Here is a 111,482-nt window from a genome sequence, read left to right as displayed (position 1 = left end):
GTGTCGAGGACGAAGATATCCAGGTTCGGTATACCGCTCTCGGCGCTGGAAACCACATAGCTGCGGTCCGGCATGCGCCAGCGGTTGTCGCGGCGGGCGTAAGCAAGCTGGGCGCCGGGGCGGCCGCGATAGTCGTGGTTGCCGAGCGCAGCGTACCACGGGGTCTGCAGCGCCGGCGCGGTATAGATGTCTTCGAACGAGGTCTTCCACTGGGGGTCGTCCGCCGAGCGCACCCCGGCAGGGTAGAAGTTGTCGCCGACCGAGATCACGAAGCGGCTGCGCACCTCTGCGGCCGCCTGGGCCATCGCCTGGGCGACCTCTGTCTGGTGACGGTCCCCGTCGCGTCCCCAGTCGCCCAATGCGACGAAGGCAGGGGTGACGAAGGCGGGCGCCGGCTCGTCGGCCCGTGCAGGGGCGGACACGGCCGCGGCGGCGCCCGCCAAGCCTTGCAGAACCAGACGGCGATCAAGTGTTCGCAAGCCCATGATCGCTCCGTGTCCCGGAGCCCCGGCTCGGGGGCTCGCTCTATCGACGCCGCCGGCGCGCGACCACCTCAATTGGAAAGCACCGCGCCGTCTTCCATCCGCACCAGCCGCGTGGCGTGCTCGATCAGGCGGGGGTCGTGGGTCACGCAGACGACGGACGCCCCCTCCTCCAGCGCAGCGGCCCGGAGCAAGCGCGTGACATCGCGGCCGTTCGCGGAATCCAGCGCCGACGTCGGTTCGTCGGCGAAGATGATCTGCGGCTGCTTGGCCAGCGCGCGGGCGATGACCACCCGCTGCTTCTCGCCGCCGGACAGCTCGGACGGCCGGTTGTGCAGGCGGGACCCCAGGCCCACGCGCGCCAGGGTCGCCGCTGCCCGCCTATGCGCCGCGTCGCGCTGGATGCCCTGTCGTTCGAGCACGATGGCGACCTGCTCCAGGGCGGTGAGCGCGGGCAGCAGGTGGAAGCCCTGGAAGACGAAACCAAAGTGCTCCAGCCGCAACCGGTCGAAGGCGTCGCCCGACAGCGCGCGGATATCGCGGCCTAGAGCCCGCACCGTCCCGGCGCTCGGCGTCAGCAGGCCTGAGACGAGCGCGAGCAGGGTGGACTTCCCCGAGCCCGATGGTCCGGAGACCATCACGAACTCCCCCCGGTCCACGTGGAAGTCGGTGGGGCGAAGCGCATCCACCCGCTGGGCGCCTGCGCCATAGACCTTGGTCAGGCCGGAAGCCTCGATCACGCGCTCGCTCATCTGCCGGTCGCCAGGGCCAGTTGCACGCGAGCCTCCGCGAGACGCAGCCGGGCGTGATCCGCGGCGTCGGCCGCCTGCACGGCGGCATCCTGCAGAGCCACCATCGACAGGCCGTCGGCCGCGCCGGCGTCGTGGCGCATTCGGCCGGACGCGAGCGCGGCCTGCGCCAGCCGCGCGTCCCCCTCGGCTGCGCTCAGGGCGCGGCGGGCCTGGGCCTCGGCTGCGAGAGCCTCCCGGACATCGTTCCAGGCGGCCAGCACGGCCTGGCGATAGGCGATGTCGGCGAGGTCGGCCTCCGCGGTGGCGATGTGAACCTTGGCTCGGCGGGCCCCGCCGTCGAGGATCTGATGCGACACGGTCCCCGCCACCGCCCAGGCCAGCGCCCGGACGTCCAGCAGGCTGGCGATGGCCGCGTCCGGCGAGCCGAAGGCCGCGGCGATCTGGAACTGGGGCCGGCTGGCGGCGATGGCAGAGGCGCGATGATGGTCGGCGGCGTCGATCCGCGCCCGGGCGGCGCGGACGTCGGGCCGTGCGTCGATCACCGTCGAGGCCACGGCGTCCGGCGAGGCGCCCAGATCGAGGACCGAGGCCTGGACCGGGATCGCCGCCGGCCGGCCCGTGAGGTCCGCGAGACGCGCGGCCTGGATGTGCGCCGCCTCGTCGGCCCTGAGCGCCAGGTCGCGGGCCGCATCGACGGCGAGCCGCCGGGCCTCCACGTCCCGCGTGATGGCCGCGCCCTGCGCGGCGCGTTTCCGCACCAGGTCCAGGGTCTGCTCGGCGAGCTCACGCCGCCGTCCCGCCGCGCGCGCCTCGACCTGGGCGGTTCGGAGGGCCAGGTAGGTCCGGGCGGTCCGCGCGCCCACCTCCCACCGAACGGCCTCGAAGTCGTACCGGGTGGCGCTCTGCTCGGAGCGGGCGGCCTGGCGGCTGCGCTTGATGCGGCCCCAGACGTCCACTTCGTTGGTGATCTCCAGCGTCGGTGTCGCGGCCGAGGTCGCTGTGCGGAAGGTGCGCCCGCCGACCGCGGAGGCGACGCCGGCGAAGACGTTGATCCCGCGCACCGCGTCGGCCGCCTCGACCTCGGCGTCGGCCTTCTCCAGGCGGGCCAGGGCCGCTTTGGTGTCGAGCGCGCCGGCGTCCGCCTGCCGCAGCAGGCCGTGCAGCACCGGGTCGCCGAAGTCCTCGCGCCACGGCGCCGGCGTCGAGACGTTCAGCCGGGCGATCGGGTCGCCCCGCGGCCCGCGATCTGCGGCCGTGAGGCCGCTGCAGCCGGCCAGCCCCACGGCGAGACCGGACATCGCGACCAGGAGAACCCTCACGGGATGAACCGCACGAGGACGCGCTGGCCCAGCCGCAGGTCCGAGGTCGGCGGCAGCCTCAGCATCACGCTGACCACGCGGGCGTCGGCGCGTGACGCCGCGTCCTCGGCCAGGACTGGGCCGGACAGCAGGTCGGACACCCGCACGACCTGGGCCGAGTACGTCCGGCCCTGCTGATACTCCCGGGTCACAACGGCCCGGGCGTTCGGAGCCACGCGGTCGGCGAAGGCCTCGTCCAGCTCAGCGCGCACCAGGCGAGGCCCGGCGGGCTCGATGACGAACAGCGGCGTGGCGGCCGCCACATAGCCGCCCACGGCCGCCGTGCGTCGCACGACCCGGCCGGCCACCGGCGCCCGGATCGTGCTGACCTCCACGTCGTACGCGGCCAGCCTTTGGCGGGCCTCGGTCGCGGCCAGGGCCTGGAGCGCCTGGCGGTGCTCGCCGCGCGCGACCGAGGCCGCCGTCGCAGCCTGTTCGGCCTCGAGGCGCGTGGCGGCGTCGGCCGCGGCCAGGGTCGCGAGGCGGCGCGCCTCGCGCTCGGCGCCGGCGGCGCGGGCTCCGGCGACCTCGGCCTGGGCGCGGCGCTCCCCCAGATCGGCCGTCGCGGCGTCCAGCATCAGCCGGGCCTGACGGTCGTCCACCTGGGCCAGCACCTGCCCGGCGGCGACGGCGGCGCCCTCCTCCGCCAGGGGCGCGATGACCAGGCCGTCGCGGGGCGCGAGCACCCGGATCAGGCCGCCCTGGGCCTCGACGACGCCCTTGGCGACCGCCACCGCGGCGGGACCGCTCTGCGTCGGAGCCGGCGCAGGCTTCGGTGCACAGGACGCCAGCGCCAGCAGGATCGGAAGAATCATTCGTTTCATAGCAGCAGGACCGCGGGATCGGCCTGGGCGACACGGCGCAGCGCGAGCGCACCGGAGCCTAGGGCGGTGAGCATGACCAGGGCCGCCGCGACGGCGATCATGGCTGGGGTGAGGATGATGGGGATGGCGCCGGCCGCCGCCGCCACGGTGAGCAGTCCGGTGAACAGGCCGCCGACCGCCAGGCCCGCGCCGCCCACCCAGGCGCTCTGGGCGACGACGATCCGCCGAAGCGCCCGCATGGAGAAGCCCAGGGCGCGCAGGGCGGCGTACTCCCGGATCGAGCCGGCGACGGCGGCGGAAAGGGTCTGGCTGGTGATCACGCCGGCCACCAGGATCGCCACCGCGCTGCCGAAGACGAAGGCGACGCCCGCGCCGGATTCCACCAGCCAGTAAAGCGTGGTCCGCCGTGCGAACGCCGGGGCCGTCAGGGCCTCGAAGCCGCGCGATGCGCCGTCGGCGTTGAGGGCGGCCGCGACCTGATCGGCGGCCTTGGGATCGTCCAGCCTCGCCAGCAGGTAGGCGACCCGGCCCTGCGGCCCCGCCGCCGGGTCCAGCCGCCGCGTGGTGGCTACCGACGCGATGACGTTCACCCCGCCCAGGGCGCGCAGGCCATGCGTCACGCCGACGATGCGCAGGTAGCGGCCGTTCACCTCGGCCACCTCACCCACCGCCGTCTGCAGCTTGTGCAGGTCGGCGTCGTCCACCAGGGCCGAGTCGGGTTCGGTGAGGAGGGCGCGCTGCGCCGGGGGCAGGGCGTCGGACAGCGCCAGGCCGTCCGGCCGCGGGTCGATCCCCACGAGGTAAACGTTGACCATCCCCTGGCTGCGCGTCCGCCACTCGCCAGATCCCCACAGGAACGGCTCCACCCGCCGAACATGCGGGTTCATCCAGGCGTAGACCTCGGCGGGCCCGCTCAAGGGACGGCCCAGGTCCAGGCTCTGGACGCCCGGATAGCCGATCCAGAGGTCGGCGCCCGAGCGGGTCACGTACTGGCTCGAGAGCGAAAAGATCCCCAGGATGACGCCGGCCTGCAACAGGACCAACAGGCCCGAAAACGCCACGGCCACCATCGCCGGCGCGAACCGCCGCCATTCGTAGATCAGCGACTTGAGCGCCATGGACCTCACGCCGCGTCCTCCGGCTCGGAGCGGCCGATCAGCCAGATGCCTGAGAGGATGACGACGCCGCCCACGACCTGTCCGGCGTTGGCCGGTTCGTGGAACAGGGTCCAGCCCGCCACGATGATCAGCACGTAACTCACCGCCGACATCGGGAACGCGGCGCTGAGCTTCATCTCGGACAGGGCGGTCATCCAGGCCGCGAAGCTGGCGATCTCCAGCGCCAGCATGGCCTGGGCCCAGTGCAGTTGGACCAGGCGCTCCAGCCAGTCCCAGCCGAAGGGGATGTGCGCAAGCGCCCGCGCCGTCTGCTTGGCGGTGATCTGATAGCCGACGCTGAGGATTGGCAGAGCGCCGCACAGCGCCCACAGCGAAATCCGCCGCCGGACGAGGCTGGGGCCGCCGGCCTGGCTCCAGATGGTCATGCCGCGGTCTCCGGGACGGGGTCGGCGGCGAACAGCGGTGCGGCGAGGCCCAGCAAGGCGTTCAGCACCGGGTTGCGATGCCGGAAGTAGTTGGCGGTGCGCGTGAGCCGGCTGCCCAGCCGCAGCTTGACGCCATAGGCCGCCTGTCCGGCCTGATACCGGGTCCAGCCGCCCTCCAGGCAGAGGCGGATGTTGGTGAACCAGCTCAGGAAGTAGAGGTTGAACGCCCGCCCCCGCGCGGCCTCCATGCAGAAGTACTTGTCGACAAGGGTCGTCCCGTCCTGCAGCAGCAGGTTCGCCGCCAGCAGGTCGGCGCCGTCAAAGTAGAGCACGAACAGCGCGCGGCCCGGCATCTCGCGCAGCACGCCGCGGAAGAAGGCGGGGGTCAGCTCCTCCAGGCTCATGTCGGCCCGGCCACGGGTCTCGGCGTAGAGGGCCATGATGCGATCCATGACGTCGTCGACGTCGGTGCGGACCTCGATGCGCACCCGGTCCAGCGCCCGCAGCTTACGGCGCATGTCCTTGCGCGCGCTGGCGCTGAGCCGCTGGCAGTAGCGGTCCAGGTCCGGGAAATCGATGTCCAGGTGGGCGATGGGCAGGCTGGCGATGGACCGGTAGCCCAGGGCCCGCGCGCCCCAGCCGGGGCGGTCGCCCTCGACCATGTCCTTCACCCCGATGAGGCTGCAGCCTTCACCTCGGGCCGCCGCCTCGAAGCCGGTCACCAGGGCGTTCACCAACGCGCCCCGTAAGGCGGGCTCGACGGACGGCGCGATCCCGATCAAGGCCTTCTCGGTGCAGGGCGAGCCGATGCAGGCCAGCGGCAGGGTGAGGAGGCCGGGGAACAGCCGATCAAGAGCGCCCGCCACGCGCCGGCCGGCGCCGGTCAGCGTGGTCTCCAGCGGATAGTCGGTGAGGAAGGCGGGCGCGGCCGCCACCAGTTCGCCGCGCTCAAACGCCAGGACATAGCGCCAGCGGAAACCGGGCAGGCCCGATCGCTCGATGGCGGTCAGGTAGTCGTAATCCTCGATCTCGCCGGGAAACAGCGCCGCCCACTGCGCCTGCTCGACCTCGGCCAGACTGTCGACGACGCGGACCTCAGGCATCGGCCGGCGCTCCGGCGCGAGCCCGCGCCCCGATCGGCGCGCCGAAGAAGGTGGCGGTGCGCTGGGCGACCAGGGCGTGCTGCCGGTCGACGTGGACCATATGATAGCTGTCGTCGAGCCGCAGCACTTCGGACGGCCCGCCCAAGCCGGCCTGGAGCCGCGCGGCGTTGCGCGGGTGGCTCATGTCGTCCTCGTCGGCGTGAACAATCAGGACCGGGGCCGAGACCTCCGGCGCGATCCGGTCCACGTGACGGCCCAGGCGGTACATCTGGTAGAGCGAGCCCAGCGGCATGCGGTCGATCGCGCCCTCGATCAGGTTGGCGTCCGGCCGCGACGCCATCTCCCGCAGGCGCAGATCCTTCAGGCCGTAGGGATAGGGCTCGGCGAAGCCGATCCGACGGGCCAGCGGCAGGTTGGCGACCAGCTGGATCAGCGGGGCGGCCGTGGCCCAGCGCGGCATGTTCCAGCCGTCATATTCGAAGGTCATGGAGTAGACCGCCGCGCCGCGGATCTCGGGCGCCTCGGCGCAGAGCGCCAGGCCGAGCGCGCCACCCACGCAGATGCCGGCCACATAGACTTCGTCCACCTCGGCGGCGAGCTTGCGATAGGCCTCGCGCGCCGAGTCCAGCCAGTCGCGCCAGGTGCTGCGCAGGAGCGCCTTCTGGTCGGCCCCGTGGCCCGCCAGCAGCGGCGCGCTCAGCGTGAAACCCGCCCGGCTCAGCCGACGGCCTAGCAGCCGCATCTCCGCCGGCGCGCCGGTCAGCCCGTGCAGCAACAGCACGCCCTTGGAGCGATCACGTGAGACCCCGAAACTCAGGTCGTTCATCGGGCTTCAGCCTTTCAGGTCGGAGAGGGAAACGATGGCGACGCCCACGGCCACCAGGCCGGCGCCCATCCGCTGGCCGCGGTTGAGCCGCTCGCCCAGCATGAGGCCAGCCGCCAGCGGCGTGCCCGCATAGGTCAGGGCCATGACCGGGAAGGCGATCGCCAGCGCGGTGTGTTCCAGGACCAGCAGCCAGGCCACGCCCTCCACCGCCCAGAACACGATCCCCATCCATAGGAAGGGGTGGGTGAGCAGCGAGACGACGTAGCGGTCGCGGTCCGCGCGCATCGTCGCGGCCTTGAAGTTGATCTCGCGGCCGATGTCCGTCAGCACGCAGAACAACAGCAGACCGAAGGTCCATGTAGACAGGGGGGCCGTCACGCGCCGGCCTCGCGGAGGAGACGCAGCAGCATCAGATTGGTCGCTTCATTGCGGGCCAGAGCCTCAGGGGACGGCGCCCGCCAGGGCTGGTCGAGCGCCGCTTCGCCCCGCTTCAGCAGCCCCGCCGCAAGTCCCCCGCCGTAGCGGGGTCGCGACCAGTCTCCCACGACGTCGGCGCCGATCAGGCGGCGACCGCGGGTGGCTGCGACGAGGAACTCCTCGAGCAAGGCGGCGGTCATCCGCCCCTGGTCCCAGTTGGTGCCGGCCTCCTCAGGTCTCAGCACATCCTTGTCGATGGTGATGTAGACCGCCTCAGTTTCGATTCGCCCGGGCAGATAGTGGGCGAACGCCCAGGCCCCGACCCCCTCGATCGTAGGCCATTGACGCCCCGCGACCGCGAACGTCCGCTCCGTGGGGCCGGCCCCGTAGGCGTAGAGTTCCAGCCGTCCGTCCGCGACGGCCGATAGGTCGGCCTTCCGTGCCGCCGCGGGACGGATGTCGTTGCTGCAGACCCCGATCGTGAGGACGCGCACGACTTGCGGCATGCGGGCGGCGAGGCTGACCCACGAGCCGCAGTGCGCGCCGGGGCCAAACTTCACCCAGTCCGGATGGTTGTCGAAATGGACGAGGGTGACGGGCGGCCCGCCCGCGGCGGAGACAGCCCGCTCAAGAAGAACCGGCGTGACATGGTGGAAGTCGCCCGATCCCGCAAACACCACCGCCGGTCCGGAGCCGGCGGGCAGAGCGTGAGCGAGACGCTTGCGAAGACGCTCCAGCGGCGCTGGCCGGCTCCATAGACGAAGCCCGGGTCCGAGATCGCGGTAGTCCAACACAAGGCCATCGCCCGCGCAGACCACCTGCCGCAACCGCGCCTGGGGGATCAGCGCGTCATCGAGGAGCAGCATGACAGCCTGCACGGGCGCGCCTTCAAGCCGCGACGCAGCGGCGAAGCAGGGCGTCGAGCAGCTCCAGCGCCTGGTCGATCTCCTCGAAAGTGATCTCCAGCGAGGGGGCCAGGGTGATGACGTTCTTGTGGTAGCCGCCCACGTCGAGGATCAGCCCCATCCGCCGGCCTCCGGCCTCCAGGTCGCCCTTCATGGCCTCCTCTTCCATGCGGTCGAGGAGTGTCTTGTTGGGGGTGTAGCCGTCGGCCTCGCAGATCTCGCAGCGGAGCGCGAGGCCCAGGCCGTCGACGTCGCCGATCTGCGGCCAGCGCGCCTGGAGCGCCTTCAGGCCCTCCAGGAAGTAGGCGCCCTTCTCCGCGACAGAGCGGCCGTAGTCGAGCTCGCCGCACATGCGCAGGGTCTCCAGCGCCACCGCCGTGCCCATCGGGTTGGCGTTGAAGGTCGAGTGGGTGGAGCCCGGCGGGAAGACGGTCGGGTTGATCAGCTCTTCCCGCGCCCAGAGGCCGGAGAGCGGGTTGAGGCCGTTGGTCAGCGCCTTGCCGAACACCAGCACGTCGGGCTGCACGCCGAAGTGCTCGATCGACCAGAGCTTGCCCGTCCGGTACATCCCCATCTGGATCTCGTCGACCACCAGCAGGATGCCGTGCTGGTCGAGGACCTTCTTGATCCCGATGAAGAAGTTCGGCGGCGGGATGACATAGCCGCCGGTGCCCTGGATCGGCTCGATGTAGAAGGCGGCGAACTCGGCCTGGCCGGTCTTGGTGTCGAGCACGCCGTTGTATTCGGTCTCGAACAGCCGGGCGAACTTGGCCACGCAGTGCTCGCCGTACTCCTCCTTGGTCATGCCGGGCGGACCGCGGAAATGGTACGGGAACTCGATGAACTGGGCCCGGTCGCCGAAGTGGCCGTAGCGACGGCGATAGCGATAGGACGAGGTGATCGCCGAAGCGCCTAGGGTGCGGCCGTGGTAGCCGCCCTCGAAGGCGAACATCAGGCTTTTCCCGCCTGAGGCGTTGCGCACGATCTTCAGCGAGTCCTCGACCGCCTGGGCGCCGCCGACGTTGAAGTGGACCCGACCCTTGGATCCGAACTTGGCCTCGATGTCGCGGGCGATGGTCGCGGCCAGCTCGACCTTCTCGCGGTGCAGGTACTGCGAGGCCACCTGCGGCAGCCGGTCCAGCTGGCGGTGGGCGACGGCGTTGAGGCGCGGGTTGCGGTAGCCGAAGTTGACCGCCGAGTACCACATCTGCAGGTCCAGGAACGCCCGGCCCTCGGCGTCGTACATGTACGAGCCCTCGCAGGTGTCGAAGAACTTGGGATGGTCGAGGTAGTGGACCGTGTCGCCCCACGAGCAGTAGTCGGCTTCGAGGGCGCGCAGTTCGGCTTCCGTGGCCGGAGCGGGTGCGTCGTACATTCGGAACTCCTGGAAGATCTCAGAGAGGCGCCGCGCGACCGGCGACGGGCTTGCCCAGCCGCTGCTCGAGGACGCGCGTGACGTCGTCGAAGGTCTCGAACGGGACGAAGGGGCGGGCGCGGGCCGCGGCGTAGTCGGCCAGCGCGGCCTTGGCGAAGAGCAGGTCGGCGCGGTCCGAGACGCAGAAATCCGAGCGGCCGTCGCCCACGTAGACGGTCATCGGCCACTTGGGCTCCGACCAGGCGCCGGACAGCGCGCACTTGCAGACCCCGGAGCCGGCGGCGCAACCTTCGCGGGCCCACGGCTGTTCCAGAGTCCGCCTGACCGGCGTCCCAGCCAGGCGGTTGGCGAACACCGGCAGATGGCCGAGGCGATGGCGCTCGAGGATCCGGTAGATGAAGCGGTCGACCCCGTCGCTGACGATGCTGATCGCCAGGCCGCGCCCGGCGCACCAGGCTACGAAGGCCACGAAGCCGGGATCCAGCTCGACCGTGTCCAGCAAGGCGTCGAGATCGGCGTCGGAGCCGCCGATCAGCGCGATCTGGGCGCGCATGCAGGCGGCGGCGGTGATCCGGCCGGCGAGCCAGTCGTCCTCGATCGCGCGCCAGGCCGGGTCGGCCAGACGATCCAGGACCAGATCGGTGGTGTCGCCACGCGAGATCGTCCCGTCGAAATCACAGATGATATGCATTGTACTCCCGGCGCCCCCCGGCGACTGGGCGGCGGAAACCTCCGCCTTGATCTGATGACGCCACGGTCCGCGGACCGCCTCACCAACTCGCGAAAAAAACCTGCGCGATTGCCCTGGACGCGCCACCTCGCTAGGTCGGGAGATGCCCCGGCGTTCTGATATCTGGCGGATCGGGATCGCCAAGGCGCCCATCGCCATGGCGGCGAGACGCCTTGGCGACACACCGATCCATTGGCTGCCGGAGGGAGCGCCCTTCACGTTTCTCGCCGATCCGTTCGGGCTGTGGCGCGACGACCGGCTGCACGTCTTCGTCGAGGCCTACGACTACCGCACCCGCCATGGGGTCATCGACGCTCTGACCTTTGCGCCCGACCTGACCCTGGTTGCACGCAAGACGGTCCTCCGTGAACCCTGGCACCTGTCCTATCCGTTCGTGGTGGAGGCCGACGGCGAGACCTGGATGCTTCCGGAGGCGCACCGGTCCGGCAGCCTCACCGTCTATCGCGCCGCCGACTTCCCCGACGGCTGGGAGCCCGCCGCGCGGCTGGAGCTCGATACGCCGGCGGTCGACGCCACGCCGTTCCGACACGGCGGCCTCTGGTGGCTGGCCTATGCGCCCTCAGGGTCGCAGGCGATGAAGCAGGGCCGGCTGCACCTGGCCTTCGCCGAGACCCTGACCGGCCCCTGGCGGGTCCACCCCGGAAACCCTCTACGCATCGACCTCGCCAGCAGTCGGCCGGGCGGGACGCCGTTCGTGGATGGCGGCGCGCTGACGTTGCCGGTGCAGGACTGCACGTCGACGTATGGCGGCGCGATCCGGCTATTGCGCATCCACGAGCTGACGCCGGACCGGTTCACATCCGAGGCCGGCCCGCCGCTGGCGGCGCCGGCGAGCGCCGGCCGCTACGCGGACGGCCTCCACACGCTCTCGGCCTGCGGCGACCTCACCCTGATCGACGTCAAGCGGATAGACCGCTCGCTGGGCGGCCTGGCGATCGATCTGGGACGGCGGCTGGGTCGCTGGCGCACCTGACCGGCAAACGCGCCACGATATCGGCGCCCGTCTGGACGAACGAGGCGCCGCCGAAGCGATCGAGCACCCGGGCCCGGGCCGCTGCGCCCATGCCGGCCAGCCGCTCCGGATGAGAGAGTAGCCAGGTCAGCGCCTGGGCCAGCGCGCCCGGGTCGTCCGGCGGCACCACCAGCCCGGTTTCGCCGTCGCAGACGCTGTAGGGCAGCTCGCCCACTGCCGAGACCAGGGTCGGCAGCCCGGCTTGCATGGCCTCGTGGACCGCGATGCATAGTCCCTCCGACCGTGACGGCTGGATGTAGAGGTCCAGATCGGCCAGGAACGCCTTCGGATCGGGCTCGAACCCCGTGAGCTTGACGTTATCGAGCCCCGCTGCGGCCAGCGCCGCCTCCAGGTTCGCACGCTCGGCGCCCTCGCCGGCGATCCGCACCTCGAACGGGACGATGGGCCGGAAGCCCTGGGCCCGCAGGCGCGACAGCGCGGCGATCAGGACGTCGTGGCCCTTCACCGGGTGCAGCCGGCCCAGGGTCCCCAGCTTCAGCGGCGCGCCCGGCCGCCAGGGCCTGGCGCGCGGCGCGTCGGGGTCGGCGGCGAACAGGCCCCAGGTCATCAGGCGATCGGGCGGCACGGCTAGGCGCTGGCGCGTCAGGGCCGCGACGCTGTGAGAGTCGGCGATCCACAGCGTCGAGAGGTGCTGGAAGGCGCGCAGCAGGAGGCGGTTCGCGGGCTTCAGGAACGCGGCATGCTGCCAGCTCACCACCGGGACGCGCTGGCGCCGCCCCACCTGCTGGCCGAGCAGCGTGGCGCGGGTGAGCGAGGTCCAGATGACGTCGGGCCGCGCCTGGACCATCTGGGCTTCCAGCCAGCGGAAGGCGGCCAGGTGATCCGTCTCCCCGCCGTGGCGGACATGCACCCTGAGCCCGGCGGCCTCCATCGGCGCGATGGCGCGGCCGTCGCGGCGGGACAGGGCATAGACCTCGACCCTCGCGTCGCAACCCTGCAGCACGCGGGCCACCGCCGGCACCGGCAGGGCCGCGCCGCCGCCTTCCACCGAGTTGATGATGTAGGCGATACGCATCAGGCTCGGGTCTCCGCGACGAGCAGATCGGCCCCGCGGGTCTCGCCGTGCACGGCAACGGCCAGCAGGCCGACGGCCGCGACCGCCTGGAGAATGGCGAACGCTGCGGCGCCGCCCAGGCCCAGCCACGCCAACAGCGGCGGCAACAGCGCCAGCAGACCGACGCAGCTCAACAGGTTCGCCCGCACCGACAAGCCGGGGCGGCCCAGCACCGTCAGCGTGGCGCTGAGCGGCGGCGCGGCGAGCTGCAGAGCTCGGGCCAGCGCCAGCCAGAGCATGATCCCCGCCGCTCCGGCGAACGCGGGACCGGCGACCGTCGTGGCCACCCACGGGCCGAAGAGGCCGATCAGGACGCAGACCGGAGCGGCCGCCAACAGTGCGATCCCAATCGCGGGCCCCAGGGCAGCGCGTATGCGGGCGCCGCGATGGCCCGCAGCCGCCAGCCGCGCCAGCTCGGCGTAGGCCGCCTGCCCCAGCACGAGCGCGGGCTGGGAGATCACGACGGTGGCGCGCTGCGCCACGGCATAGAGACCGGCCGCGGCAGGGCCGAGGATCCAGCCCACCGCGAGCGGCGCCGCGCGCCCGGCGAACTCCGAGAGGGTCACATCGGCGTTGGCGCCCCACATGAACCGCCACAGGCCGGGGTTCTCCGCCGGCACGCCGCTAAGGCCCGACCTCAAGTCCCGCCAGGTGAACTTGCCCCTGGCCGCCCAGGCGCCCAGCGCCCACATGGCGGCCCACTCGGCCAGGGCCGCCACCAGCCAGGCGATCAGGAAGCCGCGCAGCCCGGCCTGAGCCGCGACCGCGATGCCGGCGCCGGCCAGGCGGAAGAGGGGCGCCACGACGCTGTGCGCGCCCAGCAGGTCGAAGCGCCCGGCAAGCTGGAGGTATCCGGCAGGGGTCGCGCGGATCGAGGCCAGAACCGCCAGGCTGTACGGCAGGGCGAAAGCGATCGCCGTGGGCGACCAGCCCAGCTTCTGACCGACCCAGGGCGCCAAGATCGCCGCGATAGCCACGGCCAGCACCCCGGCCGCCATCTCGACCACGCCCGCGAAGGCCAACAGCCGCGTGACCCGGGGCCGGTCCCCGGCCTCCAGCGCCTGGGCGCCGTAGCGCACCACCGCATGCCAGCCCGGGAACTCGATGAGGCCGCCCACGGTCATCACGTAGGTATGAACCAGGACAAGGACGCCATATTCGGCCGGCCCCAGCTCCCGGGCGGCGATGGCGATATAGACGAGGCTGACGACACCGGCCGCGGCCTTGCCGCCCAGCAGCCGTCCGAGATTGCCGTAGATGCGGCCGACGACGCTTCCCCGGCACGCCTCAGGCATGGGCGACCCGTCGGCCGGCCTGGGGCGCGGCCAGCCCTGGCGTCGACAGCCCCGCGAACCGGGCCACAGCGCGCGCGGCGCGCACAGATGAGAGCTCGTCGGTCAGGTCGAAGCTGGCGTCGAACATCGCCTGCTGAACGGCCCGGTAGCCTCGCGCGTGTTCGCGATGAGCGCCCTCCAGCGCCACGCCCAGTTCGCTCGCCGTCTCGATCACTGCGCCGGCCTGCCAATGGGCGAAGTTCGCATCCCCCTGCCAGGGCAGCCGGTTCGGATTCAGGAACACGCAGGGCCTGGGCTTCAACAGGAACTCGTAGACCTGGCTCGAGGCGTCGCCGAGGTAGATATCGGCCCGGTTGGTGTAGGCCATGGTGGTGGAGGCCCGGCTGCCCAGGTCGATGTGGATGTTGGGCGCGCGCAGGTAGCGCTCCTCAATCCGGCCAGGGCGGTCGATGCGCAGCTTGTCGATCGTCAGCACGAACGGCCGCTCGAACAGCATGACGTGCGGCGCGAAGATCAGGTGAAAGTCGTCGCGCTCGACGAACCAGTCCAGCACCTGACGGCCGGCTGCGTACCAGGACGACAGGTGCGCCGAGACGTGGGGGTTGTAGAGAACTACTGGCCGGCCGTCGTCGATCAACGGGCGCACATTGCCGCCGCCGGCGACGACATCGAACTTGGGATAGCCCACGACCGAAATACTGGCGGGATCCACGCCCGCTTCGCCCACCAGGCGCTCCCGAATCTTGGGGCCTGAGACCAGGACGTGGTCGAAGCGGGCGCTGGCCTTGTCGAAGCCGATGGCGCGGTCGCCCGCGCCGTGGCGGGTATGGACGATCTTCAGGTCCTTCAGCCCATGGCGGGTCTTCAGGATCAGCGATGTCTTCTCGGCCACCACCAGAATGTCCAGGCTGCGGAAGAAGTCGAGGTTGTCGCCATACACCAGCAGCTTGGTCGCCGGCAGGACGGCCTCCAGCGCACCCTTCGCCAGACGGCTGGTCCGGCGTTTCAGGCCCAGCTCGACCATGCGGATGGCCGGTCCGATCAACCCTTCCCCCAAACGGATGACCTCTGCGCTCAGCCGGGCATTGGTGGTGGCCACCACGATCTCCGCGCCCGAGCCGGCCCGCGCGAGCGCGAGCGCGATCGGCAGGCTATGGGCGACCTGATGGACCTGGTCGTGATTGAAGAGGAATCCGATCCGCATACGGAACCGACGCCGCCAACCCGCGACTCCCTCAAAACATTCTTGGCGCCTAGCGGCGGCGGATCACATAGCCCTCGCCGGACGGCTCCGCGCGGACCGGCGCGAAACCCTCAAGGCGGCGCAGGACGGCGTCGTGTCCGTCGAGGACGAGCACGCCGGAGAACCGAAGCTCACCGGTCTTGGCGTCCGCGACGCGCACCGGTGTCCCCAGGCTGCGGCTGAGATCGGCGGCGACCTTGGAGAGCGGCGCGGCCTCATAGACCAGCTGCCCCCGGGTCCAGGCGAAGGCATGATCCGGCGTCGTCTGGACGAGCACCGGTCGGGCGTCGCGGTGGGCGCTCATGCGGTAACCGGCGGCGACGCGGACTGGCTTCGCCGTCGCGCCCGCCCGGCGGACCTCGACCACGCCGCGGCGCACGGTCAGGTCGAAGTCGCCCTCCCGCTGCCGGAGGTTAAATTCCGTCCCGACCACGCGCACGTCGCGCTGACCTGTGGAGATCACGAAGGGGCGCGCCGGGTCGTGGGTGACGTCGAACACCGCCTCTCCGTCGGCGAGTTCGACATGGCGGGCCTTTCGCTCCAGGCGGACGTCGAGGCGTGTGCCGGCGTTAAGCCAGACGTGGCTGCCGTCCGCCAGGGTTACCTGCCGTGTCTCGCCAAGGGGCGCCGTGAAGGTCTCGCTCGACGCGCCGGACCATTGATTCACGCCCACCACCGCCACGGCGAGGCTCGCCGCGAGCGCGGCGCCGCCGAGGACCCAAGTGCGCCGCGAAGACCCTTGGCGGCTCGCCGCGCGACGAGGGGTCGCCAGATCGAAGCGTCGGCGCAGTGGCGCGGCGACGATATCGTTCGCTGCCACCTGCGCGGTCGGCGGTGTCAGCGCGGCCGCGGCGTCTTCCACCTCCACCCAGGCGCGTTCTACCCGATCATACGCGGCCTGGTTCGCAGCTGATTCCCCCAGCCACGTCTCAAACGCCAGCCAGTCGTCCCCGGTCGAGGCGTCGTCCTGCAGGCGCACGAACCAGCGGGCAGCCACGTCGGCCGCCTGTCCCCCGCCCGTCTTGTCGCTTCTGCCGCTCATCGACCCGCCACATGCGGCGCCCATTTGCGCGCCGTCCCACGAATATGACGCCGCCGCGCGCCGCGCGCCTCACAGATTCCCAACGTCCAGGTCATATCTGCCGCTCCGCCAGCCGCCTGAGCACCGCCATCACATGCTTTTCCACGGCGCTGCGCGAGATCCCGAGCGCCAGGGCCACCTCAGCGTGGCTAAGGCCCTGAAACTTGTGCAGGTTGAAAATCCGTTGCGTGGATTCCGGCATCTCCTGCAGCACCGCCACGACCGCGGCCAGGCGTTGGCGAGCCGCCAAGGCGTCGTCGGCGGCGGGTGCTTCTGAGATGTCTTCGCCGCCGACCAAGGCGCCGTAGGCGTCGCGCCATTCGTGATCGCGTGCGCTCGCCCGCCGTTCGCCTCGTATGCGGTCCAGCATCAGGTTGGCGCCGAGCCGGTAGAGATAGCCCGCAGCGTTGCGAACCTCGGCAGTGGGGTCCACGGCCTCGAGGCGAAGGTAGATATCCTGGACAAGGTCCTCGCCGGCCGCCGGCGATTTCAGGCGCAGAGTGAAGAACTGCACGAGATCCGCGCGGCGCTCCAGATAGGCAGCCAAAAGAGCGGAACGCGGGTCCGTCATCGGCGCTGTTGAATTAGAAGCGGCGTCGCAAGGCAAGGCCGTAGGTTCGGGGGGAGAGCGGCGTCGCCTGGATCGCCCGGGTGCGGCTGAAGGGATTTCCGTAGGCGAAGGTGTTCCCCCGCTCGTCGGTGACGTTGGCGACATAGGCCTCGACCTGCCAATCGGGGTTTTCGAGGCGCGCGGCGATCCGGCCCTGGGCGTAGTCGCCCATGGCGGACGCGGTGGCCCCGTCGAAAGTGAGGAAGGAGCGGCCGACATAGGCCGCCTGTGCGGTGAGTTCGCCGCGCCAGTTCTGCGGAAGATCGAAGCCATACGCGACGGAAGCGCCGAAGGTGCGGTTCGCGACCCCGGGCAGACCGACGTCCACCTTTGCCGGAAAGACGTCAGCGGCGCGGGTCAGTTCCGGACCGTTGAAGAGTCCGTTGACTCGCAACGTCCAATGACGATCCGGGCGCCAGGTAGCCTCGAACTCCGTTCCGATGTTCTTGCCGTCGCCGATGTTGAGCGTCAGCGGCAGGCCGGAGGGGCGGAACTGATCGGTCTGCACGTTCCGCCACAACGCCTTGTAGACCGCGGCCCGCAGGGCGAGCCGCCCCGCAAAAAGCCGCGCCTCGCCACCGGCTTCGTAGCTGCGCAGCCTGTCGGGGCGGAATCCTGTCACCTCCGGACCGCCGGCCATGCCATCGGCGGCGGCAGGCACGTTGAAACCGCCGGCGCGGTATCCATCCTGAGCTTGGGCATATAGGACGAAGTTCGGCGAGAACGCGTAGCTGAGCCGCGCCTTCGGCGCGAATCCTTGATCCGATAGATGTGCGGCAACGTCCCTCAGGGGCCTCGCCGCCAGCTCGAAGTCGCCCGACCACGTCTCGACCCGAGTTGCGAACAGCCGCCCGCCGAGCGTTAGCGTCAGCGGCGGCGCGAGGTCATACGCCACCTCCCCGAAGACGGCTGCTTCCTTCAGGCGGTCGCGGCGTGCGTAAAGTGAGGCCTTTGCGCCGCCGGAAAGCGTCGCCTCCAGCACGCCACCGCTTCTCTCCAGCGACGAGGAGCCGAAGGCCCCCAACAGCCAGCGAAGGCGGCCCTCGCCATTGGAGGTCAACAAGGCCTCGGCCACGAGCAGCCCCACCCGCTGCGCTTCGTCGAAGGCTGCGATCCGATCCGGCGCCAGACCGAAGGTCCCGCTAGCGTCGTAACGGGTGGCGAGGTCGTGATCGATGTACGCCGCGGACATGCGCAGGCCGTAGCGCGAACCTTGTCGGTTCAGACCCACCGCGACCTGTGTGAAGTCGTTGTCGTGCGGCTCCAGGATTCGCGCCGCGCGGCTGAGAGTGTCTCCGCCCTGGGTATATTGGCTGTCCGACGTCAGGATATCCTGGCGTACCCAACTCGCCCGGGCCTGCCAGCCGCTGGCCAGGTCAACCAGTCCCGAAACCCGCGCGCCGCGGCGCTTTCCATGGTTCACATCGTCGAGGCCCAGACCCGGGTTGTCGAGATATCCCGCCAGATCCTCGGTGTAGGCGACGGCGCGCACAGCCGCCTGCCCGCTCAACAGTGGAATGTTGACCATCGCTTCGGCGCCGAAGGAACGATCGCGGCGCTCGTTGAGGACCGCCTCGCCCTGCACCCACGCAGCATAGCCTTTCGGGTCTGGGGGCCGCGGTACGATCCGAACAATGCCGCCGATGGAGCCGGAACCGTAGAGCGTTCCCTGAGGTCCGCGCAGCACCTCGACCTGGGCGATGTCCGAGAGCCGTAGGTCAGGGTCGGGGGCGTTGTAGCTGATGGGCGTGTCGTCGAGATAGAGGCCCACAGTGGATTGCGTCCTCCCGGTGAAGGCGCCGTCCGACAAGCCGCGAATGAAGAGTTTGTTTCGGCCGGGCCCGAGGTTCGTCTCCGCAACGGCCGGGATCTGCAGAGCGAGGTCCGCGAAGCTCTTGGCCCCCAGGCGCTCCACGGCCTGCCCGTCGAGCGCGGTGACTGCGAAAGGGCTGCCCCGCAGCGGTTCGGTCCGCTTTTCGGCTGTCACGACGAGTTCGGCGAGGTCTGTTTCGTGAGGAGCCGCCTGCGCGACCACGGGCCGGGCCGGGGGATCGACGGCCTCGATGCGGAATGCGCGGGCGTCGATGCGGCTGAAGCCGCAGCCGGGCGGCAGCAGGCGCCGCAGGGCGACGCTGGGCGGCATCAGGCCGAGGACGGCTCGGCTATGGCCGGAACAGCCGGGCGCCGGAAAGCCGCCCACCGAAACGCCGCCCTGCACGCCGAACCGCACCAGGGCGGTGTCGACCGGCTCCGCGGGCAACCGGAACAGCCGCGCGGGCTCCGCGTGCGCGAGGTCGCCAACGAACGAGATGGCAAACGCTGCGCACCCCCAACGCCACACTGTCATCCGCGTCGTCGATCCTCCGAAGGCCATTTCAGCGCTGGCTCGCATTCCGCCCCGCCCCCGCTCGCGGCGATCCCGTGGGACCACCTCCAACGCGCCCGCGGATGTCGGGATTTGAGCGCCTCATGGACCCGTCACAGCGGTGGACCGTCCCGCTGCCGGCACAAGGGCCGCGTAGAGCACCGGCATGAACACGAGGACCAGTGGGACCCCTGCGAGGAGGCCCGTGATGATGGCGATGGCGAGGGGCTTCTGCATGGCGGACCCCGCGCCCAGCCCAAGCGCCAGCGGCGCCAGCGCAAGCATGGCGATCAAGGCAGACATGAGAATGGGGCGTAGCCGAGCACGGCCAGCCTCAATGAGTGCGTCGCGTTCACGACGGCGACCTTCGGCGATCTCTGCGAAGTAGAAAACCGCAAGCTCGCCCACGATGCCGATGACCATGGTAAGCCCCATCATCGCGGAGATATTGAGCTCCGTGCGTGTCAGCCAGAGACCCACGAAGACGCTGCTGGCGGCCAGCAGCAACGTCGTTACGACGCTGACCGCGACGGCCCAGCTCTCGAACAGGTAGAGGATAAGGAGCCCCACCAGGACGAGCGCGGAGACGAAGACCAGCATGAGGTCGCGAAAAGACTTCTGCTGCTCCGCATAGAGACCGCCATATTCGACCCGCACGCCCGGCCCAAGGTTCAGGGTTGCAATCGTGCGTGAAACCTCGCGCATCGCCGATCCCAGGTCGCGCCCCTCGAGACGGGCTGTGACCCCCAGGAACGGCTGCAGGTTCTCGCGCGTGATCTGCGCTTGTCCCGGCTCCACGCTAACCTTGGCCACGCGCTTCAAGGGCAGGAGATGTCCGTCCGCCGCGCGCAGCTGCAACTCTCGGAGCGCCTCGACCCGCTCCCGCGAAGCGGTCGGCGTCCACAGTCGAACGCCGACCATCTTGTCGCCTTCCTGGATCTGACCCACGCCGGAGCCGCCCACCAAGTAGGACAGCTGACTGGTGATCGCCTGCGGGTCCATGCCTTCGAGCGCGGCCGCGGGACGATCGACGGCAATGATGATGGCGTCGCCAGCGACCCGAAGTCCGTCGTTGACCTCCACCACCCCGGGGATCTTGCCGAGCGCCGCGGCCACCTGCGGCGCGGCGCCGCGCAACGCGGCGGCCGTTGGCCCGAACAGCTTCACCTCGATCGGCTGCGGGACCGCCGTCAGGTCGCCGATGAGGTCGGCCAGGAGCTGGGCCGTCTCGACCGTTAGCCCTGGAACCTCAGCATCGATGCGGGCCCGCACCTCCGCTGTCACCGCCTCGATGTTGCGGCGACGGCCACCCTTGAGTTTCACGAAGAAATCGCCCTCGTTGGCTTCGGTGAGGCCGCCGCCCAGTTGCAGGCCAGTGCGTCGGGAGTAGCTTTCGACCTCCGGCGTGGCGCGGAGAATCCCCTCGACCTGGCGCAGAAGGCGGTCGGTTTCGGCGAGCGAGGTGCCCGGCGCGGCGTAGTAATCGAGAATGAAGCCGCCTTCATCCATGCGTGGCATGAAGCCGGAGCCGACCCGGGTGTAGGCGAGGCCTCCCCCGACGAGCAGGACAAGGCTGACAACGAGCGCAAAGCGGCCCGGACGGCGGAGCGACCGCTCTAGGAGGGTTGCGTAGCGCCCGCCCAGCCGATCGATCGCGGCGCCCGCGCGCTCGGCGGCCTCGATGTCCCGCGTCCTCACCCACGCGCGGACCAGGATTGGCGCCACGAAAAGCGAGAAGGCCAGCGAGATGACCAAGGACGCTGACATGGTCACGGCCAGCGCCTTGAAGAAGCCGCCGGTCACACCGCTCAGAAACGCGAGCGGGGTGAACACCAGCACCGTGGCGAGGCTCGACCCCAGCAGCGGCCGCGCCATCTCGGCGGCTCCCGACAAGGGCGAGGCGATCGGATCTTCCTCCCGTCGGGCTTCCTGCAGACGCCGCATCATGTGCTCAAGCATGACCACCGCGTCATCGACGATCAGGCCGACCGCGGCGGCCATGCCGCCCAGGGTCATCATGTTGAAGCTCATCCCCAGGAGAGCCAGCAAGATCGCGGTGGCCGCCAGGACGCTCGGGAGCAAGAGGGCCACGATGAGCATGAAGCGCAGGCTGCGCAGGAAGAGGAACAGCACGGCGCCGGCGAGCACCGCGCCCAGCAGGATCGCGTCGCGCACACTGCCCGCAGCCGCTGTGACCAGCTCGGACTGGTCGTAGAAGGGCACGATACGGACGTCGGGAGGGGTCTGGCCGGTATGTTCAGCAAGGCGCGCGTTGACGGCCTTCACCAGGGCCACGCTGTTTGCGCCGGGCGTCTGGCGGATGTTGATCAGCACGGCGTCGCGACCCTGGGATGTCACCCTCGTCCACTCCGGCGCGTCCCGCGTCACGACCGACGCAATATCGTCGAGCTCCACCAAGCCTCGTGAGCCCGTCTTGACGACGGTGCGGCGCAGGTCCTCCACGCCTTGCAGGCGATTGTCGGCAAGCACCAGATAGAGCCGGTAGCGATCCTCCAGCCGGCCGGCGGCCACCACGACGTTGTTGGCCGACAGCGTCCGGGCGAGGTCCTCCATCGAGAGCCCGAGCGCCTGGAGCTTCGCCGGATCGGCAAGGACCTGGTACTCCTTCTGTCGGCCGCCAAGGACCGTGACGTCCGCCACGCCAGGGACGGCGGCGATGATCGGGCGAAGGTCGTAGTAGGCGAAGTCCCGCAGGCTCACCGGGTCGCGCGTGGGCGACACCAGCGCGAGGCCCAGCACGGGAAACACCGTCGGGTCCATGCGCCGGACCTCGAAGCGCGCCCCAGCCGGCAGATCGGGCAGCAGCCCGTTGATGGCGGACTCGGCCTGCAGCGTCGCCGCCACCATGTCGGCGCCCCAGGCGAAGTTCACCGAGACCTCCGCCGTGCCGCGACTGCTGGTGGACCGCAGGCTCACCACGCCGGGAACGCCGCGGAGGGCCTGCTCGACCGGTCGCGTGACCTGGCTGACCATCTGATCGACGGCACGGTCCCCGGCGTCCACCGACACCACCACTCTCGGGAAGTCGATCTGCGGGAACAGGCTCACCGGCATGCCAAGTGCGGCGCCCAGTCCCGCCGCCGTCAGAAGAAGGAAGGCCAGGACGACGGACCGCGTGTGGGCGCTCAGCCACCGCGTCATGGACGCCCCCCGGCCGCCGGAGTCGCCTTCGCCTCCGTGACTGCCATGCCCGCGGCCAGCGAGGCGCCGCCGTCAACGACGACGCGATCTCCGGAACGAAGCCCGTTGACGACCTGCACCCTGTCGCTCTGCTCCACCCCGAGCTGCAGGTCCCGGCGCACCGCCTTACCGCCCAGCACGACGAAAGTGAACGGGCGCTCGCCCTCGTAGAGGACGGCGCGCCGCGGGATCACGATGGCGTCCGGCTGCACCCCCAAGCTGATCTCCGCCCTCAAGGTCTCGCCCGGCAGGAAGGGGCCGGCGGCCGGCAGGTCCACGAGGGCGGCGGCCAACCGCGTGCCGGCGTCGACCCGCCGGTCCACCGACGCGATGCGCGCGTTGAGCCGCGCTCCGCCTTCGTGCATGCCCTCGAGCACAACCGGCGCCCCGACCCGCAGGCGCTGGGCGTCTTCGACCTCGAGGCCGAGGCGCGCGTTAAGGCGTGACGTCGCCCCGAGCGCGGCGACGGGCGCACCGGCGGCGAGGAGCGCCCCAGGTGACGCGGAGAGCGTATCCACCACGGCGGCCCGTTTCGCTCGCAGGACGCCGCCGGCCGCGCGCGCCTGCAGGCTTCGGCTCGCCGCCGCGGCCGTCGAAGCGGCGCTGCGCGCCGCCTCGACCTCCGCGTCCGACGCCAGGCCGTCTGCGCGCAGCCGGCGCAGCCGCTCATGGTCGCGCGCGGCCTGGCCGCTTTCGCGTGCGAGGCGGTCGAGCTCCAGCCGGGTCGTTGGGCTTGGCGCAAGGCTCACGATGGGGTCTCCTGCTCGGACCGCCTGCCCCACCGCGACATGCACCGCAGAGACCTGAGCTTCGAAGGGCGAGGTGAGGGCCTCCATGGCGGCCGGATCGAACTCCGCGGCCCCATAGGCCGTCAGTGTCTCGCCGATGGCAGCGATGATCGCCGGCGCCGTCCGGACGGTGGCGGTCGGGTCCGGCGGTGGCGCCGGCGCGGGCTTGGAGCAGCCCGCAATGGCGCAGATCATGGCGATGCTGAGCCACCTGCTCATGGGCGCGACCCCAGGAGGCGCCCGGTCGCGAGCTCGATGGAGCTCCACTGCTCGGCGAGCGATTGGTCGAGTGCGGCCAAGGCGATCTCCTTATCGGTCAGGCTCTGACGCGCGGTGTCGGCGACCACGTCGGCGACGTCGCCTCGCGCGGCCGCGCGCTCGAATCCCGCAACCAGCCCCCGCAACGGGCCCAGCTGTCCGACAAGATCGGCGCGCTGGCGGCGCCCGATCTCGTAGGCCTTGACGAGGGCGGCGAGGTCGGCGCGGGTCTCGAACAGGCGAAGGTCATACTCCGCCTTGAGCTGGGCGCGAGTGGCGCGCGCCACGGCGATGGCGCCCTGGTTCCGGTTGAACACGGGCAGGTCGAACGTGACGGCTGGACCGAGCGTCCTTACATTTCCCGTATCGCGTGCCGCGTTCACGGTCAGGTTCAGCTTCGGGTATTGTGCGAGGACGGCGCCTCTCAGCCCGGCCTCTTGGGCCGCATACCCGGCGCGAAGCGCCTGCAGATCGAGCCGCGCCTCGCGGGCGAGCGCGAAGAGTTCGTCGTGAGCGGGCGACGGCCGATCCACATAGGCTGGCAGGACGATGTCCAGCTCGGTAGCGGGCGGGAGCCCCAGAAGCTTGTTGAGTTCGAGCCGCGCCGCGCTGAGGTCCCGCTCGGCGGCGCGCGCCCGATCGGCGGCGTCCGCCGCGGCGATCCTTCGGGCTTCCAGGTCATTGCTGTTCAGGTCGCCCCGCGCCACGGCGCGCAGGGTGCGATCCAGCACCTGCTCGGCCACGGCTCGCGAGCCTTGGCTGAGGCGCACCGCGCGCGAAAGGCCGGCGATCCTTGCGGCCAGCAGCCGCGCCTGGAAGGCGGTCTGCCACTCCTGCCAGGCGACGTCGAGGCGGGCCTGGCGGGCCTGCGCCCGCGCGGCGTCGCGGGCTGGCCCTAGCCGGTAGAGGGCGGAAACATCGAACCCGAGAGCGGCAGCGATCGCGTTGACGGCGCCAGGCGCCGACAACGGACGATCGAAGCCGAGCGACAGCTGGGGATCGGGCAGGAGTCCGGCCTCGAAGACCTGGGCTTCGCTCACCCCCGCCCGGGCGCGCGCCGCCTTGAGGGCCGGACTTGCGACGACGGCGAGCACGCCCAGCTCCTGCGGCGAAAGGGGCTGGCCCAGGTCAATCGCGACGGGCGTCAGGTACGGATGCGAGAGGCGCCCCGCACGTTCCACCAACGTCGCAGCGGGGGGCGTGGGAGGCGCATCCTTGGGCAGCGGATCAGCCCGATAGGTCGCGCAGGCGCTCACCAGGGCGGGAACGCACAGCACAGCCGCCGCTCGCAGCGGTCTTCCTCTCATCGGCTCTCCTGTCCCCGAACTCAATTCAGTAGGCGTCGAGAGATTGGCCGCGCCTGACCCCGACATTGCAACGACGTAACCTTCCGGACGCAAGCTCTTCGATCAGCGGCGCGCCAGATGTTCCTCGAGCAGGTCGACGAGGGCGAGCTCCGTCGCCGCGGCGTACTGCGCCAAGGCCGGGTTCTTCAGGCGCGCGCCGTCCTCCATTCCCCCGAGGGCCTCTTCGAATGCGCCCTTCAACCCATTCGACCGGACTGATCCGGAGATCTTGCTCCATTCAGCCCGCGCCTCGCGAACGCTGGCCGACATGGCGCCCCAAGCGGCCGGGCGGGACTTCAGCTGCGCAGAGTATTTGAAGCCAGCATAGTCCAGCAGGCTGACCGGAACCGGGGCCTTGGCCGTGGCGGGGTCCTGCGCCATCACTAAGATGCGATAGGCCTCCATGGACGACAGCGCGGTCCGGGCACGGTCCTGGCGGTGGATCAGGTCCGGCAACCGGGTCGTGATCTCGTCCAGCTTGCCGGCGGCTGCAGGGCTGAGGCGCAGGCGGGCGGGCGCCACCTTGGTCCGCGCCTCGGTGAGGATCGCCTCCAGCGCCGCCGGCGAGGCGTCGAAGGCCTGCTCGGTCAGGGCCTCGAACGGCTCGGCCGCCGCAAGCAGGGGATCCTGCGCCGCCGCGAAGGGCGCCGCCGCCGCTGACGGCCGCTCGGCCGAGGCCGCCCTCTTGTCGGCGGGGCCGCTGCAGCTCGCGATGGCGACGGCGCCCGTGGCGGCAAGGGCGACAAGGAGGATTTGACGGTTCATTTGACCAGCGGTCTCATGTCGCGAGATCACGGCGATCTGGCTTCAACACCTACTTTGGCGGCCGCTGCCTCCGCACACGATGGCCGGCGCCATACAAATTGTCCACGATCGCCCGGTCAGCGGGCGCCCTGGAGCACGCTAGCGGCAACGCCGAGCATCAGCGCGACCAGCACCGTGTTGAACACGAAGGCCAGAAACGCGTGGCAGAGCACGACCGTACGCATGGGCCGGTTTGTCGTCACGACATCCGAAACCTGGAACGTCATGCCGACGACGAATGCAAAGTAGGCAAAGTCCAGGAATGCTGGCTCCGCGCAGTCTTCGGGGAACCGGAGTCCGCGAAACCCGGCAAGGTCGGGGTCGTAGTACAGACGCGCGTAATGCACAGCGAAGACGGTGTGGAGGACAAGCCAGCCGCTAAGCAATGTCAGTCCGCCCATAAGAAGACGCCCAGCGCCAAGCCCTTCCCCGAGCAAGAGGCCGATGGCGCCAAGGCTGGATAGGACCGCAACCGAGACGACGGCTGACATCACCCATGGACGCCCGTCCTCCGAACGCGCCCATCCAGGCAGCTTCGCGGGCTCGAGAGCCAGCCCGTGAGACCAGGTGAGCGCCAGGTAGATGAAGGCGCCGAGGTCCCAGCTCGCGGCGGCGCGGGCAGCAAGGCTCCAGCCGGGAGGCTCGAACCAGACAGCGGCGAGCCCCGCAGCCGCGGCGAGCGCGAGCCGTCCACGGTGCTGACCCAGAAAACTCAACGCTCGCTCCGGGCGCCGCTCGGCCCGGCCCACGCCGCGGGGAATCTCGCGCGCACGATCAGCCCCGGTCGGGCGTCGTCGAGCTCTAGGCGGCCGCCATGCAGCTTGGCCACGGCGCTGGCCAAGCTGAGGCCCAGCCCGCTGCCCGGCGTCGTCCGGCTTGTCTCGAGCCGAACGAAGCGCTGCAGCACCCGCACCCGCAGGTCGGCGGGCACGCCCGGCCCGTTGTCGGTGACCACGATGAGCCGTTCGTCCTTGATTGTGGCGGTCGAAACCTCGACAGCGGATGGGGCCGGCGTATGCCGAAGCGCATTCTCCACAAGGTTCACCAGCATTTGCGTCAGCAACTCGCGGTCGCCGGAGATGACGGCTCCTGGCGCGAGGGCGCCGCTCACCAGGCGGCGTCCCCCCTCCTCAGCTGACGGCGCGAACGCCTCCACCACCGTGAGCGCGACGTCCGCGAGATCGACCTCTCGGAATCCTGCGCGCCGGCTGCCCGCCTCCACCTGTGCGATGCGCAAGAGCGCCGAAAACGTCTCCAGGATCGCGTCGGCATCCGCGACGGCCGCGGCGACCCCTCTGTGATAGCTGTCGCCGTCCTGGGGCTCCGCCAGCAGCGCCTCCAGACGCTGCCGAAGTCGCGTGAGCGGGGTGCGAAGGTCGTGCGCGATGTCGTCGGACACCTGCCGCAGGCTCGCCATCAGGCCTTGGATGCGGTCCAGCATCCGGTTGAGGGTGGTTGCGAGATGGTGCAGGTCGCGGTCGCCGCCTTGTCCGGGCGGGATACGTCGCGACAGGTCGCCGTCGATGATGGCTTCGGCAGTGCGGGTGATCGTGTCCACATGCTTCAGGAAGCTCCGGCTGAGCGCCCACCCCCCGAGCGCGCCCAGGACAAAGACCACCAGCACGGCGCCGGCGAAGGCCCGCAGAATCGCCTCATCCGCCTCTTCGATGCGGGAGAGGTCGTCGCCCACGATCAAGTAGCCTTCCGAGCCCAGAGGCAAGGTCAGCGCCAGGATCGATTCGGCCGGGTCGTCTTCGTGCGCGGGTTCGGTGATCCGCGACCAGCCCGCCAGACGATCAGGCCGCGGGAGGTCGCCCGCAAGCACCTCGCCCTTGGCGTTCTCCAGCCTGTAGTCCAACGCGGCCGGGCCCCGCGAGCGGATCTCCACCAGCTGGGTGATCTCCCCCAATCCGCGTCGCGCGTACGTCGCCGACAGCTCTTGCGCCTCCGTCCTCACGCGATCGCGGAACTGGTCCTCCAGAACCTGGTGGGCGCTAAGGAACACCACGACGCCGATCACGGCGACGGATCCCGCGAAGAGAAGGGTGTAGAGCGCCGCAAGTCGGAAGCGCGTGGTCTGGAACGCCTTAAGCCGGGGCACGGAGGATGTAACCCGAGCCACGGACGGTCTGGATCAGATCCGCTCCGAATCCGCGGTCGACCTTGGCGCGGAGTCGGCTGACGTGCGTCTCGACGATGTTGGTCTTGGGATCGAAGTGAAACTCCCAGACGTGTTCCAGGAGCATGGTTCGGGTGACCACGCGGCCCGCGTTTCGCATCAGGTACTCCAGCAGGCGGAACTCGCGAGGCTGAAGCTCAAGCCTGCGACCGGCCCGCGTCACCGTGCGGCTCAAGAGGTCCATCTCGAGATCTCCCACGCGCAACACCGTCTGCACGTCCTGTGGTGGCGGACGCCGCGAGAGGGCATGGACGCGCGCCAGAAGTTCCGCGAAGGCGAAAGGCTTGACGAGGTAGTCGTCGCCGCCCGCCTCGAGGCCTTCGACACGGTCGTCGATTCCGCCCAGGGCCGTGAGCAGGAGAATGGGCGTCTTCACACCGCTCGCCCGGACCGTACGCGTGATCGCAAGCCCGTCGAGTTGCGGCAGCATGCGATCCAGAATGATCACATCATAGCTTTCTCCGGCCGCCAGCATCAGACCGTCGCGGCCGCTCGCGGCGTGATCAACGGTGTGTCCGACTTCCATCAGGCCGCGACGAACGAATCCGGCGGCGTCCACGTCATCCTCGACGAGCAGGATTTTCATCGGCACATCCTAGAGCTCGAGCCGAACAAGGGAAGACGCGCCGGAGCAGCAGCTCCGGCGCGTCGCGCGGGGAGAGGCGTCCTGGGGGCGGAGACGGCCTCTCTCTTCGGCGGATCAGTCCCGATCCACGCCGCGTTCGGATCCCTCGTCGCCGTCCTCCGCGTCGCCCCCGGTCATCTTGGTCACCGCCCCGCTTCGGGCGTCTACCGTCACCTCATGCTCGGTCGAGCCGGTCAGCACGGCCACCTCGTAGACCACGGCGTCACCCTCCGCCTCGAGCGCGGCCTCGACAGCCCGCCCGCCGGCGTGTCGTTCGGCGACTGCGGCGGCCTGGCCCAGGCTGATCTTGGCCTGAGACAGAGCCGCCGCGTCCGACCGGTCTTCGCTCGGCGCAGTGCCAGACGCCATGGCGGCCCAGGCTGCGCCTGCGCCCGCGGTGGCAAGGACGGCCGAAGCCGCCGCGATCATCAATTTGCGCTTCATTGGAATCTCCGTGGCGATCGCATCCATGTGCGTGACCGACGAGATGCCATGGCGCACCCTTCGAGGGCGTCTCCGGAACTATACGATTTGGTCGTCCGCCAAGCGGTGGCCTACGCCGACTAAGTTCGCCGCCCGATCCAGAAGACGGAAGCTTGGCGCGCGGGTGGCGATGAATGGCATAGATGAGCTCGCAAACGAGCTACACCGCGCCTGGCGGTAGGTGCGTGAGCCTGCAGTCGGGTCGTGGCTCGCGTCACGATGCGGACCGAACGGCAGCCTGTGGCGAGAAACGCGTAGCGGCTGACGCTGGAGAAGATGGCGAGGGTCGCGACTCCCGCATAGCTGCTCGGCCGCCAGCGCGGCGAGAACATCGGAACGATCTCCGCCGTCCGTGCCTCAAAGCCGGAGCATTGCTCATCTGACATTCCTCTCCAACTCCTCGGAGCATGGGTGCCGACCGAACGAGGGAGGATCAGCGCCTCAGACACGCTACCGGGTCATCACCGAAGGGCGCCTAGAGATCTCTGTTGGGGCGAGGGGGAGCCCATCACCCGTGCGTACAAGACTCAGGTGACAACTGAGGATCGCAACTTGGCTGACGAGCCCCCAAAGAGCCCCTTGACCAGGGGCCTGCACCTTCTGCTGCTCTTGGCTGTATTGCATCAGCTGGTCATCAGCAACTTCATGAGCCGCCCGGATTCGGGGAAGCCTGAAAATCTAGCGTTTGAGCTGCACGAGTATGTTGGCCTTACAAGCTTTGCGATCGTGCTCGTCTATTGGATGTGGTCAGCTGCGCGCCGTCGTGAGGTCGGCTTCAAGGCGCTGTTTCCGTGGTTTTCACCCGCGGCGGTTCAAGCGGTCTGTCGTGATTTCGTTGAACACATTGGCGCTTTGCGGCGCCTTCGATTGTCCGAGGTGGGCCATCGACCGTTTCCGATCGCCGTACATGGCCTGGGCTTGGCCTCGGTCACCGTGATGGGCGTTACCGGTACGCTCAGTCTGCTGGGCGCAGTCCCGGCAGGCATTCGCGAGGCGGGGCTTTCGGTTCATGGCGCATTCGCCAACTTGGTGTGGGCTTACCTGATCGGGCACGCCAGCCTGGCTGTCCTGCACGAGCAAGCGGGGCACAGGCTGTTCCGCAGGATGTTTTCGCTCCGTCCGTAGGCTCAACAGTTCGTTTTCCAGCGTCCGAGGCTGTTCATGCACTCTGATATAGGAACCACGCGCCGCCGCTTCGTCGCCGGCAGCGCCGCCGTCGGCCAGCGAACGGCCTGCGAGGCCATGCTGGCGAGTATGGGCTTGGGGGCGACCCACGACCATGCTGCGGAGAAACCGGGTGGTCCCGGCCCCATGGCGATGACCCACGCCCAGTTTCGCCAGATGCTGGGAAATAGCATCAGAAGGGTCGCAGAGGCTGCGCTTCCTCTTTGTCGGACTGGCCTGTGCGACCGTGGCGGCTGCGATTCGGAACGCACCCGCTTGCGAGTGCCGATGTGGCTTAGAGGAAAATGCCGTGAGACATTCTGAGGTACATCTCGTTGCGCGGATCGGCTGGCTGCGCGCAGCTGTTCTGGGGGCAAACGATGGGATCGTGTCTACCGCCAGCCTGATCGTCGGGGTGGCCGCGGCTAGCACCGGCTCAGGCAGCGTGCTCGTGGCCGGGGTGGCGGGATTGGTTGCCGGCGCGATGTCTATGGCTGCTGGGGAATATGTCTCTGTAAGCTCCCAAGCCGATACCGAGGCCGCCGATCTTGCGCGGGAGGCTGGGGAGCTGGAGGCCGATGTCGCGGCAGAGACACACGAACTAGCCGCTATCTATGAGAAGCGGGGCCTGGACCCGGACCTTGCGCGGGAGGTCGCAGCGCAGCTCATGCAGGTAGACGCGCTCTCTGCGCATGCTCGCGATGAACTCGGCCTTGTCGAGGACACGGCGGCGCGCCCAATCCAGGCGGCGCTAACCTCAGCAACTACATTTTCCCTAGGGGCTGCGCTGCCTCTATTCACCGCTGTCGTCACGCCGAAACACCTTCTGATCCCCGTCGTCTTCGGTGCGTCGTTGGCCTTTCTGGCGCTGCTTGGCGGCGTCGGCGCACGTGCGGGCGGCGCCAACATCGCAAAGGCGACAGTTCGGGTGGCGTTCTGGGGGGCCTTCGCGATGGCTACCACCGCGGCGATTGGGGCTCTATTGGGAACCGCAGCCTGACCGGTCGTTCTTGATAGTTCTGTAACGTGAATCGGGACAGCGGTGCCGGCTCGGAGAGTTAGCTGTGTACCGAGCCTAGCGGAGGTGACAGGAAGGGGCGGAGATCGCAGCCGCCTTGACCACGGACCGAAGCGCCGATGGGTACGGCCCGAGGCCTGCTCGTGCAGGATCGATCATGACCGGACAAAAGGCCGCTCGACTTTCGCGCGTCGTGGGCTTGAGGACTGAGGGGTGAGGCACCCCTCAGTCCTAGCTCAGCCGACGATCAGCACAGCAGCCGCAGATTGTGCTCAGCGGCTTGGCTGCGAGCCTGAGCGAGCCTGAGCGAGCCGGACCGCGATGCGACGGCCCCGCCGCCCGATAGGAGCTAGTGACCCTGTGCGGCCAACCGCCTGCTTGGGGGTCTACACACGAAGCGTCTCAACGACTTGAGGTGGGAAGCCGGCGGCGGCGTCGTACAGTTGTGAGCCACCCGCCGCGATCCCTCAGGGGGAACCGATGACGACCCAAAAGGCCGATCAAGAGTCGTTGGTCCTCCCAAGAGCGACCGGCTGCGGCGCGAATGATGATCAACCGGAAACCCCTGCTGACCGCAGCGAGAGACACCCCGTGATCTGCGACGGAGCGGGAGATGAAGCGGGTTCCGACTTGTCCGACGACAACGACTTATGGACGGATCGTCGTTGCGAGAGCTTCAGCTTCATCCACGAGACCGGTCTTGTCCTGCCTCGCAAAGGCGCCGCGAAGAGGTGGATACGCCGGCGGATGATGAGCCCTGCCGGCAAGACTGCCGATATCGCGAGGTCTCCTGATCGCGCATTGTTGCGACAGGCGGTGCTGCCGGAGGTCGCTGTGCGGGGCGGGAATGTCCTGTTGGTGGGCACTCAGGCCTACACGATCGAGTACCCATCCATATTGGAATCAAACGGTGGCACGTGCTGGACGATGGACTGCGACCCCGCCGTCGCCTCTTTCGGCGCGCCACGGCGGCACATCGTAGGCAGCATCCTGGATCTTGAGGGCCACGCGCCGGGCATCCGCTTCAAGACGATCCTGTTAACGGGCGTCTTCGGCTATGGCGTGAACCGCGCTTCCGAACAGGTGGCGGCCCTTGGCGCGTGTTTCGAGGCGCTGGAGCCAAACGGCTTTCTGGTTCTGAGCTGGAACGACCGGCGGGTGCCGAGCGGCGTGCTCGAGGAAGCCGCGTCGCGTTGGTTCGACTATCGGACGTTCGGCAGTCTGCCATCGAGGCTCTGGGTGAAAGGTTGCGATACGAACTTTGCCTTCTTCAGACGGTCTGCGGATCGAGCATCGGCCTGGCGGAGAGGCCCGCGCGACTGTTGAGCGTCGCGCCGTCCAGCGCCAAACAGAGCAGTGCTGAGTTACTCGCGTCGCTGCCCCGGCAGCGTGACGATGAACAGGCCTTCACGCCCCTCAGGGCAGAGCAACTTGGTGCTGGGCGCCGGGCGGGCGCGACGCTCGTGTGCCGCGCGGCGAGTGCATGAACGGCTCGGAGGGCATCGTTGACCCACCGTGCGTCGCATATGTCCGCCTGTTTCGAGCAAAGCGGTACATCGGTCTGTAGGGCTGAGGGCCAACTAGTGGCGCACTGCGGGCTGCGATTCCGGCGACACGGCTCAGTGCAGTGCCGCTGCGATTAGCCGTTCGATTTCGTCCATGCTGAAGCTGTCATGATCGAGCTTTGCGACCCCGGCGGGACCAGTCCCTTGCCGCCCGGAGTTTGCGCCTGATGATCTGTTTATAGTGCTGCACATGACCGGTCGCTGCGTTCCGCGCGCGTCGCGCCGCTGTTCGCCTGCGCTCGCCGCCTGTGATCTTGGATTTCGTCGCGAGATTACCGCGTTACCTGGGCCAGGGCGGTGGAGAATCTGCCCAGAAGACATCGTGCAAACCCAACCAGTTCACCACGCCAGCCACCTCGTAAATGGTGCGCAGGTGCTTCTTTAGCGCCTCCTGGCTGACGCCGAACCGCGCCTCGCAGTCGGCGCGAGGTCCGCCCTGGGCGCCGAATAGGGCGATCTGCTTCTGCAGGAAGGTGAGGGGCAGGGCGGACAGCCACTCGACCGCCAGCACGTCGACCGCCGCCTCCCGCTCGACCGACACGAACATCTGCTGCTCGTCGTGGCCCCCCTCCACGATCCGGCGCGACGCTGAGGCTCGGACCATGAGCCGCCCGCCGATCATGGGCAGCGGCAGCTCGGCGAGCGCGCCCTTGGCCAGCATGGCGGCAAGCTGACGCGAGAAAGCCGGAGCGGTGCGCAGGCTGCCCGCCATTGGCACGTTCTGGCCCAGCAGGTGCGCACGGCTCAGCAGGCCCTCGGCCTCGGGGTTGATGGCCAGCAGATGCTCGCCCGAGGCGTCGGTTATGTAGTGGGCCGTTCGGGTGCCCTGCGAGCGCCAGACCACGTCCGGGCGCTCCGCCTGCAGCGCCCGCTCCAGCAGGATGCGCAGGGGTTCGGCGACCGTGACATCGCTATGCGTGAAGGGCCGGGCGTCATCGTTCCAGAGCACCAGGACGCCGACCCCGCGTCCCTCGCGCTCAAGGCGCATCTCCAGGCCGTGGTGGTGGCCGAGCGGGGCGCAGAGATGTCGGTAGACGTTGCTGGCGCGGAATAGGGCGTGCACCTCCGGCGTCAACATGCGGCCGATCGGGGGGCCGACGATCTCTGTGAAGGTGATCATGTTGAATTCTCCCGGCGCGCCGAACAGCTCGTCGAAGCGGGTGACGAACAGGTCCTTGTGCTCGGCGGGTGCGCAGTCGTGGAAGAAGCCCGCGGGCGCGCCATAGCGATCGAGCCAAAAGATCGAGCCGGAGCTGGCGCCGACCAAGTCGCGAAGGATTTCGCACGCCTGAGCCGCGATGGGCTCCAGCCCGACTCCGCAGTCGCAAAGCAGGCGCAGCCGCTCGTGCAGCCGGCGGGTGGCCAAGGCGCTGCGCCCCAACTTGCGCGGCGACTCCGAAGGCATACTCACACGACCCGGCTAACGTTCGTGCCTTCATAGGTAGACGGGCCGTCTACCCCGTTTACCTCCCCCGGCGGGGAATTCATTTGTGGGGCCCAGGTCCTAACATCAAGGCGGGGGGTCTCTCGTCGCCGAGGTGTCAAAGCAACAGCCAGCCGAGAACGCCGAAGACAGTATTGGGGATTTCTATGCCTGTCATGAATGCGCGACTCCTAGCAGGAGTCGCTTCAGCCGCGCTGTGCGTTTTCGCACTGCCCGGAACCGCCTCGGCCGCCTCGACCTACGGCGCGTCGGGGATCTTCACCAACCGACCCTGCCCGCCGGGGGCGATCAGTTGCGTTGGCCCGCGGAACTTCGTGCAGTACCTGGGCGGCATGAGCAGTGAGTTCTCGGCCTCGGCCAACGGCATCCCGGGCGGCGCAAGCACCGCTGCGGCCGTGTCGTTTGGCGACGGCTATCTGCCCCAGATCAAGGCGGCGTCAACAGCCGGCGCAGAGACCCGCACGGGCGCCAGCGTCGTGGCCTTCCGCTCCTTCACCTACGAGGGGGACGCGGCCATCGACCTCGCGTTTGAGGGGGTGCTGCACTACTTCACCTCGGGCGACCAGGAAGGCGGCGAGATCGCCGGCGACGGCCTCCTGAATGCGAAGCTCACGGTGCTGCCGCTCTCTGCGATCGCCCACTACAACGCCAGCACCGACGCCCTCGCGCTGATAGGCGATACCTCGGTGTACGAAGCCGACTGCGGCAGCGGCGCGCTGGCGTCCGCAAGCGCCAACTCGAACGGGCAGTCCGGCGGCGAGTACAACGTGAGCCTGGGCATCACCCAGGGCTGCGACGGCAACGCGCTGACGATACAGAAGGGCGACTCGTTCGTGCTGGTGGCGTTGCTGCAGTCGATCTCCAACCGCAGCGGCTTCATCAACGCGATGAATACCTTCACGGTGCAGTACGACGAGGAGAACACCGTGTACACCGGCACCACCGAGAAGGTCGGCCTTGCCGCCCTGCAGCAAACGGTGAACGGCGCAGTGCCCGAGCCCGGAACCTGGGCGCTCATGATCGGCGGGTTCGCTGGAGTCGGCGCGGCTCTCCGTCGCCGGCGACGATTGGCGCCCTCGTAGATCCGAAGCCGAGCGCGCCGTTTGAGATGTCGCGCTCAGGTCCTCAGACCTAGCAGGGCGTCCGCCACCCGGGAGCAGTAGGAGTACATCCTCCGTGCCACGGCGCGGGCTTGCGCTCGCGGGCCGTGGCGACACCGGCAAACCACGGACGTGAGGATGCCGACCACTCCGCGGCCAAACAGCCGGTGGAGGCTGATCCGGATGAGCAGCGCACCGGCGCGCGGTGCTCTCTTCGGGCAGGATGTCGGGATCGCGGTCCAAGGGCTCGCGTGAGGGCAGCAGAGGCTGATCGGAGCAGGAGGATTAGCGGGTTAGCTGCCAGATCTCGGTGACGCCCTCCAAACCTAGGGAGTCTGACACGACGAGCCCGCTTTCGGTGATTTTGGGCGATGGCTGTCGAGCCTCATCGATAGCGCGCGGACAAAGGTGCAGTGGTCGATGCGTCTCATACGCGGGCTACAAAGCGTTCGTCGGCCCCGCTGCCACCCAACAGTCCCGGGTCCCGACGCGGGCGTTGGGCACGGGCGTCGCTTGCGCGTCTACCGCCGCGCAGCGGGATTCGCCGCCGGCTGAGGGGCGAAACGCGCCACCAGGTCGTAGGCCTCTCCCGGAAACGTCAGGCGCACGTGCGTGATCCGGTCGTCTCCGCGCCACGTCTGGCGTTCCAGAACCAGGCAGGCGGCGTGGGCTTCAAGCCCAAGGACGAGGGAGGTCGCCCTGGGGACGTTCGCGGCGCTGATGCGGTGCTCCGCTTCAGTCCAGGGCACATGGCTGAGCAACCAGCTGCCAGGGGCGACCCGCGTGAAGTCGACGTCCGCCGCCTCCGGCACCGCCGCCAGGTTGATGAGTCGTTCCTCCAGCGCGAAGGGCCGGCCGCTAGCACGATGCAGGCAACGCAGCGCGAGCACCTCGACCGGCAGATCCAGCCCGAGTTCCTCGATCTCGCGGCGCCCGGCGAGGCGGACTTTTCGCGACTGCAGTTCGTAGCCGTACGGCTCTCCGCGGGCCGTCACCTCGGCGGGGATGTCGGGAATGTCGAGCACCACAGAGTGGATGCGAGGGCGCGAAACAAACGAGCCAGCTTTGCGGCGCCGGATGATCAGCCCGGACTCCGCCAGTGGAGCCAGCGCCTTGTTCACCGTCATCCGCGAGCAGCCATACTCGGCCATCAGCTCGTGCTCGTAAGGGATCCGGTAGCCGGGCGGCCAGGCGCCCGACAGGATGCGCTCGGAGATGTCCGAGCGGATCCGTTTGTGCAGAGACGCGTCCTTGAGGTCGGTCATGCGGTCAGGCGATCCAGCGCGGCGCGATAGCGGGCGACGATTCGGTCACGATGCCGATGCCGGCCATTCTCGACCACACGCACGCCGGCGCGCCAGACCTCCTTCAGGGCCTTTGCGCCTTGCGCGAACACGAAGCTGTCGAGCAGGGCATCGTCGGCCTCGCCGGGTCGCGTCTGGCGGTCGGATTCGAGCACCAGGATATCGGCCGAGGCGCCTACGGCGAGCGACGTGCTCGTCCCGAGCGCCTGGGCGCCGCCTCCAAGGGCGCCCCGATAGAGCGCCCCACCTGTCGAGGCCCCAGGCGCCGGGGCCAGGACGTTGCGCGCGCGCCGGTGCAGGCGCTGGCCATACTCCAGCAGCCGCAGTTCCTCGGCCGCGTCGATGCGCACGTTGGAATCGGATCCGACCCCGAACGCGCCGCCGGCTTCCAGGTACTCCGCCGCCGGGAACAGGCCGTCGCCCAGGTTGGCCTCGGTGATCGGGCAGAGGCCGGCGACGGCGCCGCTGAGCGCCAGCCGGTGGCACTCCGCGCTCGTCATGTGGGTGGCATGCACCAGGCACCAGCGAGCATCGACTGGCAGCCGGTCCAGCAGCCACCCCACCGGGCGCGCGCCCGACCAGGCCACGCAGTCCTCGACCTCGCGCGTCTGCTCCGCGATGTGGATGTGGATCGGTCCGGAGGTGAATCCCGTCACCGCCGCAAGCTCCGATTCCGTCACCGCCCGCAGGCTATGCGGCGCGGCGCCCAGCACGGCGTCGGGGAGGCCCGACACGGCGGCGCGGCTGGCCTCGAGCAGCCGGAGGTAGGCATCCAGGTCGGTGACGAAGCGTCGCTGGCCGGGCTGCGGCGGTAAGCCGCCCAAGCCACCATGGGCATAGAAGACCGGTAGGAGGGTGAGGCCGATGCCGGTCTCGGCCGCGGCCGCGGCGATCCGGCAAGCCATTTCGCCGGGATCGCCGTAGGGCGTCCCGTCGGGGGCGTGATGCAGGTAGTGAAATTCCCCGACGCGGGTGAAGCCGGTTTCGAGCATTTCGGCGAAGGCCAAGGCCGCCACGGCCTCGACCGCCTCCGGGTCCAGCCGGTCGACGAACCGGTACATGAGCTCGCGCCAGGTCCAGAAGCTGTCATCCGCCGGACCGCGCACCTCGGTCAGGCCGGCCATGGCCCGCTGGAACGCATGACTGTGCAGGTTCGGCAGGCCCGGCAACGCCACGCCGGCCCGGTGATCGCCGGCCTGGGCCGGGACGCCCTGCGCGACCGCCGCGATCCGTCCGTCGGCCAGGGTGAGGCGGACATCGGAGCCCCATCCCGTCGGGAGGAGCGCCCGCGCACACCAGAGGAAGGTTTCGTTCATGACCCCCGCCAACGCCCGAAAAACGCCGCGAGCGGCCCTCTTATGTCTATACAAAACTTTTTGGCGCCGCTAGGTTTTTCCTCGGGACCGGCTGGAGGATGCCTTGCGTTGCGAACGGGTCTGGCGCCATGCGCGACTGGCCTTGCGCGACCCCGCGCGAGCGGGGCTGGGTGAGGTTTCAGATGGCGTCCTGGCGTGCGACGACGGGCGCATCCTGTTTGCGGGCTCGGCGGCGGACGCCCCGAACTTCGACGCGACGGAAACCATCGATTGCGACGGGCGCTGGATCACACCTGGCCTGATCGATCCGCACACGCATCTGATCTACGGCGGCGACCGGGCGCGGGAGTTCGAGCTGCGGCTGGCCGGCGCGTCGTACGAGGAGATCGCGCGGGCCGGCGGCGGCATCGTCTCGACCATGGTGGCGACGCGGGCGGCGTCGCAGGACGAGTTGGTCGCGCAGGCGCTGCCGCGGCTGGACGCGCTGATCGCCGAGGGCGTGACGACGGTCGAGGTGAAGTCCGGTTACGGGCTGTCGCTGGAGCACGAGCTGAAGTCGCTGCGGGCGGCGCGGAAGCTGGGGGATGTGCGGCCGGTCCGGATCGTGACGACCTTCCTGGGCGCGCATGCGCTGCCGCCGGAGTTCGGGGACGACGCCGACGGCTACATCGATCTCGTCTGCCGCGAGATGATCCCTGCGGCGGCGGCTGAGGGGCTGGCCGACGCGGTCGATGCGTTCTGCGAGGGGATCGGGTTTACGCCTGCGCAGACGCGCCGCGTGTTCGAGGCGGCGCGGGCTCATGGATTGCCCGTGAAGCTGCATGCCGAGCAACTGTCGAACCTGAACGGCGCTGCGCTGGCGGCGGAGTTCGGGGCGCTGTCGGCCGACCACCTGGAGCACCTGGACGACGCCGGGATCGCGGCGATGGCGGCGGCCGGGACCGTCGCGACGTTGCTCCCCGGCGCCTACTACTTCGTGCGCGAGACGAAGCTGCCGCCGATCGAGGCGCTGCGCGCGGCCGGCGTGCCGATGGCGCTGGCGACCGACTGCAATCCGGGCACCTCGCCGATGACCTCGCAACTGCTGACGATGAACATGGCCGCGACCCTGTTCCGGCTGACCGTGGATGAGTGCCTGGCCGGCGTGACCCGCGAGGCGTCGCGCGCGCTGGGCCGGTTGGACCACCTGGGGAGCCTTGAAGTCGGCAAGGCCTGCGACCTGGCCATTTGGGACGTCGAGCGTCCCGCCGAGCTCGTCTACCGCGTCGGCTTCAACCCCCTGCATTCCCGCGTATTCGGAGGCCAGACCACATGGACGCGGTGACGCTCCGCCCCGGCGACGTTCCCCTCAGCGAGTGGCGCGCGATCTATCGCGGCGCCGGCGTGCGCCTGGACCCCCGCAGCGCGGCGGCCATCGCGGCCAGCGCCGCGGCCGTCGGCCGGATCGTGGCCAAGGGCGAGCCGGCCTATGGGATCAACACCGGCTTCGGGAAGCTGGCCTCGGTGCGGATCGGGGAAGAGGACCTCGCGACCCTCCAGCGCAACATCGTTCTGAGCCATGCCGCCGGCGTCGGCGAGCCGTCGCCCGAGCCGGTCGCGCGGTTGATGCTGGCGTTGAAGCTGGCCAGCCTGGCGCAGGGCGCCTCGGGCGTGGCGCCGGCCACCATCGCGCTGCTGGAGGCGCTGCTCGCCAAGCGTCTGACGCCGGTGATCCCGGCGCAGGGTTCCGTGGGTGCGTCGGGCGACCTGGCCCCGCTGGCGCACATGGCGGCTGCGATGATCGGCGTCGGCGCGATTGACGTGGCGGGCGTGCGGACCTCGGCGGCGAAGGCGCTGGCCGATGCGGGCCTAGCGCCGCTGACGCTGGGGCCCAAGGAGGGCCTGGCGCTGCTGAACGGCACACAGTTCTCGACGGCTAACGCGCTGGCCGGTCTGTTCGAGGCCGAGCGGGTGTTCCAGGCGGCGCTGGTGACCGGCGCGCTCTCGACCGAGGCGGCCAAGGGCTCGGACACGCCGTTCGACCACCGGATCCACGTGCTGCGCCGCCAGCCCGGGCAGATCGAGGCGGGTGATGCGCTGCGGGCGCTGATGGCCGGATCGGCGATCCGCGCCTCGCACCTGAAGGACGACGAGCGGGTGCAGGACCCCTACTGCCTGCGCTGCCAGCCACAGGTGATGGGGGCGGCGCTGGACGTGCTGCGCCAGGCGGCGACGACGCTGGGCTATGAGGCCAACGGCGTCTCGGACAATCCGCTGATCTTCTCGGATACCGACGAGGCGCTGTCGGGCGGCAACTTCCACGCCGAGCCGGTGGCCTTCGCGGCCGACATGATCGCACTGACCTTGTGCGAGATCGGCAGTCTCGCCGAGCGGCGGGTAGCCATGCTGGTGGACCCGGCGCTGTCGGGACTGCCGGCGTTCCTGACGCCGAAGCCCGGGCTCAACTCGGGCTTCATGATCCCGCAGGTGACGGCCGCGGCGCTGGTCTCCGAGAACAAGCAGATGGCCTACCCGGCCAGCGTCGACTCCATCCCGACCTCGGCCAACCAGGAGGACCACGTCTCGATGGCCGCCCACGGCGCGCGGCGGCTGATGGCGATGGCGAAGAACGTGCAGTCGGTGGTGGGGATCGAGCTGCTGGCGGCCGCGCAGGGCTGCGACTTCCATAGCCCCCTGACCTCGAGCCCGGCGCTGGAGAGCGTGCGACGGCTGCTCCGCGCCTACGTCCCGCACCTGGAGGACGACCGGCACTTCCACCCGGACATCGCTCTGGCGAGCGGACTGGTGTGCGAGGGCGATGTTGTAAAGGCGGCGACGCTGCCGTTGCCGGCGGTCGCATGACCGATTGGCTGCAGATCCATCGTGGCGACGCACCTCTGGTCGTCAGCTTCCCGCACACCGGGACTGACCTGCCGACGGGGATCGCGGCGCGGCTGATCTCGCCCTGGCTGGCCCGCAAGGACGCCGACTGGTGGATCGAGAGGCTGTACGACTTCGCCCCGTCGCTGGGCGCGACGACGATCCGCACGGGGATCAGCCGCACCGTCATCGACGTGAACCGCGACCCGTCGGGCGCGTCGCTTTATCCGGGTCAGGCGACCACGGGGCTCTGCCCCACGAGCACCTTCGACGGCGAGCCGCTGTACCGGAGGCGTGAGCCCGACGAGGCTGAGATCGCCCAGCGGCGGGCAGACTACTTCGATCCCTACCACGCCGCCTTGCAGGCCGAACTCGACCGGCTGCGTGCGATCCACGGGCGCGTGGTGCTGTACGAGGCGCACTCGATCCGCTCGGCGATCCCGCGGCTGTTCGACGACCTGCTGCCCAACTTCAACATCGGGACCAACTCCGGCGCGAGCTGCGACCCGGACCTGACCGCTGCGGTCGAGACCGCGTGCGGCGCCAGCGCGTTCAGCCGGGTCACCAACGGCCGGTTCAAAGGCGGCTGGACCACCCGCCACTACGGTCGCCCGGCCGACGGCGTCCATGCCATCCAGATGGAGCTCGCCTGCCGCGGCTACATGGACGAGCCGCCCGGCCTGCTGACCTCGGCCATCTGGCCCACGCCCTACGTCGAGGTGCGTGCCGCCCCGATGCGCGCTGCCCTGACCAACGTCCTCAACGCCTGCCTGGACTTCGCCAAAGCATGACCCGCCTCGACAAGACCCGTGTGATCCGCCCCGCCACCGGGACCGAGCTCTCCTGCAAGAGCTGGCTCACCGAAGCGCCCCTGCGGATGCTGATGAACAACCTGCACCCCGACGTAGCCGAGCGCCCGGAGGAGCTGGTGGTCTATGGCGGGATCGGGCGGGCGGCGCGCGACTGGGAGAGCTTCGACAAGATCGTCGAGACGCTGCGCCGGCTGGAGGACGACGAGACCTTGCTGGTGCAGTCGGGCAAGCCGGTGGGCGTGTTCCGCACCCACGCCGATGCGCCGCGCGTGCTGATCGCCAACTCGAACCTCGTGCCGCGCTGGGCCACCTGGGACCACTTCAACGAGCTCGATCGCAAGGGCCTGGCCATGTACGGCCAGATGACCGCCGGCTCCTGGATCTACATCGGCGCCCAAGGCATCGTTCAGGGCACCTATGAGACCTTCGTCGAGATGGGGCGCCAGCACTATGCCGGCGACCTCTCCGGCCGCTGGCTGCTGACCGCCGGCCTGGGCGGCATGGGCGGCGCCCAGCCGCTGGCGGCGGTGATGGCAGGCGCCTCTTGCCTTGCGATCGAGTGCCAGCAGTCCAGCATCGATATGCGCCTGCGCACCGGCTACCTCGACCGGGCGACCACCGACGTGGACGAAGCCCTGGCCTGGATCGAACAGTCCTGTCGCGACAAGACCCCGATTTCGGTCGGCCTGCTGGGCAACGCCGCCGAGCTGCTGCCCGCGCTGTTCACCCGTGGCGTGCAGCCCGACCTGCTCACCGACCAGACCTCTGCCCACGACCCGGTGAACGGCTACCTGCCCAAGGGCTGGACCCTGGAACGCTGGGCCGCCATGCGCGACCAGGATCCCAAGCAGGTCGAGGAAGCCGCCCGGGCCTCCATGGCCGAGCACGTCCAGGCGATGCTGGACTTCCAGGCGGCGGGCGTCCCCACCGTCGACTACGGCAACAACATCCGCCAGATGGCCAAGGAGGCGGGGGTCGCCAACGCCTTCGACTTCCCGGGCTTCGTGCCGGCCTACATCCGCCCGCTGTTCTGCCGCGGCATCGGCCCGTTCCGCTGGGCGGCCCTGTCGGGCGATCCCGAGGACATCGCCAGGACCGACGCCAAGGTGAAGGAACTGATCCCTGACAATCCGCACCTGCACAACTGGCTCGACATGGCGGCCAAAAAGATCAAGTTCCAGGGTCTGCCTGCCCGCATCTGCTGGGTGGGTCTGGGCGAGCGCGACCGGCTGGGCTTGGCGTTCAACGAGATGGTCGCCTCGGGCGAGCTGAAGGCCCCCATCGTCATCGGCCGCGATCACCTCGACTCAGGCTCCGTCGCCTCTCCCAACCGCGAGACCGAGGCCATGCGCGACGGCACCGACGCGGTCTCCGACTGGCCGCTGCTGAACGCGCTGCTAAACACCGCGTCCGGCGCCACCTGGGTCTCGCTGCACCACGGCGGCGGCGTCGGCATGGGCTTCTCGCAGCACGCCGGCATGGTCATCGTCTGCGACGGCACGGATGCCGCCGCCAAGCGGATCGCCCGCGTGCTCTGGAACGACCCGGCCACCGGCGTCATGCGCCACGCCGACGCCGGCTACGATATCGCGCTCCAGGTGGCGCGCGAGAAGCAGCTCGACCTGCCCGGCATCCTGGGGTGACCCTCAGCGTCCTACGCGCGGCGGACCGGGCGGCGGTCCCCTGGAAGAATGGCGGCGGCGTCACTCGCGAAATCGCCGCCTGGCCGCCGGGCTCGGGGTTCGACGACTTCGCCTGGCGGATCAGCATGGCCGAGGTGCGCGAGGACGGGCCGTTCTCCAGCTTCCCGGGCATCGACCGCGTGCTGACCGTCCTTGAGGGCGCCCTGCGCCTGACCGTCCAGGACGCCGGTGTGTTCGACCTTTCGCCTTGCAGTGCGCCACTGGCCTTCGACGGCGCGGCCCTAACCAGCGCGCAGCTGACAGCGGGGCCGGTGCTGGACTTGAATGTGATGACCCGTCGCGGCGCAGCCATCGCGCGGGTCGACCGGGTGACCTCACATTTGGACCTTCCTCCGATGGCCGCCGCCTGCCTGGTCTTCGCGCTCGCAGATGGTGTGGAGGTTCACAGCGCCGGCGAGTTTCACCAGCTCGACCGATACGACGGCGTCTTGTCGCGAACTGTTGCGAGCGTCGAGGCCTCGGCCGAAGCTCAAGCGATCGTCGTCTGGCTGACGATTTCCGACACCCGGGCCTGAAGATCATCCCCCGCCGCCAGCGGCGTGTGGGCTGGCCGGGCTTCTGGACTTCCAGCCAAGCTCAAGCGCAAATTCGGGCCTAAGAGACGGCGCGCATCGAGAGAACATGGACCAGGTCGCTGGGTTGGAGCAAAGCGCGTTCGCTACCTGGCTGCGCGAATCCTCATGGGCCTTGTTCGCTCTGTTGATCCTTCACACGCTGACGATGGGTGCGATCGTCGGTCTGGCGCTTGCGTCGTGTGCACGTCTGCTCGGATTGGCCTCCGCCGTGCCGCTGCCAGCGTTCGGACGTCTCACGCGAGTCCTGGGTTGGGCGCTGGCAGCCGCGGCCGTCTCCGGACTTTTGCTCGTGGCCGCGTATCCCGCGAAGGCGCTGACCAATCCCCTGTTCTACGCAAAGCTCGCTATGGCCGCATCGGCCGCGGCGATCGCCTGGAACCTGCAGCGCTGGGTCTTTGCCGCGAATGTCGCGACTGTACCGAGTTGGGCTCCGAAACTCGCCGCACTCGGCGCGGCGCTGTGGATCGCGACGCTGGCAGCCGGCAAGTTCCTCGCCTACACCCACAAGATGCTGCTGGTGGGTTGAAGTGAACGCAGACTCCGTCGCCGCATTCGGCCACGCCACCGGCATCTACGCCTTCATGAACACCGCATTCGGCTGGCCCGCCGTGGAGGTGATCCACTTCGTCGCGCTGTCGGTGCTGCTGGGGTCGGTAGGGCTCTTCGACCTCCGCGCACTCGGCCTGGCGCGGGCCGTTCCGATGCGCGCACTCCACCGGTTGGTCCCCTTCGGCGTCGGGGCCTTCGTGGTGAGCGCCCTGTCCGGACTGCTCTTTTTCGTCAGTGCGCCGGACCAGTACATGTTCAATCCCGCGTTCCGGTTGAAGCTGGCCTGCATGGGGATCGCCGCCGCGAACGTGGCGGTGTTCTACACGGCGTTCCCGCAACGGGTCGGTGAAGCGGGGGCGGAGGAGGAGGCGCGCCTCCCCGTCAAGGTGATCGCGGCGATCTCCCTGCTTTCGTGGGTGGGGGTGATCGCCTTCGGGCGGCTGATCACCATGTTCCGCCCGCCCTACCATTGGTGCTTCGCCTGCGGGTAGCGGCATCCGTCCCTGGAACGACGGGTTCACCCAGTCCTGTGCGGCCTGGCGGTGGAATTCCCGGCAGCTCGCTGGAACCCGCAGGCCGCTGCGATGGCCCGATCAGCGAATCTCGAAGGTCAGCGTCGACCAGTTCGACTCGTAGGTCGCGTCGCCCGTCGCCTTCTGCATGTTGATGAGGGTGATGTACCAACGCCCGGCGGCCGTCACCTTGAAGGACGCCGTCCCGTCTGCGTCCGTGCGCAGCTTCGCCGCGCCGGCATGGCCGCTTCCGTGGGGCGCGCCCTCATAGCTTGCATAGACCAGCTGCCCGGCCATCGGCTGGCCCTTAATCAGCGTCCGAAAGGCCAGCGTGTCGCCCACTTTCACCGCCGCGGGGTTTTGCGTCAGCAGGATCTCGGCCGGGAAGCCCAGCGGCCGCGCGTAATCATCGGTTCGCGCCGCTCCCACCTGCAGGATGGTTTTCACGTGCTTCGAGTAGCGCTCCCGAACCGGCGTCCGCGGACCTTTCTCGGCCTGACGCGCCTTGAGCGTGTCCTCGATGCCGTCGTGCTGCAGGTACCCATCGAAGTTGTCCGCGGAGAGCTCAATGATCTTTGGCGCCGTCGATACGCCCACCACATAGGTGCCGGGTCCCGCCACGGTCAGGTCGAGGTAGGATGTCACCTGGTCGTCGCGCCACTGGGTGGCCGACGGGGCGCTGATCTTGCCGCCCGCCGCCACCGAGACCGCCTTCATGCGGTCGCGCGTGATCGGGTTCTCGCTCTTGTCGATCGTCCCGTTGAACAGCGCGACGACCGTCTTGGCGCCCGGCTCCAGATGAAACTGCGCCGGCTTCAGGAACATCTCGTGGGCGCCGGCCGAGCTTGCGAGAAGCCCGAGCGCGCCGAGGGCGAGCGCCAGGAGCGGCTTGCGGGTCATGGCGATCTTCCTTCGTCGGTTCAAGGCACGGCGGCGGGCGTCGCGCCCACAGGCTGGATTCCCGGCAGATTGCCTTCCTCGCCGGACGGCACGAGCTGGTAGAAGCCGGACAGTTTCAGCCGAACCTTGATCGGCTGGGCCGAGCGGTTGCGGAAGTACCAGCCATGGATGCCGTCGACCGGCGCGGTCAGGGAGCCGTGGGCGGACGCGCCGCTAGACTTCTCGTAGTCGGCCACGCTGACCGGACCGCCTTTGGCGTCGGCCGCCACGGTGTGGCCGTGGAAGTCGAACATCAGATCCTCCGGGATCGCGAGACCGTCCGCCTGCCAGCTGTAGACCAGGCTTGCGCCCTTCGGCAGGCGGACCTTGAACTCCAGCGCATTGCGCCGGCCCTCATCGCCGTCCGCAGCCAGCGGGATTTCGAACGTGTCGCTGCGGAACGCGGCGGGCTGGCGGATGGCCGCCGGTACGCCCGCCGCGGCGGGCGCGACCAGGACCTCTTCCGGAGCCCAGAGACGCGAGAGCCCCGTCAGCCGCCCGAGCCCGAGGGGGTCCTTGTTGTACTCGGCCGGCAAGACGGCGGCGAAGGTGATGACAATGGCGGTGGCCGCCGCGGCGCCGATCGAGATCAACAGCGAGCGCTTGGAGGGCGCGGCGCCCTCGGGCGACGCCAGGGGGGTCTTTGCGTCCGACATCACGCCGGGTCTCCATAGACGAGGCCGCCGAGCTGGAAGCCGATGAGGACGAACCCTGCCAGCATCAGCAGGACGTTGGCGGCGACGGACATGCGCCGGTAGGCGGGAAGCGTCCGCAAGACCATGATCAACGCCAGCATGAAGGTCAGCGCGATCATCTGGCCGATCTCCACGCCGACATTGAACGACAGCATGTTGATGATCAGGCCGTTCGACGGCAGCTCGAGCGCCTGCAGCTTGGTGGCCAGGCCGAAGCCGTGGATCAAGCCGAAGCCGAAGGTGGCTGCCCGCGGATCGGGCTGCACCCCGAACAGCGTCCGGAAGCCGCCCAGGTTATCGAAGGCCTTGTAGGCGACCGACAGGCCGATCACCGCGTCCACCAGGTACGGGTTCACCGCGATCTGTCCCAGGACCCCGGCGAGCAGGGTCAGGGAGTGGCCAACCGAGAACAGCGTCACATAGAGGGCCACGTCCTTCATCCGATAGAGGAAGAAGATGACGCCCAGAATGAACAGCAGGTGGTCGTACCCCGTCACCATGTGCTTGGCGCCGAGGTAGAGGAACGGAATGACGTCCGGCCCGGTGGTGGCCGCGACGAAGGCGGCGTCCTTGCCGCCGATGCCATGGGCCAGGGCCGGGCCGGCGGCCAGAAGCGCCAACAGCAGGACGATGCCGAGCGGCCGGCGGCCCAGGCCCTGGGCGGCGAGGAGAGCGGTTTTCACGGGCGTGACTGCCAGGCGCGGTTCGACGGGCTCAGCCGCCCTTGCCCGGGGCGGTGATCGTCACGTCGATCGCCACCAGATCCTTCATGCTGTCACCGAAGCCCAGCGCCTTCACCGATTGCCCGACCTTCACATCCTTGGGGGTCAGCCGCTTCCCGTCCTTCATCACACGGGTGTTGCTATCGACCTCCAGGGTCACGACCTGACCGTCGCTCGTCTTGATGTTGATCGACTTGGCCGTCACCGCGGTGACTTGGCCGGCGACCGGCTTCTCGTCGTGGGCGGCGGCGGGCGCGGCCACAAGGAGCATCGCGACGGCGGCGAGCGGGGCGAGGATTTTGTACATCGTTGTCTCCAGAACAGATGAGCGGGGAGTTGGGAACGGCGCCTCAGCCGGCCCGGTCACGGCCGAGGTTGACGGCGAGCGGCCCAGGCGCAAGCGTCGATCCGCGAGGCGAGGCGCATCTGACTGATCTTGTCGCGGGCCCCGCCGGGATCACCAGTTTGGGTCCATGTTGGGCGTGCCCTTGAAGCGCACAACCTTGTCGCCGTAGAGCGGGTCGTAGTAGTGGCCGCCGTCCTTGTAGTCGGGGTTCCACTGCTTGGTCCCATTGCTCTTCAGGCGATAGAGGTACGGCGACATAAGCAGCCGCTCCAGGTGCCAGCGACCCGCGGCGCCGGAGGGGATGTCCTCGCCGGAGCCGTAGAGCATCAAGCCGCCGTCGGCGTAGACCTCGTGCGCGGGACTCGTCTCCTTGTACTCGTGGCTCACGTTCATGACCTTGTGGCCGATCTCGTGGGCGATGGTCCGCCGCGCCCGGCTGGCCGTCGAGAGGTTGTCGATGGTGATCGCCCCCCGATAGGCCCGCGGGATGGTGTTCCAGTATGAGTAGGACGGGAACGACAGGCCCCCCGTCCGCACCATCTTGACCGTCCAGTTCCGGGCGTCCGACCGGTCGAGGAACGGCATGATCACGTCCTGCAAGCCGATCAGGTAGATGGTGCGATCGCTGTCCTTCCGGGGCTCGATGATGCTCTGGAAGGCCTGGAGCGCCATGCCGGTCAACTCGCTCGGATGCCGCGTGTTGCCCTGGTACATGTTGATGTACTCGGTGTCCGGCACCCTGGGGATCTCGTTGGCCTGGATGGCCAGGAACCGTGGCTCGATCGCCCCGGTCTTGACCGCCACGAGGTTGATCTGGACCCCGGTCGGCCGGTAGATTTCCTTGGCCGCCCGGACGCCCTGCAGCATCTGTTCCAGGGTCAGCTTGTTGAAGTCCGGATCGAAGTTCGACGGCATGTAGATCACCACATCCATCGTGAGCTTGCCGGGCTCCAGATCCTTGTTGAAGGCGGCCAGGTCGACGGACGGGACGGCCTTCCAGGCCACTGGCTTCGCGGCCGGAGCCGCGAGCACGGGGGCGGTCGCTGCGCCGTGCAGGCACAGCGCCGCGAAGGCCGCCAGCAGGCGGCGCGAGATGTGCACGGGCAGCGCTCCCATCACGGTTTGATCTTCAGGACGGCGTCGAAGTTCGGGTTGACGCTGCGCGCGAAGGCGATCGCCGGATCATCCGGCTTCAGCTCGCTGTAGTAGAACTGCATCTTGCCCGCCTTGCGGTCCTTGTCGGTCGACGACTGCATCGCCTTCAGGCCGCGGCTGAAGATGTCGTAGTCCTTGGTCTCGCCCTTCGGCTTGACGACGAGCAGCAGCGCCGGCTCGTTGAACGGCGCCTCCCATCCGGTGGGCATGTTGTCGCCGAAGCGGAAGAGCGAGCCGGCCTCCATCACCTGGCGCTTGTGCTCGCTGGCCAGCACCCACTTCCCGCGCACGGTGTAGATGATGCTGCCGATGTCATGCGGATGCTCGGCCAGGAACATGCCCGGCTGCAGTTCAATGAAGAAGGCCCGCGTCTCTTCTGCGAACAGCAGCGCCCCGAATGTCCCCTCGTGGGTCGGGATCGCGGCCTTTCCCTTCACCGCGTCCTCGATGTTCGGGATCACCTCGACGTTCTTGGCGAGCTGGACGTAGGACGGCGAGATATCGGTGGCCGGCACCGTGGTCTTCGGCTTGACGGCGGCCGTCTGGGCGAAGGCCGTCGCCGGCAGCAGGCACGAGATCAGGATCGTGGCGAGCCTCACTTGGATACCCTTTCGTGTTGTCCGGTCAGGAGAGGTCCTGCGCGGGTTGGAGATGACGGATGTCTCATTCGCCAGCCGATGGCGTCCCGATGACACGCGCGCGCCCACGTCGGCGCGCGGCAAGTCGCTCGAACGGCGCGGCGATCCAGGCGACGTCGGAGGGTCGGAAGGCGCGGAACAGCAGGATCAGCCCGCTCAACGCCAGCCACGTCACGCCCGTAGCGACCGTCACGATCAGCGGATGGTTGAAACTCTGGCGGTCGCCGTAGTTCATGATGTGGAGCATCCAGGCGATGTCCCATAGCCGCCAGGTGTCCGTTTTCGCACCCAGCACTTCGCCGGTGGCGCGCGAGACAAACAACGCCGTGTGGTCGGCATCCGCGAAGCCCACGCGCCAGACCGGAAGCGCCATGTCGCGGGTCTCGTGGGTCGAGGCGGTGACGAGATCCACGCGCTCCACCGAAGCCGCGCCGGCGTAGCGTGCGACCGCGAGGGTGCGCGCTGCCGTTGCATCCACTTCAATGCGTCGCGTGGTCTCGGCGTCGAGCAAGCGGACGCCGCTTGGCGTCTCGGCCTGATAGACCCATCGGTCGAAGAGTGGCTTCAGTTCGAGGCCCGTCACCGGTGCGCCGACAGCCGCTTCGACCGCCGCCAGCGGCGCCGGGTTCAGGCCGGACGCGAGTTGGGCCACCGGCAGGACGGCGTGCTCGCCACTCACCTTGTGATGATCGAGCAGCGCCATCACCGCGCCGCTCAGCGCCCAGATCAGGAACTGCAGACCCAGGACGAGGCCAAACCACTTGTGGAGGGTGCGCACGAGGAACATTGGCGTCAGGCCGCCCTTCGCCGGCGACGGCGCCGGAAGCTGTAGAGCAGCAACCAACCGCCGGTCGCGGACCCGAGCACGGTCAGCCAGGTGAAGCCTTGCAGGAGGATATTGTTCACGTCCTGGCGGTCGTCGTAGTCCATGATGTGCAGCATCCAGACCACGTCGAACAGCCGCCATAGGTCATGCCGGCGGGTCACCAGTTCGCCGGTGTATGGCGAGATGTAGAAGGTCGGTCGCCAGGCGCCCTCAAACTCGACCCGCCACACCGGCACATGCCGGGTCTGCATCTCGAGCGGCGCCTTGGTCAGATACTCTGTGCTGACGATGGCGCCCGACTCCGCGAACAGCGCCTTGGCCCGCGCCTCGGCCCCGGCCTTGCCCAGCGGCGAGAGTTTCTCCCCGGTCCGCGCATCGAACAGCGCTTTGCCGCCCGACGCATCGACCACATAGACGGCGCGCCCCAGCTGGGTCTCCAGGCGGGCGCTTTTCAGGCCCTGCGGCAGGTGCGCGAGATGCGCGGGCTCGACGAGACCGGTCAACGCCAGCGCGGGCTGAGGCGCCGCCTTCACCAGCCGATCGCCATGAATGATGTCGATGTGGACGGCCGTCATGTAGATGCCGCCGGCAGTCCAGAGGACGGCCTGAAGGCCGACGAAGAGCGCCAGCCACTTGTGCGTGGAGCGCGCGAGAGCGGGCAGGCGGATCATGGACGAACCCAGAGGGAGGCGCCGGCAGGGTGTGGGGTCACGCCAGCGCCTCAGGGGGGACAGGCTAGAACTTGTAGGTCAGGCGGACGTAGCCACGGCGTCCGACCAGGTCGTAGACGAAGGTGTCGGTGTTGCCGTCCGTGAAGCTCGGCAGGTAGGGCGCATCCTCTTCGAAGATGTTGTCGACCCCGACCGCGATCGTCGCCTCTTCCCTCAGCCGATATGCGAACTGGGCGTTGTGGTAGAAGACGTTGGGCGTGCGGTAGCCCAGGGCCGTCGGCGCCGCGTTGACGTCGGTGGCCTTGCCGATCCACTGGATGGTGTAGCTCGCGCTCCACTTGTCGTCGTCGAGCGTGAGCGACGTCAGCCCGCGCCACTTCGGATAGCCGCCGATCCCGCCACCGATCTTGCCCCGGTAGATGATCGGGGCTCCGCCCGGGAACGGGACGATGGTGTATTCCTTCAGGTAGGTGACGCTTCCCTGCAGGGTCGCGCGGAGATCCATCACGTCGAAGCCGTAGGTCGCGGCCGCGTCATAGCCCTTCACCGTCTCGGCGCCGACGTTCACCTGCTGCGAGGACAGGAAGTTGACCTCGCCGGTCAGTGCGACACGGGTGAAGTTGTCGGCCGAGCAGAACGGGTGGGCAAGGTTCGGGGTGTTGTAGCAGACGGAGAGCTTCGTCGATCCGGTGATGGACCGGATCGCGTTGTCGATGTCGATCTTGAAGTAGTCGAACGTCAGGGACAGGCCGGGTACGAACTCCGGCTCGAAGACCAGGCCCAGGGTCAGGGTCTCGGCTTCTTCCGGCGTCAGGTTCACATTGCCGCCGGTGGTGGTCAGGATCGCGTTGTTCGGCTGGATGTAGTTCGCCGGCACCCCGGTCGCCCGGCAGTTGGCCACCAGCGTCGCGTTCGTGCTGGTCGCATAGCGGCTGCACGGGTCCGTCGTGGTGAGTTGGCCTTGGGTGACGCCACTGAAGAGCTCGGCCACGTTCGGCACGCGGAAAGCGGTGCCCCAGGTCGCGCGAGCCCGCAGGCCGTAGCCCACCGACCAGTCGAGGCCGGCCTTGTAGTTCACGTCGCTGCCGAAACGCTTGTAGTCCGAGTAGCGGATCGCGCCGTCGAAGCGCAGCGCTTCCACCATCGGCAGGTCCTTGAGCAGCGGGACGCTGAGCTCGGCGTAGCCTTCGACCGCCTCCACTGAGCCCTTGATGGGGCTCTGCTGATTGGAGTTGGCGATGCCGAGGACGATCAGGTTGTCGGGATTCCGGAAGCCCGAGTCCTTGCGGTACATCACGCCCGCGGCGGCCTGCAACGGCCCGGCGGGAAGTTCGAGGAGCGTACCGGTCGTGTCGAAGCTGAAGTTGGTCGTCTCATTGCCGCCGGTGTCGATGGTGGTGGCCAGGATGTACTTCAGCACCGCCGGGGAGACATCGCCCGGGCCGAGGTAGTCAGCGCAGGGGATTGCCGCCCCCGCCGCGAACGAGCAGACGGCGGTGTTGAGCGTGTTGGCGATGTTCTGGCGGTTGGCGATGTTGGTGAAGCCGTCGGTGCCGGTGCTGCGGCCGTAGTTGCCGGCCAGCTCCCAGGTCCAGTCCTTCCAGAACTTGCCGCGGGCTCCGGCGGTCGCCTGGTAGGTGTTGGTCTCCTGGAACGCGACGCGCGAGCCGGCCTCGACCAGGCGGCGCTGGATCACCGTGACCTGCTGACCCGTCGGGTTGGTCGGGTTGTTGGCCGCGACGATCAGATTGGTGAGGGTGCCGGGGGACGAGCTCTGATCGGTCTTGCGGTGGGTGTAGAGGAGCTCCCCGAAGAGCTGGATGCCGTCCGTGACTTGGTAGTCACCGAACACCCCGGTGGTCAGGCGTTCGAGCGGATTGACCGCGTTGAGGTAGTTGTTGGCCTGGAAGCCGTGCCGCGCGGCGCTGTACGGCTCGAAAGCGTTGCCGCCCGTGAAGTTGATGATCTGGCCGTTGGGCAGCGACGCGCGCCCACCGGCGGTGGAGCCACTGCCGAGGCAGATCAGGGTCCCTGTCGCGCCGCTCTTCTGACAGCCGGCGCGGCTGAACATGTTGACCGGCTGGGTCACCTGGTAGCTGGCCGCGAACTGCAGGCCGCCGCGCTCATTGCGCAGGCCGTAGGCCGCATCAGCCGTAAAGTCGGTGCCGTCGCCCTCGTCGCTGACGCCGTAGCGGGCGGCGAGCTCGAAGCCCTCGATGTCGGTGCGCGTGATGATGTTGACGACCCCGGCCACCGCGTCGGTGCCGTAGATCGCCGAGGCGCCGTCCTTCAGGACCTCGATCCGGCCGATGATGGAGGCGGGAATGGTGTTCAGGTCAGGGGCGCTGTTCGCGCCGGTGCCGCCGTTCACCAACCTGCGGCCGTTGAGCAGCACGAGGGTCCGGTTGATGCCGAGGCCCCGCAGATTGACGGTCGCCGTACCCCAGCCGCGTGCCGCCCAATAGGCGTTGCCCTGGCCGCCCGAGTAGCCCGCCGCCGCCGGCAGGCGTTGTAGCATCGTCTCGACATTGACGATGCCGCTCTTGGCGATCTCTGGCGCCCCAATCACCGTCGCCGGCCCGACGCCTTCGATGTCCGCGCGTTTGATGCGGCTGCCCGTGACGATGACCTCGCCGACGTCGGAAGCCTCCTGTGCTGCGGCGGCCGTCGCGCCGATCATCGCCAGCGACGCACAGGCGCTCGCGAACAGGAGCCGCTTGGAAAATGCAGTCATGACTACCCCCTGTTGCCCCGACACCATGCCCGTTCCAGGCTCAGCGTGTCCGACCTGACGCATTTGTCCGGTCAGCGCGGCGGGCAAGTCAAGCTATGTATATACATAAGAGAAGCGGAGGCGCGGAACGAACTTGCGACAATTCCATGAACCCCGAACGTCAACCGACACGATGCCTTCATGTCGGCAATAAAATGCCCCTACCGGACGCCCAGCGCGCGATAACTTGGCTATCTTCGAACGGCTTAAGAAAACGGGACTCCGGGCCCGGGCGCCCGCTTAACAGACATCACGCAACTTAGATGAACAGCCGGCGGCTCCGCCTGCTTCACCCTGAACGCGTGGACATGATGTCAAGCTCGCGCCCGCGTTGCAGTTCAGCGGGCAACACGCCGGCTCCAGACCTTCCCATTATTGGAAGCACTCAAGATGAAGCGCCCAGGACATGACGATGCGAAGGTTCCCTTGACCTTCCCATGATGGGAAACCCCATCTGGGGCGCGCGTTGACCTGCCGGAGACCGCGCCATGCCCGAGACCACCCTCATCCCGATCGAAGTTCCCGTGCTCGGGATGACCTGCGCGAGTTGCGTCGGCCACGTCGAACGCGCCATCGCCGCAGTCCCAGGGGTGGCGCGCGCGAGCGTCAACCTGGCGGCCGAGCGCGCCCATGTGGAATTGACGCCAACGGGCGATGCCGGCGCCGTCGCCGAGGCCATCCGGAAGGCCGGCTATGAGATCCTGACCGATGACGTGGAGCTGAACATCAGCGGCATGACCTGCGCCAGTTGCGTCGGTCGCGTCGAACGCGCTCTGGCCGACCATCCGGGTGTTCTGTCCGCCGAGGTCAACCTCGCCACCGAGCGAGCCCGGGTCCGGCGGCTTGAGGGCGGCGCCGACGTCGCAGCTCTCGTCCGCGCCGTGGCGGCAGTCGGCTACGGCGCCGAGCTTGTCGGCGCCCGCACCACGGACATGGCCGACCGCGAGCGCGAAGCCCGGGCCGCCGAAATCTCCGGTCTGAAGCGGGCGGTGACGATCGCGGCCTTCGCGACCGCGCCCTTGTTCCTCATCGAGATGGCGCGCCACTTCGTCCCTGGGGCCCACCATTGGCTTGCCGCGACGATCGGGGAACAGCCCTGGCGGCTGATCAGTCTGGTCCTGGCCACTCTGGTGCTCGTCGGTCCGGGATGGCGCTTCTACCGCAAGGGCGTTCCCAACCTGCTGCGCCGGACTCCGGACATGAATTCCCTGGTGGTGCTGGGCGCGACCGCCGCCTTCGCCTACTCGGTCGTGGCGACCTTTGCCCCGACGCTGCTGCCGGACGGCGCGAACCAAGTCTACTACGAAGCGGCGGCGGTGATCGTAAGCCTGATCCTGCTCGGCCGACTGTTCGAGGCCCAGGCCAAGGGCCGCACCAGCGAGGCGATCCGCCGGCTGATGACGCTGCAGGGGAAGACCGCTCGCGTCCTTCGGGACGGGCGGGAGATCGAGGTGCCGATCGGCGAGGTCTCCGTCGGCGACGTGGTCGATGTCCGCCCGGGCGAGCGGCTCCCCGTTGACGGCGAGGTCGTTGAAGGCGGCTCTTTCGTCGACGAGTCGATGATCACCGGCGAGCCGATCCCCACCGAGAAACGCCCCGGCGACGCGGTGGTCGGCGGCACCGTCAACAAGACCGGCGCTTTTCGTTTCCGCGCCACCAAGGTGGGCGGCGACACCCTGCTGGCCCAGATCGTCCGCATGGTGGAGACGGCCCAGGGGGCCAAGCTGCCGATCCAGGCCACCGTCGACCGCATCACCGGCTGGTTCGTGCCGGCCGTGATCGTGGCAGCGCTCGCGACCTTCGCCGCCTGGCTCGCTTTCGGGCCGAGCCCGGCACTGGGCTTCGCCCTGGTCAATGCGGTGGCCGTGCTGATCATCGCCTGCCCCTGCGCCATGGGCCTGGCTACACCCACCTCGATCATGGTGGGAACCGGGAAGGCCGCTGAGCTCGGTGTCCTGTTCCGCAAGGGCGAAGCCCTGCAGGCGCTCGCCGACGTCCGCGTCGTCGCCTTTGACAAGACCGGCACGCTCACGCTCGGTCGGCCTGTGCTCACTGACCTGACGGCCGCTGGCCGCTTTGCGGCCGACGAAGCGCTGCGGCTCGCCGCCGGAGTCGAGAGTCGTTCTGAGCACCCGATCGCGACGGCGATCGTCGCGGCGGCCGACGAGAAGGGCCTTGGCGTTGCGCGCGTCGAGGGGTTCGAAGCCGTGCCCGGCTTCGGCGCCCAGGCTCTCGTTGATGGGATGCTCGTGCAGGTGGGCGCGGACCGGTTCATGGCCCGGCTCGGCATCCCCATCGACGCGCTCGTCGCCGAAGCGGGCCGCTTGGCGGCAGAGGCCAAGACGCCGCTGTTCGTGGCTGTCGACGGCGAGCTGGCCGCCATCATCGCGGTGTCCGACCCGATCAAACCGACAACTCCGGCGGCCCTGGCCGCACTGCACGCGGCCGGCGTCAAGGTCGCGATGATCACCGGCGACAACGCTGGGACCGCCCGCGCCGTGGCCGACGCGCTCGGCCTCGACGAGGTGGTCGCCGAAGTGCTTCCCGACGGCAAGGTCGCGGCGTTGAAGGACCTCGAGGCCCGCTTCGGTCGCGCCGCGTTCGTCGGCGACGGCGTCAACGACGCCCCGGCGCTCGCCGCCGCCCATGTCGGCGTCGCCATGGGCGCGGGCACGGATATCGCCATCGAGAGCGCCGACGTGGTGCTGATGCGCGGCGACCTGCGCGGCGTCGCCACCGCCCTCAGCCTGTCGCGAGCGACCCTCGCCAACATCCGCCAGAACCTCGCCTGGGCCTTCGGCTACAATGTCCTGCTGATCCCCGTGGCCGCCGGCGTCCTCTGTCCGGCGTTCGGATGGCAGCTCTCGCCGATGATCGCGGCTGGGGCCATGGCGCTTTCCAGCGTCAGCGTGCTGGCCAACGCGCTTCGGCTGCGCGGCTTCCGAGGCCCCGCCATGGCCTGAGGCCGGCCGAGGCGGCGCCTGGCGTCAGAACCAGGCGCGCAGTCCGACCACGGCGCGCACATCCTCGGCGTCCTCGCCCTCGGCCCTCGCGAAGTCCGCGGTGTCGCCGAACTTCCGCGACCAGACGACCCCGACATAGGGCGCGAACTCGCGGCGGACCTCGTAGCGCAGGCGCAGGCCCAGCTCCGCGTCGGACAGTCCGGCGCCGATGCCGCGTCGCGCATCGTCCTGCGCCGCGAAATTGAGCTCGCCGCGGGGCTGCAGCACAAGGCGCTGGGTCAGCCGGAAGTCTGTGCTGCCCTCCAATCGCGCGGAGACATGGCCCTTCTGCGACAGGAACAGGGCGCCCGCGGCTTCCACCCATCCGGGCATCAAGGTCTCGAAACCGACCGTCGCGTAGGTCCTTGACGGCCCAGGCTTGAAGTCGTGGCGTAGGCCCGCCTGGAAGTCCGTGTAAACCCCAACGGGGCGGGAATAGAGCGCCTGCGCCTCGACGTCTTTGACTCCATGGCCGCGCGTCCCCTCGCCTTCCGTCTTCAGCACCAGGCGATGCTCGTCGCTCCCGAACCAGGCCTCGCCCTCCCAACGATAGCCGCGATCTCCGAGACCCGCCTCGGCGAGGTTGATCATCACCTGCGAGGCGCGGGCGCCGCCGTGCTCGTTGCGCAGCACCTGGCGCGCGCGCTCCATGCTCTGCGCGCCAAAGACCGCGTCGGCGAGCGCTACGCCCGGCGGTGGCGGCGGTGGCGCATCGCCTACGGGCAGGTCCGCGCCGGTCTGGGTCGCCATCGGCATCTGGTGGCCGGCGTGGGGGTCCGCGGCGCCTGGCCCGGGCGTGGCGGCCGGCATCTGGTGACCGGCGTGCGGATCGGCAGGCGCCGCCCCCGGCATGGCGTGGCCGGCATGAGGATCGGGAGTCGCAACCTTGGCCGCGGGCATGGCGTGCCCTGCGTGCGGATCGACCGCCGAGGTCGCCGGAGTCCGGGCCGCAGGTGCGGTTGCGGGTTTAGCCGCAGGCTTGGCTGCGGGTTTGGCCGCCGGCATGGCGTGGCCGGCGTGCGGATCCGGGGTTTGGGCGAAGGCCGGAGACCCAAGTGCCGCTGGGATGAGGGCCACGAGAAGCAACCGGTTCATGCGGCGGCTCCGTCGCTGGGCCGAACCGCGAACACCTGAAACATGCCGGCGTGCATGTGGTAGAGCATGTGGCAGTGGAAGGCCCAGTCGCCAGCCTCCCCGGTGACGTCGAAGGCCACCTTTCCTCCCGGCAGGACATTGACCGTGTGCTTGCGCGGCATGTGCCCCACAGGCCCATGGACGAGCTCGAAGAAGTGGCCGTGCAGGTGGATCGGGTGGGTCATCATCGTGTCGTTGACCAACGTCACCCGCACCCGCTCGCCGGCCCGCAGGGTGTAGGGTTTCGGCTTCTCGCTGAACTTGCGTCCGTCGAAGCCCCACATGAACCGTTCCATGTTGCCGGTGAGGCGAATTTCCATCGCCCGTGACGGCGCTCGCGTGTCGGGGTTCGGCTCAAGCGCGATCAGGTCCTTGTAGACCAGCACCCGGTGGCCGACGCTTTCCAACCCCTGCCCCGGCTCGCCCGTGCGGTCCATCGGCGAGGGGGCGATCGTCTGCACCCCCGGACCAAGCTTCACCTGCGGCGCATTGAGGCCGTCACGCATGGACATCTCCATGCCGCCCATGTCGCCCATGGCGTCGGACCCACGCACTCGCGGCGGCGCCATGCCCGGCGCGACGCCCGCGGCCCCATGTCCCATCGCCGCGTGGTCCATCCCGGGCATGGCGACAACTCCCCCCGCCGCACCGCCGCCGTGCATGGACGACATGTCCATGCCCATGTCCTTCATCGTGCCGAGCGGCCGCGCTCGAAGCGGCGGAACCTCGGCGGTCATCCCCATGCGGGGCGCCAGGGTCGCCCGGCCCATGCCGGACCGGTCCACCGCCTCCGAGACGACGGTGAAGGCCCGGTCCTCGGTCGGCTGGACGATGACATCGTAGGTCTCGGCGTTGCCGATCTGGAACTCGTCCACCTCGACCGGACGCACGTTTTGGCCGTCCGACGCCACTACCGTCAGCTTCAAGCCGGGAATGCGGACGTTGAAGATGGTCTGCGCCCCGGCGTTGATGAACCGCAGCCGCACCCGCTCGCCGGGCGCGAACAAGCCCGTCCAGTTGTCGTTCGGACCGTGGCCATTGATCAGGAACTTGTAGACCGCGCCCGTGACGTCGGAGATGTCGGTGGGGTCCATGAGCATCTTCGCCCACTCCAGCCGCTCCTGCAGCGTCTGGTCCTTCCCGGCCAGCAAGCCGGCGATCGTCTGCTTCTGGTAATTGAAGATCCCACCCTGCTGCTTGAGCTTCTTGAAGATCGCGTGTGGGTGCAGGAAGCTGAAGTCCGACAGCACCACCACGTGCTCCCGGTCATAGGCCACGGGGTCGGGCCCTGCGGGATCAATGACGATCGGTCCATAGTGCCCCTCCTGCTCCTGCAGGCCGGAATGGCTGTGATACCAGTAGGTGCCGCTCTGCCGGATCGGGAACTCGTAGACGAAGGTCTGGCCGGGCGGGATGCCGGGAAAGCTCACGCCCGGCACGCCGTCCATCTCGAACGGCACCAGGAGGCCATGCCAGTGGATCGAGGTCTCCTCGTCCAGAGTGTTGGTCACGTGCAGGCGCACGGTCTGGCCTTCCTTCAGCCGGATCAGTGGCGCCGGCACCGTGCCGTTGATGGTCACGGCGTGACCGGTGCGGCCGTCCACTTTCAGGGCGCTATGGCCGATGGTCAGCTTGATGTCCTCGCCGGAGAGCGTGGGCAGGGTCGAGAGACCCGGCGTGGCGCTCTGCGCCCAACCGGGGAACAGCGCGCCAGCGGCCAGGCCGCCGCCGATCAGGCCCGCGCCGCGCAAGAGGTGGCGGCGGCTGACATCATTCTGCATCGTGGATCCCGGACAGAGGTCGGCTGCGCCCGCGAGGCGCGCAGCAAGCTTGCCCTCGTATACGCATCGCCCTGCCCACGCCCCTCACGCAAAACGCGCCGAGACGCGGCGACCGCGGCGCCTGAGGGATTGCGGTCCTGCGGCGCGTATCCATGACAAACGCCCCCAGAGGGGCGCGAGGAGATCACCGATGAATCGTACCGCTTGCGCGGCCCTGGCCGCCTTCGCCCTGGCCGCCACCGGCACGTCCGCCTGGGCGCATGCCAAGCTCGTGAGTTCGACCCCCGCCAACGCCGCAACGGTCGTCGCCCCGAAGCAGATCGTGCTCAAGTTCAACGAGACGCTGCAGGCGAAGCTCTCCGGCGCCGAAGTGGTGATGCCCGGCATGAACAACATGCCGGTGGCCGCGAAGGCCAGCGTCGCCAAGGACGGCCTGACCCTGATCGTAACGCCGGCCGCGCCGCTCGCGCCCGGCGCCTACGCCGTCAAGTGGCACGCCGTGACCGCCGACACCCATCGCATGCAAGGCAAGGTCGACTTCACCGTCCGCTGACGCCATGGACATCCTGGTCGTCGTCGCCCGGCTGGCGCAGTTCGCCGCCGGCGCCATCCTGTTCGGGACGCCCTTGTTCCTGATCTACGGATACCGGGGCGCGCCCGCGTTGGCGCTGCCCTGGCCCCGGCGGCTCTGGGGCGCCAGCGCCGCGGTGCTCGCGCTCGGCGCGCTCGTCTCGCTCCTCGCCCAGACCGCGGTAATGGCCGGCGAGCCCGCCGCAGCGTTCGACCGCGAGATGCTGGCGATCGTGGTCGGGGAGACGGCGTTTGGTGCGGCGATCCTCGTTCGCGTAGCCGCCGCCGTGCTCGCCTTGGCCTTCGTGCTTCGCGTGCCGGCCGGCCGCGGCCTTTGGGGGATGTCGAGCGGCCTGGGCGCGGTCGCGCTCGCCAGCTTTGCCTGGACCGGACATGGGGCGGCCGAGCCGGGTCCGGCCGGCGCGATCCATGCCGCCGCGGACGTTCTCCATCTCCTGGCCGCCGGCGTCTGGTTGGGCGCCCTGATGGCCCTGGCGCTGCTCCTTTCGACGCGGCGGACCCCTGAGCCCGACCTGCCCGCGACCCACGCGGCTTTGGCGCGCTTTTCTGGTATCGGGTCGCTGGTCGTCGCGGCGCTGATCCTGACCGGGCTGGTCAACAGCTGGTTCCTGGTCGGACCGACCCGGATCTTCGCCATGACGGACTTTGCCTACGGCTGGCTCCTGCTCATCAAGCTTGCCCTCTTCGTGGGGATGCTGGGCATGGCGGCATCGAACCGCTTTCACCTGACGCCGGCCTTGAACGCGGCCCTCGCGCGCGGCCAGCCCGGGCTTGCCCTAGCCGAGTTGCGCCGCAGTATCACGATGGAGGCTTTGGCCGGGTTGGCGGTGCTGGGCCTGGTCAGCGTACTGGGCGTGCTTGCCCCCGTCTCCGCCCAGTAGCCCGGTGACGGCGCGACGGACAACGGCTAGGGTTCTCCGGATGCCTCGGCTCCTCGCCCTCCTCGGCGTGCTCGCCCTTCTCGTGGCTCCGTTGAACGCGGGCGCGGCGCAGCGCGCCTGCACGCATTTGGACATGGACCCGTCCGGCCAGATGCTGTCGCCCGAAGCGCATGCAGCCCCGGCCGTCGGCGACATGGCGGACATGCAATGCTGCGATCCGCATGGCGCGAAGCGCAGCGACGCGTGCATCGCGGCCTGCGTGGTCATGGCGGGCGTGGTCGCGGACCTGCCGCAACCGTTCTCCCTTCCGACGCCGACCGTCACGGGGTCGCGCTTCGAGATCGCCGTGGACCAGGCGGCGCGCCCGCATCCCCCGCCGGGCGTAAAGCGACCTCCAAGACCGATCGCCTGAAGCCGCTGCCGGGCCGCCATGCGCGCCCGGCCATTGCTGTCGCGCGCCCGCGCGGCGGCCGCACTCAGGAACATCATCATGCCCTGCTCCCGGCGCGCCCGTGCGCGCCTTCTCCTCAGCCTTTCGGCCTGGGCGGCCGCCGCGGCGTCGCACGCCGAGCCGCTGACCTATGCCGCCGCCCTCGATCTCGCCGCTCGGTCCGCGCCCAGCCTGCAGGCCAGTGCGGTCAAGGTCGACGCTGCCCGCGCCGCGAGCCGGGCCGCAGGCCGCTTGCCCGACCCCAGGCTCAGTGTCGGGATCGACAACTTCCCGATCTCCGGCCCGCCATCGGGACGCTTCGACGCGGACGACATGACCATGTCCCGCATCGGCGTCATGCAGGACGTGCCCAACGCGGCGCGGCGCCGCGCCGAGGTGGCGGGAGCCACCGCGACGATCGCTGTCGCTCAGGCCGAAGGCGCCGAGACGCAACGCCGTGTGCGTGTCGCCACCGCGCTTGCGTGGATCGACCTCGCCTACGCCGAGCGTCGCCTCGGGACTTTGGATCAACTCGTTGGCGGCTTGAAGGATCTCTGGGCCGCCCAGCCGCCCAGCATCGCCTCCGGCGCCTCGCGGCCAGCCGCAGGCCTCGAACCCAAGCGGCTGCAGGCCCTCTTCGCCGACCGGCGGAGCGAACTGGTCGCGGCCGCCCAGAAGGCGCGCGCCGAGCTCGTCCGGTGGACCGACGATCCGGCGCCGACGACCTCGGGCGAGGCGCCGCATTATGAGATCGACCCCGGGGCCCTGCACGCGGCCCTTGAGCGTCACCCGAGCCTGCTGACCGCCGAGGCGACGGAGCGAAGAGCCGCGGCCGACGTCGACGGCGCCCGCGCCGCCAGGCGTCCCGACTGGGGGGTCGAAGTCTCCTACGGCCGTCGCGACCCGATGTTCGGAGACATGGTTTCGGCCGGCGTCACTATGAGCCTGCCGATTTTCAGGGCGACACGGCAAGAGCCGCTAGTCGCCGCCCGCCTGGCCGACCGCAACCGCGCACGGATCGAGCGCGAAGCGCGCCGGCGAGATCTGCTGGCGGAGCTCGACGGGGGCCTGGCCGATCACCGGATGCACCACGACCAATGGCGCCGGTCCGTCGAGGTGCTCGTGCCCACCGCCGAGCAGCGCGCGCATCTCGAGCTCGCGAGCTATGCCGCCGGCCGCGCGGGCTTCGATGAGGTGCGCATGGCGCTGACCGATCTCGCCGACGCCAAACTCGAAGCGCTCGCGCGCGAGGCGATGGCCGCCCGCGACGGCGCGAGCCTCGTCCTGACCTACGGGAGCGACCAATGACCCGCCGCCAGACCCTGATCCTGTCGGCTGTCGGCCTCGCCGCGGCCGTCGCCCTGGGCTTCGGCCTCGGCCGCGTGACGGACGACCCGGCGGGCGGGCGCGCGTCGACCGCGCAGGCCGACCGCAAGGTGCTCTACTGGTACGACCCGATGGTTCCGGCGCAGCACTTCGACAAGCCGGGCAAGTCGCCGTTCATGGACATGCAGCTGCAGCCCAAGTACGCCGACACGGCGCCGACCGGCGGCGGCCTGCAGATCGATCCCGCCAGGGTCCAGGCCCTCGGCCTGCGCACCGCGACGGTGACGCGCGGGACGCTGCCGAGCGACATCACCGCCACCGGCGTCATCGACTTCAACGAACGCGACTTTGCGGTCGTCCAGGCCCGGGCCGCGGGCTTCGTGCAGCGGGTCCACGGCCGCGCACCCGGCGATATGGTGCGGGCCGGAGCACCGCTCGCCGACCTGCTGGTCCCCGAATGGGCGGGCGCCCAGGGCGAGTTCCTCGCTGTGCGCCGCACGGGCGACCCGGCGCTGACCCAGGCCGCTCGCCAGCGCCTGCAGTTGCTCGGCATGTCGGCGGCGCTGATCGAGTCCGTCGCGCGCAGCGGTCAGGTCCGCAACGTCGTCACCGTGACCACGCCCTCTGCGGGGGTGATCAAGACGCTGGCTGTGCGGAACGGCATGACGGTCGCCGCCGGGCAGACGCTGGCGGAGATCAATGGGCTGTCGCGTGTCTGGTTGAACGCCGCCGTGCCGGAGGCCCTCGCCGGCCAGGTCGGGTCGGGGGAGGCGGTCTCCGCGACGCTCGCCGCCTACCCGGGGGAGACCTTCAGCGGACGGGTGAGCGCGGTCCTGCCGGAGGCTCAGGCCGAGAGCCGGACGCTGACGGTTCGCGTCGAGTTGCCGAATCCCGGCGGGCGCCTGCGGCCCGGGATGTTCGCCAAGGTCCAGTTCGGCGGCCGGCCGCAGCCGGCGCTGCTCGTGCCCTCGGAGGCGGTGATCCGCACCGGCCGGCGCACCCTCGTCATGCTGGCGCTGTCCGGCGGCCGCTACGAGCCCGCCGAGATCCGCCCGGGGCGCGAGGCCGGCGGTTGGACCGAGGTGCTCGCCGGCCTTTCGGACGGTGAGACGGTGGTCGCCTCCGGCCAGTTCCTGCTCGACAGCGAAGCCAGCCTCTCCGGGGTCCCGGCGCGGCCCCTGGCGCCCCGTGGCCCGGTCGCGGCCGCGCCAACGCTCTACGAGAGCGTCGGGCGGATCGAGCAGATCGCTGACGGAGCCATCACCCTGTCCCACGAGCCGGTCCCCGCAATCCAGTGGCCAGCGATGACCATGACGTTCCGCCTCGCCGACCCGGCGCTCGCGCGCGGGCTGTCGTCCGGCCAGCAGGTGCGTTTCGCGTTCGAGCAGACGCCGGGCGGCCCCCTGGTCCGCCGCATCCGTCCGGCGGCCGCCCGATGATCGCCGCCCTCATCCGCGCCTCGGTGCGGGGCCGCTGGCTCGTCCTGCTCGCCGCCCTCGCGCTCTTGGTCGCTGGCGGGCTCGCGCTGCGGTCGACGCCCGTCGACGCCATCCCCGACCTGTCGGACGTGCAGGTGGTGATCCGCACGACCTGGCCCGGCCAGGCCCCGCAGATCGTCGAGAACCAGGTCACCTATCCGCTGACCACCACCATGCTCTCCGTGCCGGGCGCGAAGACCGTGCGCGGCTACTCGTTTTTCGGCGACAGCTTCGTCTACGTCCTGTTCGAGGACGGCACCGACCTCTACTGGGCCCGCTCACGGGTGCTGGAATACCTCAGCCAGGCGCAGAGTCGGCTGCCGGCCGGAACCCGGCCGGCGCTCGGCCCGGACGCCACGGGCGTTGGCTGGATCTACGAGTACGCCCTCGTCGATCGCAGCGGCCGCCACGACCTCTCGCAACTGCGCGCGCTGCAGGACTGGTTCCTACGCTACGAGCTGAAGACCGTGCCGGGCGTGGCCGAGGTCGCCACCATCGGCGGCATGGTCAAGCAATACCAGGTGGTGCTCGACCCGGTGAAGCTCGCCGCCTACGGGGTCACCCACCAGCAGGTCGTGGCGGCGATCCGCCGGGCCAATGCCGAAGCCGGTGGCTCGGTGCTGGAGATGGGCGAGGCCGAGTACATCGTCCGCGCCTCGGGCTACCTGAAGACCCTCGACGACTTCCGCATCATTCCGCTGCGGACCGCCGCCGGCGGCGTTCCCGTCAGGCTGGGCGACGTCGCGACGATCCAGCTTGGCCCGGAGATGCGGCGCGGCATTGCAGAACTGAACGGCCAGGGCGAGGTCGTCGGCGGGGTCGTGATCCTGCGTTCGGGGAAGAACGCGCGGGCGACGCTCGGTGAGGTGAAGGAGAAGATCGCGGAGCTGAAGCGCAGTCTGCCGCCTGGCGTCGAGATCGTGACCACCTACGACCGCGCCCAGCTGATCGACCGCGCGATCGCCAACCTGCGCCAGAAACTGGTGGAGGAGTTCATCGTCGTGGGCCTCGTCTGTGCGCTGTTCCTCTGGCACGCCCGTTCCGCGCTGGTGGCCATCCTCACCCTGCCGCTCGGGGTGCTCTTTGCCCTGCTGGTGATGCGGCTGCAGGGGGTGGACGCCAACATCATATCGCTGGGGGGCATCGCCATCGCCATCGGGGCGATGGTCGATGCCGCCGTGGTGATGATCGAGAACGCCCACAAGCGGCTGGAACGCTGGGACCGCGAGCATCCGGGTCAGGAGCTGACCGGCGAGACCCGCTGGCGGGTGATCACCGACGCCGCGGCCGAGGTCGGCCCGGCCTTGTTCCTCAGCCTGGTGATCATCACCCTGTCATTCGTGCCGGTGTTCGCGCTGCAGGCACAGGAAGGCCGCCTCTTCTCGCCGCTGGCCTTCACCAAGAGCTACGCCATGGCGGGCGCCGCAATCCTGTCGGTGACCCTGGTCCCCGTCCTGATGGGCTTCCTGATCCGGGGCCGCATCCCCGCCGAGGACGCCAACCCGGTGAACCGCTGGCTCACGCGCGCCTACCGGCCGGCGATCGATTGGGTGCTGGAAAAGCCGCGGACAGTCCTCGTCGTGGCCCTATTGATCTTCGCCACCACGGCCTGGCCTCTCAGCCGGCTGGGCGGGGAGTTCATCCCGCCGATGGACGAAGGCGACCTGCTCTACATGCCCTCCGCCCTGCCGGGGATTTCGGCGGCCAAGGCCTCAGAACTGCTGCAGCAGACCGACCGGCTGATCATGACCGTGCCCGAGGTGAAGTCGGTGTTCGGCAAGGCCGGACGGGCGGAGACCGCCACCGATCCCGCGCAGCTCGAGATGTTCGAGACCACCATCCAGCTGAAACCGCGCCACCAGTGGCGGCCCGGCATGACGCCGGAGAAACTGACCGAGGAGCTGGACCGGGTGGTCAAGGTCCCGGGCCTGGCCAATGTCTGGGTCCCGCCGATCCGCAACCGCATCGACATGCTGGCCACCGGCATCAAGAGCCCCATCGGGGTAAAGGTCTCGGGGGCCGATCTCGCCCAGCTCGACCGGGTCGCGGCCCAGGTGGAGGCGGCAGCGAAGGCGACGCCGGGCGTGTCGTCAGCGCTCGCAGAGCGGCTGACCGGCGGGCGTTATGTGGATGTGGACATCGATCGCGCCGCCGCCGCGCGGTTCGGCCTGAACGTCCTGGACGTGCAGGAGATTGTCTCCGGCGCCGTCGGGGGCGAGACCATCGGCGAGACGGTCGAAGGCGTCGCGCGCTATCCGATCAACGTGCGCTACCCGCGGGAACTGCGCGACAGCCTGGAAGGCCTGCGCCAGCTTCCCGTCCTGACACCCACGGGCCAGCAGATCACGCTGGGGACGGTAGCCAACCTCAGGATCGTCGACGGACCGCCCATGCTGAAGACCGAGAACGCGCGGCCGTCCACCTGGGTCTATGTCGATGTCCGCGGCCGCGACCTCAGCTCGGTGGTCACCGATCTGCGGCGGGTCGTGGCGCGGGATGTGAAACTTCCCCCGGGCGTGTCCATCGCCTACTCGGGCCAGTTCGAATATCTGCAGCGCGCCGCCGCGCGGCTGAAGCTGGTGGTCCCGGCGACGCTGGGCATCATCTTCCTGCTGCTTTATGCGACCTTCCGCCGTTGGGACGAGGCGGCCTTGATCATGGCGACGCTGCCGTTCGCCCTGACCGGCGGCATCTGGGCGCTCTACCTGCTGGGCTACCACCAGTCCGTCGCGACAGGCGTCGGCTTCATCGCCCTGGCCGGGGTCGCCGCCGAGTTCGGAGTGGTGATGCTGATCTACCTGAAGCAGGCGCTGGCCGACCGGGGGCCGAACCCCAGCCCGGAGGAGCTGACCGCGGCGATGCGCGAAGGGGCTCTTCTGCGGGTGCGGCCCAAGGCCATGACCGTGGCGGTGATCCTGGCCGGCCTTGCGCCCATCCTGGTCGGGCACGGCGCCGGATCCGAGGTGATGGGCCGCATCGCCGCTCCGATGATCGGGGGGATGCTTACGGCGCCCCTGCTCTCGATGCTGGTGATCCCGGCCGGCTACCTCCTGCTGCGGCGCCGCCGCTTCGGATCGCGGGAGGCCGCCGTTTCCGCCCGAGCAGGCGTACGCCCATGACGCGTGCGACCCGCCCTCCGCTCGCAATTGCGCGACCGAAGGTCCTCGAACCCGGGCGGCCAGCGCCGCGCCACCTTAAACTGGAGTTTCCGATGCCGATCCTACCCCTGAACCGTCGCGCCCTCTTCGGGGGCGCCGTCGGGCTCCTGGCCACCACCGGCGCTTGCGCCCAGGCCGAAGTCCGCGAGCTCACGGTCTACAAGACACCGTGGTGCGGCTGCTGTGGCGGCTGGGTCACGCACATGACCCGAGCTGGCTTCCAGCCCAAGGTGGTGGAACTGGAAGACCTCGCCCCGATCCGCGCCAAGCACGGCGTCCCGTTTGTGCTCTCCTCGTGTCACACCGGCGTCATCGACGGCTATGTGGTCGAGGGCCACGTCCCGCCGGCCGACGTCGTGCGGCTGCTGCGCGAGCGTCCGAAGGGGCTCGGCCTGGTGGTCCCCGGGATGCCGATCGGCTCGCCGGGGATGGAGCAACCCGGAGGCCACCGCGAACCGTTCAAGACGCTGCTGCTGCTCGACCGCTCAGGCCGCACCCGGCCGTTTGCCAGCCACGCCTGAGCCGAGGCCGCGCGCGTAACAGCAAGGTTCGGGCGGAGCGCCGCTCCGCCTGTCCTTCAGTCCGCGATGCGGGCGGCATACCCGGCCGCCGTGATGGCGCCGGAGATCGCCGCCGGGTCGGCGTTGGTCCGCGCGTCCACCGTGCCGGCGGCCAGGTCGACCTTCACCTCCGCCTGGGGATCCACTGTCTGAACGGCCTGGGTCACCGCGCCCACGCAGTGGCCGCAACTCATGCCGTCAACTTTCAACCGAAGCATTCGCACCTCCATGGCTGTCTTCGGCGCCTGAGATGGGGCTTGCCATCGTGGGAAGGTCAAGGGGATGGCGTGGAAGATGAGGGTTCAGCGTCGGCGGGGCGTATTCCCTTCGACGTCCGCCGCAGTGGCGGCAGACCCTGCCCCCAAGGAGTTTCCCATGAAGTTTGCCCTCATCCTCGCCGGCGCCCTCGCTATCGCCGCGCCCGCAGCCGCCCAGCATGAGGGTCACGGCGCCACTTCCGCCAAGCCCGCCGCGGGTGTGGTTCAGGGTACGGGCACGGTGAAGGGCGTGAACGCCAAGGCCGGCACGGTCACGCTGCACCATGGTCCGATCGCGGCGCTCAAATGGCCGGCCATGACCATGACGTTCAAGGCCACGCCCGAGGCGTTACAGGCCGCGAAGACCGGCAAGTCGGTCACCTTCACGTTGAACGCAGCGGGCGACCAACTGCTCTCGCTCCGATAGCGGCAACCCGCGGAGGGTCAGCCGCCGAAGCGGCCCTTCGCGGTCCGGCGGCCGGTCCCGGCCGGCCGCGGATCGCCCGCGGCGAGGTCCATGAGGATTGGGCAGTCGGGACGGTCGTCGCCCGCGCAACAGCCCGAGAGGTGGCGCAGGGTATCGGCCATGGCCTGCATCTCCGCGATGCGGCCCTCCAGTTCCGCCACATGGTCTTCGGCGATGGCCTTCACCTCCCGGCTGGGCCGGGCGCGGTCGCGCCAGAGCGACAGGAGATTGGTGATCTCCTCGACGGAGAAGCCGAGGTTGCGGGCGCGCTTGATGAACCGCAGCTCGTTGACGTTCTTCTCGTCGAAGCTGCGATAGTTGCTGTCGGTGCGCTCGGCCGGACGCACGAGGCCGATCTGCTCGTAGTAGCGGATCATCTTCGCGCTGACGCCCGAGGCGCGGGCCGCCTGACCGATGTTCATCCGAGCCCTCCCTCGCCATTGCACCGCGGTCGCCTGCGCCGCCCTCCTGATGGACCTTCCCACCGTAGGAAGGTCAAGCGCCGCGCAGTGGGGATACGCGCCACTCCAGTTCGATCCCTCAACCGGATCTATCGCGGCGACCCGTAAGCGTCCTGCCAAGCAACCTTCCAATGTTTGGAACTCTCCGGGCGTTGTTTTCACAGCGTCGCAACTCATCGTGCGCCCTGGACTTTAGAACGCGGCGCTCACCCGCAGAGAGAAGGCTGGTGAACCCAAGTCAAAAGCGAGGATAGATCAGATGAAGATGTCGCCAATCCTGGCCGCCGCGGCGGCCCTTACCCTCGGCGCGGGCGCCGCCGGGGCGCAGCCGCCGATGGATCACAGCAAGATGGCGCACGACGCGAAGGGAGCCGGGCCCCATAGGGCGATGGCCGACAAGGCCTTCATGATGTCCATGCAGAACATGGACAAGGCGATGATGGCCGCAAAGGGCGCGACCGTCGACGCGACCTTCGCGAAGAAGATGATCGCCCACCACGAAGGCGCCATCGCCATGGCGCGCGTCGAACTCGAACACGGCGGAGACGCCCAGGCCAAACAGCTCGCGCAGAAGACGATCGATGAGAATACCCGCGGCATCGCTGAGCTCCGCGACTGGCTGCGCCAACACGGCGGCTGATCCGCAGTCCTCGTCCCGACCGCGGACTCTTGCGGGATCGCCGCGCGCCGGGCGTATATCCCTTGAGGCTGGGGCGAGGACGACCGATGGCGAACGATCTGGATCATATGCTCGCACGTCTCGCGCAGCAGACGTCGGATGTCCGACTCGACGGGCTTGAGGACCGCGTACTCGTAAGCCTGGCCCGGCGCCGGGAGGAGATGAGCGCGTCCCGGGCGCTGATCCCGTTCCGCGCGGCCTCGGTCGGCCTGGCGATGGCCGTGGGGGTCGCGGCCGGCGGGATCGCCGCGGCGACCACGCTCACCGAGCCGCACCGTTTCGACACCTTCTCCACGGGCGCGCACCTCGCGCCCTCGACCTTGCTCGAGGGTCGCGGATGAGCTTTGCGCGCGGCCTTCTGATCACGCTGGCGCTGTCCGTGCTGGCCGCCTTCGCCGGGGCGTGGGGCGGGGCGCGCTACATCGTCGCCCAGATGCACGACGAGCCCCCGCTGCATGAGGTCGTGCACAAGAAACTCAACCTCACCGCGGACCAGGAACGTCGGATCGCCGGCCTTGAGCGGGACTTCGCGGTGCGGCGGCAGGGGCTGGAGTCGGAGATGCGCGCCGCCAACGCCGACCTCGCCCGCGCCATCGAAATCGAACATGCCTACTCACCGGCGGTGCAGCAGGCCGTGGATCGCTTCCACCGTGCGATGGGTGAGTTGCAGAAGGAGACCATCCTGCATGTCCTGGCGATGCGCCAGGTGCTCACGCCGGACCAGGCCGCCCGTTTCGACGACACCGTGGTGAAGGCGCTCACTGACGAGACCTCGTGACCCCGTCCGACGACCCGACCGACGGCGACCTGGCGCAGCGGGCCGGTCGGGGCGACGAGCGCGCCTATGCCCTTCTGGTCGGTCGCCACAAGGACCGCCTCTATGGCCTTCTGCGCCGCTACCTCGGCGACCCGGAGGAAGCCCGCGAAGCCGCCCACGAGGCCTTCATCGCCGCCTGGTTCGCGCTCGACCGCTACAATCCGGCTCGGCCCTTCGACGCCTGGCTGCGGACCATCGCCATCAACAAGGCCCGCGACCGCGGACGCCGCCTGGCGTTCCGCTGGCTGGTCTTCGGCGACCGCCCGCTCGACGACAGCGGCGCCCACGAACAGCCGGACCCGTCGCCGGACGCCGAAGCCGCGCTGGTGGAACGCGAGCGGCTGGCGATGCTGGAGCGCGGCATTGCGCGCCTGCCGGCGCCCCTGAAGGAAGCCCTGCTGCTGACCGCCCTGGAGGGCCACTCGCAGCAGCAGGCCGCGGAGATCCTCGGCGTTACCGTCAAGACGGTCGAGACCCGCATCTACCGCGCCCGCAAGACCCTCTCGCAGACCCTCGACCCAACCCTGCGGCCCGGGCGCTGACCCTGGAGGCTCCCCATGTCCCGCCATCTGAACGGCGTCCTGTTGTCCGCCCTGCTCATCGTTGCCGCGGGCTCAGTGTCGGCGCACCCCGGCGATCACCCGCAAGCCGGCGCACGGCCGGCGGCCCAGGCGCCGCCGGAAGCCGCCCGGGTGGTGGACGCCTTCCATTCGGCGCTCAGCCGCGGCGACAACGTCACCGCCCTGGCGCAGCTCGCCGACGACGTGCTGATCTTCGAAGCCGGTGGGACCGAGCGGTCTAAGGCCGAGTACGCTTCGGCCCACCTGGCCGGCGACGCCGCCTTCGCCCAGGCCATCCCCGCCAAGCTCGTGCGCCGCACCGGAGGCATCAGCGACGCGTTCGCCTGGGTCGCCTCGGAGGGTCGGACACAGGGCCGCTACAAGGACCGTGACGTGAACCGGGTGACGACCGAAACCATGCTGCTGCGCCGCGACGGGCGCGGCTGGAAGATCGTCCACGTCCACTGGTCGTCGCGCGCGGCCGCGGCCGCCCCCTAATGCGAATCGCGCCACATGAACCGAGCCTGTCAGGCGCGGTCAGACGAAGGCAATGGCCGGCGCGGTCTACTGCTGATGCGCCCCTTGGGCGCTCAGCAAGGGATCGACAGATGAAAAAGCTCATTGGCGTCCTGTTGGCGGCAGCCGCGATCGGCGCCGTCGCCAGCCCCGCCCTCGCCAACGATGACGACGACGACGTTCATGATCGCGGCCGCTACAGCCAATACTTCGGCGGCTACCAGACCTTCGAGGACCTTTACCGGCACGACTGGCAGGGCATCCAGCACGGCCTCGGCGATGGCTCCTATACCCGACAAGAAGCCCGCTACTTCGTGATGCAGCTGCAGGACATCCGCAGGCGCGAGGCCTACTACCGCGCGTACGACGGCTGGCTGAGCCCGCGGGAAGGCCGTGACATCCAGGCTCGCCTGGAACGCCTGCATCAGGTGATGCACGAGGCGCACGAGGACGGTCACGACGTGCAGGACGACGACTGGCGTGGAACCAGCCCCGGCTACAGCGACAAAGGCTACGGCCACCGCCCCTACGCCCCGACCTACTACGAGCGCCGCTAGTCCCTACGGATGGGGCGCGGGACTGCGCTCCATCCGTCATCGCACAATACACCACGACGAGGCGATCATCTTCGCCGTGGCCGCCGTCGCGGCCTTTTCTGGCGGCCTCAGAGGCCGCGAGGCATGCCAAGCCGGCAGCCCCAGGGCCTCGGTAAGCTGGGCGATGCACCCGCCCCGATGCGATGATCCAGACCCTGGACTCGGCGTAGCGTCCGGTACGCCTTGCTGAAACGCTCTGACCGTTACGACGAAGCCGCTGCGCCAGAACACCGGAATTCACGGCGTAGGTTGCCACACCGGCAGCGAACGCTGGATGAGACGGTGTGGCGGTGGGTGCGGGCACGAGCACGAAGGAGCCCGGCCTTAGTGTGTCGAAGCCTGCTTCTGCCTGACGCTGATAAGGATTTCCACGGGCCTGTCTCGCCGCGCTGAGGACAAGCGCATTCGCTTACTGCAGAACGGCCGTCTTTGGCGCGCCGAAGCGTAGCGCCAGTTCCTCCGCGAGTAGGTCGATCTCTCCACGCAGCGCGCGCAACTCGTCAAGGTCGGCCCCATGGGCGCGAGCGACGATGGCAAGACACCGATCGACAATCGCGCGCGCCTCGCGGCTGTGCCGCACCTGTACTCGCAGGTCCAGGAAGTATGCGAGCGCCTCGTCAAACGTCTCGGGCATGCCGCGCTAGCCGTCCTCCTGTGCCGAGTTTGTCAACCGCACCGTAGGGAAGCGGACGATGATGTCCACGCAGTATCGCAGGCCCTTGGACGGCCGGCTGCCGACGAGACAAGTCCCAACCACTCGCGTCCATCCGGGCCGGTTGAGGGATCGAGAGTCATTCGAGAGGTCGAGCATATGCAGGCTGCCTCAGCCATCGCTACCGGCACGGTTGAGCAGTGAGGAGAGCGCGACCACGATCTGCGATGGCGCGAAGGGCTTCGTGACGACGATGCTGTTGGGCACGCCGTGCGCGCTCCACTCGTGGGCGCTGTCCCCGGTCACATAGACGATCGCCACCGCCGCGTCGCGCTCGCGAGCGGCTGTCGCGACGACCCATCCAGAGGGCCCAGATCCGAGGTTGATGTCCGTGACCAGGCCCACAATCGCGCCCTCGCCCTCAGCGAGTTCGGTGAGAGCCTCTGCCCCCGTTGCGGCCAGGGTCACAGTGAAGCCGGCGTCTTCCAGCGCGTCGCGAACCAAGTCGGCGACGAGAACCTCATCGTGGACCACAAGCACCCTCAGGTGCGAGACCTCGCCCATGATCCCCCCAAGCGTCGGCTACGCGACACACGGGGAAACGCAGGCGCTCGAGAATGGCTGCAATGGGTCGGACTTGATGGCCGCGCGCTACAGATCGAGCTGCATTTGTACCTGCCGGGCTGCCACTCGCGTTCGCCGGGCGCGGGCTCGCGAACCTGGACGGGGGGCTGAGACCGAACAACTCCGCTCCGGCAGGAGCCCTGGCGCCGGCTCGTCGACCGCCGACGCGCGCGGCGGCGTGATCGTTGCCGGCGTCTGCCGCGCGATGGTCGCATATTCCATACCCCGGCGTCCCCGTGAGATGCGCCAGGCGTCGACCTCAGCCTCGAGGTAGCCAACCCGGCCGGGCGAAATCACATAGGGTCGTGGAAAGTCACCGGCGCGCTGCAGGCGCCACGCCGTTGTGCGGCTGATCCCGGCGCTACGCTCGACCTCCTTCCAGCGCAAGTAGCGGCCGCTGGGAGCGTCCGGATCGACGAAGTCCTTCCAGTTCGGCATGGCTCACCTCACCGCTGCCCTGATACTGTCGATGCCGAGGCGCGCGAGCGCCGCAGACCCGTCCGTTGGCCCTCTGCCCAGGCCCGCAGGTCACCCCGCGGGTAAAAGGGTTTGCGCCGGATGTGCTGACAGGGCGGGCCGTCCCCGCCGACCGACCATATGCGCGCCAGGGTCGCGGGCTTCAGGGCGATGTTGAAGCGGGCCAGGTAGGCGGACGCCTCCTTGCGGGTCAGGAGATCCGCATCCTGTTCGCCGCCTGGCGCGGCCAGGTCTTCGCCGCCGGTCATCGGGCCGAACCGCGGCAATCGCCGACGCTGCGCACGGTCCGGCCAGCCGACAGGGCCAGGTAGCACTCGACCACATGGGCAACATAGGCCTGGGTCTCGGATATCTTCGGGATCCGACCCAGCCTCGCCACGCGTTCGGGGCCGGCGTTGTAGGCGGCGAGCGCCAGCCGCAGGTCGCCGAACCGCAGGAGCTGCCGCGCGAGATAATCCGCCCCTCCAGAGAGGTTCGCGTCGACATCGAACCGATCGGAGACGCCCAGCGCCGTGGCCGTCCCCGGCATGAGCTGGGTGAGGCCGCCGGCGCCGGCCGTCGAGACGGCCTGCGGCCGGTAGGCGCTCTCGACGGTCACCAGGGCGTGGAGCAGCTTTGGGTCGATCCGATGCCGGACCGCCGCCTCGCTCACGGCCGCATCGTAGGGCTGCCGGCTGGGGGGGAGCTGCGACGCCTCCGCGGTCTCGGGCGCGGGCGCTGCCGGCGCCGCGCCGACGAAGATCGCGCCGCCCGCACGGCCCCAGTCGGGTTCCGCCAGGGCCGGGGCGCCGACGAGCATCGCCAGCAGGCCGCCGAAACACCAGGACCTCACCATCGCCATACCTCCACGTAGACGCCCTCGATCGCCGCTCGGCGGATGGGGCCGAAGTAGCGGCTGTCGAAACTGGTTGGGGTGTCCCCCAGCACCACGAACTCGTCCCGCCCGAGGCGGCGACACCCGCGCCAGCCGGGCAGCGCAGACCCGCGACGATCCCGGGACAGGGCGGCCACTTCGCCGCGCGACCAGCTCAGGCGCTGGCCTTCGCGGCAGACCACCTCGCCCGGCCCCGCGGCGACGCGCTTCAGCAGGCGCGCCCCGGCGGGGGCGCCGAGACCGGCGAGGTAGAGCCGGGCCGACGCGGGAGGCGCCACGGCCACGATCGCACCCGGCGCCGGAACGGCGGCCGTTCGTAGGTAGACGCCCTCCGGCAGGCTCGGCGTTTCGTTGACGAGCCACGGCGCGGGCCGGGCCCGCGGAAGCGCAACCAGCACGCACGCAACGATGGCGGCCGCGAAGAGGGCGCGGGTCCAGCGGCGGGTCATGGCTGGTAGGGTTCCAGAACGAGGTCGCGGGTGATGAAGACCCGGACCCGGGCGCCGGGGCGCAGGCGCACGACCGGACGCACCTGCAGCTCCCGGTCCAGGAGCCTGCCGCCCACCTGGGCCGCCTCGATCGAGGCGGCGTCGCCCGCATCGCCCAGCAACCCGCCGGATCGATCGTCCTGGTCGCGGGCCACCTGGCCTAGGGTGGTGATCGCGCCGGCGAACAGGGTCGCGACCGCGAGCGGAAACAGTCGCCGATCGACCTCGCCCTTGGCGCCGATCGCCCCCTGGGCGTCGACGCCGGGCTCCTTGGGCAGCACCAGGCTCTTGCCGTTGGGCAGGATGAGCCGATCCCAGACGATGAAGGCGCGAGCGTCGCCGTGCCGGCTCTCGCCCTCGTGGCGGCCAACCAGCCGCGCGCCCTGCGGGATGAGCAGATGCCGTCCCGAGACCGTGTCGAAAACGCTCTCCGTCACGCTGGCCGTGACCGGCCCGGCGCGCGAGGTGTCCACCGCGGTCAGCAGGGCCGCGGGGACGACGGCGCCCGCCTTGACCTCGTAGGGGCTGAGCGGCGGGAGCAGCGCATGGGTGTTGTAGACGGCGCCGTAGTCGCCGCGCGACGCGTTGCCGCCGCCGGGCTCGGACGCCGGCGCGGCGGCGCGCGCACCGCCGCCGAAGAAGAGCGCCGAGCTGCGCGCGTCCTCCGCGAGGCCGTTCGCGGCCGGGCGTTGGCGGGGCGCCGGGGCGCGGGCGACAGGTGTCGGCTTCGGACCTGCGGTTTCGGGCCGCCCTCCCAGCCGGCGGGGCTCCGGCAGGCGGTCGAGATCGGCGTAGGTGGCGGGTGCGTCGGTGACGCGGTCGCTGGGGCGGACGGCGCCGCGCACCTCGCTGGGGCGGCCCTCCAGGCGCGCCTCGTGCGCCCGGGCGCGGAGCTCCGGCTGGACCACGAAGGCCCAGGCGAGCGAGCCCGCCACAAGGCCGGAGGCCGCCAGGACGGCGCCGGCGACCACCCCCTTCCGCAGCCGCACCACCGGCGGCCGGGGCGCACGGGTCTCCAGCGGCGGCATCGGCGTCTTCGGGGCGGGGCCGGCGGCGTCGGACGGGGACGTGGCGGTCATGAGGGCGCTCCCATGCGTTCGATGCGGACCACCTGTGCGCGCCGCCCGCCGACCCGCAGCTCGGCGGCCTGGAGCACCCGGTCGACGACCCAGAGCCCGCCCTGCTGCCGGTAGTTGACGAGCTGCGCCTGACCGTCCGGCCCGACCGCGAACAGCGCCGGGGCTTCCGCGGCGGTGACCGTGGCGGGAAAGGTTAGGAAGGTGCGGACGCCGTCGGTCATCACCGCCGTCGGGGTCCAGGCGGGCCGCCGCCCCTTCGCGGCGATCCGGAAGCGGGCGTCGAGCGGCCCCTGCGGCGCCACCAAGCCCGGCGGCGGGCTCGACGCGGTGGGCGCGCCTGTGTCGAGCACCGCGCCCACGTCCCAGGTGATGGCGGTGTTGAGGGTCTCGGGCGCGCCGCTCCGGAGCTCCAGGAGATAGACGCGATGGCTGGTGGCGAGGACCAGGTTCGTCGCAAGGCCCCGCTGCAGCGGCTTGATCATCACGTGGGCTCGCTGGCCGGGCCCATCCCCCGACTGCGTCTCCCCGATCTGCCATCGGACCGTGTCCCCGGCGGCCTTGGAGATGATGGTCTCCCCCGGCGAGAGGGTGAGCGTCGTGACTCGGAGCGGCGCGGTCCACACCTCGTAGACCCGGCCGGGATCGTAGACGAAGACCTGGACGCCCCCGAGGAAGGCCCGCGACCGCGAGGTCGCCAGCGCCGAGGCGTTGGCGGCGGCGATCGCGGCGCGGCCGGAGCCGTCAGGTTCGGGCGGAGGGATGGCCCGCGCCCTCGTTGCGGTACGCGTCGGGGCGCGCCGCTGCGGGTTCGGGATCGGGGCCATGGTCGCGAACGCACGGGCCTCGACGTGCAGCGACGTCGGCGTCGCCGGCAGGCTCGGCGCCGGCTCGGGACGCGCCTCGGCCGTCGTCGCGGCGTCCACGGACCCGGGCGCCAAGGGCCGCAGGCCGAGGTGCGGCAGGGTGGAGCAGGCGGCCAGGGACAGGCCGGCGGCGGCCGGGATCAGGAGGCGTCGGGCGTCCATGATACGTCCTCTATGCGGATGCCGAGGGGGTTCTTGAGCAGCTCGGCTTCGGTCTTCGGAGGCTGCAGCTTCAGCGTGATCAGCGCGCGCCAGCGGGTCTGGCCGGCCTGCTGGCCGTTGACGAACCGGGTCTCGCGCCATTGCAGGTCGTAGGTGCGGCCGCTGCGGCGCACGACATTCAGGATCTCGACGTTGACCGCCTCGCGGCCCACCTCGGCGAAGGGGTCGTGGGCCTGGGCCCAGGCGTTCAGGAAGCCCGCCGTTTTCGGGGTCACAAGGTCGTAGGCGGCCAGCCAGTTCTGGCGGATCACCACCGGGTCAATCGACTTGGCCCGCACGTCGCGGACCCAGCCGGCGAGCGCATGGCCGATCTGGGCCTCCGTCGGCTCGTAGCGCCCGTCGAGCGCGGTGATCCGCTGGGTCTGGCCCCACTGGCTCACCTCCACAACGAACGGCTTCACCACCGCCTGCTGCGCCTGCATCCACCAGCCGGCGCCGAGGAAGCCCGCGATCGCGAGGTTCGCGAACGCCATGCGCCGCCAGTTGCGCGCATGCGCCAGGCTGAGGCCCATGCGGTCGTCCCACACTTGGCCCGCGCGCTGGTAGGGCGTGGCTTCCGGGGTCGCCGACAGGGCGCGTTTCGGACGAAAGAAGGGATGCATGGGGACTAAGGCTCCTCGTCCTTCAGCTGCGGGGCGAGCGCGCCCGACGTTTCGTTGCCGGGCAGCAGGGCGCGGCCCGCGTTGGCGACGAAGAAGGCCTGCAGCGCCGCGGCCCGGCCGGACCGTGCCGGACGGGCGGCGGGGCGGCGCTCGGCCTCCAGCGCCCGATGAAAATCCCGGCGGGCGGCTTCGCCCTCACCGGCGGTGGCCGCCGATGGCGCGGGCGGCACGCCCTCGTCCCGCGGTGCATCGGATGGGGGCGAACCGGAGCCCGGCGGCGTCCACCGCGCGGCGCTCTCACCCATGCCCGCAGGCGTCCCGCCCCCGCCGAAGCCCGGACCCGGCCCACGCGGCGGGTTGTCGTTGGACGGCCGGGGCGGGCCGGATCCCGGGGCGTTGGGTGGCCGGCCCTGGCTCGCCCCGGCCGCCGCGCGGCTGGGACCTGTGATACGCGCCGCCGCGGCGCCGAGCCCCGTGACGCCCGCGACCGCCGCTGCGGCAGCGCCGCCGACCGCCAGGGCGCCGGCCGCGGCCGAGCCGGCGGCAAGCGCCGGCCCGCCGGTGACGAGCGCCGAGGCGAGGTTCGGGATGAACAGCGCCAGCATCGCCAGCAGCAGGGAGGCCGCCAGGATCGCCAGCGCCTCGTAGAGGTCCGGATTGGCGGAGGGCTGCAGCTGATCGAACACCGACCGCGCGCCGGACACCACGATGGCCAGCGCCAGGACCTTGAGGCCCGAGGAGACCACGAAGCCCAGCGGCCGTTCGGCGAGGAAGGACGACTTCGACCAGATCCCGAACGGCAGCAGCACGAAGCCGCCGAGGGTCACGATCTTGAACTCGAGCAGGGTGACGATGATCTGCAGCGCCAGCACCGCGAAGGCGAGCATGATGCCGATCATCGCCAGGCCCAGGATCAGCGCGTCGGTCAGATTGCCCGCAACGTCGAGGGGGTTGTTGATCGGGGCTGGCGTCTCGCCCAGCGCCTTCACGATCTCCCAGCCCTGCTGGAGGATGGCGCCGGGGTTCAGGAAGTCCGCGCGAGAGAGGCTGCCGCCGCCGGCCGTAATGCCAAGCTCGATGAAGCCGTCCCAAATCGTCTGCGAGAGCCCCTGCCAGTCATTGATGACGTAGGCGAAGGCGCCGATGAGCAGCACCTTGCTGAAGCCGGCAGCTAGCACTTCGCGGTTCGACGACAGCGCCCACTGGATGCCCGTCAGCGCAACCACGAGCGCGATCATCAGGCCGAACACGCCATTGACGGCCCCGTTGAGCGCATCGAACCCGGCGGAGATCGTGTTCGAGAACACGACCATCAGGTCGTTCGCAGTCTGTGGGGACGCAGCCATGCGCTCGGTCCTCAGCGACGAGAATGAGGGAGCGGATCAAAGTCCGGGTTCGCTGGGGCCGCGCCCTGGCGCCCCCAGAACTGCCGACGCGCCTCGGCCCCAGCGGCGCGCTCGGCCGCGCGGCGTGCGCTCTCCGCCGCCAGCAAGCGCGACTGCGCCATGAGCAGCGTGCGCATCGAGCCCAGGTCTTCGGCCAGGACGGCCAGCACCTGGGTGGAGGACTGGATCGCCGCGGTCTGGCCGTCGGCGCCCTGGCTGGCCGTCATCGCGCCGGCGAGACGGCCGTTGCGGCCGCGGCTCAGCCGCTCGAGCTCGGCCGCCGTGCGCGCCAGGTCCTGGGCGGTCTCGCGCGCCTGGGTGTTGCGCGCCGTGGATTGCTCGAGGGCGCGGCGCGGGTCGAGGCCGTCGACGGCCGTAGGGTAGATCTTCTCGAAGTCCCGCTGCAGGCCCTGGACGTCGCCGGCCACGCCCCGGACCGAGCGGGCCAGTTCGCCGATGTCGCGCAGCGTGTCGGAGGTCTCGGTGAGGTGGCTGTAGGGCGATTTCGCCAGCTGGCGGGCCTCGTTGGCCAGGCTGCGCGCCTCGTTGGCGAGGCTCTCCAACTGGCGCGCCGCCTGCAGCGCGTTCTCCAGGTGGTTCTTGGGGTCGAAGACCACCTGCTGGGCCTGGGCCGGCTTCGGCTCGGAACAGGCGGCCAGTCCCAGGACGAGCGGGACGAGCGCCGCCGCCCAGCTATTCCGCGGCGAGCGGCGGCTCGGCGAGCGCATCGAAGAGCGAATCCACATGGTTGAACCCCTTGGCTGCGAGGAAGGCGCGCACGAACCCCTCCGGTCCGGCACGGGCGAGAACCTGGTCGATGAGCGCCTGGTCGTCGGGCGAGGACGCGCCGCAGAGGGCGAGCCCGACGCCGGAGAGCTTCAGGTCGAAGAGCCTCCGCCCCTGGGGCTGGCGCCAATAGTAGGCGCGCTTGGGCGTGGCGAAGGCGATGAGCTCAAGCTGGCGGCGGTTCAGGCCGAAGCCCTGATAGAGCGGCGCCGAGGCGGGCTCGAGCGCCCGCGGGTTGGGCAGGAAGACCTGGGTCGGACAGGACTCGATCAGGCTGGCGGCGATCGAGGAGGCAGCGACGTCCTCCAGGGATTGCGTCGCGAACACCACGGCCACGCGCCTCTTGCGCAGCGTCTTCAGCCACTCACGGATCTTCGCCGCGAATGCCGTGTCGTCCAGGAACAGCCAGGCCTCATCGAGCACAAGCAGCGTGGGGCGGCCGTCGAAGCCGCGTTCGAGTTCGTGGAAGAGCGCGGCGAGCACGGGGGCCAGCGCCGAGCGCGTCGCCATCAAGGTCTCGAGTTCGAAGGTGTCGAAGCGGGTCTCGTGCAAGGCGGTCCCGGCGCCGTCCAGCAGGCTGCCGTGCGGACCCTTCAGGGTCAGCGGCTCAAGGGCCGCGGCGACGGCCCGGTCCTGCACCAACGCGCAGAACACGGTCATCGAGCGCTGTTCAACGGGCGCATCGGCCAGGACGCCCAGCGCGCTCCAGACCTCCTCGCGCAGCCGCGGCGTAATCTCCACGCCGGCCTTGGCCGTCGCGTCCTCGATCCACTCTGCCGCCCAGGCGCGCTCCGCCGGCTGGTCCACGCGGGCGAGCGGCTGCAAGGCGACCTCCGCACCCGGTTCGAGCGCCCGCCAGGCGCCGCCGCAGGCCAGGGTGGCGGCCCGCGCGCTACGGCCCTTGTCGAGGAAGACGACGCGGGCGTCGGGATATCGGAACCACTGCAGCGCCAGGAAGGACAGCAGGGCGCTCTTGCCGGCTCCCGTGGGGCCGACGACCATGGCGTGGCCGACGTCGCCGACGTGCAGGACCAGCCGGAACGGCGTCGAACCCGTGGTCCGCGCCACCGCCAGCGGCGGGCCGCCCAGGCAGGCGTCGCGCACGAGTCCGGCCCAGACGGCCGACACCGGCAGGAGGTCGGCCAGGTTCAGGGTGCTGACGAGGGGGCGGCGGACATCGGCATAGGGCTCGCCCGGCAGCGAGCCCAGCCAGGCGTCCACCGCATTGAGGTCCTCGGTGCGCGCCACCAGGCCCTGGGCGTTCAGCGCCATCTCCACCGCACGCGCCTTCGCCGCGGCGTGCTCCGGATCGCCGTCGAGGATGGTGACCGTCAGCGTCAGGTAGCCGAAGGCGCAGGCCTCGGCGCCGAGCGCCGCCAGCGCGCCATCGCACTCCTCGGTCTTGCCGGCCGCGTCGGTGTCGAGGAGCGGGACCTCTTCCTTGGTGATCGCTTCGCGCAGCAGGACGCCGACGCCCTTGCGCTTGGCGAACCAGCGCTTGCGCAACCGCGTGATCTCCCGCTCGCCGTCGGCCTTGTCCAAGCCGATCCAGCGGGCGGTCCAACGGTACTCGAACGGCAGGGAAGAGAGCGCATCCAGCAGGCCCGGCCGCGTGGCGGCCGGCAGGGTGCGCACGGAGACCACCTTCAGCCACTGGGCGCCCAGTCGCGGACTGACGCCTCCGGTCAGAGGTTCATCGGCCAACACCGCGTCGAGGAACGCCGGGGTATCCAGCGGCATGATCGGATGGCTTCGGGTGGAGGCGCAGGCATGCAGCCAGGTGAGGAGCGCGCCGTCGGCCAGGCGCTCGGCCTGCGGCAGGGTGTCGGCGATCAGGTCCAGGATGGCGTCGGCTTCGCGCTGGAACGCTTCCAGCGCCGCGCGCCAGTCGCGGTCGCCCCGGGCCAGGCCGTCGAACATCACGCGCGCGATGCGCCGCGTGTCGTCGGCCGGCGGCAGCCAGGTCAGACCCAGGCGGAAGTCGGTCTCGAACGCCGGCTCGGCGGTCTCGAAGACCGCGCGGCGCTCGGCGTCGAGGAGCCAGGCCGCGGCCACTGGCGGCTCGCTGTCGGGGTATGGGTCGGCCGGGCGGCGGCGGGCCTCGACGTGCAGGCACCAGCCGGTGCCTAGGCGCTTCAGGGCGTTGTTGAGCCGTGCGCGGACCGCCATCAGCTCGTCTTCCGTGGAGGACTCCAGGTCGGGCCCCCGGAAGCTCATGGCGGTCAGGAACGAGCCGTCCTTGTTCAAGACCACCCCTGGGGCGACCAGCGCCGCCCAAGGCAGGTGGTCGGCGAGGCTGGCAGGTCGGCGGCGGGCTTCGTCGAGGAAACGCATGGCGGCCTCACGCGTCCAGGTGGCCGGCCCGCCCCAGATGGCGGCGCAGGACGTCGAAGAAGCGCTTGTCGGTGCGGGCCACGTAGAGCCCCAGCGCATGGGCCGCGGCCCACCAGAGCAGGCCCAGCCACCAGATGCGCAGCGCCAGTCCCAGGACCAGCGCCACCGTGCCCATGACGATCGCGTAGTCACGCGGCATGCCGGCCAGCAACACGGGCTCGGCGAGCCCCTGAGCCACCGGCACGTCCCAGCCTTCCCGATGGAGCGCGTCCGACATCACCCGATCTCCGCGCCGCCGGCGAAGCCGAAGAAGTCCAGGAAGAAGGTCGAGGCGGCGAAGGCGATCGACAGGCCGAAGAGGATGCCGAGGCCGCGGCGCATGCCCGACCCGCTCTCGCTCATAGCGATCCCGGCGCCGAAGATGACCACCGCCACCACCGCGGCGGCCTGGACCACCGGTCCGGTGACCGACTCGACGATCTGCTGCAGCGGCCCTTCCCAGGGCATGCCGGCGCCACCCGCCAGAGCCGGACCCGCGATCGCCAGGCCGCAAGCCGCCGTCGCGACCGAAAGGCCGCGTGAGAATATCTTGCGCATTCGTGCAATCCTCAGCGCGTTGTCGCGCTATAGTTGCAATCCAAGCGCATCTGAATTGGAGTTGTCAACAGGGTTGTGGAAGACAATATCCGAACGTCTTGAACAACTTAGTCACATGTTTTGCGTAACTTTCCGGCACGTCTCGATGAGTTGCTGCCACGTCTTTGACGACTTGCGCCGACAGGCGAGAAATTGGCAAATGGCGCGCGCCGGATGCTTTGCCGCCTCTTCCACAACCTTTGGTCTGTTCGGGGCCTAAGTCGCGCCACAAAGCACGTAGCCCGTGGCGTCCAGGCCTCTGAGCTCCAGCACGGCCTCGACGGATCGACCTGTCCGGGTTCGAGCGATGTGCACGAGGATGTCCACGGCCTGAGCGACCATCCGCGGCGACGGCGAGGCCACCACTTCCTGCAGCAGGTCTTCGAGGCGGCTCAGGGCCTCGCGGGCCGAATTCGCATGGATCGTCGAGACCCCGCCGGGGTGGCCGGTATTCCAGGCCTTGAGGGTTTCCAGAGCGGCGGACCCCTCGCGCATTTCCCCGACCACGATGCGGTCGGGCCGCATGCGCAACGCATCGCGCACGAGGTCCGCGACGGAGATGGGTTTGGGATGGCGGCGCGTGAGAACCCCCACGAGGTCCCAGGCCGAACACTGAAGTTCCGGCGTGTCCTCGATCACGAACACCCGGTCTGCGGCAAACGCCGGCTCAGCCAGGATCGCGTTGGCAAGCGTCGTCTTGCCCGAACCGGCGCCGCCCGAGATGAGGATGTTGCGGCGCTCGCGGACAGCCGCCCTGAGGAGGTTGGCCTGGGCCTCGGACAGGACGCCGGTCTCGACGTAGTCCTGCAGCGACCACACCATGGCCGGCCGCTTGCGGATCGAAAAGGCAGGCTGGGCGCAGACCGGCGGCAGAAAACCCTGGAACCGCTCGCCGGAGGGGAGCACGCCGGACAACCGGGGGTCCTCGCGGGTGATTGGCTCGGCGACATAGTCGGCCACCAGTCGGATGACCCGCTCACGGGCCTGGGCGGTGAGCGCGGCGCCCGCGTCCACGCGCCCAGCGCCCAGGCGGTCGATGACGAGGCGGCCATCGGGGTTGGCGAGCACCTCCACCACTGACGGGTCGGCCAGCGCCCGCAGCACCACATCGCCCAGGGCATGATCCAGCGCCTCGCGCCGACGGGCCTGGGCCAGCGCCTCCGCGGTCATTCGGCGGCCGTGGAGAACGACCGTGGCTCGGCGGCGGTCGCCTCGTCCGTCGTGCGCGTTCCGCCGGCCACGATCCGCGCCGCGGCGGCGTCCAGCAGGCGCCCGATGCGGGCCTCGACCGCGGCCCGCAGCAGTGGGTCCTGGTCCGCCGCCGTGTCGGGCAGGCGCGCGAAGAACGCGCGCGCGAACTCCACCAGCAGTTCCTGGACGATGGTCATGTCGCGGGCGGTGGCGCGCATGTGATCACGAAGCGCGCGATCGAGCGCCAGCAGCCGGTCCTCGGGGTCCGCGGCCGGACGGCGCTGCAGGCCTCGCGAAATGGCCTGCTCGGCGGCGCGGCTCAGCGTCATCCGGTTCGCGCGCGCTTCCCGCCGCAAGGCGAGCTCGGTCTTCGGGTTCTCGAAATAGACCTGTACGCGCGGGGTGGGCTTCTCGTCAGCTCTGGCCACGGCGGCCTCCCTGCAGATGATCCAGGACCGCGTCCTGCGCCGCCAGATCCTCGGCTGCCTTCTGGTAGATTTCCGCGACCCGGGCCGCCGCCTTGCGGTCGTCCATGGCGGCCACGGCCTCCTTGAAACGGGGCAGTGCGGCATTGGCGTCCTCGCCCAGGGCGCGGCGGCCGGCCCAAGGGTGTGTCGGGCGGCCTGGCGCGTCGATCCCCCCGGTCGGCGCGACGATCGCGGCGCGACGGCGGAAGGGTTCGCGCGCGTCGTAGCGAACCTTGCGGGTGCGCAGTGGCTTCTGGCCCGCCACAAAGACGAGCTGCTCGTCGTCCGGAAGGGCGCGGATCTCGCCGGGTTCCAGGAGCGGTCGCTCCACCTCGGAGCGCGAGACGGAGCTGCGTCCCGCGCCGAGGCCGGCCGGGCCGCTGCGGCTGGTCCGGGTCTCCGCGATCGTCCCGGTGAGACGTGAGACCTTGTCTTGCGTCAGGGGATCGAGCGCCGCAAACGAGGTGTAGACGAAGCAGTTGTCGAGGATGGTGTTGTTGGGTCCGTAGGTCTCGACGATGTCGTTGAGGCTCTGGGCCACAAACATGGTCTTTAACCCATAGCCGCTCATCAGCCGCAGGCTCTTCTCGAAGAACTCGACGCGGCCCAGCAGCGGGAACTCGTCCATGGCCATCAGCAGCTTGTGGCGCTTGGCGCGGCCCGAAGCGTCGGTCCCCTCGTGGGCCGTCAGCGACTGGGCGGCGGCATAGAACAGCAGCCGCACCAGCGGCTTCAGTGCGGCAGCGTCCGCCGGCGCAAGCTGGACATAGAGGCTGACCGGAGCGTCCGCGCACATGAGGTCTCCCACCGTGAAGTCCGACGCCGACAGCGCGCGCTCAACGTCGTCGCCGGCAAGCCACTTCAGGTAGGATCGGGCCGTGCCCTGCACCGAGGTCCGGAATCGGTCGTGCATGGCGGCGTAGCCTTTCACGGCGGTGCGGATGAAGGGGTGGGTCTGCGGCTCGCCGTCCGCATCCCGGACGTGCTGGGTCCGCAGCATGACCTCGGCCGCTTCGTCGAGATCGGCGAGCAGCTCGCGGACCTTCAGCAAGGTCTTGGCCGTGTCCTCCGCCGCGTAGAGGACGTGGAGGATCACCGCCTCGAGGATCTCGGACGCGGACTTGTCCCAGATGGCCTCCTCGTCGCGGACACCGCCGGGATCGGACAGGATCGCCACGAGGCGCTGCACCTGAGCGAGCTCGGCGGCGCCGGGCTGGATCTCAGCCAGCGGATTCCATCGCGCCGACTGCAGATCGCGGGGGTTGAACCGAAGCACGTGCGAGAAGCCGGCGCGCCATCCGGCCGTGACGGTCCAAAGCTCGCCCTTGGGGTCGTGGACCATGACACTCTCGGACCAGCTGAGCAGGCTCGGGACGACGTGGCCTCTGCCCTTGCCGCTCCGCGTGCCGCCGGTGACCAGCGTCGGTCGCAGGTCCGCGGTGATCAGCACGCGTCCGCCGATTTCGCCGAGGACGCAGCCGGCCTTCGCGAACAGGCCCGCGCATCGCGCGTCGCCGCGTCCGCCCCAGCCTCGCGTCCGGCGGATCGACGCGCTCTGGCCGTCGAGAACCACGGCCAGGCCAAGCCCCCCAGCGACGGCGAGGAGGATGACCGAACCGGCGGAGGCGAAGACGCGCGGCGCTTCAGCGGCAAACTCACGCCGCCACACCAGGATGCGCCAGGGCGGATAGAGCGTCAGATCGGGTCCGGCCTGCACGCCGCGCCCAAGCATGGGCGACCATGCGAAGGTCCAACCCACGAACTGCGTTGCAGCCTGGAGTCCAAGCAGCAGTCCACCCGCGGCCGACACAATGCGAAGACCTACGCCCAACGAGGTTAGCCTCTCGCGATATTCACACCAAAAGAAGCGGTCCCGACCTCTAATGTTCCGCCGATAACAGTCGTTGATTTCTATTTTTGAATACTCAGAAGAAGAACCTCTAGTTGTCGGCAGAAAATCTGCCGGTTTGCGACGGCAGCAGCTTCAGATCGTGCCTCCGGCGATGGCAGGAGCAAGGCGCAAGGACGCCGGCGCGAAGCCGTGCGGCAGGAATTCCGCCATCTCCAAGTGACTGGACTACCGTCCCGCGCAAAGTGCGCGTGGACACGCTTGATCCCCCGCGCCACGCCGCTTACTCCACGATAAGTCGCGTTCGTGACAGGACAGTTGCTATGGTTGCGAAGGGCTTGGATGAGTTCGGCTATGCTGAGCTTGCCCCGCTTATCCTCAAGCCACTTCGCGTCATGCGCGGCGTGCGGTCTCCTGAGATGGCCGGGCGGATGGGCATCTCACCGCGGGCGTATCAGGACTTCGAGAACGGCCGCACCGGCCTGCTGCTCGCCCGCGTTCGCCTGTTCGCAGACATCCTTAAGCTCGACCACTTCGCGATCCTGGCGGCGTTCCACCTGGGCAAGCCCCGGATCGCCCACGTCTTCGCGCACAACAAGTTCATGCTCGTGCAGGCGAGCGCCGTCGATGAGTTCGACAACGAGATGCAGGACGCCGTCGCTGCCGTCGACCCGCTCACGGTGCTGGATGCTCACCTGCAGTTCTACGAGCAACTGGCCGAGGCCGGCCGGGCGCAGCTTCGCGCGGCCGATGGCAGGCGCCCGAAGGACTGACCGCGCGCCCTGTGGGTCGGCTCCGGACACCTACAAATCTTCCCGCTCGGGAAGATTGGTCCAATCGCTGCAGGACTCCCCCAGGGCCGCAGCGAACGCCCGGCAATGCGGAAGGCAACCTCCAGCCGCGGCACATGCTTCTCCGCCTCGTGGCGGACGATCTGGGAATCATGGCGGTCCGCTCGGCCAATCGGCTCTGGGTCCGCCGCTGCGAAGCAGCGGCACAGCCGGGAAGAGTCCCGTCGACCCGTCGCCGGACAGGCGGGGCGCCTCAATCCGAGATAACCCACATGCATAATGGTGCGGTCAATGCGCATTTGAAGTCAGCCCCCTGGCATGGTGCGCTCTCCCTCGGACGCCGGCTGCGACCGCTCGCGGGGCGTGAGGGGAGATGAAGACATGCGGGGAAAGCTGGAGCTCCGGACTACGGTGTCCTGCGCAGCCTTGGCGGCGATCGGGATGCTGGCGGCGCCGGGTTCGGCGTCGGCCCAGGCCGAGGCCGACACGTCCACGATCGGCGAGGTGGTGGTCACCGGCTCCCGCTTCGGGCCGCGGGTGGTTACGGACTCGCCCAGTCCCATCGACTCGGTCTCCAGCGAGGACCTCGCCAAGACCGGCGCCAGCGATCTCCAGGGGCAGATCAAGGTGACGGTGCCCAGCTTCAGCACGCCCCGGCCGACCGCGGCCGGCGCATTGGATTTCCTGACCCCGCCGACCCTGCGCGGGCTCTCCACCGGCCAGATCCTCATGCTAGTGAACAGCAAGCGGCGGCACACCAACGCCGAGCTGAACGCCAACCAACAGATCGGGCGCGGCGACGTCGCCTATGACTTCAACGCCATTCCCCAGCTCGCCATCTCCAGCGTCGAGGTGTTGCGCGACGGCGCCGCCGCGCAGTACGGGTCCGACGCCATCGCCGGCGTGATCAACCTGCAGCTCGACCGCAGCAAGGGGTTCGCAGCCCAGGGCCGCTACGGCGTCACCGACAAGGGCGATGGCCGCGACATCCAGGTCTCCGCCGCCCAGGGCTTCGCGTTCGGCGAGGACGGCGTGGTGCGTATCACCGCGGCCTACCAGGACCATGGCCACACCGACCGCGCGCGGCTCGACACCCGCCAGCAGTACTTCGGGACCAACGCCACCGGCGGTCTCGTGCTCCCGTCCGGAAACTTCGGCTCCGGCGTCGGGCTCACACCGGCGAACGGGACGCTCGACCCGCGGGAGGCCACCTTCGACCGCGACAACTGGTTGTATGGCGAACCGGACTACGAAAACGCCGCCGTGTTCTTCAACGCCGAGCTGCCGCTCTCGGCGGCAGTCACCGCCTATGCCTTCGGCGGCTACAACCGCCTGGACGGCGTCAGCTTCAACTTCATCCGCCGCCCCGGCCAGGACGAGACCGTCCGCTCGATCTTCCCCAACGGCTTCCGGCCGGAACAGCATACCCGGCTGGAGAACACCTCGTTCGCCACGGGCCTGAGAGGCGACGACCTCGCGGGCTTCGCATGGGACCTCTCCAGCGTCTACGGCGTCTCGGAGGACCGGCTGCGCGTCACGAACTCGGTCAACGCCTCGCTGGGCGCGGCGAGCCCGACCTCGGTGCTGCGCGGCGGCGCGAAGTTTCGCCAGTGGACCACCAACCTGGACGTGAGCCGCGCGTTCGACCTTGGCGGCGCCGGCCCGCTGCGCTTCGCGGCGGGCCTGGAGTACCGCAAGGAGTGGTATCGCCTGAAGGCCGGCGAGCCGGCCAGCTACGCCAACGGCGGCGTCCCGATCCTCGACGGCCCGAACGCCGGCCGGCCCGCCCCCGTGGGCATCCAGTCCGCGGTCGGGGTCTCGCCCTCCGATATCATCCCCGGCGAGCGCGACAGCAAGGCGATCTATGCGGAGGTCGAGAAGGACTTCGGCGATCGGCTGCAGCTCTCCGCCGCCCTGCGCTACGAGGACTATTCCGACTTCGGGACGACCACCAACTACAAGTTCGCCGGACGCTTCGAACTCGCCGACGGCCTCGCCCTTCGCGGCACCGTCGGTTCCGGCTTCCGGGCCCCGGCCCTCGCGCAGTCGTTCTACAGCCAGAGCGACTTCACCTTCGTCAACGGTCAGTTGCTGAAGGTGCGGATCGTGTCCGTCAACGATCCTGTGGCGCCGCTGATCGGGGCCAAGCCGCTGAAGCCCGAGAAGTCCGACAACCTGTCGGTCGGCTTGGTCTTCAACCGCGGCGGGCTCTCCGCGACGGTCGACGCCTACCGGATCAAGCTGAAGGACCGGATCGTCATCTCCTCGAACTTCCAGAGCACGGCGCTGACCAACTTCCTGGCGTCGCAGGGCTTCTCCGGCATCGCCGCGGCGAGCTACCTGACCAACGGCGTCGACACGACCACGAAGGGGGTCGATGTGACCCTGCGCTACCGCCACGACCTCGGCGACCTGGGCTCGCTCACCGCCACGCTCGCCGCCAACGTCACCGAGACCACCTTCGATCGGATCGACGGCGCGCCGCCGGAGATCGCCGCCTTCGGCATCACCGCGCCGCTCGTGGACCTCACCCAGCAGATCCGGCTCGCCAAGAGCACGCCGCAGGACAAGGAGACCGTCAACCTGACCTGGAAACGGGATCGCTGGACGGTCAACGCGACCGCCACCCGCTACGGCGAGGTGGAGCAGGTTTCGCTCACCAACCGCACGCCGGCCCAGGTCGCGGCCCTCATCCCGGGCTACACGGTGCGGCTCTCGCCGACCGCCCCGGGCTCGGCGAACCGCGACCTCGTGCAGACCTTCCGCGCCGACATCATCTTCGACCTCGATGTGAAGTTCGACGTCACCGAGCAGGCCAGCGTCACCGCCGGCGTCGCCAACCTGTTCGACAGGTACCCGGAGCACCAGATCGCCTCGACGGCGGCCAGCGTCGCGGCGGGCACGAACGGCGCCGACAACGCCGGCATCTTCCCCTTCGCCTACATCGCCCCCTACGGGGTGGGTGGCCGCTTCTACTACGTGAAGGCCGCCTACCGCTTCTAACGCCGGCGCGCGCCTCCCCCGCCCCGGTCCCCGGGCGCGCGGTCCGGTCGGGACGGCGCGCCCGTCCTCCTTGCCCGACGGATCCTCCGATGAACGCCATCGACGCGCGGCTGCGCGAGCTCGCCATCGATCTCCCCCCGCCGCCAGCCGCCGCGGCCGCCTACCGGCCCGTGGTCCTGCATGCGGGCCTGGCCTACGTCTCCGGGCAACTGCCGCGCGACGGCGCTCAGCTGATCCGCGGGCAGGTGGGGGACGAAATCGATGTGGCGGCCGGAAAGGCCGCGGCGCGCGCCTGCGCGCTGGCGGTGCTTTCCGTCTTGCGCCAGGCGCTGGGCGGCGATCTCGGGCGCGTGCGCGCCTGCCTGCAGCTCTCCGGGTTCGTCGCCGCGGTCCCGGGGTTCGAGGCGCACTCGGAGGTGATCAACGGCGCGTCGGACCTGCTCGTGGAGGTCCTGGGACCGGCGGGCGGCCACGCCCGCGCCGCCGTGGGCGTGGCCACGCTGCCGTTCGGCGTCCCCGTGGAGGTCAGCGCGGTCTTCGCGGTGCGCGAGCCTTTGCAGACTTGACCGGCGGGGCCGGCTTCTCGCCACCGAAGCGGGCGAAGCAGGCCGCTTCCATCTGACCGCACTCGGCGACCAGGAGGCGCACAAGCTCGTCGAGGATGCGCGAGCGCGCGCGGTGCGGCGGCAGGATCATCAGGTTTTCGAAGGTGACCGCCGGCTCGAAGGGACGGGCGACCAGACCGGCCTCTTCGAAGCGGCCGGAGAGGTAGGTCAGGGAGTTGACGAGGCCCAGGCCCAGCCCCTGGAGCACGAATTCGCAGACGACCGCGCCGAATTGGGTCTCGACCGCGAAGCGCGGCTGGACCCCTGCCTGCGCCAGCACCTCGTCGAAGCGCTTTCGCACCCGATCCTCGGGAGGGAACGAGACCACCGGCTGACCGTCGAGCATCTCGGGCCGGATGATGGCCTCGGCCGACAGCGGATGGTCGCGCCGCATGACGCAGATCCCCGGGGTGACCATGAACGGCCGCGCGACGAGGTTCGCGGTGTCGATCTCGTCGGCGCACAGCCCGATGTCGTAGCTGCCGCTGGCCACCAGGTTGCGGACGATCGTCGAGTTGGCGATCTCCAGGCTTACCCGCACCTCAGGGCGGCTGGCCAGGAACCGGCGCAGCACCGCCGGCGTGAAGTTGAGCCCCAGGGCCGCGGAGCTGGCCACGCGCAGGGCGCCCGTGCCGGACGCCCGGATGCGCGCCACCGCCTGGCGGATGCGGTCCAGGCCGACATAGGTATCCACGATCTCGCGGTGCAGAAGCTCCGCCTCCGGCGTCGGAACAAGGCGTGGGCCGGACCGCTCGAAGAGTTTCAGTCGCGTCGTGTCCTCGAGGCGCTTCAGCGACCGACTCACCGCCGGCTGCGAAATGCCGAGGACCTTGGCCGCGCCCGTGGTCGAGCCGGTCTTCATCACTGCGTTGAAGCACTCGATGAGCGTGAGGTTCATGCCGCCCTATAACATCAGCGCATGGTAGCGCGATATCTATGCAATTGATCCTCTTCCGGGCGCTCCCTAACCATCGTGGAAGGAGAGGACGCCCATGCACGACGACACCCACTGCGTTTACGGACGCGACGGCGACGACCCGCCGTTCCGGAGCCTGACGCCGGCCGTGCACCGGGCATCCACCGTTGTCTTCCCGACTGTGGAGGCCTACCAGAGCCGGCGCGAAGCCATCTACGACGGCTATTCCTACGGTCTCTACGGCACGCCCACCGCCCGGACCCTCGAAAAACGCATCGCGCGTCTGGAAGGCGCCGAGAAGTGCCTGGTGGTGCAGTCCGGCTTCGCAGCCATCGTGCTGACCACCCTGGCGTTCGCCAGGACCGGCTCGCGCGTGCTCTTCCCCGACAACGGCTACGAGACCCTGCGTCCGTTCGCCGCCGACTTCCTCGACGGCTTGGGCATCGAGGCCCAGTTCTACGATCCCATGCGGCCGGACGCGGTCGATCGCCTGCTCGGGCCGAACACGCCGCTCCTCTGGCTGGAGGCACCCGGTTCGGTGACCATGGAGACGCCCGACGTGGCGGACCTGGTGGCCCGCGCCCATCGCCACGGCGCCAAGGTGGCGGCCGACAACACCTGGGCGACCCCGCTGCGGTTCCGGCCCCTCGACCACGGCGTCGACGTCTCCATGAACGCCGCCTCGAAGTACCTGAGCGGCCACTCGGACGTGATCATGGGGTCGCTGGCGGTCCGCGACGAAGCGCTCTACCGGCGGCTGAAGGACGTCTCCCGCTTCATGGGCTGCGGCGTCTCGGCCGACGACGCCAGCCTGGTGCTGCGCGGCCTGGAGACGCTGGCAGTCCGCCTCGACCGCAGCGAGGCCACCGCGACCCACCTGGCCGCCTGGTTCGCCGAGCAGTCCTGGGTGGCCGAGGTGCGCCATCCTGCGCGGCCCGGGACGCCGGGCCACGACGCCTGGAAGCGCGACTTCGCCGGCGGCTCGGGGCTGTTCAGCGTCTATGTTCACGATGCCGCGAGGGCGCGGCTCGACGCCTGCGTAGAGTCACTGGAGCTTTTCGCGATCGGCGCCAGCTGGGGCGGGACCCACAGCGTCGTGGCCGCGATGCGGCAGGTTCCGCCGCGCACCGTGACGCCGGCCAGCCACGTCGGTCCGGTCCTGCGGTTCAGCGCCGGGCTCGAGAACGTGGAAGACCTGCTCACCGACCTTCGCCGCGCCTTCGCGCCGCTGGCGGCCACCGCAGCTCAAGAGGGGATTGGCTGATGGGACGCAAGACGATCTGGCTGGCCGCCGCGGCCCTCGCCGCCGCGCTCGCCGCCTGTTCGCCGCCAGCCGGCAAGACTGAGGGCGTGGTGGACCGCATCAAGACCCGCGGCCACCTGAACTGCAGCGGCAGCCAGGGCGTGCCTGGCCTGTCGCGCCCGGACGAGAAGGGCGTGTGGCGGGGCTTCGACAGCGACGTCTGCCGTGCGCTGGCCGCCGCGGTGCTGGGTGACGCGGCCAAGGTCCAGTTCACGCCGCTCAACGCCGCCCAGCGCCTGCCGGCGCTGCAGACCGGTGAGATCGACGTGCTGTCGCGCACGACCACCGTCACCTTCACCCGCGATCTGGCCATGCGCTTTGTCGCCGTCACCATGTACGACCGCGACGCGATCGTGGTGCGCAAGGCGCTGGGCGTGACCGAGCCCGGCGGGCTGGGCGGCCGGACCATCTGCCTGCAGGGCGGCGGCAGCCTCACGGAGAAGGCGCTCGACGAGGTCGAGGCCGAGAACGGGATCAAGCTCACCCGGGTCTATTTCGACTCCACGATCACGGCGCGCGACACCTACCTGGCTGGTCGCTGCGACGGCTACATCACCGACGGGCTGTCGGCGCGGAGCCAGATCGCGATCGTGGCGAAGAACCCCGCCGAGCACCTGCCGCTCACAGTCGGCTCGGGCGTGGAGCCCAATGGCGTGGCGATCCCGCGCGGCGACGACCGCTGGTTCGACGTGGTCCGCTGGACGGTCAACGTCCTGCTCTGGGCCGAGCAGAACGGCATCACCCAGGCCAACGTCGACGACAAGGCGAAGAACGGGCCGCCGGACGTGAAGCGGGTGCTGGGCGGGGATCCGGCGTTCGGCCGGGTGATCGGCCTCGACCCGCGCTGGGCTTACAATGTGATCAAGCAGGTCGGCAACTACGGCGAGATCTGGGAGCGAAACCTCGGCGCCGGCACCCCCATCAAGGCTGAGCGCGGCCTGAACCGGCTGTACACGGACGGCGGCCTGATGTTCCCGTTCCCGTGGGACTGAGCCCATGGCCCTGGCGGACCTCGTGATGGCGCGCACGCCCCCCTCGACCCGACGGGCCTCGGCCTGGCTCCTGCAGGGCCTCGCGGTGGCGGCCGCGCTCGGGGCCCTGGCCCTGGTCGCCGTCACCACCCTCGAGAACCTGCGCGCCCGCGGCTTGCCGCTCGGCCTCGACTTCCTGGTGGAGCGCGCCGGATTCAGCGTGGCCGAGACGGTCCTGCCCTTCAGTCCGGAGGACATAGCTCTCTGGGCGATCGCCGTCGGCGTCGTCAACACCCTCTTCGTATCCGCGATCGTGTGCGTGGGCTCCACCGGGCTGGGGCTGCTCCTCGGGATCGCCCGCCTGAGCGAGAACCCCCTCGTCGCCCGACTCGCCCAGGTCTGGGTCGAGGGCGTGCGCAACACCCCGCCCATCCTGCTGCTGATCTTCATCTACACCCTATGGAGCCAGGCTCTGCCGCCCGAGGCGGTGCTCCAGCTCGGCCCGGCGACCCTGACCATGCGCGGCCTGACCGTGCCGGCCCTCAACGCCGCCGGTCAGGCGACCCTCACGCCCGAGCTCGCGACCATCCTTCTCGGTCTGACCCTCTACACGACCGGCTTCGTGGCCGAGATCGTCCGCGGCGGCATCCAGTCCGTGCCGAGGGGCCAGTGGGAGGCGGCGCGCGCGCTCGGGCTCGGCTATGCCCAGACGCTGCACCTGGTGATCATCCCGCAGACCTTGCGCGCGATCCTGCCGCCGATGACCAGCCAGTACATCAACATCGTCAAGAACAGCACCCTGGCCCTGGCGGTCGGCTATACGGACTTCCTCACCATCATGGGCACGCTCATCAACACGAGCAGCCACGCGGTGGAGGGGACGCTGATCATCGTGGCCGTCTACCTCGCCATCAACCTCAGCATCTCGGCGGCGCTGAACCTCTACAACCGCCGCGTCGCGCTTCGGGAGCGTTGAGATGACCGACGCCTCCCGCATGATCGCGCCGGTGCGTCGCCCGTCGTGGCTGCCCACGGGCCTGATCCGCCTCGTCGATACCCCGCTCAACGCGACGCTCACGCTTCTCGTGGCGGCCGTCCTGGTCTGGGCGGTTCCGCCGCTGGCGCGCTGGGCCGTGTTCGACGCGGCGGTCCTGCCGGCCACGCCGGAGACCTGCCGCGCCGCGGCCGGGGCCTGCTGGAGCTTCGTGATCGCCAAGCACAGCCAGATCCTGTTCGGGATCTACCCCCTGGACGAACGCTGGCGTCCGGCGCTCGTCTGCCTGGGCCTGCTGGCCCTGCTCGCCTGGTCCGTGCGCCCGAGCGCGTGGCGCCCGCGCCTGGGCGTCATCTGGCTCGTCATGCTCCTCGCCATCCAGATCCTGATGGGCGGCGGGGTGCTCGGGCTGACGCCCGTGCCCACCGCCGAATGGGGCGGGCTGCCGGTCACCCTGATCCTCACCGTGGTGGCGATCGGCGGCGGCTTCCCACTGGCCGTCCTGCTCGCGCTCGGCCGCCGCTCCGACCTGCCGGCGATCCGCACCCTCTGCACGGTGTTCGTGGAGGCGACCCGGGCCCTGCCGCTGCTCAGCATCCTGTTCATCGCCTCGATCATGCTGCCGCTGATGGTCCCGGAGGCCCTGCTGCCGGACAAGCTGATGCGCGCCCTGATCGCGCTCCTGCTGTTCGCGGCGGCCTACATGGCCGAGGTGATCCGCGGCGGGCTCCAGGCCGTGCCGAAGGGGCAGTACGAGGCGGCGGCGGCCCTCGGGCTGGGGTACTGGCGCACCCAGCGCCTCGTGGTGCTGCCGCAGGCCATCGCCATTTCGATCCCGGCGCTCACCAACACCATCATCGTCATGATCAAGAACACCAGCCTGGTGCTGGTCGTCGGCCTGTTCGACCTGATCAGCTCCGGAAAGGCGGCGCTCGCCGACCCCGCCTGGAGTTCGCCCGCCATCGAAACCTACGTGTTCATCAGCGCCATCTACTTCGTCCTTTGCTTCGGCTTCGGCCGGTTCGCCGAGGCGATGGAGCGCCGCAACAAGGCCAGCCGCCCATGAGCTTCGCCCAGACCTCCGCCCCGGCGGACAGCGCCGTCGAACTGCGCGGCGTGCACAAGTGGTTCGGCGACTTTCATGCGCTGCGCGGTGTCGACCTCCGCGTGGCGCCCGGCGAGCGCATCGTGATCTGCGGGCCATCGGGCTCCGGCAAGTCCACGCTCATCCGCTGCATCAACCAGCTGGAGCGGCACCAAGACGGGGAGATCGTCGTCAACGGCGTGCGCGCGGGCAGCGAACCGCGGCAACTCAACGCCATCCGCCGCGAGGTCGGCATGGTGTTCCAGAGCTTCAACCTGTTCCCGCACCTGACCGTGCTCGAGAACTGCGTCCTGGCGCCGGTCTCGGTGGCGCGACAGAACCGCGCCGAAGCGGAAGCGCGCGCCATGGCCCTCCTCGAGCGGGTCCGCATCCCGGAACAGGCGCACAAGTACCCGGGCCAGCTGTCGGGCGGCCAGCAGCAGCGCGTCGCGATCGCGCGTTCGCTCTGCCTCGACCCGAAGATCATGCTCTTCGACGAACCGACCTCGGCCCTGGACCCGGAGATGGTCAAGGAGGTGCTGGAGACGATGATCGGCCTCGCCAACGACGGCATGACCATGTTGGTGGTGACCCACGAGATGGGCTTCGCCCGGCAGGCTGCGGACCGGGTGGTGTTCATGGACCAGGGGCAGATCGTGGAGAGCGCCGAACCCGACGCCTTCTTCGAGTCGCCGCGCCATGAGCGGACGCGCGCCTTCCTCGGCCAGTTGATGCACTGAGGCGATGGCCTTCTCGCGCCAGCCGAGCCCGGTGTTCAGCCCGGCCTACCGCACGGTTCGCGAGGCGCTGATCCGGGCGCGGCGCAGGGCCGGCGTCCCGCAGCGCGAGCTCGCGGCGCGCATCGGCAAATGCCCGTCGCACATCTCGATGATCGAGCGCGGACAGCGCCGCGTCGAGCTGCTCGAATTCTTCGTGATCGCCACGTCCCTGGGCGCGGACCCCGTGCAGCTGTTCCGCGCCGCCACCGCGGGTCTCGCGGATCCCGCTCCTGACGAACCCGAGGCGCGGGCGGCGCCGCTGGGCCGGTGATTGCGGGGACGCCCTCGCCGCCCGCCGCGCAGGGACCCCGTCGCGCCCTGCGGATCGACGACGTCTTCGCGGCCGACCTGTGCGGGCGGCTGCGCACGGAGACCCTGGGCGGCGCGTTCCAGGACCACCTGTGCGACCCCCTGCTTCAGGGCGCGACCGCGACCTGCATCGGCCGCCGCGTCCTGCCCGCGGTCCGCGCGGCGTTCGGCGCAAGGCTTACCCGCATCACCACGCCCTGGTTCGCGGACAGGGACGCGGCCGGCGCAGCCCCTCCGGGCGCCGACGGGGCCGATGACCAGGCGTTCGCGATATGGGTGATGATCGGCGTGGGACGGCCGCACCTGCGCCTTCCGGGCCAGCCGCCGTTCGCCCTCCCTCTGGGCGGCGCGCTTGTCACGGCCCCCGGCGTCCCCGCCGCGTTCGCGCCGTCGGGACCGGTCTCCGGCGGCGTGCTCCGCGCCCTGCTTTTCGACGAGGCGACCGTTCGGGCGCGCCAGGCGGCGGCGGCGCCTCAGGGATTCGCCGTCTGGGCCGACGCGGCCTCGGGGCGAGCCGCCGCGGCCGGCGCGTTTGGGACGATGCCCGCCTCGTTGCCCGGCTGGCCCGCGGGCACGAGGTCGTAGAAACCGGCCAACCTCAGGCGCACGACCACGGGCTTCTCGCCGGAGTTGGAGAACTGCCAGCCCTGGATGCCGTCGAAGGGCGCGGTCAGCGCGCCGTTCTGCTTGAGCCCGAAGGCCTGCTTCCAGGTCGAGACGGCCATCGCCTCCCCCGGCTTCGGCGTCGTGTGGCCGTGCTGGTCGAAGCGGAAGTCCCGCGCGTCGCTGGCCCCGACCACCTCCCAGGAGTAGATCAGGGTGGCGTCCTTCTTCATCCGCACCTTGTACTCGAGCTCGGACTTGTCGGCCCCGGCCATGAAGTCGCCCAGCGGGATCTCGATCACATCGCTGCGGAAGCTGGCCTCGTACTCGCGCGCCCGCGCCGCCCCGGCCGTGGTGTCCACCTGCTGGTCCTCGGGCGCCCAGAGACGCGAGAGCCCCGAAAGCTTGCCGAAGCCCAGCGGGTCCCTGTTGAACTCCGCCGGCAGGATCGCGCCCAGCACGATCAGGCTCCCCAGGACCAGGGCGCCGAGCGTCGCCAGGAGGAGCCGCCCCTTCGCCATGGGCCGGCCCGGTTGCTCGTTTGCGCTCATGTCACCGCTCCACCGAAGATGTATCCCGCCAGCTGCTGGCCGGCGAGGACGAAGCCCGCCAGCATCAGCAGGACGTTCGCTCCCGCCGCCGTCCGCGCGAACAGCGGCGAGCGTCGCCAGAGGGTCATGGCCACCAGGATCAGCGACAAGGCCAGGATCTGGCCCAGCTCGACGCCCAGGTTGAACGACACCAGGTTGGCGAGCAGGCCGTCGGGATTAAGGTTCAGGGCCTGCAGCTTGGTGGCCAGGCCGAACCCGTGGATCAGGCCGAAGCCGAACACTGCCACGCGGGTGTCGGGCTGCACCCCGAACAGCGTCCGGAAGCCGCCCAGGTTGTCGAAGGCCTTGTAGGCCACCGACAGCCCGATCACCGCGTCCACGAGGTGCGGAGAGACGTGCAGGTCTAAGAACACGCCCGCCAGCAGGGTCAGCGAGTGGCCCAGGGAAAACAGGCTGACGTAGAGCGCGATCTGCCGGAGCCGGAACAGGAAGAAGATCACACCCACCAGGAACAGCAGGTGGTCGTAGCCGGTCACCATGTGCTTGGCGCCGAGATAGGCGAAGGGGATCGGGTCGGGCCCGCGGGTGGCGGCGACGAAGGCCGCGTCCGTCCCGCCGATGTTGTGAGCCAGCGCCGCGCCCGCCCAGGCCAGGCCGGTCAGGATCATCAGCACGGCGCACACCGCACGCACGTCGGTTCGCGGGCTCATCATGTGACCCTGGCTAGCACGGCGACCGCCGGGCGCCCGTTTCAGTACGGTTACGGTTACGCGATGGCGCATCGATCCTCGTGTCATCCGCGGGGCCAGGCGTGGTGGAGATCGTCGATCACGTAGTCATGGGCGTGCGCTTGCCGCGCACCCGCCAGATGCGGATGGTCCGGCGGAAGGTCCGCGTGCTCGTGCGTAAGCGCCTGAGGATCGCGTCGCGGCCAGGTCACGAGCGCGGCCAGGACGCCCAGGGCGGCCAGCCCCGCCAGCGCGATCATCGTCCATCCCATGCCCGCCTGCGCGCCCAGCTGGCCGGCGACGAGGTAGGTCACGAGCCAGCAGGCGTGCGAGAGCGCGAACTGCGCGGCGAACAGCGCGCTGCGGTCCTCAGGGTTCGCCGAGCGGCGCAGCAGCCGGCCCGACGGCGTCAGCACGGCTGAGTAGCCGACCCCCAGGACCGCCCAGCCCGCGAGCAGCGCCGCCCACGGATCGAAGGCGGGGGAAAACGCCTGCATCGCCAGGGCGAGCAGTCCGGCCACCAGGAGCCCGGCCGCGGCGAGCATGACCGGGCGGTCCTTGATCCGGTCCAGCACGCGCGGCAGCACCAGCGCGGCCGCCATCGAGCCCCCGCCGAAGGCCGCCAGCGCCAGCGCCACGTCGTCGGCGCCGCGTCCCAGCACGGTGCGGACGTAGACCACCGTGTTGACGATCACCATCGCGCCGGCCGCCGCAGCGGCCAGGTTCAGCGCCAGCAGGCCTCGCAGGCGCGGGGTCTTCAGGTAGATGCGGGTCCCGCGGGTCGTGCGGGCATAGATCCCGCCGATCCGTGGCGCGGGCCTGGGCTGCGGGACCGCGACGGACACCACCAGCGCCGCCGAGGCGAGGAACCCGACCACCGTGCCGCCGAACAGCCAGTGGAAGCTGATCAGGGTCAGCAGGGCGGCGGCCAGGATCGGGCTGACGAGGCTCTCCAGGTCGTAGGCCAGCCGCGAGAGCGAGAGCGCGCGGGTGTAGTCCTTCTCGTCGGGCAAGATGTCCGGGATGGCGGCCTGGAAGGTGGGCGTGAAGGCGGCCGAGGCGGACTGCAGGAGGAAGATCAGGACGTAGATCTGCCAGATCTCGGTGACGAACGGCAGCGCGAGCGCGATGGCCGCACGGACCAGGTCCATAGCCACCAGGAAAGCGCGGCGCGGCAGCCGGTCCACGAAGGCGTTCACGATCGGACCCACGCCGATGTAGGCCAGCATCTTGATCGCCAGGGCCCCGCCCAGCAACGCGCCCGCATCGGCGCCGGCGAGGTCGTAGGCGAGGAGGCCCAGGGCGACGGTGGCCAGGCCCGTTCCGACGAGGGCGATCACCTGAGCCAGGAACAGGCGCCGATAGGTGAAGTTGGAAAGGATGCTCAGCATCGAAGGTTCCTCGACGTCCTTTGCCGCGGGCGGGCCGACGCGGCCGGTCAGACCACGCGCTTGACCTCGCTGTAGGCGCCGGACGTTTCCAGCGTGACGGTCACGGTCTTGCCGGTGCGGTTGCGCCAGAACCAGCCGTGGCTGCCGGTGAAGGCGGCGGTAAGCTCGCCCGCCTCGCGCTGCGAGGAGCCCTTTCCGTAGCCGTGGTAGTTGACACCCGGACGGTCGGCGTGGGTGTCGAAGTTGACCTTGCCGCCGCTGCTCGACCAGACGAACCGCGCCCGCGCACCCTCCTCCATCACCAGCTTGATCTCGGCGGCGGCGTTCGGCTTCAGCGTGATCACGGTCCTGTCCGACCGCGCCCCCATCGCCGGCGTGGCAGGCGCCGCGGCGCCGGCGGCAGCGGGAGGCGCCGCCGCCGGCGCCGGCGCCGTCGACGCGGCTTCAGCCCGGGTTGCCACCTCCGCCTCAGCGGCCAGCTGGCGCTTGATCCGGCCCATGTCGGTCAGGCCGAGCACCGAGCCGACGCGGGTGGGATCGACCCCATACTCGGCGGGCAGCACGACCGTGACCAGGAGGGCGCCGGCCACGCCGGCCGCCAGGACCGTGGACTTCAGCAGCTGGCCCGTGGTGGGCAGTTCGGACAGACGGGGCTTGTTGGCGTTGTGCATGAGGGATCTCCCGTCAGACGACGAAAAAGCCGACGAGCTGGTAGCCCGTCAGGATGAAGCCGAGGCTCATGAGGACGACGTTGGCGAGGTAGGCGTGCTTCCAGAAGCCGTCCGTCCGTCGCCAGAAGCCCATGACGATGAGGATGGCGCCAAGCGCCAGGAGCTGGCCCAGCTCGACGCCGATGTTGAAGCCGATGAGGTTCCAGACGAGGCCGTCGGGAGAGAGCTGGAAGTCCTGCAGCTTGGTCGCCAGTCCGAAGCCGTGGAACAGGCCGAAGATCAGGGTCGCGGCCTTGGTGTTCGGCTGCACCCCGAACCAGCGCTGAAAGGCGCCCAGGTTGTCGAGCGCCTTGTAGACGACCGACAGGCCGATGATCGCATCGATCAGGTAGCTTGAGACGCTGACGCCCGTGAGCACCCCCAGCAACAGGGTGGTCGAGTGACCCACGGCGAACATGGTCACGTAGATGCCGATGTCCTTCATCCGATAGAGGAAGAAGATCACCCCGAACAGGAACAGCAGGTGGTCGTAGCCGGTGACCATGTGCTTGGCCCCCAGGTAGACGAACGGCAGGAAGACCACGCCGGTCGTCTCCTGGATGTAGCCCTTGTCACCCTCGGCGACCCCGTGGGCCAGGGCCTCGGAGAGGGCGCCGTCAATCAGCAGCAGGACCAGCATGAGGAGAAGGAGGATGGCTGATCGCCATCTGAGCAGAATGCTCGCTTGAAGCATGGCGCGAACCTCGGTGAAGCCGGAGGGGTGGGCGGCCGCTCCCGACAAGCGGCCGCCCGGACGGTGTGAGGGGGGCGAAGGTCACACCGCCTTTCGGCCGTTGCGGAAGGGCAGATGGTCGAGCCAGGCGGGTTTCGGCCAGTCGCTCCCGCGCTCGCGGCCATGCACGAGGCTGTAGAGCGCCGGCAGCACCAGCAGCGTCAGCAACGTCGAGGAGATGATCCCCCCGATCACCACCGTGGCCAGGGGGCGCTGGACCTCGGCGCCGGCGCCCACGTTCAGCGCCATGGGCACGAACCCCAGGCTGGCCACCAGCGCGGTCATCAGCACCGGGCGAAGGCGTGTGAGCGCGCCCTCGCGGATGGCGTCGAGCGGCGCCTGGCCTTCTTCGATCAGGCCTCGAATGAAGCTGACCAGCACGACGCCGTTCAGCACCGCCACGCCCGAGAGCGCGATGAACCCGACGCCCGCGGAGATCGACAGCGGCATGCCCCGCATCATCAGAGCCGCCACGCCGCCGGTCAGCGCCAGGGGCACGCCGGAGAAGACGATGGCGCTGTCCTTGATCGACCGGAACAGGGCGAAGAGCAGGCCGAAGATCAGCAGCAGCACCACCGGCACCACCAGCTGCAGCCGCTTGGCCGCCGAGATCAGCTGCTCGAAGGTGCCGCCGTAGCTGATCCAGTAGCCCGCCGGGACCTCCACCTCGGCGCCCACCTTGGCCTGCGCCTCGGTGATGAACGACCCCAGGTCGCGGCCGCGCACGTTGGCGGTGACCACGACCCGTCGCTTGCCGTCCTCGCGACTGATCTGGTTCGGCCCCTTCTCCACCGCGATGGTGGCGACCTCTTCCAGCGGCACGAACGAGCGCCCGCCGGCAGAGGGGACCGGGATCTGCAGCCGCGCGATCGCGGCGGTGTCGCCCCGCACGCCTTCCGGAAGGCGCACGACCACGTCGAAGCGGCGGTCGCCCTCGAACACCTGGCCGGCGACCACGCCGCCCACCGAGGCTTGGACCACCTCCTGAACGTCGGCCAGCGAGATGCCGAGGCGCGCGAGGGCCGCCCGGTCCGGCGTGATCTGCAGGACCGGCAGGCCGGTCACCTGCTCGACGCCCACGTCCTGGGCCCCCTCGACTCCCTCGATGACCTCCTTCACCGCGTTGCCGAGGGTCAGCAGCTGATCGAGATCGTCGCCGAACACCTTGACGGCGACATCCGCCCGCACGCCCGACAGCAGCTCGTTGAACCGCATCTGGATCGGCTGGGTGAACTCGTAGTTGTTGCCGGGGATCTTCGCTACGGCGGCCTGCATCTCAGCCACGAGTTGGGCCTTAGGCTTGCGCGGATCCGGCCAGTCCTCGCGGTCCTTCAGCATGATGAAGGTGTCAGCCACGGACGGCGGCATGGGATCTGTGGCGACCTCGGCGGTGCCGATCTTGGCGACCACCCGGTCGACCTCCGGGAACTGTTTGATCCGCTTCTCCAGGGCGGTCTGCATCTGGACGGCCTGGGTCAGGCTGGTGCCCGGGATGCGCAGCGCGTGCATGGCGATATCGCCTTCGTCGAGGTTCGGGACGAATTCCGATCCCATCCGGCTGGCGGCGAAGCCCGAAATGGCAACGAGCGCCACGGCGACAGCGACGAACACCACCCGAAGGCGCAGGGCGGTAGCGAGGGCCGGCTCGTAGAGCCGGCGCGCACCCCGCATGAAGAAGGAGTCCTTCTCCTCCACGCGGCCGGTCACGAAGAGCGCCACGGCCGCCGGCACGAAGGTCAGCGACAGGACGATCGCGAAGGTCAACGCCATGACCACCGTGACCGCCATGGGGTGGAACATCTTCCCCTCGACGCCGGTGAGGGCGAAGATCGGCACATAGACCAGGGTGATAATCAGCACCCCGAACAGCGACGGCCGGATGACCTCTCCCGAAGCCGTGGCCGCCAGGTCGAAGCGCTCATCACGGGTCAGCACACGGCCGAGCCTGTGCTGCGCCTCGCCGAAGCGGCGCAGGCAGTTCTCGACGATGATCACCGCGCCGTCGACGATCAGGCCGAAGTCGAGGGCGCCCAGGCTCATCAGGTTGCCGGAGACGCCGCCGCGCACCATCCCGGTGATGGTCATCAGCATGGTGATCGGGATCACGGCGGCGGTGATCAGCGCCGCCCTGATGTTCCCGAGCAGCAGGAACAGCACGACGATGACCAGCAGCGCGCCTTCGACCAGATTGGTCGCGACGGTCTTGATGGCGCGCTCGACGAGATCGGTGCGGTCATAGATCGGCTCGGCGACGACGCCGGCCGGAAGCGCCTTGCCGGCCTCTTCCAGGCGCTGCGCAGCGGCCTGCGCCACCGTCCGGCTGTTCTCGCCGACGAGCATCATCACCGTCCCGAGCACCACCTCCTGGCCGTTCTCCGTGGCGGCCCCGGTGCGCAGTTCCTCACCCATGATCACGTCGGCGATGTCCGCCACCCGCACCGGCACGCCGCCCCGGTTGGCGATCAGGATCGCACCCAGATCCTCCCGTGTGGCAGCCTGGCCGGCCACGCGGACGAGGTACTGCTCGCCGAAGCGCTCAATGTAGCCAGCGCCCACGTTGGCGTTGTTGCGCTCCAGGGCTCCGATCACCTCCGACATGCTCACGTCGAACGCGGCGAGCCGCTCCGGAATGGGGGTGACGTGGTACTGCCGCTCGAAGCCCCCGATGGTGTTGACCTCGGTGACGCCGGGGGTGTTGCGCATCTGCGGTCGGATCACCCAGTCCTGCAGAGTCCGCAGGTCTTCGGGCGTGTAGGCCGTCCCGTCGGCTTTGCGGGCGCCTGGCTTGGCCTCCACGGTGTACATGAAGATCTCGCCGAGACCGGTGGAGATCGGTCCGAGCTCCGGCGTGAGGCTTGCGGGCAGCTGGCTCCGCGCGGCCTGCAGACGCTCGTTGACGAGCTGCCGGGCAAAGTAGATGTCGGTCCCGTCCTTGAAGACGACGGTAACCTGGCTGAGGCCGTAGCGGGAGATCGAGCGCGTGTAATCGAGCCCCGGCAGGCCCGCGATCGCGGTCTCTACCGGGAAGGTGATGCGCTGCTCGGACTCCAGCGGTGAGAAGCCCGGAGCCTCGGTGTTGATCTGAACCTGGACGTTGGTGATGTCCGGCGTGGCGTCGATGGGCAGGCGCTGGAAGCTCCAGACGCCGATCGCCCCGAACACCAGCACGAGGGCGACCACGACCCATCGGAAGCGGATCGAGAGCGCAATGATGCGTTCAAGCATGGCGTTGCGCTCCTAGTGGTCGTGGCTCGCGCCGGACTTGTCGATGTCCGCGCGGATCAGGAAGGCGCCGTCGACCACGTATTCGGTCCCCGGCTCGAGGCCGCCCAGGACCTCGGTCCATTCGGGCGTGCGGCGGCCGATCTCCAGCATCCGCACCTCGTAGGTGTTCCCCACCTTGGCGTAGACGACCTCGAAGTCGCGGAACGGTTGGATGGCCTTGGTCCGCACTGCGAGCGGCGCGGTGGTGGTCCCCACCGAGACCACGCCCTTCACCCCCAGGCCGGGCCGCCAGGCCTCGCCCGGGTTAGTCAGATGGACGTGGGCGATCAGGGTCTGGTTGGTGAGGTCGGCGGTGGGCAGGACCGCTTCGACGGTGCTGGTCAGGCGATGGTCGCCGGCCAGGCTCACCACCTCGACCCGCTGGCCCACGCGGACGCGCTCGGCGTCGCGGGGATAGAGGAAGAACTCGGCGTGCAACTTCGTGGGGTCGGCCACCACGAGGATGGGCTCGTTGCCCGTCATGCCCCCGGTGGTGACGTTCTTCTTGACGATCACACCCGAGATCGGCGCGGTCACCGAATAGGTCTGCAGGCTCTCGCTGGACTCCACGCGCGCCAGGACCTGGCCCCGGCGGACCCGTTGGCCCAGTTCACCGGTCAAGCTCACCACGCGGCCGGGATAGCGGGCGATAACGTCGCTCTGACCTTCGGGGACGATCTCGACGCGACCGTTGATCGGCAGGGTCTCGCCGAGCACGGCCGACCCGGCCTTCTCGGTGGTCACGCCGCCGGCCCGGGCTGCGTCCGCGGTGATGGTGGTGCGGCCCTCATAGGACGAGTAGGCCCACTTGTGCGCCTTGCCTTCGTGGGTCGCGGCCACGCTCACATCGAAGGAGTGAGGCTCGCTCACGATCGCGGGACTGGTGAGGTAGTCGGCCTCCGGCGTCAGGGTGAAACGATCGACCTTCGGACCGAGGCGGGTCAGCGCGATGCTCACCTGCACGCCCTTCGGGTCGACCGGCTTGTCGTTCTTGAAGGCGTAGAGCCGGAAGAGCGGCGCCGGCCCGTCTTCATAGAGCGTGATCTCGAGGGCGAAGTCGCCGTCTCGAAGCAGGCGGCCGCGGTGCGGTCCCCGCTCGAATTCCGCGGCGGCGGCCTCATGGGCCTCGCCTTCCGGCGCCTTGGCGGGACCCTGGCCGCAGGCCGCGAGGGCCGCTGCCAAGGCGAGGACGGCAGACAGGCGGCTGAGCCGCCGGGTCGAGGTGGCGTGCATCAGCGACGCTCCGCATTGAGGTTCGAGGAAGCGAGCGCCGCATGGCGCCCGGTGAGACGGTCGAGCGCCGCCTGGTCGAGATGAAACTGGCGCAGGACGGCCACGCGACGCGCGCGCGCGTCGGCCAGCCCGCGTTCGGCCTCGGCGACATTGGCGTACTGGAAGCCGCCGCGGTTGAAGCCGTCGCGCACCTGCTCCACCGCCCGGATGGCCAGGGGAATGACGTCGGCGCGGAGCCGCTCGGACTCCGCCGCCGACGCCGCCATACGAGCCGTCAGTCTTGCGATCTCACGCTCGCGCAGGAGGCGCTCCGCCGTGATGTCGGCGTCGGCGGCGCTGCGCTCGGCGACCGCGCGGTCAATCGCCCCCTTGTTGTTGTCGTTGAGCCGCAGCGGCACGCTGCCCCCCACGACGAAGGCCACGTCGCTGCCGTCGCCGAAGTAGCGGACTCCGGCCCGCACCGTGGGATCGGTGACGGCCCGCGACTGTTCGAGGCGCACGCTGGCCGCGGCGACCTCGCGCTCGGCTTCCAGAAGCGCCAGATCGGCGACGGCAACGGGACGGTCCACGGTCGCCGGGGGCGCGACGCCGAAGAACGTCTCCAGGTTCAGCGTGAAGTCGGCAGGACCGCCCCAGAAGCGCGCAAGCGTGCTGCGGGCGTTCTGCGCCGCGAGGCGGGCCTGGTCGCGGTCGACCTCGGCCTGGGCGCTGTTGGCTCCGGCGCGCGACCCGGCGAACAGGGGGTCCCGGGCGGCGCGCACACGACGCTCCACGTCGGTCTGCGCCGACTGCGCCGCCAGCAGGCGCGCCTCGGCGATCAGCAGTTCGGCCTCGGCCGCGAGGGCCTCAGCGTAGGCCGCCTGCACATCGCGCAGGAGGTCCAGGCGACGGATGTCGCGGCGCCTCCGGGTGATCTCGGCGCTGGCGCGGGCCAGCCCCACGCGGGCCTCGCGTTTGCCGCCCCGCTCGATCGTCTGCTCGTAGCTGAGCGTCGCCTCGGTGCGGTCGAGCATCGCGTAGGCGCCGCTGCCGGTGAAGTTCTCGAGCTCCAGGCCGAGCGAGGGGTTCGGCTTGACCCCGGCCTGGCGAATGCTCGCCTGGCCGGCGGCAAAGCGCGCGTCCCACCCCGCGGCGGAAGGATCGGCGCCGCTCGCCCGCGCCAGGGCGTCGTCGAGGTTGAGGGTCGGGCCGGCCGCCGGCGCCGGGGTCTGCGCGGAGGCGCCCGGCGGGGCCGTCACGGCGAGCAGCAGGCCGGCGATCAACGCCAGCCCTGGCCGCGCAAGCGCGCGACCGCGGTAAGAAGATGACATGGTCTCTCTCGAAGCTGCAGATCAGAGGCGCGGCGGGCTCGCCGCGCCGGTCAGGCGCGTTCGCTGAGAGTTTTGGGGGGCCTTTCCAGGCCGAAGACGCGGGACTGCGGCGAGCCGGTATCGGCGCGCATGAAGAGCGCGACCGCGTCCGACACCGCGACCTCCACGATCACCGGCGAAAACAGGGCGGCGAACTGCGGTCCCTCGGAATGGTGATGGTGGGGACCTGGCGCCTGATCCGGCTCGCCCGCGCCCGTAGATCCGTCGTCTCGGGATGGATCATGATCGTGATGATCGTCATGCTCCGCGCCAGCCAGCGCCATAGCAGGCGCGGCGTGATCGACGGCCAGGGCATGCTGGACGCCGTTGGTGACGGCCTGCGCCCGCTCCATGACAATGGCCGCGCTCAGGATCATCAACATGATGACCAGCGCGCGCCGTACGGACCTGAGGCGCAAGGATGCGAGCATGGAACTCCCGTGAACGCACTCCTAGAGCGCTAGAGGCGAACTCGCAAGACATGGAGGCCGCGGCACAACGCGCGCGGTCGTCACGGCGCGTCCGGCTTCGCAGCCCTGCCGCAAGCTGGTGGCGCTCCGGTTCGGCCAACGCCCCCTCTTCTACCGGGTCGATCTAGCGGCACAGGTCGGCAAGGTCGGTCGGAATCGGCATCGGTCGGATCGGCGAGACGTTCGCGCCGCCGGTATTCCCGGCGGGCACCCAGCCCACCCAGGAGAACACGCCGCCCAGGGCCAGTCGCAGCAGCTGACCCGCCACCTCGCGGCCGTCGCGGCGTCGCCAGCCGATGCGCAGCATCATCCAGTGCGTCCAGCTGTGCGGCGCGGCCCAGGGCTGCCCGAGGACATGCGCGCGCTCCAGGCGCGCGAAGGCGCCATCCAGGTCGCCGGCCTCCAGGGCCGCGCGGGCAGCCTGGGCTTCCGCGTCATAGGCGGCGCGGCGTTCGGGGGATCGGTTCATGCGGAGCTCCGGGTGGGTGCGCGGCAGCCTCGTAGCCCTCGGTTCGCAATCGCGCTTGAACGTAGCGGCTACCGCGCCCGGGTCGCGGCGAGCCGTCCGGCGCTGATGCCGAAGCACGCGCGCATGCTGCGCGCCAGATGCGCGCTGTCCGCGAAGCCGCACGCATGGGCGGCTCCGGTGATGTCCTGGCCGCCCGCGACGCGGGCCAGGGCACGGGCCATCCGCCGCCAGAGCAGATGGCGGCGGAACGGGATCCCGAAGGCTTCCACGAACGCGTGCCGGTAGCGGTCCGGGGAAAGGCCCGCGGCCGCGGCGGCGTCGGGGAGCCGCACCGGCCCGTCCGCCAGCGCGGCCTCGATCGCCGCCAGGGACACCGACAGCGCCGGCGGGACGGGCCGGCGAGGGCTCGTTGAACCCATGAGCACCGGGGTCCAGAAGCGCAGCGCCGGCGCGCGCGCCTCGATGACCGTGGGGTCGGTCAGACGCAGCCGCAACTCCGCCAGGGCGGCCTCCAGGAAGGCGCTGCCGCGGGTGGGCTCGAGGAACACGAGATCCACGTCGCCCTCAGCCTCCAGCGCATGGGGCTCCAGCGGATCGATCAGCAGGCAGCGGCCGGTCCAGGCCCGCCCGGCGCCGTCGCGCACGGTAACCGGCGTCTCGGCGAAGACCGCTTGCGCGGCCAGATGGCGATGCACGCCGTTGTCGCCCACGCCGCCCCGCCACCGCGCGCCGGCGGCGGTCATCTCAAGCGCACCCGCCCAGGCCGAGGCGCGCGAGGTCATGCGTGGTGGCCACCGGCCTCGAGCCCATCCGGCGCGCCGCGCAGCTCGGCGAGCGCCTGGCGCGTCACCTGGAGGGCGCTCCAGAGCGCAAGGCTCGCCATCAGGACGGCCACCCCGAGGTCTGGCCAGGCCGAGCCTGTCCCGAACACGCCCGCCGCAGCCGCCATGACCGCCAGGTTGCCGACGGCGTCATTGCGCGAGCAGAGCCAGACCGAGCGCATGTTGGCGTCGCCCGAGCGGTGCCGGAACAGCATGAGCGCGACGCCTACGTTGGCGAGCAGGGCCAGGAAGCCCACCACGCCCATGGTCTGCGCATGCGGCAGGCCGCCGTGGCTCACGTTCCAGGCAGCGGCCGCCAGGACGCCCAGGCCGAACAGGCCCATGGTCGCGCCCTTCAGCAGCGCCGCGCGCGCCCGCCACTGAAGCGAGAGACCGACGACGGCCAGGCTGATCGCGTAGTTGCCGGCGTCGCCAAGGAAGTCCGCGGCGTCCGCCCAGAGAGAGACCGAGCGGCCTGCGAAACCGGCCGTGACCTCCACGAAGAACATGCCGGCGTTGACCGCCAGCGCAATCCACAGCGCGCGCCGCCAGCGCGGGTCAGCTTTCGGGGGCGGGGGAGCACAGCAGCTGGCGCCCATGACGGACCTCCAATCCAGAACGTGCGTAGAGGCTACATGCTCTAGCCGCTAGAGGATCAAGGCCTATCGACGCCATACCGTCACCGAGGCTGCGGGTTGATTGCCACCGCGCCCGGCGTAAAGGCACGATGCGCTTGCCACATCGACGCCGTGCATCCTCCAGCTGCTGGAGGACCAAGGCCTTTTCTTTCAAGGAACGAAGATGCTGCAGCGATCTATCGGCAACCTCGCCAAGGCGACCGGCGTCAAAGTCCCGACGATCCGCTTCTACGAACAGATCGGCCTGCTGCCCGCGCCGCAGCGCACGCTCAGCGACCGGCGGGTCTATGGCGAAGCCGCCGTGGGTCGGCTCGCCTTCATCAAGCACGCCCGCCAGCTGGGCTTTCCTGTGGAGGCGATCCGCGACCTCCTGCGCCTGAGCGACTCGCCCGAGCAACCCTGCGAGACCGCCAACGCGCTGGCCGCCGAGCAACTGAGCGCGGTCCGGGCCAAGATCGCGCAGCTGCAGGTGCTGGAGCGCGAGCTGCAGCAGATGGTCGACGCCGCCTGCATTGGCGAGGTGGCGAACTGCCGGGTGATCGAGGCGCTGCACGACCACACCCTCTGCGCTGGTGAGCATCAGACCGAGCGCCGCCCGACCTATGCCGGGCTCTGAGCCGCGCCCTGCCCGCGATGTCCCCGCGGCGCTCACGGCGGCGGCCGAGCGCAGCGTGGCGGCCGGCGAACGCTGGACCCCACCGCGCGATCGGGTCCTACAACTTCTCCTCGAAGCGAGGGGGCCGGTCCGCGCCTACGACCTCGTCGCCGCCTTCGCGCCGGGCGCCTACACCCATCCGCCCACCGTCTACCGCGCCCTCGACTTCCTCGCCGCTCACGGGTTCGCCCATCACCTCAGGTCCGTGAACCGCTTCGTCGCCTGCGCAGCCCCGTTGGGCGCGCACGACGCCGAGTTCCTGATCTGCGACGGCTGCGGCGGCGTGGCGGAGCGCCCCTTTGAACTCGCTCCGGCCCTGACCGGCCTGGCGGCGGCGCACGGCTTCGTTGCGAGCAGCTGGGTTGTGGAGCTGCAGGGCCGCTGCCCCGGTTGCGCGGGTGCGTCAGCATAACCGGCCGCCCGCCCTTGCGCGGCCGTCGCCTCCTGCCCCCTGGCGCCCAGGGCGCGCCGTGGACCCAAGGTTGAGGGTCCCCCGATATGAT

General features: G+C 69.9%; 110 protein-coding genes (1 of these 110 running past the window's edge). 39 read left to right on the top strand and 71 right to left on the bottom strand.

All coding sequences use genetic code 11. The annotated features are described in order from the left end of the window. The 12 genes from EPO51_RS25535 to EPO51_RS25480 form a co-directional block, all read right to left on the bottom strand. Positions 1-485 carry the 5' portion of a purple acid phosphatase family protein gene (locus tag EPO51_RS25535; protein WP_293356637.1) on the bottom strand. 472 nt of this gene lie to the left of the window's left edge, so 485 of the gene's 957 nt are visible here — the first part of the coding sequence; the start codon lies at positions 483-485; its stop codon lies beyond the left edge, outside the window. 68 nt (positions 486-553) lie between these two features. Beyond that, positions 554-1,234, bottom strand: coding sequence for an ABC transporter ATP-binding protein (locus tag EPO51_RS25530; protein WP_293356635.1), 681 nt, complete (start codon positions 1,232-1,234; stop codon positions 554-556). Continuing rightward, positions 1,231-2,532: a TolC family protein gene (locus EPO51_RS25525; RefSeq protein ID WP_293356633.1), complete on the bottom strand. Its 1,302-nt coding sequence runs from the start codon at positions 2,530-2,532 to the stop codon at positions 1,231-1,233. The genes EPO51_RS25530 and EPO51_RS25525 overlap by 4 nt, the downstream gene beginning before the upstream one ends. Positions 2,533-2,549: 17 nt before the next feature. Continuing rightward, the gene (locus EPO51_RS25520; protein ID WP_293356631.1) at positions 2,550-3,407 is read right to left on the bottom strand and encodes an efflux RND transporter periplasmic adaptor subunit; all 858 of its coding nucleotides are present in this window, start codon (positions 3,405-3,407) and stop codon (positions 2,550-2,552) included. A 5-nt stretch (positions 3,408-3,412) separates the two neighbouring features. Continuing rightward, entirely contained in the window at positions 3,413-4,534 is a 1,122-nt protein-coding gene (locus tag EPO51_RS25515; RefSeq protein ID WP_293356629.1) for an ABC transporter permease, read from the bottom strand. Between the two features lie 5 nt (positions 4,535-4,539). Then, the gene (locus EPO51_RS25510; protein WP_293356627.1) at positions 4,540-4,959 is read right to left on the bottom strand and encodes a DMT family transporter; all 420 of its coding nucleotides are present in this window, start codon (positions 4,957-4,959) and stop codon (positions 4,540-4,542) included. Continuing rightward, on the bottom strand, positions 4,956-6,062 hold the full coding sequence (locus EPO51_RS25505) for a GNAT family N-acetyltransferase (protein WP_293356625.1): 1,107 nt from the start codon (positions 6,060-6,062) through the stop codon (positions 4,956-4,958). Before EPO51_RS25505 ends, EPO51_RS25510 begins: the two co-directional genes overlap by 4 nt. Beyond that, the gene (locus EPO51_RS25500; protein ID WP_293356623.1) at positions 6,055-6,888 is read right to left on the bottom strand and encodes an alpha/beta hydrolase; all 834 of its coding nucleotides are present in this window, start codon (positions 6,886-6,888) and stop codon (positions 6,055-6,057) included. Before EPO51_RS25500 ends, EPO51_RS25505 begins: the two co-directional genes overlap by 8 nt. A 6-nt stretch (positions 6,889-6,894) precedes the next feature. After that, positions 6,895-7,266: a permease gene (locus tag EPO51_RS25495; RefSeq protein WP_293356621.1), complete on the bottom strand. Its 372-nt coding sequence runs from the start codon at positions 7,264-7,266 to the stop codon at positions 6,895-6,897. Continuing rightward, positions 7,263-8,171 carry an arginase family protein gene (locus tag EPO51_RS25490; protein WP_293356619.1) on the bottom strand — a complete coding sequence of 303 codons (909 nt, stop codon included), beginning with the start codon at positions 8,169-8,171 and terminating at the stop codon, positions 7,263-7,265. The genes EPO51_RS25495 and EPO51_RS25490 overlap by 4 nt, the downstream gene beginning before the upstream one ends. 22 nt (positions 8,172-8,193) lie before the next feature. Continuing rightward, positions 8,194-9,585: an aspartate aminotransferase family protein gene (locus EPO51_RS25485; protein WP_293356617.1), complete on the bottom strand. Its 1,392-nt coding sequence runs from the start codon at positions 9,583-9,585 to the stop codon at positions 8,194-8,196. Between the two features lie 19 nt (positions 9,586-9,604). Then, positions 9,605-10,276 carry an MtnX-like HAD-IB family phosphatase gene (locus EPO51_RS25480; RefSeq protein ID WP_293356615.1) on the bottom strand — a complete coding sequence of 224 codons (672 nt, stop codon included), beginning with the start codon at positions 10,274-10,276 and terminating at the stop codon, positions 9,605-9,607. A 142-nt stretch (positions 10,277-10,418) separates the two neighbouring features. Between EPO51_RS25480 and EPO51_RS25475 the strand changes: the two genes are divergently transcribed. Next, a complete protein-coding gene (locus EPO51_RS25475) occupies positions 10,419-11,309 on the top strand; it encodes a glucosamine inositolphosphorylceramide transferase family protein (protein ID WP_293356613.1) in 891 nt (296 codons plus the stop codon). On the opposite strand, the gene EPO51_RS25470 is transcribed toward EPO51_RS25475, so the two are convergent. The 14 genes from EPO51_RS25470 to EPO51_RS25405 form a co-directional block, all read right to left on the bottom strand. Beyond that, positions 11,236-12,384: a glycosyltransferase family 4 protein gene (locus EPO51_RS25470; protein WP_293356611.1), complete on the bottom strand. Its 1,149-nt coding sequence runs from the start codon at positions 12,382-12,384 to the stop codon at positions 11,236-11,238. The two genes, EPO51_RS25475 and EPO51_RS25470, sit on opposite strands and share 74 nt — an antisense overlap. Continuing rightward, positions 12,384-13,718: a lipopolysaccharide biosynthesis protein gene (locus EPO51_RS25465; RefSeq protein ID WP_293356609.1), complete on the bottom strand. Its 1,335-nt coding sequence runs from the start codon at positions 13,716-13,718 to the stop codon at positions 12,384-12,386. The genes EPO51_RS25470 and EPO51_RS25465 overlap by 1 nt, the downstream gene beginning before the upstream one ends. Next, positions 13,711-14,922, bottom strand: a complete 1,212-nt coding sequence (locus tag EPO51_RS25460) for a hypothetical protein (protein ID WP_293356607.1) — start codon at positions 14,920-14,922, stop codon at positions 13,711-13,713. Before EPO51_RS25460 ends, EPO51_RS25465 begins: the two co-directional genes overlap by 8 nt. A 49-nt stretch (positions 14,923-14,971) precedes the next feature. Then, positions 14,972-16,003 carry a FecR family protein gene (locus EPO51_RS25455; protein ID WP_293356605.1) on the bottom strand — a complete coding sequence of 344 codons (1,032 nt, stop codon included), beginning with the start codon at positions 16,001-16,003 and terminating at the stop codon, positions 14,972-14,974. A gap of 91 nt (positions 16,004-16,094) precedes the next feature. After that, complete coding sequence (locus EPO51_RS25450; protein WP_293356603.1) at positions 16,095-16,613, bottom strand: RNA polymerase sigma factor; 519 nt, start codon at positions 16,611-16,613, stop codon at positions 16,095-16,097. A 13-nt stretch (positions 16,614-16,626) separates the two neighbouring features. Continuing rightward, complete coding sequence (locus EPO51_RS25445) at positions 16,627-19,044, bottom strand: TonB-dependent receptor (protein ID WP_293356601.1); 2,418 nt, start codon at positions 19,042-19,044, stop codon at positions 16,627-16,629. A 75-nt stretch (positions 19,045-19,119) separates the two neighbouring features. Next, on the bottom strand, positions 19,120-22,179 hold the full coding sequence (locus tag EPO51_RS25440; protein WP_293356599.1) for an efflux RND transporter permease subunit: 3,060 nt from the start codon (positions 22,177-22,179) through the stop codon (positions 19,120-19,122). Continuing rightward, entirely contained in the window at positions 22,176-23,225 is a 1,050-nt protein-coding gene (locus EPO51_RS25435) for an efflux RND transporter periplasmic adaptor subunit (protein ID WP_293356597.1), read from the bottom strand. The genes EPO51_RS25440 and EPO51_RS25435 overlap by 4 nt, the downstream gene beginning before the upstream one ends. Further along, on the bottom strand, positions 23,222-24,571 hold the full coding sequence (locus tag EPO51_RS25430; protein ID WP_293356595.1) for a TolC family protein: 1,350 nt from the start codon (positions 24,569-24,571) through the stop codon (positions 23,222-23,224). Before EPO51_RS25430 ends, EPO51_RS25435 begins: the two co-directional genes overlap by 4 nt. Positions 24,572-24,673: 102 nt before the next feature. Then, positions 24,674-25,375: a hypothetical protein gene (locus tag EPO51_RS25425; RefSeq protein WP_293356593.1), complete on the bottom strand. Its 702-nt coding sequence runs from the start codon at positions 25,373-25,375 to the stop codon at positions 24,674-24,676. Between the two features lie 116 nt (positions 25,376-25,491). Continuing rightward, on the bottom strand, positions 25,492-26,130 hold the full coding sequence (locus tag EPO51_RS25420; protein WP_293356591.1) for a DUF1345 domain-containing protein: 639 nt from the start codon (positions 26,128-26,130) through the stop codon (positions 25,492-25,494). Further along, entirely contained in the window at positions 26,127-27,515 is a 1,389-nt protein-coding gene (locus EPO51_RS25415; protein WP_293356589.1) for a sensor histidine kinase, read from the bottom strand. Before EPO51_RS25415 ends, EPO51_RS25420 begins: the two co-directional genes overlap by 4 nt. Further along, the gene (locus EPO51_RS25410; RefSeq protein WP_293356587.1) at positions 27,502-28,179 is read right to left on the bottom strand and encodes a response regulator transcription factor; all 678 of its coding nucleotides are present in this window, start codon (positions 28,177-28,179) and stop codon (positions 27,502-27,504) included. The genes EPO51_RS25415 and EPO51_RS25410 overlap by 14 nt, the downstream gene beginning before the upstream one ends. Positions 28,180-28,293: 114 nt before the next feature. Next, the gene (locus tag EPO51_RS25405; RefSeq protein WP_293356585.1) at positions 28,294-28,662 is read right to left on the bottom strand and encodes a PepSY domain-containing protein; all 369 of its coding nucleotides are present in this window, start codon (positions 28,660-28,662) and stop codon (positions 28,294-28,296) included. A gap of 618 nt (positions 28,663-29,280) precedes the next feature. On the opposite strand from EPO51_RS25405, the gene EPO51_RS25400 reads away from it, so the two are divergent. The 3 genes from EPO51_RS25400 (at position 29,281) to EPO51_RS25390 (ending at position 32,209) form a co-directional block, all read left to right on the top strand. Next, positions 29,281-29,826: a cytochrome b/b6 domain-containing protein gene (locus EPO51_RS25400; RefSeq protein ID WP_293356583.1), complete on the top strand. Its 546-nt coding sequence runs from the start codon at positions 29,281-29,283 to the stop codon at positions 29,824-29,826. A gap of 349 nt (positions 29,827-30,175) precedes the next feature. Next, the gene (locus tag EPO51_RS25395) at positions 30,176-30,865 is read left to right on the top strand and encodes a VIT1/CCC1 transporter family protein (RefSeq protein ID WP_293356581.1); all 690 of its coding nucleotides are present in this window, start codon (positions 30,176-30,178) and stop codon (positions 30,863-30,865) included. A gap of 498 nt (positions 30,866-31,363) precedes the next feature. Continuing rightward, positions 31,364-32,209, top strand: a complete 846-nt coding sequence (locus tag EPO51_RS25390) for a hypothetical protein (protein WP_293356579.1) — start codon at positions 31,364-31,366, stop codon at positions 32,207-32,209. Between the two features lie 519 nt (positions 32,210-32,728). Here the strand turns inward: EPO51_RS25390 and EPO51_RS25385 are convergent. Then, positions 32,729-33,814, bottom strand: coding sequence for a hypothetical protein (locus EPO51_RS25385; RefSeq protein WP_293356577.1), 1,086 nt, complete (start codon positions 33,812-33,814; stop codon positions 32,729-32,731). Positions 33,815-34,206: 392 nt separating this feature from the next. Here EPO51_RS25385 and EPO51_RS25380 point away from each other — a divergent pair, with 392 nt between their 5' ends. Next, positions 34,207-34,974 (top strand): PEPxxWA-CTERM sorting domain-containing protein, encoded by a 768-nt coding sequence (locus tag EPO51_RS25380; RefSeq protein WP_293356575.1) that lies wholly within the window; start codon positions 34,207-34,209, stop codon positions 34,972-34,974. Between the two features lie 539 nt (positions 34,975-35,513). Here EPO51_RS25380 and hutC read toward each other — a convergent pair. Both hutC and EPO51_RS25370 read right to left on the bottom strand, forming a co-directional pair. Continuing rightward, positions 35,514-36,257, bottom strand: a complete 744-nt coding sequence (gene hutC, locus EPO51_RS25375; protein ID WP_293356573.1) for a histidine utilization repressor — start codon at positions 36,255-36,257, stop codon at positions 35,514-35,516. Then, positions 36,254-37,612, bottom strand: coding sequence for a formimidoylglutamate deiminase (locus EPO51_RS25370; RefSeq protein ID WP_293356571.1), 1,359 nt, complete (start codon positions 37,610-37,612; stop codon positions 36,254-36,256). Before EPO51_RS25370 ends, hutC begins: the two co-directional genes overlap by 4 nt. Positions 37,613-37,715: 103 nt before the next feature. Here EPO51_RS25370 and hutI point away from each other — a divergent pair, with 103 nt between their 5' ends. From hutI to EPO51_RS25335, 7 genes are all read left to right on the top strand, one after another. Then, entirely contained in the window at positions 37,716-38,936 is a 1,221-nt protein-coding gene (gene hutI / locus EPO51_RS25365; RefSeq protein WP_293356569.1) for an imidazolonepropionase, read from the top strand. Then, positions 38,924-40,453: a histidine ammonia-lyase gene (gene hutH / locus EPO51_RS25360; protein ID WP_293356567.1), complete on the top strand. Its 1,530-nt coding sequence runs from the start codon at positions 38,924-38,926 to the stop codon at positions 40,451-40,453. The genes hutI and hutH overlap by 13 nt, the downstream gene beginning before the upstream one ends. Continuing rightward, positions 40,450-41,262 carry an N-formylglutamate deformylase gene (gene hutG / locus EPO51_RS25355; RefSeq protein WP_293356564.1) on the top strand — a complete coding sequence of 271 codons (813 nt, stop codon included), beginning with the start codon at positions 40,450-40,452 and terminating at the stop codon, positions 41,260-41,262. The genes hutH and hutG overlap by 4 nt, the downstream gene beginning before the upstream one ends. Further along, a complete protein-coding gene (hutU, locus tag EPO51_RS25350; RefSeq protein WP_293356561.1) occupies positions 41,259-42,926 on the top strand; it encodes a urocanate hydratase in 1,668 nt (555 codons plus the stop codon). Before hutG ends, hutU begins: the two co-directional genes overlap by 4 nt. After that, positions 42,923-43,501: a HutD/Ves family protein gene (locus EPO51_RS25345; protein ID WP_293356558.1), complete on the top strand. Its 579-nt coding sequence runs from the start codon at positions 42,923-42,925 to the stop codon at positions 43,499-43,501. The genes hutU and EPO51_RS25345 overlap by 4 nt, the downstream gene beginning before the upstream one ends. A 106-nt stretch (positions 43,502-43,607) precedes the next feature. Next, positions 43,608-44,087 carry a hypothetical protein gene (locus tag EPO51_RS25340; protein WP_293356555.1) on the top strand — a complete coding sequence of 160 codons (480 nt, stop codon included), beginning with the start codon at positions 43,608-43,610 and terminating at the stop codon, positions 44,085-44,087. Between the two features lies 1 nt (position 44,088). Next, complete coding sequence (locus tag EPO51_RS25335; RefSeq protein WP_293356552.1) at positions 44,089-44,601, top strand: hypothetical protein; 513 nt, start codon at positions 44,089-44,091, stop codon at positions 44,599-44,601. 102 nt (positions 44,602-44,703) lie between these two features. Here EPO51_RS25335 and EPO51_RS25330 read toward each other — a convergent pair whose 3' ends face one another. From EPO51_RS25330 to EPO51_RS25290, 9 genes are all read right to left on the bottom strand, one after another. Then, positions 44,704-45,522, bottom strand: coding sequence for a DUF4198 domain-containing protein (locus tag EPO51_RS25330; protein WP_293356549.1), 819 nt, complete (start codon positions 45,520-45,522; stop codon positions 44,704-44,706). A gap of 20 nt (positions 45,523-45,542) precedes the next feature. Continuing rightward, positions 45,543-46,220 carry a hypothetical protein gene (locus EPO51_RS25325; protein ID WP_293356546.1) on the bottom strand — a complete coding sequence of 226 codons (678 nt, stop codon included), beginning with the start codon at positions 46,218-46,220 and terminating at the stop codon, positions 45,543-45,545. After that, positions 46,217-46,939, bottom strand: a complete 723-nt coding sequence (locus EPO51_RS25320) for a HupE/UreJ family protein (protein WP_293356543.1) — start codon at positions 46,937-46,939, stop codon at positions 46,217-46,219. Before EPO51_RS25320 ends, EPO51_RS25325 begins: the two co-directional genes overlap by 4 nt. Positions 46,940-46,970: 31 nt before the next feature. Beyond that, complete coding sequence (locus EPO51_RS25315) at positions 46,971-47,285, bottom strand: DUF5666 domain-containing protein (RefSeq protein WP_293356540.1); 315 nt, start codon at positions 47,283-47,285, stop codon at positions 46,971-46,973. A 150-nt stretch (positions 47,286-47,435) separates the two neighbouring features. Then, positions 47,436-48,440, bottom strand: a complete 1,005-nt coding sequence (locus tag EPO51_RS25310; RefSeq protein WP_293356537.1) for a zinc metalloprotease — start codon at positions 48,438-48,440, stop codon at positions 47,436-47,438. Then, positions 48,440-49,078, bottom strand: coding sequence for a cupin domain-containing protein (locus EPO51_RS25305; protein WP_293356534.1), 639 nt, complete (start codon positions 49,076-49,078; stop codon positions 48,440-48,442). The genes EPO51_RS25310 and EPO51_RS25305 overlap by 1 nt, the downstream gene beginning before the upstream one ends. A gap of 64 nt (positions 49,079-49,142) precedes the next feature. Next, positions 49,143-49,904: a PepSY domain-containing protein gene (locus tag EPO51_RS25300; protein ID WP_293356531.1), complete on the bottom strand. Its 762-nt coding sequence runs from the start codon at positions 49,902-49,904 to the stop codon at positions 49,143-49,145. A 5-nt stretch (positions 49,905-49,909) separates the two neighbouring features. Continuing rightward, positions 49,910-50,614, bottom strand: coding sequence for a PepSY domain-containing protein (locus EPO51_RS25295; RefSeq protein WP_293356528.1), 705 nt, complete (start codon positions 50,612-50,614; stop codon positions 49,910-49,912). A gap of 64 nt (positions 50,615-50,678) precedes the next feature. Then, positions 50,679-53,348, bottom strand: a complete 2,670-nt coding sequence (locus tag EPO51_RS25290; RefSeq protein ID WP_293356525.1) for a TonB-dependent receptor domain-containing protein — start codon at positions 53,346-53,348, stop codon at positions 50,679-50,681. 527 nt (positions 53,349-53,875) lie between these two features. Between EPO51_RS25290 and EPO51_RS25285 the strand changes: the two genes are divergently transcribed. Continuing rightward, entirely contained in the window at positions 53,876-56,350 is a 2,475-nt protein-coding gene (locus EPO51_RS25285) for a heavy metal translocating P-type ATPase (RefSeq protein ID WP_293356522.1), read from the top strand. Positions 56,351-56,374: 24 nt separating this feature from the next. On the opposite strand, the gene EPO51_RS25280 is transcribed toward EPO51_RS25285, so the two are convergent. Both EPO51_RS25280 and EPO51_RS25275 read right to left on the bottom strand, forming a co-directional pair. Next, positions 56,375-57,289 (bottom strand): copper resistance protein B, encoded by a 915-nt coding sequence (locus EPO51_RS25280; RefSeq protein ID WP_363201403.1) that lies wholly within the window; start codon positions 57,287-57,289, stop codon positions 56,375-56,377. 191 nt (positions 57,290-57,480) lie between these two features. After that, positions 57,481-59,304 carry a copper resistance system multicopper oxidase gene (locus EPO51_RS25275; protein WP_293356516.1) on the bottom strand — a complete coding sequence of 608 codons (1,824 nt, stop codon included), beginning with the start codon at positions 59,302-59,304 and terminating at the stop codon, positions 57,481-57,483. Between the two features lie 190 nt (positions 59,305-59,494). Between EPO51_RS25275 and copC the strand changes: the two genes are divergently transcribed. The 7 genes from copC (at position 59,495) to EPO51_RS25240 (ending at position 67,689) form a co-directional block, all read left to right on the top strand. Beyond that, a complete protein-coding gene (gene copC, locus EPO51_RS25270) occupies positions 59,495-59,857 on the top strand; it encodes a copper homeostasis periplasmic binding protein CopC (protein ID WP_293356513.1) in 363 nt (120 codons plus the stop codon). A gap of 4 nt (positions 59,858-59,861) precedes the next feature. After that, positions 59,862-60,776 (top strand): copper homeostasis membrane protein CopD, encoded by a 915-nt coding sequence (gene copD, locus EPO51_RS25265; RefSeq protein WP_293356510.1) that lies wholly within the window; start codon positions 59,862-59,864, stop codon positions 60,774-60,776. Positions 60,777-60,816: 40 nt separating this feature from the next. Then, positions 60,817-61,188, top strand: a complete 372-nt coding sequence (locus EPO51_RS25260) for a hypothetical protein (RefSeq protein ID WP_293356507.1) — start codon at positions 60,817-60,819, stop codon at positions 61,186-61,188. Between the two features lie 78 nt (positions 61,189-61,266). Continuing rightward, the gene (locus EPO51_RS25255) at positions 61,267-62,514 is read left to right on the top strand and encodes a TolC family protein (protein WP_293356504.1); all 1,248 of its coding nucleotides are present in this window, start codon (positions 61,267-61,269) and stop codon (positions 62,512-62,514) included. Further along, entirely contained in the window at positions 62,511-63,971 is a 1,461-nt protein-coding gene (locus EPO51_RS25250; RefSeq protein ID WP_293356501.1) for an efflux RND transporter periplasmic adaptor subunit, read from the top strand. The genes EPO51_RS25255 and EPO51_RS25250 overlap by 4 nt, the downstream gene beginning before the upstream one ends. Beyond that, positions 63,968-67,129, top strand: a complete 3,162-nt coding sequence (locus EPO51_RS25245; RefSeq protein ID WP_293356498.1) for an efflux RND transporter permease subunit — start codon at positions 63,968-63,970, stop codon at positions 67,127-67,129. Before EPO51_RS25250 ends, EPO51_RS25245 begins: the two co-directional genes overlap by 4 nt. A 92-nt stretch (positions 67,130-67,221) precedes the next feature. Then, positions 67,222-67,689 (top strand): DUF411 domain-containing protein, encoded by a 468-nt coding sequence (locus EPO51_RS25240; protein ID WP_293356495.1) that lies wholly within the window; start codon positions 67,222-67,224, stop codon positions 67,687-67,689. A gap of 56 nt (positions 67,690-67,745) precedes the next feature. Here the strand turns inward: EPO51_RS25240 and EPO51_RS25235 are convergent, their stop codons facing one another. Continuing rightward, complete coding sequence (locus EPO51_RS25235) at positions 67,746-67,946, bottom strand: heavy-metal-associated domain-containing protein (protein WP_293356492.1); 201 nt, start codon at positions 67,944-67,946, stop codon at positions 67,746-67,748. Positions 67,947-68,103: 157 nt separating this feature from the next. Here EPO51_RS25235 and EPO51_RS25230 point away from each other — a divergent pair, with 157 nt between their 5' ends. Next, positions 68,104-68,412 carry a copper-binding protein gene (locus tag EPO51_RS25230; RefSeq protein WP_293356489.1) on the top strand — a complete coding sequence of 103 codons (309 nt, stop codon included), beginning with the start codon at positions 68,104-68,106 and terminating at the stop codon, positions 68,410-68,412. Positions 68,413-68,429: 17 nt separating this feature from the next. Here the strand turns inward: EPO51_RS25230 and cueR are convergent, their stop codons facing one another. After that, a complete protein-coding gene (gene cueR, locus EPO51_RS25225) occupies positions 68,430-68,873 on the bottom strand; it encodes a Cu(I)-responsive transcriptional regulator (protein WP_293356486.1) in 444 nt (147 codons plus the stop codon). 298 nt (positions 68,874-69,171) lie between these two features. On the opposite strand from cueR, the gene EPO51_RS25220 reads away from it, so the two are divergent. The 6 genes from EPO51_RS25220 (at position 69,172) to EPO51_RS25195 (ending at position 72,041) form a co-directional block, all read left to right on the top strand. After that, positions 69,172-69,552: a DUF305 domain-containing protein gene (locus EPO51_RS25220; protein WP_293356484.1), complete on the top strand. Its 381-nt coding sequence runs from the start codon at positions 69,172-69,174 to the stop codon at positions 69,550-69,552. Positions 69,553-69,752: 200 nt separating this feature from the next. After that, entirely contained in the window at positions 69,753-69,932 is a 180-nt protein-coding gene (locus EPO51_RS25215; RefSeq protein ID WP_293356482.1) for a hypothetical protein, read from the top strand. Further along, positions 69,929-70,369 carry a Spy/CpxP family protein refolding chaperone gene (locus EPO51_RS25210; RefSeq protein WP_293356480.1) on the top strand — a complete coding sequence of 147 codons (441 nt, stop codon included), beginning with the start codon at positions 69,929-69,931 and terminating at the stop codon, positions 70,367-70,369. Before EPO51_RS25215 ends, EPO51_RS25210 begins: the two co-directional genes overlap by 4 nt. Further along, positions 70,366-70,950 carry an RNA polymerase sigma factor gene (locus EPO51_RS25205; protein WP_293356477.1) on the top strand — a complete coding sequence of 195 codons (585 nt, stop codon included), beginning with the start codon at positions 70,366-70,368 and terminating at the stop codon, positions 70,948-70,950. The genes EPO51_RS25210 and EPO51_RS25205 overlap by 4 nt, the downstream gene beginning before the upstream one ends. Before the next feature lie 15 nt (positions 70,951-70,965). Then, positions 70,966-71,466 carry a nuclear transport factor 2 family protein gene (locus EPO51_RS25200; RefSeq protein WP_293356474.1) on the top strand — a complete coding sequence of 167 codons (501 nt, stop codon included), beginning with the start codon at positions 70,966-70,968 and terminating at the stop codon, positions 71,464-71,466. A gap of 110 nt (positions 71,467-71,576) precedes the next feature. After that, the gene (locus tag EPO51_RS25195; protein WP_293356471.1) at positions 71,577-72,041 is read left to right on the top strand and encodes a hypothetical protein; all 465 of its coding nucleotides are present in this window, start codon (positions 71,577-71,579) and stop codon (positions 72,039-72,041) included. Positions 72,042-72,489: 448 nt separating this feature from the next. Here EPO51_RS25195 and EPO51_RS25190 read toward each other — a convergent pair whose 3' ends face one another. The 16 genes from EPO51_RS25190 to EPO51_RS25115 all read right to left on the bottom strand — a co-directional run bounded on the left by EPO51_RS25190 (position 72,490) and on the right by EPO51_RS25115 (position 86,492). Next, positions 72,490-72,714 (bottom strand): hypothetical protein, encoded by a 225-nt coding sequence (locus EPO51_RS25190; protein ID WP_293356468.1) that lies wholly within the window; start codon positions 72,712-72,714, stop codon positions 72,490-72,492. 189 nt (positions 72,715-72,903) lie between these two features. Continuing rightward, positions 72,904-73,296: a response regulator gene (locus tag EPO51_RS25185; RefSeq protein WP_293356465.1), complete on the bottom strand. Its 393-nt coding sequence runs from the start codon at positions 73,294-73,296 to the stop codon at positions 72,904-72,906. An 87-nt stretch (positions 73,297-73,383) separates the two neighbouring features. Continuing rightward, the gene (locus EPO51_RS25180; RefSeq protein ID WP_293356462.1) at positions 73,384-73,794 is read right to left on the bottom strand and encodes a helix-turn-helix transcriptional regulator; all 411 of its coding nucleotides are present in this window, start codon (positions 73,792-73,794) and stop codon (positions 73,384-73,386) included. 283 nt (positions 73,795-74,077) lie between these two features. Continuing rightward, entirely contained in the window at positions 74,078-74,674 is a 597-nt protein-coding gene (locus EPO51_RS25175; protein WP_293356459.1) for a lytic transglycosylase domain-containing protein, read from the bottom strand. After that, a complete protein-coding gene (locus EPO51_RS25170) occupies positions 74,662-75,156 on the bottom strand; it encodes a S26 family signal peptidase (RefSeq protein WP_293356456.1) in 495 nt (164 codons plus the stop codon). Before EPO51_RS25170 ends, EPO51_RS25175 begins: the two co-directional genes overlap by 13 nt. Further along, positions 75,153-76,274, bottom strand: coding sequence for a TraB/TrbI/VirB10 family type IV secretion system protein (locus EPO51_RS25165; RefSeq protein ID WP_293356453.1), 1,122 nt, complete (start codon positions 76,272-76,274; stop codon positions 75,153-75,155). Before EPO51_RS25165 ends, EPO51_RS25170 begins: the two co-directional genes overlap by 4 nt. Next, complete coding sequence (locus EPO51_RS25160) at positions 76,271-77,299, bottom strand: TrbG/VirB9 family P-type conjugative transfer protein (protein WP_293356450.1); 1,029 nt, start codon at positions 77,297-77,299, stop codon at positions 76,271-76,273. Before EPO51_RS25160 ends, EPO51_RS25165 begins: the two co-directional genes overlap by 4 nt. Beyond that, on the bottom strand, positions 77,278-77,961 hold the full coding sequence (gene trbF / locus EPO51_RS25155) for a conjugal transfer protein TrbF (RefSeq protein ID WP_293356447.1): 684 nt from the start codon (positions 77,959-77,961) through the stop codon (positions 77,278-77,280). The genes EPO51_RS25160 and trbF overlap by 22 nt, the downstream gene beginning before the upstream one ends. A 5-nt stretch (positions 77,962-77,966) precedes the next feature. Beyond that, positions 77,967-79,307 (bottom strand): P-type conjugative transfer protein TrbL, encoded by a 1,341-nt coding sequence (trbL, locus tag EPO51_RS25150; RefSeq protein ID WP_293356444.1) that lies wholly within the window; start codon positions 79,305-79,307, stop codon positions 77,967-77,969. A gap of 11 nt (positions 79,308-79,318) precedes the next feature. After that, positions 79,319-80,074, bottom strand: a complete 756-nt coding sequence (locus EPO51_RS25145; RefSeq protein WP_293356441.1) for a TrbJ/VirB5 family protein — start codon at positions 80,072-80,074, stop codon at positions 79,319-79,321. Continuing rightward, on the bottom strand, positions 80,040-82,466 hold the full coding sequence (gene trbE / locus EPO51_RS25140; RefSeq protein ID WP_293356438.1) for a conjugal transfer protein TrbE: 2,427 nt from the start codon (positions 82,464-82,466) through the stop codon (positions 80,040-80,042). The genes EPO51_RS25145 and trbE overlap by 35 nt, the downstream gene beginning before the upstream one ends. 7 nt (positions 82,467-82,473) lie before the next feature. After that, entirely contained in the window at positions 82,474-82,743 is a 270-nt protein-coding gene (locus EPO51_RS25135; RefSeq protein WP_293356435.1) for a VirB3 family type IV secretion system protein, read from the bottom strand. Then, complete coding sequence (locus tag EPO51_RS25130; protein ID WP_293356432.1) at positions 82,743-83,063, bottom strand: TrbC/VirB2 family type IV secretion system protein; 321 nt, start codon at positions 83,061-83,063, stop codon at positions 82,743-82,745. Before EPO51_RS25130 ends, EPO51_RS25135 begins: the two co-directional genes overlap by 1 nt. Before the next feature lie 255 nt (positions 83,064-83,318). Beyond that, a complete protein-coding gene (trbB, locus tag EPO51_RS25125; RefSeq protein ID WP_293356429.1) occupies positions 83,319-84,272 on the bottom strand; it encodes a P-type conjugative transfer ATPase TrbB in 954 nt (317 codons plus the stop codon). Then, positions 84,269-84,721, bottom strand: coding sequence for a hypothetical protein (locus EPO51_RS25120; RefSeq protein WP_293356426.1), 453 nt, complete (start codon positions 84,719-84,721; stop codon positions 84,269-84,271). The genes trbB and EPO51_RS25120 overlap by 4 nt, the downstream gene beginning before the upstream one ends. Beyond that, entirely contained in the window at positions 84,708-86,492 is a 1,785-nt protein-coding gene (locus EPO51_RS25115) for a type IV secretory system conjugative DNA transfer family protein (protein WP_293356423.1), read from the bottom strand. Before EPO51_RS25115 ends, EPO51_RS25120 begins: the two co-directional genes overlap by 14 nt. A gap of 548 nt (positions 86,493-87,040) precedes the next feature. Between EPO51_RS25115 and EPO51_RS25110 the strand changes: the two genes are divergently transcribed. The 3 genes from EPO51_RS25110 to EPO51_RS25100 all read left to right on the top strand — a co-directional run bounded on the left by EPO51_RS25110 (position 87,041) and on the right by EPO51_RS25100 (position 90,969). Continuing rightward, entirely contained in the window at positions 87,041-87,382 is a 342-nt protein-coding gene (locus EPO51_RS25110; RefSeq protein WP_293356420.1) for a hypothetical protein, read from the top strand. Between the two features lie 399 nt (positions 87,383-87,781). Continuing rightward, positions 87,782-90,403: a TonB-dependent receptor plug domain-containing protein gene (locus EPO51_RS25105; protein WP_293356417.1), complete on the top strand. Its 2,622-nt coding sequence runs from the start codon at positions 87,782-87,784 to the stop codon at positions 90,401-90,403. Between the two features lie 89 nt (positions 90,404-90,492). Further along, positions 90,493-90,969 (top strand): RidA family protein, encoded by a 477-nt coding sequence (locus EPO51_RS25100; protein ID WP_293356414.1) that lies wholly within the window; start codon positions 90,493-90,495, stop codon positions 90,967-90,969. Here EPO51_RS25100 and EPO51_RS25095 read toward each other — a convergent pair. Continuing rightward, positions 90,929-91,906 carry a LysR substrate-binding domain-containing protein gene (locus EPO51_RS25095; RefSeq protein ID WP_293356411.1) on the bottom strand — a complete coding sequence of 326 codons (978 nt, stop codon included), beginning with the start codon at positions 91,904-91,906 and terminating at the stop codon, positions 90,929-90,931. The genes EPO51_RS25100 and EPO51_RS25095 overlap by 41 nt on opposite strands. 94 nt (positions 91,907-92,000) lie before the next feature. Between EPO51_RS25095 and EPO51_RS25090 the strand changes: the two genes are divergently transcribed. From EPO51_RS25090 to EPO51_RS25060, 7 genes are read left to right on the top strand one after another with little or no spacing between them, the layout of a single operon-like run. Continuing rightward, the gene (locus tag EPO51_RS25090; protein ID WP_293356408.1) at positions 92,001-93,188 is read left to right on the top strand and encodes a trans-sulfuration enzyme family protein; all 1,188 of its coding nucleotides are present in this window, start codon (positions 92,001-92,003) and stop codon (positions 93,186-93,188) included. Next, a complete protein-coding gene (locus tag EPO51_RS25085) occupies positions 93,188-94,219 on the top strand; it encodes a transporter substrate-binding domain-containing protein (RefSeq protein ID WP_293356405.1) in 1,032 nt (343 codons plus the stop codon). The genes EPO51_RS25090 and EPO51_RS25085 overlap by 1 nt, the downstream gene beginning before the upstream one ends. 4 nt (positions 94,220-94,223) lie before the next feature. Next, positions 94,224-95,174 carry an ABC transporter permease subunit gene (locus EPO51_RS25080; RefSeq protein WP_293356403.1) on the top strand — a complete coding sequence of 317 codons (951 nt, stop codon included), beginning with the start codon at positions 94,224-94,226 and terminating at the stop codon, positions 95,172-95,174. 1 nt (position 95,175) lies between these two features. After that, positions 95,176-96,258, top strand: coding sequence for an amino acid ABC transporter permease (locus EPO51_RS25075; protein ID WP_293356400.1), 1,083 nt, complete (start codon positions 95,176-95,178; stop codon positions 96,256-96,258). Next, positions 96,255-97,016: an amino acid ABC transporter ATP-binding protein gene (locus tag EPO51_RS25070; protein ID WP_293356397.1), complete on the top strand. Its 762-nt coding sequence runs from the start codon at positions 96,255-96,257 to the stop codon at positions 97,014-97,016. The genes EPO51_RS25075 and EPO51_RS25070 overlap by 4 nt, the downstream gene beginning before the upstream one ends. A 4-nt stretch (positions 97,017-97,020) precedes the next feature. Next, the gene (locus EPO51_RS25065; RefSeq protein ID WP_293356394.1) at positions 97,021-97,326 is read left to right on the top strand and encodes a helix-turn-helix domain-containing protein; all 306 of its coding nucleotides are present in this window, start codon (positions 97,021-97,023) and stop codon (positions 97,324-97,326) included. Then, entirely contained in the window at positions 97,323-97,949 is a 627-nt protein-coding gene (locus tag EPO51_RS25060) for a hypothetical protein (RefSeq protein WP_293356391.1), read from the top strand. The genes EPO51_RS25065 and EPO51_RS25060 overlap by 4 nt, the downstream gene beginning before the upstream one ends. On the opposite strand, the gene EPO51_RS25055 is transcribed toward EPO51_RS25060, so the two are convergent. The 12 genes from EPO51_RS25055 to EPO51_RS25000 all read right to left on the bottom strand — a co-directional run bounded on the left by EPO51_RS25055 (position 97,838) and on the right by EPO51_RS25000 (position 110,285). Then, positions 97,838-98,518: a hypothetical protein gene (locus tag EPO51_RS25055; RefSeq protein WP_293356388.1), complete on the bottom strand. Its 681-nt coding sequence runs from the start codon at positions 98,516-98,518 to the stop codon at positions 97,838-97,840. The genes EPO51_RS25060 and EPO51_RS25055 overlap by 112 nt on opposite strands. Further along, on the bottom strand, positions 98,515-99,228 hold the full coding sequence (locus EPO51_RS25050) for a HupE/UreJ family protein (protein ID WP_465246638.1): 714 nt from the start codon (positions 99,226-99,228) through the stop codon (positions 98,515-98,517). The genes EPO51_RS25055 and EPO51_RS25050 overlap by 4 nt, the downstream gene beginning before the upstream one ends. 83 nt (positions 99,229-99,311) lie before the next feature. Continuing rightward, positions 99,312-100,637, bottom strand: a complete 1,326-nt coding sequence (locus EPO51_RS25045) for an MFS transporter (protein ID WP_293356382.1) — start codon at positions 100,635-100,637, stop codon at positions 99,312-99,314. 47 nt (positions 100,638-100,684) lie between these two features. Further along, entirely contained in the window at positions 100,685-101,308 is a 624-nt protein-coding gene (locus tag EPO51_RS25040) for a transmembrane anchor protein (protein WP_293356379.1), read from the bottom strand. Between the two features lie 13 nt (positions 101,309-101,321). Then, on the bottom strand, positions 101,322-102,041 hold the full coding sequence (locus tag EPO51_RS25035) for a HupE/UreJ family protein (protein ID WP_293356376.1): 720 nt from the start codon (positions 102,039-102,041) through the stop codon (positions 101,322-101,324). An 81-nt stretch (positions 102,042-102,122) separates the two neighbouring features. Further along, entirely contained in the window at positions 102,123-105,305 is a 3,183-nt protein-coding gene (locus EPO51_RS25030) for an efflux RND transporter permease subunit (RefSeq protein ID WP_293356373.1), read from the bottom strand. Between the two features lie 12 nt (positions 105,306-105,317). Continuing rightward, on the bottom strand, positions 105,318-106,577 hold the full coding sequence (locus EPO51_RS25025) for an efflux RND transporter periplasmic adaptor subunit (protein WP_293356370.1): 1,260 nt from the start codon (positions 106,575-106,577) through the stop codon (positions 105,318-105,320). Beyond that, a complete protein-coding gene (locus tag EPO51_RS25020) occupies positions 106,577-107,887 on the bottom strand; it encodes a TolC family protein (RefSeq protein ID WP_293356367.1) in 1,311 nt (436 codons plus the stop codon). Before EPO51_RS25020 ends, EPO51_RS25025 begins: the two co-directional genes overlap by 1 nt. 50 nt (positions 107,888-107,937) lie before the next feature. Next, entirely contained in the window at positions 107,938-108,357 is a 420-nt protein-coding gene (locus EPO51_RS25015; RefSeq protein ID WP_293356364.1) for a hypothetical protein, read from the bottom strand. 163 nt (positions 108,358-108,520) lie between these two features. Further along, on the bottom strand, positions 108,521-108,865 hold the full coding sequence (locus EPO51_RS25010) for a DUF3703 domain-containing protein (protein WP_293356361.1): 345 nt from the start codon (positions 108,863-108,865) through the stop codon (positions 108,521-108,523). Positions 108,866-108,933: 68 nt separating this feature from the next. Then, the gene (locus EPO51_RS25005; protein ID WP_293356359.1) at positions 108,934-109,647 is read right to left on the bottom strand and encodes a helix-turn-helix transcriptional regulator; all 714 of its coding nucleotides are present in this window, start codon (positions 109,645-109,647) and stop codon (positions 108,934-108,936) included. Continuing rightward, entirely contained in the window at positions 109,644-110,285 is a 642-nt protein-coding gene (locus EPO51_RS25000; RefSeq protein WP_293356356.1) for a cation efflux transmembrane domain-containing protein, read from the bottom strand. Before EPO51_RS25000 ends, EPO51_RS25005 begins: the two co-directional genes overlap by 4 nt. A gap of 202 nt (positions 110,286-110,487) precedes the next feature. On the opposite strand from EPO51_RS25000, the gene EPO51_RS24995 reads away from it, so the two are divergent. Together EPO51_RS24995 and EPO51_RS24990 are read left to right on the top strand one after the other, a co-directional pair. Further along, positions 110,488-110,940: a MerR family transcriptional regulator gene (locus EPO51_RS24995; RefSeq protein WP_293356353.1), complete on the top strand. Its 453-nt coding sequence runs from the start codon at positions 110,488-110,490 to the stop codon at positions 110,938-110,940. Next, positions 110,927-111,391, top strand: a complete 465-nt coding sequence (locus EPO51_RS24990; protein ID WP_293356350.1) for a Fur family transcriptional regulator — start codon at positions 110,927-110,929, stop codon at positions 111,389-111,391. The genes EPO51_RS24995 and EPO51_RS24990 overlap by 14 nt, the downstream gene beginning before the upstream one ends. The last annotated feature ends 91 nt before the right edge of the window (positions 111,392-111,482 follow it).

Origin of the sequence: Phenylobacterium sp. (assembly GCF_004297125.1) — a bacterium.
In the GTDB taxonomy this organism is placed as follows: domain Bacteria; phylum Pseudomonadota; class Alphaproteobacteria; order Caulobacterales; family Caulobacteraceae; genus Phenylobacterium.
This window is presented reverse-complemented; position numbering and strand designations above follow the sequence as displayed.

Excerpts from the sequence above, each read along its gene's own strand:
- EPO51_RS25260 (WP_293356507.1), top strand. The coding sequence starts at position 60,817 with ATGCCTCGGCTCCTCGCCCTCCTCGGCGTGCTCGCCCTTCTCGTGGCT.
- copC (WP_293356513.1), top strand. The coding sequence starts at position 59,495 with ATGAATCGTACCGCTTGCGCGGCCCTGGCCGCCTTCGCCCTGGCCGCC.
- trbB (WP_293356429.1), bottom strand. The coding sequence starts at position 84,272 with ATGACCGCGGAGGCGCTGGCCCAGGCCCGTCGGCGCGAGGCGCTGGAT.
- EPO51_RS25010 (WP_293356361.1), bottom strand. The coding sequence starts at position 108,865 with ATGAACCGATCCCCCGAACGCCGCGCCGCCTATGACGCGGAAGCCCAG.
- EPO51_RS25090 (WP_293356408.1), top strand. The coding sequence starts at position 92,001 with ATGCACGACGACACCCACTGCGTTTACGGACGCGACGGCGACGACCCG.
- EPO51_RS25530 (WP_293356635.1), bottom strand. The coding sequence starts at position 1,234 with ATGAGCGAGCGCGTGATCGAGGCTTCCGGCCTGACCAAGGTCTATGGC.
- EPO51_RS25285 (WP_293356522.1), top strand. The coding sequence starts at position 53,876 with ATGCCCGAGACCACCCTCATCCCGATCGAAGTTCCCGTGCTCGGGATG.
- EPO51_RS25300 (WP_293356531.1), bottom strand. The coding sequence starts at position 49,904 with ATGTTCCTCGTGCGCACCCTCCACAAGTGGTTTGGCCTCGTCCTGGGT.
- EPO51_RS25220 (WP_293356484.1), top strand. The coding sequence starts at position 69,172 with ATGAAGATGTCGCCAATCCTGGCCGCCGCGGCGGCCCTTACCCTCGGC.
- EPO51_RS25170 (WP_293356456.1), bottom strand. The coding sequence starts at position 75,156 with ATGACCCGCCGCTGGACCCGCGCCCTCTTCGCGGCCGCCATCGTTGCG.
- EPO51_RS25045 (WP_293356382.1), bottom strand. The coding sequence starts at position 100,637 with ATGCTGAGCATCCTTTCCAACTTCACCTATCGGCGCCTGTTCCTGGCT.
- EPO51_RS25310 (WP_293356537.1), bottom strand. The coding sequence starts at position 48,440 with ATGGGAGCGCTGCCCGTGCACATCTCGCGCCGCCTGCTGGCGGCCTTC.
- EPO51_RS25180 (WP_293356462.1), bottom strand. The coding sequence starts at position 73,794 with ATGCCGAACTGGAAGGACTTCGTCGATCCGGACGCTCCCAGCGGCCGC.
- trbL (WP_293356444.1), bottom strand. The coding sequence starts at position 79,307 with ATGGCTGCGTCCCCACAGACTGCGAACGACCTGATGGTCGTGTTCTCG.
- trbF (WP_293356447.1), bottom strand. The coding sequence starts at position 77,961 with ATGCATCCCTTCTTTCGTCCGAAACGCGCCCTGTCGGCGACCCCGGAA.
- hutH (WP_293356567.1), top strand. The coding sequence starts at position 38,924 with ATGGACGCGGTGACGCTCCGCCCCGGCGACGTTCCCCTCAGCGAGTGG.
- EPO51_RS25435 (WP_293356597.1), bottom strand. The coding sequence starts at position 23,225 with ATGAGCAGGTGGCTCAGCATCGCCATGATCTGCGCCATTGCGGGCTGC.
- EPO51_RS25515 (WP_293356629.1), bottom strand. The coding sequence starts at position 4,534 with ATGGCGCTCAAGTCGCTGATCTACGAATGGCGGCGGTTCGCGCCGGCG.
- EPO51_RS25255 (WP_293356504.1), top strand. The coding sequence starts at position 61,267 with ATGCCCTGCTCCCGGCGCGCCCGTGCGCGCCTTCTCCTCAGCCTTTCG.
- EPO51_RS25465 (WP_293356609.1), bottom strand. The coding sequence starts at position 13,718 with ATGCCTGAGGCGTGCCGGGGAAGCGTCGTCGGCCGCATCTACGGCAAT.
- EPO51_RS25425 (WP_293356593.1), bottom strand. The coding sequence starts at position 25,375 with ATGAACCGTCAAATCCTCCTTGTCGCCCTTGCCGCCACGGGCGCCGTC.
- EPO51_RS25095 (WP_293356411.1), bottom strand. The coding sequence starts at position 91,906 with ATGAACCTCACGCTCATCGAGTGCTTCAACGCAGTGATGAAGACCGGC.
- EPO51_RS25445 (WP_293356601.1), bottom strand. The coding sequence starts at position 19,044 with ATGCGAGCCAGCGCTGAAATGGCCTTCGGAGGATCGACGACGCGGATG.
- EPO51_RS25450 (WP_293356603.1), bottom strand. The coding sequence starts at position 16,613 with ATGACGGACCCGCGTTCCGCTCTTTTGGCTGCCTATCTGGAGCGCCGC.
- EPO51_RS25070 (WP_293356397.1), top strand. The coding sequence starts at position 96,255 with ATGAGCTTCGCCCAGACCTCCGCCCCGGCGGACAGCGCCGTCGAACTG.
- EPO51_RS25455 (WP_293356605.1), bottom strand. The coding sequence starts at position 16,003 with ATGAGCGGCAGAAGCGACAAGACGGGCGGGGGACAGGCGGCCGACGTG.
- EPO51_RS25290 (WP_293356525.1), bottom strand. The coding sequence starts at position 53,348 with ATGACTGCATTTTCCAAGCGGCTCCTGTTCGCGAGCGCCTGTGCGTCG.
- EPO51_RS25130 (WP_293356432.1), bottom strand. The coding sequence starts at position 83,063 with ATGCGCAAGATATTCTCACGCGGCCTTTCGGTCGCGACGGCGGCTTGC.
- EPO51_RS25390 (WP_293356579.1), top strand. The coding sequence starts at position 31,364 with ATGACGACCCAAAAGGCCGATCAAGAGTCGTTGGTCCTCCCAAGAGCG.
- hutC (WP_293356573.1), bottom strand. The coding sequence starts at position 36,257 with ATGACCGACCTCAAGGACGCGTCTCTGCACAAACGGATCCGCTCGGAC.
- EPO51_RS25235 (WP_293356492.1), bottom strand. The coding sequence starts at position 67,946 with ATGCTTCGGTTGAAAGTTGACGGCATGAGTTGCGGCCACTGCGTGGGC.
- EPO51_RS25025 (WP_293356370.1), bottom strand. The coding sequence starts at position 106,577 with ATGCACGCCACCTCGACCCGGCGGCTCAGCCGCCTGTCTGCCGTCCTC.
- EPO51_RS25485 (WP_293356617.1), bottom strand. The coding sequence starts at position 9,585 with ATGTACGACGCACCCGCTCCGGCCACGGAAGCCGAACTGCGCGCCCTC.
- cueR (WP_293356486.1), bottom strand. The coding sequence starts at position 68,873 with ATGAACATCGGTCAGGCGGCCCGCGCCTCGGGCGTCAGCGCGAAGATG.
- EPO51_RS25145 (WP_293356441.1), bottom strand. The coding sequence starts at position 80,074 with ATGCGCTCGCCGAGCCGCCGCTCGCCGCGGAATAGCTGGGCGGCGGCG.
- EPO51_RS25035 (WP_293356376.1), bottom strand. The coding sequence starts at position 102,041 with ATGCTTCAAGCGAGCATTCTGCTCAGATGGCGATCAGCCATCCTCCTT.
- EPO51_RS25080 (WP_293356403.1), top strand. The coding sequence starts at position 94,224 with ATGGCCCTGGCGGACCTCGTGATGGCGCGCACGCCCCCCTCGACCCGA.
- EPO51_RS25135 (WP_293356435.1), bottom strand. The coding sequence starts at position 82,743 with ATGTCGGACGCGCTCCATCGGGAAGGCTGGGACGTGCCGGTGGCTCAG.
- trbE (WP_293356438.1), bottom strand. The coding sequence starts at position 82,466 with ATGCGTTTCCTCGACGAAGCCCGCCGCCGACCTGCCAGCCTCGCCGAC.
- EPO51_RS25050 (WP_465246638.1), bottom strand. The coding sequence starts at position 99,228 with ATGAGCCCGCGAACCGACGTGCGTGCGGTGTGCGCCGTGCTGATGATC.
- EPO51_RS25075 (WP_293356400.1), top strand. The coding sequence starts at position 95,176 with ATGACCGACGCCTCCCGCATGATCGCGCCGGTGCGTCGCCCGTCGTGG.
- copD (WP_293356510.1), top strand. The coding sequence starts at position 59,862 with ATGGACATCCTGGTCGTCGTCGCCCGGCTGGCGCAGTTCGCCGCCGGC.
- EPO51_RS25160 (WP_293356450.1), bottom strand. The coding sequence starts at position 77,299 with ATGGACGCCCGACGCCTCCTGATCCCGGCCGCCGCCGGCCTGTCCCTG.
- EPO51_RS25440 (WP_293356599.1), bottom strand. The coding sequence starts at position 22,179 with ATGACGCGGTGGCTGAGCGCCCACACGCGGTCCGTCGTCCTGGCCTTC.
- EPO51_RS25215 (WP_293356482.1), top strand. The coding sequence starts at position 69,753 with ATGAGCGCGTCCCGGGCGCTGATCCCGTTCCGCGCGGCCTCGGTCGGC.
- EPO51_RS25295 (WP_293356528.1), bottom strand. The coding sequence starts at position 50,614 with ATGATCCGCCTGCCCGCTCTCGCGCGCTCCACGCACAAGTGGCTGGCG.
- EPO51_RS25185 (WP_293356465.1), bottom strand. The coding sequence starts at position 73,296 with ATGGGCGAGGTCTCGCACCTGAGGGTGCTTGTGGTCCACGATGAGGTT.
- EPO51_RS25410 (WP_293356587.1), bottom strand. The coding sequence starts at position 28,179 with ATGAAAATCCTGCTCGTCGAGGATGACGTGGACGCCGCCGGATTCGTT.
- EPO51_RS25065 (WP_293356394.1), top strand. The coding sequence starts at position 97,021 with ATGGCCTTCTCGCGCCAGCCGAGCCCGGTGTTCAGCCCGGCCTACCGC.
- EPO51_RS25490 (WP_293356619.1), bottom strand. The coding sequence starts at position 8,171 with ATGCTGCTCCTCGATGACGCGCTGATCCCCCAGGCGCGGTTGCGGCAG.
- EPO51_RS25030 (WP_293356373.1), bottom strand. The coding sequence starts at position 105,305 with ATGCTTGAACGCATCATTGCGCTCTCGATCCGCTTCCGATGGGTCGTG.
- EPO51_RS25315 (WP_293356540.1), bottom strand. The coding sequence starts at position 47,285 with ATGTACAAAATCCTCGCCCCGCTCGCCGCCGTCGCGATGCTCCTTGTG.
- EPO51_RS25000 (WP_293356356.1), bottom strand. The coding sequence starts at position 110,285 with ATGGGCGCCAGCTGCTGTGCTCCCCCGCCCCCGAAAGCTGACCCGCGC.
- EPO51_RS25340 (WP_293356555.1), top strand. The coding sequence starts at position 43,608 with ATGGACCAGGTCGCTGGGTTGGAGCAAAGCGCGTTCGCTACCTGGCTG.
- EPO51_RS25020 (WP_293356367.1), bottom strand. The coding sequence starts at position 107,887 with ATGTCATCTTCTTACCGCGGTCGCGCGCTTGCGCGGCCAGGGCTGGCG.
- hutG (WP_293356564.1), top strand. The coding sequence starts at position 40,450 with ATGACCGATTGGCTGCAGATCCATCGTGGCGACGCACCTCTGGTCGTC.
- EPO51_RS25005 (WP_293356359.1), bottom strand. The coding sequence starts at position 109,647 with ATGACCTCGCGCGCCTCGGCCTGGGCGGGTGCGCTTGAGATGACCGCC.
- EPO51_RS25055 (WP_293356388.1), bottom strand. The coding sequence starts at position 98,518 with ATGAGCGCAAACGAGCAACCGGGCCGGCCCATGGCGAAGGGGCGGCTC.
- EPO51_RS24995 (WP_293356353.1), top strand. The coding sequence starts at position 110,488 with ATGCTGCAGCGATCTATCGGCAACCTCGCCAAGGCGACCGGCGTCAAA.
- EPO51_RS25175 (WP_293356459.1), bottom strand. The coding sequence starts at position 74,674 with ATGGCGATGGTGAGGTCCTGGTGTTTCGGCGGCCTGCTGGCGATGCTC.
- EPO51_RS25230 (WP_293356489.1), top strand. The coding sequence starts at position 68,104 with ATGAAGTTTGCCCTCATCCTCGCCGGCGCCCTCGCTATCGCCGCGCCC.
- EPO51_RS25525 (WP_293356633.1), bottom strand. The coding sequence starts at position 2,532 with ATGTCCGGTCTCGCCGTGGGGCTGGCCGGCTGCAGCGGCCTCACGGCC.
- EPO51_RS25110 (WP_293356420.1), top strand. The coding sequence starts at position 87,041 with ATGGGCATCTCACCGCGGGCGTATCAGGACTTCGAGAACGGCCGCACC.
- EPO51_RS25015 (WP_293356364.1), bottom strand. The coding sequence starts at position 108,357 with ATGCTCGCATCCTTGCGCCTCAGGTCCGTACGGCGCGCGCTGGTCATC.
- EPO51_RS25085 (WP_293356405.1), top strand. The coding sequence starts at position 93,188 with ATGGGACGCAAGACGATCTGGCTGGCCGCCGCGGCCCTCGCCGCCGCG.
- EPO51_RS25105 (WP_293356417.1), top strand. The coding sequence starts at position 87,782 with ATGCGGGGAAAGCTGGAGCTCCGGACTACGGTGTCCTGCGCAGCCTTG.
- EPO51_RS25240 (WP_293356495.1), top strand. The coding sequence starts at position 67,222 with ATGCCGATCCTACCCCTGAACCGTCGCGCCCTCTTCGGGGGCGCCGTC.
- EPO51_RS25200 (WP_293356474.1), top strand. The coding sequence starts at position 70,966 with ATGTCCCGCCATCTGAACGGCGTCCTGTTGTCCGCCCTGCTCATCGTT.
- EPO51_RS25405 (WP_293356585.1), bottom strand. The coding sequence starts at position 28,662 with ATGAAGCGCAAATTGATGATCGCGGCGGCTTCGGCCGTCCTTGCCACC.
- EPO51_RS25210 (WP_293356480.1), top strand. The coding sequence starts at position 69,929 with ATGAGCTTTGCGCGCGGCCTTCTGATCACGCTGGCGCTGTCCGTGCTG.
- EPO51_RS25195 (WP_293356471.1), top strand. The coding sequence starts at position 71,577 with ATGAAAAAGCTCATTGGCGTCCTGTTGGCGGCAGCCGCGATCGGCGCC.
- EPO51_RS25280 (WP_363201403.1), bottom strand. The coding sequence starts at position 57,289 with ATGCCCGCGGCCAAGGTTGCGACTCCCGATCCTCATGCCGGCCACGCC.
- EPO51_RS25430 (WP_293356595.1), bottom strand. The coding sequence starts at position 24,571 with ATGAGAGGAAGACCGCTGCGAGCGGCGGCTGTGCTGTGCGTTCCCGCC.
- EPO51_RS25460 (WP_293356607.1), bottom strand. The coding sequence starts at position 14,922 with ATGCGGATCGGATTCCTCTTCAATCACGACCAGGTCCATCAGGTCGCC.
- EPO51_RS25250 (WP_293356501.1), top strand. The coding sequence starts at position 62,511 with ATGACCCGCCGCCAGACCCTGATCCTGTCGGCTGTCGGCCTCGCCGCG.
- EPO51_RS25520 (WP_293356631.1), bottom strand. The coding sequence starts at position 3,407 with ATGATTCTTCCGATCCTGCTGGCGCTGGCGTCCTGTGCACCGAAGCCT.
- EPO51_RS25245 (WP_293356498.1), top strand. The coding sequence starts at position 63,968 with ATGATCGCCGCCCTCATCCGCGCCTCGGTGCGGGGCCGCTGGCTCGTC.
- EPO51_RS25475 (WP_293356613.1), top strand. The coding sequence starts at position 10,419 with ATGCCCCGGCGTTCTGATATCTGGCGGATCGGGATCGCCAAGGCGCCC.
- EPO51_RS25510 (WP_293356627.1), bottom strand. The coding sequence starts at position 4,959 with ATGACCATCTGGAGCCAGGCCGGCGGCCCCAGCCTCGTCCGGCGGCGG.
- EPO51_RS25370 (WP_293356571.1), bottom strand. The coding sequence starts at position 37,612 with ATGAACGAAACCTTCCTCTGGTGTGCGCGGGCGCTCCTCCCGACGGGA.
- EPO51_RS25480 (WP_293356615.1), bottom strand. The coding sequence starts at position 10,276 with ATGCATATCATCTGTGATTTCGACGGGACGATCTCGCGTGGCGACACC.
- EPO51_RS25100 (WP_293356414.1), top strand. The coding sequence starts at position 90,493 with ATGAACGCCATCGACGCGCGGCTGCGCGAGCTCGCCATCGATCTCCCC.
- EPO51_RS25505 (WP_293356625.1), bottom strand. The coding sequence starts at position 6,062 with ATGCCTGAGGTCCGCGTCGTCGACAGTCTGGCCGAGGTCGAGCAGGCG.
- EPO51_RS25275 (WP_293356516.1), bottom strand. The coding sequence starts at position 59,304 with ATGCAGAATGATGTCAGCCGCCGCCACCTCTTGCGCGGCGCGGGCCTG.
- EPO51_RS25500 (WP_293356623.1), bottom strand. The coding sequence starts at position 6,888 with ATGAACGACCTGAGTTTCGGGGTCTCACGTGATCGCTCCAAGGGCGTG.
- EPO51_RS25470 (WP_293356611.1), bottom strand. The coding sequence starts at position 12,384 with ATGCGTATCGCCTACATCATCAACTCGGTGGAAGGCGGCGGCGCGGCC.
- EPO51_RS24990 (WP_293356350.1), top strand. The coding sequence starts at position 110,927 with ATGCCGGGCTCTGAGCCGCGCCCTGCCCGCGATGTCCCCGCGGCGCTC.
- EPO51_RS25040 (WP_293356379.1), bottom strand. The coding sequence starts at position 101,308 with ATGCACAACGCCAACAAGCCCCGTCTGTCCGAACTGCCCACCACGGGC.
- EPO51_RS25190 (WP_293356468.1), bottom strand. The coding sequence starts at position 72,714 with ATGCCCGAGACGTTTGACGAGGCGCTCGCATACTTCCTGGACCTGCGA.
- hutU (WP_293356561.1), top strand. The coding sequence starts at position 41,259 with ATGACCCGCCTCGACAAGACCCGTGTGATCCGCCCCGCCACCGGGACC.
- EPO51_RS25115 (WP_293356423.1), bottom strand. The coding sequence starts at position 86,492 with ATGCTTGGGCGCGGCGTGCAGGCCGGACCCGATCTGACGCTCTATCCG.
- EPO51_RS25165 (WP_293356453.1), bottom strand. The coding sequence starts at position 76,274 with ATGACCGCCACGTCCCCGTCCGACGCCGCCGGCCCCGCCCCGAAGACG.
- EPO51_RS25330 (WP_293356549.1), bottom strand. The coding sequence starts at position 45,522 with ATGACCCGCAAGCCGCTCCTGGCGCTCGCCCTCGGCGCGCTCGGGCTT.